This window comes from Cellulomonas hominis, assembly GCF_901521055.1.
GTDB lineage: Bacteria > Actinomycetota > Actinomycetes > Actinomycetales > Cellulomonadaceae > Cellulomonas > Cellulomonas endometrii.
In genome coordinates this window covers 57672-173014 of record NZ_CABEGA010000018.1, presented here as the reverse complement: position 1 = coordinate 173014, position 115343 = coordinate 57672, and the positions used below count along the sequence as shown (strand labels likewise).

100 protein-coding genes and 4 tRNA genes (2 of these 104 cut by a window edge) are annotated in these 115343 nt (G+C 74.6%); 23 read left to right on the top strand and 81 right to left on the bottom strand.

Going from position 1 to position 115343, the window contains the following annotated elements:
* The 16 genes from KJP73_RS05095 to KJP73_RS05020 all read right to left on the bottom strand — a co-directional run.
* Nucleotides 1-225, bottom strand: partial view of a hypothetical protein gene (locus tag KJP73_RS05095; protein WP_213281698.1) — the 5' end (the start) only. The gene continues 231 nt to the left of window position 1, outside the view; the window shows 225 of its 456 coding nt (coding positions 1-225); it begins with the start codon at nucleotides 223-225; its stop codon lies off the left edge, out of view.
* A complete protein-coding gene (locus KJP73_RS05090; RefSeq protein ID WP_213281697.1) occupies nucleotides 222-893 on the bottom strand; it encodes a SatD family protein in 672 nt (223 codons plus the stop codon). The genes KJP73_RS05095 and KJP73_RS05090 overlap by 4 nt, the downstream gene beginning before the upstream one ends.
* Before the next feature lie 113 nt (nucleotides 894-1006).
* Nucleotides 1007-2131 (bottom strand): 3-dehydroquinate synthase, encoded by a 1125-nt coding sequence (gene aroB / locus KJP73_RS05085; RefSeq protein ID WP_213281696.1) that lies wholly within the window; start codon nucleotides 2129-2131, stop codon nucleotides 1007-1009.
* Complete coding sequence (locus KJP73_RS05080; RefSeq protein ID WP_213281695.1) at nucleotides 2128-2694, bottom strand: shikimate kinase; 567 nt, start codon at nucleotides 2692-2694, stop codon at nucleotides 2128-2130. The genes aroB and KJP73_RS05080 overlap by 4 nt, the downstream gene beginning before the upstream one ends.
* The gene (gene aroC, locus KJP73_RS05075) at nucleotides 2691-3881 is read right to left on the bottom strand and encodes a chorismate synthase (RefSeq protein WP_213281694.1); all 1191 of its coding nucleotides are present in this window, start codon (nucleotides 3879-3881) and stop codon (nucleotides 2691-2693) included. The genes KJP73_RS05080 and aroC overlap by 4 nt, the downstream gene beginning before the upstream one ends.
* Nucleotides 3882-3980: 99 nt before the next feature.
* Entirely contained in the window at nucleotides 3981-4751 is a 771-nt protein-coding gene (locus KJP73_RS05070) for a hypothetical protein (RefSeq protein WP_213281693.1), read from the bottom strand.
* A complete protein-coding gene (locus tag KJP73_RS05065) occupies nucleotides 4751-5431 on the bottom strand; it encodes a PilN domain-containing protein (protein ID WP_213281692.1) in 681 nt (226 codons plus the stop codon). The genes KJP73_RS05070 and KJP73_RS05065 overlap by 1 nt, the downstream gene beginning before the upstream one ends.
* A complete protein-coding gene (gene pilM, locus KJP73_RS05060; RefSeq protein ID WP_249669109.1) occupies nucleotides 5428-6492 on the bottom strand; it encodes a type IV pilus assembly protein PilM in 1065 nt (354 codons plus the stop codon). Before pilM ends, KJP73_RS05065 begins: the two co-directional genes overlap by 4 nt.
* 96 nt (nucleotides 6493-6588) lie before the next feature.
* Entirely contained in the window at nucleotides 6589-7386 is a 798-nt protein-coding gene (locus KJP73_RS05055; protein ID WP_213281691.1) for a prepilin peptidase, read from the bottom strand.
* A gap of 4 nt (nucleotides 7387-7390) precedes the next feature.
* Nucleotides 7391-9283, bottom strand: coding sequence for a pilus assembly PilX family protein (locus KJP73_RS05050; RefSeq protein ID WP_213281690.1), 1893 nt, complete (start codon nucleotides 9281-9283; stop codon nucleotides 7391-7393).
* The gene (locus tag KJP73_RS05045; RefSeq protein WP_213281689.1) at nucleotides 9280-10047 is read right to left on the bottom strand and encodes a PulJ/GspJ family protein; all 768 of its coding nucleotides are present in this window, start codon (nucleotides 10045-10047) and stop codon (nucleotides 9280-9282) included. Before KJP73_RS05045 ends, KJP73_RS05050 begins: the two co-directional genes overlap by 4 nt.
* Nucleotides 10047-11903, bottom strand: coding sequence for a type IV pilus modification PilV family protein (locus KJP73_RS05040; protein WP_213281688.1), 1857 nt, complete (start codon nucleotides 11901-11903; stop codon nucleotides 10047-10049). The genes KJP73_RS05045 and KJP73_RS05040 overlap by 1 nt, the downstream gene beginning before the upstream one ends.
* Before the next feature lie 85 nt (nucleotides 11904-11988).
* Complete coding sequence (locus KJP73_RS05035; RefSeq protein WP_349628285.1) at nucleotides 11989-12441, bottom strand: type II secretion system protein; 453 nt, start codon at nucleotides 12439-12441, stop codon at nucleotides 11989-11991.
* A 198-nt stretch (nucleotides 12442-12639) separates the two neighbouring features.
* Nucleotides 12640-13866 (bottom strand): type II secretion system F family protein, encoded by a 1227-nt coding sequence (locus KJP73_RS05030; RefSeq protein ID WP_213281687.1) that lies wholly within the window; start codon nucleotides 13864-13866, stop codon nucleotides 12640-12642.
* Nucleotide 13867: 1 nt separating this feature from the next.
* Entirely contained in the window at nucleotides 13868-15349 is a 1482-nt protein-coding gene (locus KJP73_RS05025) for a type IV pilus twitching motility protein PilT (RefSeq protein ID WP_249669108.1), read from the bottom strand.
* A 109-nt stretch (nucleotides 15350-15458) separates the two neighbouring features.
* Nucleotides 15459-17132 (bottom strand): GspE/PulE family protein, encoded by a 1674-nt coding sequence (locus KJP73_RS05020; RefSeq protein ID WP_213281686.1) that lies wholly within the window; start codon nucleotides 17130-17132, stop codon nucleotides 15459-15461.
* Between the two features lie 174 nt (nucleotides 17133-17306).
* Here KJP73_RS05020 and KJP73_RS05015 point away from each other — a divergent pair, with 174 nt between their 5' ends.
* On the top strand, nucleotides 17307-17999 hold the full coding sequence (locus tag KJP73_RS05015) for a DUF4304 domain-containing protein (RefSeq protein WP_213281685.1): 693 nt from the start codon (nucleotides 17307-17309) through the stop codon (nucleotides 17997-17999).
* An 8-nt stretch (nucleotides 18000-18007) separates the two neighbouring features.
* Here the strand turns inward: KJP73_RS05015 and KJP73_RS05010 are convergent, their stop codons facing one another.
* The 8 genes from KJP73_RS05010 to KJP73_RS04975 form a co-directional block, all read right to left on the bottom strand.
* Nucleotides 18008-18892: a shikimate dehydrogenase gene (locus KJP73_RS05010; protein ID WP_213281684.1), complete on the bottom strand. Its 885-nt coding sequence runs from the start codon at nucleotides 18890-18892 to the stop codon at nucleotides 18008-18010.
* Nucleotides 18889-20055 carry an endolytic transglycosylase MltG gene (gene mltG / locus KJP73_RS05005; RefSeq protein ID WP_213281683.1) on the bottom strand — a complete coding sequence of 389 codons (1167 nt, stop codon included), beginning with the start codon at nucleotides 20053-20055 and terminating at the stop codon, nucleotides 18889-18891. The genes KJP73_RS05010 and mltG overlap by 4 nt, the downstream gene beginning before the upstream one ends.
* The gene (gene ruvX / locus KJP73_RS05000; protein WP_249669107.1) at nucleotides 20052-20615 is read right to left on the bottom strand and encodes a Holliday junction resolvase RuvX; all 564 of its coding nucleotides are present in this window, start codon (nucleotides 20613-20615) and stop codon (nucleotides 20052-20054) included. The genes mltG and ruvX overlap by 4 nt, the downstream gene beginning before the upstream one ends.
* Nucleotides 20616-20671: 56 nt before the next feature.
* Complete coding sequence (gene alaS, locus KJP73_RS04995; RefSeq protein ID WP_213281682.1) at nucleotides 20672-23368, bottom strand: alanine--tRNA ligase; 2697 nt, start codon at nucleotides 23366-23368, stop codon at nucleotides 20672-20674.
* Between the two features lie 122 nt (nucleotides 23369-23490).
* A complete protein-coding gene (locus tag KJP73_RS04990; RefSeq protein ID WP_213281681.1) occupies nucleotides 23491-23973 on the bottom strand; it encodes a hypothetical protein in 483 nt (160 codons plus the stop codon).
* Entirely contained in the window at nucleotides 23970-24335 is a 366-nt protein-coding gene (locus KJP73_RS04985) for a DUF948 domain-containing protein (RefSeq protein WP_213281680.1), read from the bottom strand. Before KJP73_RS04985 ends, KJP73_RS04990 begins: the two co-directional genes overlap by 4 nt.
* Nucleotides 24336-24496: 161 nt before the next feature.
* Nucleotides 24497-25123, bottom strand: a complete 627-nt coding sequence (gene rpsD, locus KJP73_RS04980; protein WP_213281679.1) for a 30S ribosomal protein S4 — start codon at nucleotides 25121-25123, stop codon at nucleotides 24497-24499.
* A 222-nt stretch (nucleotides 25124-25345) separates the two neighbouring features.
* Complete coding sequence (locus KJP73_RS04975; protein ID WP_213281678.1) at nucleotides 25346-26767, bottom strand: replication-associated recombination protein A; 1422 nt, start codon at nucleotides 26765-26767, stop codon at nucleotides 25346-25348.
* A 109-nt stretch (nucleotides 26768-26876) separates the two neighbouring features.
* Here KJP73_RS04975 and KJP73_RS04970 point away from each other — a divergent pair, with 109 nt between their 5' ends.
* The gene (locus KJP73_RS04970) at nucleotides 26877-29114 is read left to right on the top strand and encodes an MMPL family transporter (protein WP_349628284.1); all 2238 of its coding nucleotides are present in this window, start codon (nucleotides 26877-26879) and stop codon (nucleotides 29112-29114) included.
* 70 nt (nucleotides 29115-29184) lie between these two features.
* Here KJP73_RS04970 and KJP73_RS04965 read toward each other — a convergent pair whose 3' ends face one another.
* The 5 genes from KJP73_RS04965 to KJP73_RS04945 all read right to left on the bottom strand — a co-directional run bounded on the left by KJP73_RS04965 (nucleotide 29185) and on the right by KJP73_RS04945 (nucleotide 35193).
* Nucleotides 29185-30051 (bottom strand): GNAT family N-acetyltransferase, encoded by an 867-nt coding sequence (locus tag KJP73_RS04965; protein ID WP_213281676.1) that lies wholly within the window; start codon nucleotides 30049-30051, stop codon nucleotides 29185-29187.
* Nucleotides 30048-31868, bottom strand: a complete 1821-nt coding sequence (gene aspS, locus KJP73_RS04960; RefSeq protein ID WP_213281675.1) for an aspartate--tRNA ligase — start codon at nucleotides 31866-31868, stop codon at nucleotides 30048-30050. The genes KJP73_RS04965 and aspS overlap by 4 nt, the downstream gene beginning before the upstream one ends.
* Before the next feature lie 81 nt (nucleotides 31869-31949).
* Entirely contained in the window at nucleotides 31950-33017 is a 1068-nt protein-coding gene (locus KJP73_RS04955) for an Rv2578c family radical SAM protein (protein ID WP_213281674.1), read from the bottom strand.
* A gap of 83 nt (nucleotides 33018-33100) precedes the next feature.
* The gene (gene hisS / locus KJP73_RS04950) at nucleotides 33101-34483 is read right to left on the bottom strand and encodes a histidine--tRNA ligase (RefSeq protein ID WP_213281673.1); all 1383 of its coding nucleotides are present in this window, start codon (nucleotides 34481-34483) and stop codon (nucleotides 33101-33103) included.
* Between the two features lie 5 nt (nucleotides 34484-34488).
* Entirely contained in the window at nucleotides 34489-35193 is a 705-nt protein-coding gene (locus tag KJP73_RS04945; protein ID WP_213281672.1) for an MBL fold metallo-hydrolase, read from the bottom strand.
* A 159-nt stretch (nucleotides 35194-35352) separates the two neighbouring features.
* On the opposite strand from KJP73_RS04945, the gene KJP73_RS04940 reads away from it, so the two are divergent.
* The 3 genes from KJP73_RS04940 to KJP73_RS04930 all read left to right on the top strand — a co-directional run bounded on the left by KJP73_RS04940 (nucleotide 35353) and on the right by KJP73_RS04930 (nucleotide 38642).
* The gene (locus tag KJP73_RS04940; RefSeq protein ID WP_213281671.1) at nucleotides 35353-36129 is read left to right on the top strand and encodes a peptidylprolyl isomerase; all 777 of its coding nucleotides are present in this window, start codon (nucleotides 35353-35355) and stop codon (nucleotides 36127-36129) included.
* Nucleotides 36126-37934: a DUF349 domain-containing protein gene (locus KJP73_RS04935; RefSeq protein WP_213281670.1), complete on the top strand. Its 1809-nt coding sequence runs from the start codon at nucleotides 36126-36128 to the stop codon at nucleotides 37932-37934. Before KJP73_RS04940 ends, KJP73_RS04935 begins: the two co-directional genes overlap by 4 nt.
* A gap of 72 nt (nucleotides 37935-38006) precedes the next feature.
* Nucleotides 38007-38642 (top strand): hypothetical protein, encoded by a 636-nt coding sequence (locus KJP73_RS04930; RefSeq protein ID WP_213281669.1) that lies wholly within the window; start codon nucleotides 38007-38009, stop codon nucleotides 38640-38642.
* A 17-nt stretch (nucleotides 38643-38659) separates the two neighbouring features.
* Here KJP73_RS04930 and KJP73_RS04925 read toward each other — a convergent pair whose 3' ends face one another.
* The 20 genes from KJP73_RS04925 to KJP73_RS04830 form a co-directional block, all read right to left on the bottom strand.
* Nucleotides 38660-40984: a RelA/SpoT family protein gene (locus tag KJP73_RS04925; RefSeq protein ID WP_213281668.1), complete on the bottom strand. Its 2325-nt coding sequence runs from the start codon at nucleotides 40982-40984 to the stop codon at nucleotides 38660-38662.
* A 170-nt stretch (nucleotides 40985-41154) separates the two neighbouring features.
* Nucleotides 41155-41736: an adenine phosphoribosyltransferase gene (locus KJP73_RS04920; RefSeq protein ID WP_213281667.1), complete on the bottom strand. Its 582-nt coding sequence runs from the start codon at nucleotides 41734-41736 to the stop codon at nucleotides 41155-41157.
* Nucleotides 41733-42839, bottom strand: a complete 1107-nt coding sequence (gene secF, locus KJP73_RS04915; RefSeq protein WP_213281666.1) for a protein translocase subunit SecF — start codon at nucleotides 42837-42839, stop codon at nucleotides 41733-41735. The genes KJP73_RS04920 and secF overlap by 4 nt, the downstream gene beginning before the upstream one ends.
* Nucleotides 42839-44686: a protein translocase subunit SecD gene (gene secD, locus KJP73_RS04910; RefSeq protein ID WP_213281665.1), complete on the bottom strand. Its 1848-nt coding sequence runs from the start codon at nucleotides 44684-44686 to the stop codon at nucleotides 42839-42841. The genes secF and secD overlap by 1 nt, the downstream gene beginning before the upstream one ends.
* Nucleotides 44687-44798: 112 nt before the next feature.
* Nucleotides 44799-45218: a preprotein translocase subunit YajC gene (yajC, locus tag KJP73_RS04905; protein ID WP_213281664.1), complete on the bottom strand. Its 420-nt coding sequence runs from the start codon at nucleotides 45216-45218 to the stop codon at nucleotides 44799-44801.
* Between the two features lie 108 nt (nucleotides 45219-45326).
* Entirely contained in the window at nucleotides 45327-46358 is a 1032-nt protein-coding gene (gene ruvB, locus KJP73_RS04900) for a Holliday junction branch migration DNA helicase RuvB (RefSeq protein ID WP_213281744.1), read from the bottom strand.
* Nucleotides 46359-46404: 46 nt separating this feature from the next.
* Entirely contained in the window at nucleotides 46405-47025 is a 621-nt protein-coding gene (gene ruvA / locus KJP73_RS04895) for a Holliday junction branch migration protein RuvA (RefSeq protein WP_213281663.1), read from the bottom strand.
* A 137-nt stretch (nucleotides 47026-47162) separates the two neighbouring features.
* Nucleotides 47163-47732 carry a crossover junction endodeoxyribonuclease RuvC gene (ruvC, locus tag KJP73_RS04890; RefSeq protein ID WP_213281662.1) on the bottom strand — a complete coding sequence of 190 codons (570 nt, stop codon included), beginning with the start codon at nucleotides 47730-47732 and terminating at the stop codon, nucleotides 47163-47165.
* Between the two features lie 142 nt (nucleotides 47733-47874).
* Nucleotides 47875-48630 (bottom strand): YebC/PmpR family DNA-binding transcriptional regulator, encoded by a 756-nt coding sequence (locus KJP73_RS04885; RefSeq protein WP_213281661.1) that lies wholly within the window; start codon nucleotides 48628-48630, stop codon nucleotides 47875-47877.
* 90 nt (nucleotides 48631-48720) lie between these two features.
* Nucleotides 48721-49338 carry a pyridoxal 5'-phosphate synthase glutaminase subunit PdxT gene (gene pdxT / locus KJP73_RS04880; RefSeq protein WP_213281660.1) on the bottom strand — a complete coding sequence of 206 codons (618 nt, stop codon included), beginning with the start codon at nucleotides 49336-49338 and terminating at the stop codon, nucleotides 48721-48723.
* Nucleotides 49339-49347: 9 nt separating this feature from the next.
* Nucleotides 49348-50562 (bottom strand): pyridoxal phosphate-dependent aminotransferase, encoded by a 1215-nt coding sequence (locus KJP73_RS04875; RefSeq protein WP_249669106.1) that lies wholly within the window; start codon nucleotides 50560-50562, stop codon nucleotides 49348-49350.
* Between the two features lie 52 nt (nucleotides 50563-50614).
* Nucleotides 50615-51256: an NUDIX hydrolase gene (locus KJP73_RS04870; RefSeq protein ID WP_433995144.1), complete on the bottom strand. Its 642-nt coding sequence runs from the start codon at nucleotides 51254-51256 to the stop codon at nucleotides 50615-50617.
* Nucleotides 51253-52176 (bottom strand): pyridoxal 5'-phosphate synthase lyase subunit PdxS, encoded by a 924-nt coding sequence (pdxS, locus tag KJP73_RS04865; RefSeq protein ID WP_213281659.1) that lies wholly within the window; start codon nucleotides 52174-52176, stop codon nucleotides 51253-51255. The genes KJP73_RS04870 and pdxS overlap by 4 nt, the downstream gene beginning before the upstream one ends.
* 89 nt (nucleotides 52177-52265) lie before the next feature.
* On the bottom strand, nucleotides 52266-52895 hold the full coding sequence (locus tag KJP73_RS04860; RefSeq protein WP_213281658.1) for a hypothetical protein: 630 nt from the start codon (nucleotides 52893-52895) through the stop codon (nucleotides 52266-52268).
* 52 nt (nucleotides 52896-52947) lie between these two features.
* Nucleotides 52948-54195 (bottom strand): glycosyltransferase family 4 protein, encoded by a 1248-nt coding sequence (locus KJP73_RS04855; RefSeq protein ID WP_433995143.1) that lies wholly within the window; start codon nucleotides 54193-54195, stop codon nucleotides 52948-52950.
* Nucleotides 54192-55178, bottom strand: a complete 987-nt coding sequence (locus tag KJP73_RS04850; RefSeq protein ID WP_249669105.1) for a phosphatidylinositol mannoside acyltransferase — start codon at nucleotides 55176-55178, stop codon at nucleotides 54192-54194. The genes KJP73_RS04855 and KJP73_RS04850 overlap by 4 nt, the downstream gene beginning before the upstream one ends.
* Nucleotides 55175-55783 carry a phosphatidylinositol phosphate synthase gene (gene pgsA / locus KJP73_RS04845; protein ID WP_213281657.1) on the bottom strand — a complete coding sequence of 203 codons (609 nt, stop codon included), beginning with the start codon at nucleotides 55781-55783 and terminating at the stop codon, nucleotides 55175-55177. Before pgsA ends, KJP73_RS04850 begins: the two co-directional genes overlap by 4 nt.
* 7 nt (nucleotides 55784-55790) lie before the next feature.
* Nucleotides 55791-56375: an HIT family protein gene (locus tag KJP73_RS04840; protein WP_249669115.1), complete on the bottom strand. Its 585-nt coding sequence runs from the start codon at nucleotides 56373-56375 to the stop codon at nucleotides 55791-55793.
* A 49-nt stretch (nucleotides 56376-56424) separates the two neighbouring features.
* Nucleotides 56425-58440 carry a threonine--tRNA ligase gene (gene thrS, locus KJP73_RS04835; protein WP_213281656.1) on the bottom strand — a complete coding sequence of 672 codons (2016 nt, stop codon included), beginning with the start codon at nucleotides 58438-58440 and terminating at the stop codon, nucleotides 56425-56427.
* 85 nt (nucleotides 58441-58525) lie between these two features.
* Entirely contained in the window at nucleotides 58526-59074 is a 549-nt protein-coding gene (locus KJP73_RS04830) for a CGNR zinc finger domain-containing protein (protein WP_213281655.1), read from the bottom strand.
* Nucleotides 59075-59169: 95 nt separating this feature from the next.
* Between KJP73_RS04830 and KJP73_RS04825 the strand changes: the two genes are divergently transcribed.
* Both KJP73_RS04825 and KJP73_RS04820 read left to right on the top strand, forming a co-directional pair.
* Entirely contained in the window at nucleotides 59170-59643 is a 474-nt protein-coding gene (locus tag KJP73_RS04825) for a DUF664 domain-containing protein (RefSeq protein WP_213281654.1), read from the top strand.
* Nucleotides 59640-60836, top strand: a complete 1197-nt coding sequence (locus tag KJP73_RS04820; RefSeq protein ID WP_213281653.1) for a MalY/PatB family protein — start codon at nucleotides 59640-59642, stop codon at nucleotides 60834-60836. Before KJP73_RS04825 ends, KJP73_RS04820 begins: the two co-directional genes overlap by 4 nt.
* A gap of 86 nt (nucleotides 60837-60922) precedes the next feature.
* Here the strand turns inward: KJP73_RS04820 and KJP73_RS04815 are convergent.
* A tRNA-Val gene (locus KJP73_RS04815) sits at nucleotides 60923-60994 on the bottom strand.
* A gap of 248 nt (nucleotides 60995-61242) precedes the next feature.
* Between KJP73_RS04815 and KJP73_RS04810 the strand changes: the two genes are divergently transcribed.
* Entirely contained in the window at nucleotides 61243-61671 is a 429-nt protein-coding gene (locus KJP73_RS04810) for an SsgA family sporulation/cell division regulator (RefSeq protein WP_213281652.1), read from the top strand.
* Nucleotides 61672-61686: 15 nt separating this feature from the next.
* On the opposite strand, the gene KJP73_RS04805 is transcribed toward KJP73_RS04810, so the two are convergent.
* Both KJP73_RS04805 and KJP73_RS04800 read right to left on the bottom strand, forming a co-directional pair.
* Nucleotides 61687-62523, bottom strand: a complete 837-nt coding sequence (locus KJP73_RS04805) for an aminotransferase class IV (protein ID WP_213281651.1) — start codon at nucleotides 62521-62523, stop codon at nucleotides 61687-61689.
* Between the two features lie 5 nt (nucleotides 62524-62528).
* Nucleotides 62529-63647, bottom strand: a complete 1119-nt coding sequence (locus KJP73_RS04800) for a chorismate-binding protein (RefSeq protein ID WP_213281650.1) — start codon at nucleotides 63645-63647, stop codon at nucleotides 62529-62531.
* A 185-nt stretch (nucleotides 63648-63832) separates the two neighbouring features.
* Between KJP73_RS04800 and KJP73_RS04795 the strand changes: the two genes are divergently transcribed.
* The 3 genes from KJP73_RS04795 (at nucleotide 63833) to KJP73_RS04785 (ending at nucleotide 64113) form a co-directional block, all read left to right on the top strand.
* Nucleotides 63833-63904: transfer RNA gene (locus KJP73_RS04795), tRNA-Gly, on the top strand.
* A 52-nt stretch (nucleotides 63905-63956) separates the two neighbouring features.
* Nucleotides 63957-64027 (top strand) — tRNA-Cys (locus tag KJP73_RS04790).
* 11 nt (nucleotides 64028-64038) lie between these two features.
* A tRNA-Val gene (locus tag KJP73_RS04785) sits at nucleotides 64039-64113 on the top strand.
* Between the two features lie 122 nt (nucleotides 64114-64235).
* Here KJP73_RS04785 and KJP73_RS04780 read toward each other — a convergent pair.
* Nucleotides 64236-67244 (bottom strand): cellulase family glycosylhydrolase, encoded by a 3009-nt coding sequence (locus tag KJP73_RS04780; protein WP_213281649.1) that lies wholly within the window; start codon nucleotides 67242-67244, stop codon nucleotides 64236-64238.
* 549 nt (nucleotides 67245-67793) lie between these two features.
* Nucleotides 67794-69125, bottom strand: a complete 1332-nt coding sequence (locus tag KJP73_RS04775) for a DUF1254 domain-containing protein (protein ID WP_213281648.1) — start codon at nucleotides 69123-69125, stop codon at nucleotides 67794-67796.
* A 200-nt stretch (nucleotides 69126-69325) separates the two neighbouring features.
* Here KJP73_RS04775 and KJP73_RS04770 point away from each other — a divergent pair, with 200 nt between their 5' ends.
* Nucleotides 69326-69823, top strand: coding sequence for a DUF1269 domain-containing protein (locus tag KJP73_RS04770; protein ID WP_213281647.1), 498 nt, complete (start codon nucleotides 69326-69328; stop codon nucleotides 69821-69823).
* Between the two features lie 29 nt (nucleotides 69824-69852).
* Nucleotides 69853-70521 carry a GAP family protein gene (locus KJP73_RS04765; protein WP_213281646.1) on the top strand — a complete coding sequence of 223 codons (669 nt, stop codon included), beginning with the start codon at nucleotides 69853-69855 and terminating at the stop codon, nucleotides 70519-70521.
* 6 nt (nucleotides 70522-70527) lie between these two features.
* Here the strand turns inward: KJP73_RS04765 and KJP73_RS04760 are convergent, their stop codons facing one another.
* Nucleotides 70528-73137 (bottom strand): LuxR C-terminal-related transcriptional regulator, encoded by a 2610-nt coding sequence (locus KJP73_RS04760; protein WP_213281645.1) that lies wholly within the window; start codon nucleotides 73135-73137, stop codon nucleotides 70528-70530.
* A 274-nt stretch (nucleotides 73138-73411) separates the two neighbouring features.
* On the opposite strand from KJP73_RS04760, the gene KJP73_RS04755 reads away from it, so the two are divergent.
* A complete protein-coding gene (locus tag KJP73_RS04755; protein WP_213281644.1) occupies nucleotides 73412-74731 on the top strand; it encodes a DUF1254 domain-containing protein in 1320 nt (439 codons plus the stop codon).
* Between the two features lie 10 nt (nucleotides 74732-74741).
* Nucleotides 74742-76448 (top strand): SulP family inorganic anion transporter, encoded by a 1707-nt coding sequence (locus tag KJP73_RS04750; protein ID WP_213281643.1) that lies wholly within the window; start codon nucleotides 74742-74744, stop codon nucleotides 76446-76448.
* 2 nt (nucleotides 76449-76450) lie between these two features.
* Here KJP73_RS04750 and KJP73_RS04745 read toward each other — a convergent pair whose 3' ends face one another.
* Nucleotides 76451-76657, bottom strand: coding sequence for a hypothetical protein (locus KJP73_RS04745; RefSeq protein WP_213281642.1), 207 nt, complete (start codon nucleotides 76655-76657; stop codon nucleotides 76451-76453).
* Nucleotides 76658-76791: 134 nt separating this feature from the next.
* On the opposite strand from KJP73_RS04745, the gene KJP73_RS04740 reads away from it, so the two are divergent.
* From KJP73_RS04740 to KJP73_RS04725, 4 genes are all read left to right on the top strand, one after another.
* On the top strand, nucleotides 76792-78483 hold the full coding sequence (locus tag KJP73_RS04740; RefSeq protein WP_213281641.1) for an alpha/beta hydrolase: 1692 nt from the start codon (nucleotides 76792-76794) through the stop codon (nucleotides 78481-78483).
* A 105-nt stretch (nucleotides 78484-78588) separates the two neighbouring features.
* Nucleotides 78589-79086, top strand: coding sequence for a DUF1269 domain-containing protein (locus tag KJP73_RS04735; protein ID WP_213281640.1), 498 nt, complete (start codon nucleotides 78589-78591; stop codon nucleotides 79084-79086).
* A gap of 115 nt (nucleotides 79087-79201) precedes the next feature.
* Complete coding sequence (locus KJP73_RS04730; protein ID WP_213281639.1) at nucleotides 79202-79684, top strand: DUF1269 domain-containing protein; 483 nt, start codon at nucleotides 79202-79204, stop codon at nucleotides 79682-79684.
* A 12-nt stretch (nucleotides 79685-79696) separates the two neighbouring features.
* Nucleotides 79697-80194, top strand: coding sequence for a hypothetical protein (locus KJP73_RS04725; RefSeq protein WP_213281638.1), 498 nt, complete (start codon nucleotides 79697-79699; stop codon nucleotides 80192-80194).
* A 15-nt stretch (nucleotides 80195-80209) separates the two neighbouring features.
* Here the strand turns inward: KJP73_RS04725 and KJP73_RS04720 are convergent, their stop codons facing one another.
* Nucleotides 80210-82753, bottom strand: coding sequence for a LuxR C-terminal-related transcriptional regulator (locus tag KJP73_RS04720; RefSeq protein ID WP_213281637.1), 2544 nt, complete (start codon nucleotides 82751-82753; stop codon nucleotides 80210-80212).
* 278 nt (nucleotides 82754-83031) lie between these two features.
* On the opposite strand from KJP73_RS04720, the gene KJP73_RS04715 reads away from it, so the two are divergent.
* Both KJP73_RS04715 and KJP73_RS04710 read left to right on the top strand, forming a co-directional pair.
* Nucleotides 83032-83487 (top strand): DUF6325 family protein, encoded by a 456-nt coding sequence (locus KJP73_RS04715; protein ID WP_249669104.1) that lies wholly within the window; start codon nucleotides 83032-83034, stop codon nucleotides 83485-83487.
* Nucleotides 83488-83540: 53 nt separating this feature from the next.
* Complete coding sequence (locus tag KJP73_RS04710; protein WP_213281636.1) at nucleotides 83541-83837, top strand: SHOCT domain-containing protein; 297 nt, start codon at nucleotides 83541-83543, stop codon at nucleotides 83835-83837.
* A gap of 145 nt (nucleotides 83838-83982) precedes the next feature.
* On the opposite strand, the gene KJP73_RS04705 is transcribed toward KJP73_RS04710, so the two are convergent.
* On the bottom strand, nucleotides 83983-86694 hold the full coding sequence (locus tag KJP73_RS04705) for a cation-translocating P-type ATPase (protein ID WP_213281635.1): 2712 nt from the start codon (nucleotides 86692-86694) through the stop codon (nucleotides 83983-83985).
* 217 nt (nucleotides 86695-86911) lie between these two features.
* On the opposite strand from KJP73_RS04705, the gene KJP73_RS04700 reads away from it, so the two are divergent.
* Complete coding sequence (locus KJP73_RS04700) at nucleotides 86912-87298, top strand: SHOCT domain-containing protein (RefSeq protein ID WP_249669103.1); 387 nt, start codon at nucleotides 86912-86914, stop codon at nucleotides 87296-87298.
* A gap of 84 nt (nucleotides 87299-87382) precedes the next feature.
* Here the strand turns inward: KJP73_RS04700 and KJP73_RS04695 are convergent, their stop codons facing one another.
* Both KJP73_RS04695 and KJP73_RS04690 read right to left on the bottom strand, forming a co-directional pair.
* Entirely contained in the window at nucleotides 87383-87538 is a 156-nt protein-coding gene (locus KJP73_RS04695; RefSeq protein WP_213281634.1) for a chromosome partitioning protein, read from the bottom strand.
* Between the two features lie 49 nt (nucleotides 87539-87587).
* The gene (locus tag KJP73_RS04690) at nucleotides 87588-88577 is read right to left on the bottom strand and encodes a hypothetical protein (protein ID WP_213281633.1); all 990 of its coding nucleotides are present in this window, start codon (nucleotides 88575-88577) and stop codon (nucleotides 87588-87590) included.
* Nucleotides 88578-88831: 254 nt separating this feature from the next.
* On the opposite strand from KJP73_RS04690, the gene KJP73_RS04685 reads away from it, so the two are divergent.
* The gene (locus KJP73_RS04685) at nucleotides 88832-89674 is read left to right on the top strand and encodes an alpha/beta hydrolase (RefSeq protein ID WP_213281632.1); all 843 of its coding nucleotides are present in this window, start codon (nucleotides 88832-88834) and stop codon (nucleotides 89672-89674) included.
* Nucleotides 89675-89698: 24 nt separating this feature from the next.
* Here KJP73_RS04685 and KJP73_RS04680 read toward each other — a convergent pair whose 3' ends face one another.
* From KJP73_RS04680 to KJP73_RS04580, 21 genes are all read right to left on the bottom strand, one after another.
* Entirely contained in the window at nucleotides 89699-90349 is a 651-nt protein-coding gene (locus KJP73_RS04680; RefSeq protein ID WP_349628283.1) for a uridine kinase, read from the bottom strand.
* Nucleotides 90350-90433: 84 nt separating this feature from the next.
* On the bottom strand, nucleotides 90434-90943 hold the full coding sequence (locus KJP73_RS04675; protein ID WP_213281631.1) for a mycothiol transferase: 510 nt from the start codon (nucleotides 90941-90943) through the stop codon (nucleotides 90434-90436).
* Nucleotides 90944-91034: 91 nt separating this feature from the next.
* Nucleotides 91035-91703 (bottom strand): SRPBCC family protein, encoded by a 669-nt coding sequence (locus tag KJP73_RS04670; protein ID WP_213281630.1) that lies wholly within the window; start codon nucleotides 91701-91703, stop codon nucleotides 91035-91037.
* A 161-nt stretch (nucleotides 91704-91864) separates the two neighbouring features.
* Nucleotides 91865-93295 carry a pyruvate kinase gene (pyk, locus tag KJP73_RS04665; RefSeq protein ID WP_213281629.1) on the bottom strand — a complete coding sequence of 477 codons (1431 nt, stop codon included), beginning with the start codon at nucleotides 93293-93295 and terminating at the stop codon, nucleotides 91865-91867.
* A 330-nt stretch (nucleotides 93296-93625) separates the two neighbouring features.
* Nucleotides 93626-95107 (bottom strand): glutamate synthase subunit beta, encoded by a 1482-nt coding sequence (locus tag KJP73_RS04660; RefSeq protein ID WP_213281628.1) that lies wholly within the window; start codon nucleotides 95105-95107, stop codon nucleotides 93626-93628.
* Nucleotides 95100-99674, bottom strand: coding sequence for a glutamate synthase large subunit (gene gltB, locus KJP73_RS04655; protein ID WP_213281627.1), 4575 nt, complete (start codon nucleotides 99672-99674; stop codon nucleotides 95100-95102). The genes KJP73_RS04660 and gltB overlap by 8 nt, the downstream gene beginning before the upstream one ends.
* 160 nt (nucleotides 99675-99834) lie before the next feature.
* The gene (gene lgt / locus KJP73_RS04650; RefSeq protein WP_213281735.1) at nucleotides 99835-100716 is read right to left on the bottom strand and encodes a prolipoprotein diacylglyceryl transferase; all 882 of its coding nucleotides are present in this window, start codon (nucleotides 100714-100716) and stop codon (nucleotides 99835-99837) included.
* A gap of 60 nt (nucleotides 100717-100776) precedes the next feature.
* Nucleotides 100777-101592 (bottom strand): tryptophan synthase subunit alpha, encoded by an 816-nt coding sequence (gene trpA, locus KJP73_RS04645; protein ID WP_213281734.1) that lies wholly within the window; start codon nucleotides 101590-101592, stop codon nucleotides 100777-100779.
* Nucleotides 101593-101597: 5 nt separating this feature from the next.
* Nucleotides 101598-102908, bottom strand: coding sequence for a tryptophan synthase subunit beta (gene trpB / locus KJP73_RS04640; protein ID WP_213281626.1), 1311 nt, complete (start codon nucleotides 102906-102908; stop codon nucleotides 101598-101600).
* A 32-nt stretch (nucleotides 102909-102940) separates the two neighbouring features.
* Nucleotides 102941-103756: an indole-3-glycerol phosphate synthase TrpC gene (gene trpC / locus KJP73_RS04635; RefSeq protein ID WP_213281625.1), complete on the bottom strand. Its 816-nt coding sequence runs from the start codon at nucleotides 103754-103756 to the stop codon at nucleotides 102941-102943.
* 202 nt (nucleotides 103757-103958) lie between these two features.
* Nucleotides 103959-104483 carry a DUF4190 domain-containing protein gene (locus tag KJP73_RS04630; protein ID WP_213281624.1) on the bottom strand — a complete coding sequence of 175 codons (525 nt, stop codon included), beginning with the start codon at nucleotides 104481-104483 and terminating at the stop codon, nucleotides 103959-103961.
* 114 nt (nucleotides 104484-104597) lie between these two features.
* Nucleotides 104598-105035, bottom strand: a complete 438-nt coding sequence (locus tag KJP73_RS04625) for a DUF2752 domain-containing protein (protein ID WP_249669102.1) — start codon at nucleotides 105033-105035, stop codon at nucleotides 104598-104600.
* Between the two features lies 1 nt (nucleotide 105036).
* Entirely contained in the window at nucleotides 105037-105567 is a 531-nt protein-coding gene (locus tag KJP73_RS04620) for a DUF4190 domain-containing protein (RefSeq protein ID WP_213281623.1), read from the bottom strand.
* A 119-nt stretch (nucleotides 105568-105686) separates the two neighbouring features.
* Nucleotides 105687-106007, bottom strand: coding sequence for an HGxxPAAW family protein (locus KJP73_RS04615; protein WP_213281622.1), 321 nt, complete (start codon nucleotides 106005-106007; stop codon nucleotides 105687-105689).
* A gap of 46 nt (nucleotides 106008-106053) precedes the next feature.
* Nucleotides 106054-106680: a Trp biosynthesis-associated membrane protein gene (locus tag KJP73_RS04610; RefSeq protein ID WP_249669101.1), complete on the bottom strand. Its 627-nt coding sequence runs from the start codon at nucleotides 106678-106680 to the stop codon at nucleotides 106054-106056.
* 59 nt (nucleotides 106681-106739) lie between these two features.
* Nucleotides 106740-108326, bottom strand: coding sequence for an anthranilate synthase component I (locus tag KJP73_RS04605; RefSeq protein WP_213281620.1), 1587 nt, complete (start codon nucleotides 108324-108326; stop codon nucleotides 106740-106742).
* Entirely contained in the window at nucleotides 108323-108742 is a 420-nt protein-coding gene (gene hisI / locus KJP73_RS04600; protein ID WP_213281619.1) for a phosphoribosyl-AMP cyclohydrolase, read from the bottom strand. Before hisI ends, KJP73_RS04605 begins: the two co-directional genes overlap by 4 nt.
* Before the next feature lie 42 nt (nucleotides 108743-108784).
* Nucleotides 108785-110605 carry an ABC transporter ATP-binding protein gene (locus KJP73_RS04595; RefSeq protein WP_213281618.1) on the bottom strand — a complete coding sequence of 607 codons (1821 nt, stop codon included), beginning with the start codon at nucleotides 110603-110605 and terminating at the stop codon, nucleotides 108785-108787.
* Entirely contained in the window at nucleotides 110602-112437 is a 1836-nt protein-coding gene (locus tag KJP73_RS04590) for an ABC transporter ATP-binding protein (RefSeq protein WP_213281732.1), read from the bottom strand. Before KJP73_RS04590 ends, KJP73_RS04595 begins: the two co-directional genes overlap by 4 nt.
* Before the next feature lie 243 nt (nucleotides 112438-112680).
* Nucleotides 112681-114180, bottom strand: a complete 1500-nt coding sequence (rpsA, locus tag KJP73_RS04585) for a 30S ribosomal protein S1 (protein WP_213281617.1) — start codon at nucleotides 114178-114180, stop codon at nucleotides 112681-112683.
* 168 nt (nucleotides 114181-114348) lie between these two features.
* Nucleotides 114349-115343 carry the 3' portion of a 6-phosphofructokinase gene (locus tag KJP73_RS04580; protein WP_213281616.1) on the bottom strand. The gene runs 31 nt beyond the window's last position, so 995 of the gene's 1026 nt are visible here — the last part of the coding sequence; the start codon falls outside the window, past its right edge; it ends in the stop codon at nucleotides 114349-114351.

Here is a 115343-nt window from a genome sequence, read left to right as displayed (position 1 = left end):
GCGCAGCTTCGCCCGGGCGCGGTCGCCGTCGGGCCCGTCGTCGGCGGAGCGGGCGGGCTGGTCGTCCGCGGCGCGCGGTCGGCGACGCGACCCCCGCGGGGCCCGCCTGCGGCCACCGCCCGTCCGGTCGGCCAGCACCAGCACGCCGGCGGCGGCGACCCACCCGAGCCCCGCGCTGACCGCCAGCGCGGCCACGACGACGACGGCGCCCCACAGCGGTGTCACGCGTCCTCCTCGGTCCGGCCCGGGTGCCCATCGTCATCGGTCGCGGCGGCGAGCCGGAGCAGGCGCGCCGCGGCCGGCCGGGCGGCGACCTCCTCGAACCACAGGGCGGTGCGCAGCCGCTCGCTCACGGCCTGCTGGCTGATGCCGAGCGCCGCTGCGACGTCCTCCTGGCGCGGGGCCGCTCCCCCGGGCTCGGTGGTCATCCGGTCGGCCACGGACCAGCCGGCGGGGGTCCGGCGGGCGACGACCGCGCCGAGCAGGGTGAGCACCGCCTCCGCCTCGGCCGCCACGTCCGGCCGCGCGCCGCGCACGGCGACCGGCACGGTGCGCGCCCGGGACTTCGCCGCGTCGACGGCCTCGCGGGCGTGGATGAACGCGGCGCCGGACGCCTCGCGCGACGACGCCGGGAGCGGCCGGTCGACCGGGCCCGCGCCGATGCCGACGCTCCAGCCGCCGGCCCGCACCAGGTGCAGCGTGAGGGCGACGACCAGGCCGGGGTCGGCGAGCACGCCCTGGACCTCGTCGCCGACCGTCCGCTCGAACGGCAGGACGACCGCGTCCTGCGCGGCGCGGGTGAGCGGGGAGTCGGCGGCGAGGCCCGCGAGCAGGTCGGACACCCGGTCGCCGACGGTCCGGCTGCCCTCCTGGTCGATCGTCAGCACCCACATGCGGACAAGGCTAGGGCCTTGTACGTGCGCTTACAAGGCGTGGACCTTGTACGGCGCGCTACAAGGCTGAGAGCTTGTGCGGCGCGCGGACAAGGACGCAGCCCTGTCGGTGCTCAGCCGAGCGACAGCCCCCGCGGGGTGCTCGCGCCCTCCGAGATTTCCGCGTACGCCGCGACCAGCAGCGTCGGGTCCGGGCCCTCCAGCCGCGCCGGCCGCGCGACGTCCTCCAGCACCACGAACCGCAGCAGGTCCCCGCGGGTCTTCTTGTCCCGCCGCATCGCCGCGTGCAGCTGGTCCCACCGGTCGCCGCGGTACGTGGTCGGCAGGCCGAGGCCCGAGAGGATCGACCGGTGCCGCGCCACGACCGCGTCGTCCAGCCGGCCGGCCAGGCGCGCGAGCTCCGCCGCGTAGACCATGCCGACGGACACCGCCGCGCCGTGCCGCCACGAGTACCGCTCGACGTGCTCGATCGCGTGCCCCAGGGTGTGCCCGTAGTTGAGGATCTCCCGCAGCCCGGCCTCCCGGAGGTCCTCCCCCACGACCCTGGCCTTCACGGCGACGGCGCGCTCGACCAGCTCGGCCAGCACCTCGGAGCCCGCGGCCCGCACCGGGTCGGTGATCTCCGGCCCGTGCTGCTCGACCAGCTCGAGGATGCGCGGGTCCGCGATGAACCCGCACTTCACGACCTCGGCGAGCCCGGCGACGTAGTCGTGCTTCGGCATGCTCTCCAGCGACGCCAGGTCGCACAGCACCCCGGCCGGGGCGTGGAACGTCCCCACCAGGTTCTTGCCCTCGACCGTGTTGATCCCGGTCTTGCCGCCGACCGCGGCGTCGACCATCGCCAGCAGGGTCGTCGGCACGTGCACGACCTTGACGCCGCGCAGCCAGGTGGACGCGACGAACCCCGCGAGGTCCGTCGTCGCGCCGCCGCCGAGCCCGATGATCGCGTCGCTGCGCGTGAAGTCCGCCTGCCCGAGCACCTGCCAGCAGAACGCGGCCACCTGGGCCGACTTCGCCGGCTCCGCGTCCGGCACCTCGGCGAGCAGCGCCTCGTAGCCGTGGGCCGTCAGGTCGTCGCGCACGGCGTCGGCGGTCGTCGCCAGCGCCGCGGGGTGGATGACCAGGACCTTGCGGACGCCCTCGCCGAGCAGGCGCGGCAGCTCGCCCAGCAGGTGCCGGCCGATCACCACGTCGTACGGCCGCTCGCCGCTGACCTCGACCGTGCGCGTGCCGCTCATCGTCCGCCCTCGCTCCCGCCGCGCTGGTCCGCCAGCGCCTCCTCGATCCGCTCCGCCACCTGGGCGGGGGTGATGCCGTCCGTCGACACGACGAGCGTCGCGACCCGCTGGTACACCGGCCGCCGCTCGTCCATCAGCGCCTGCCACCGGGCCCGCGGGTTGCCGAGCAGCAGCGGACGGGACTGGTTGAACCCCACCCGCGGCGCGGCGTGCCGCAGCGTCACGTCGAGGAACACCACCACGCCGCCCGCGTCCCGGTACGCCGCCAGCGCGTCCTGCGTCGCCGGGTGCAGCACAGCACCGCCGCCGAGCGCCAGCACCCCGTCGTGCTCGGCCAGGGCGACCCGCACCGCCTCGTGCTCGAGCTCGCGGAACCGCGGCTCCCCGTCGTCCACGAAGATCTCCGCGACCGGCTTGCCGGCCGCCGCCTCCACGTCGGCGTCGGTGTCCCGCGGTGCGAGCTGCCACCGCCGCGCGAGCGCCTGGGCGACCGTCGACTTGCCCGAGCCGGGCGGGCCGACCAGGACGACGCGCGGGCGGGCGCCGGTGCCGGCGGAGGTCATCGCAGCAGGTCGGGGATCGACGCGACGTACGCCTCGAGGTTGCGGCGCACCTCGCCGACCGAGTCGCCGCCGGTCTTCTCGAGCAGCGCGTCCGCGACCACGAGGGCGACCATCGCCTCGGCCACCACGGCCGCCGGCGGGACCGCGCAGACGTCGGAGCGCTGGTGCTGCGCCTGGGCCGGCTCGCCCGTCGCGGTGTCGACCGTCGCCAGCGCGCGCGGCACCGTCGAGATCGGCTTCATCGCGGCGCGGACCCGCAGGACCTCGCCGTTGGTCATGCCGCCCTCGATGCCGCCCGCGCGGTTGGTGCGGCGCCGGATCAGGCCGTCGGCGTCGCGCTCCATCTCGTCGTGCGCCTGCGAGCCCCGGCGCGTCGCCGTGCGGAAGCCGTCGCCGACCTCGACGCCCTTGATCGCCTGGATGCCCATGAGCGCGCCCGCGAGCCGCGCGTCGAGGCGCCGGTCGGCGTGCACGTACGAGCCGAGGCCGGACGGCAGCCCGTACACGAGCACCTCGACCACGCCGCCGAGCGTGTCGCCGTCCTTGTGGCACTGGTCGATCTCCGCGACCATCGCCGCCGACGTCGCCGCGTCGAAGCAGCGCACCGGGTCGCCGTCCAGCGCCGCCACGTCGTCGGGGGTCGGCAGCGTCGCGTCCTCCGGGGCGCTCACCGGGCCGATGCCGACGACGTGCGACACCAGCCGCACGCCCGCCGCCTGCTCCAGGAACCGCGCCGCGACCGTGCCCAGCGCGACCCGGGCCGCGGTCTCCCGCGCCGAGGCCCGCTCCAGCACCGGGCGCGCGTCGTCGAACGCGTACTTGCGCATGCCCACCAGGTCCGCGTGGCCCGGGCGGGGGCGCGTCAGCGGGGCGTTGCGGGCGCGGTTCAGCTTCTCCGGGTCGTCCACCGGGTCGGACGACATCACGTCGACCCACTTCGGCCACTCGGTGTTGCCGATCTCGATCGCCACCGGGCCGCCCTGGGACTCGCCCAGGCGCACGCCGCCGAGGATGCGCACCTCGTCCTGCTCGAACTTCATGCGCGCGCCGCGGCCGTAGCCCAGCCGCCGGCGCGCCAGCGCGTCCCGGATGTGGGCCGACTCGACCTCGACCCCCGCGGGGAGGCCCTCCAGGACGCCCACCAGGGCGGGACCGTGCGACTCACCGGACGTCAACCAACGGAGCATGTCCGGGATCCTCCCATGTCGCGGGCGCACGACCGCGCCCCGGTCCACGTCGTGGGCCGGGGCGCGGGGTGGTGCTGGGGTGGTGCTGGGGTGCCGCGGTCAGCCGACCGGGGCGAACGGGTTGGGCTGGCCCGACGGGACCGGCAGGGCGGCGCCCGTCTCCGGCTCGACCACGACGGTCGACCCGTCGGTCAGGACGTAGGCGTAGCCGGTGATGGTGAGCTCCACGTCGCCCGCGGCCGTCGCCGGCCGACCGCCGCTGGCACCCTGGGCCTCCTGGGTCTGCGCGGTGATCGACGACACCAGGTACAGGCGGCTCGCGTTGCTCTGCACCGAGCGCAGGAACGCCACGGAGCCGTCGTAGGACCCCACCGAGTTGATGGTGATCGGCACCGTGTAGAGCCCGGACACCGCGGTCGGGGCCGGCGCCGTCGTGGCGGCGGCGTCGTCCGTCACCTCGGTCGTCGTGGTGTCCTCGGCGGCGGCGTCCGCGACCGGGGCGGCCGCGGCGGCTGCGGAGACGAACACCTGCGGCACGCTCGGGGCCACCGACGTGATCGTGACGCCGGACGCGGTCGCCAGCGCCTGCAGCTCGCGGCTGATGCTCGCGCCGTCGCCGGTCACCGGCATCTCGAGGCGCAGGGCGGCCAGCTCGGCCTTGAACTCGTCGAGGTGCGTGAAGTCGTCGGCGAGCTTGACGATCTCCAGCTCGAGGAGGTCGTTCTGCTGCCGCTGCTGCTCGGCCGACATGGTGTCCTCGGCGGCCTTGGTCATCACCGGCTCGACGAGCAGCAGCCAGACGCCCGCCAGCAGCACCAGCGCCAGGAAGACGGTCCCGGCGATCCACACCTTCGCGCTCAGCTGGCGCATCACTCGGCCTCCGGCTCGAAACGGCCCGAGAGGGCCGACGGGAGCAGGTCGACGGTCGCCGTCACCTGGTAGTAGACGACGCCCTCCTCCTCGCTCAGGGTCGCGGACGAGAACCAGGGGTTGGTCAGACCCGGCACGGTCTCGATCGCGTCGATCCACGCTGCGGTGTCCGGCAGGGTCAGCGAGCGGGCGGTGAAGGTGATCTGCCCGATCGTGCCCGTGGTCAGGGCGTCGACGCTGCCGGTGTAGGGCTGCGCCGGCGTGCCCGCGTTGACGGCGATGGTGTCGTACGAGACGCCCGCCGGCGTGACCGCCCGCATGGCCTCGAGGTAGTCGGGCCAGAGGATCTCCGTCGACATGGCCTGCTGCCGCGCCGCCTTCGCCGCGTCGATGGCCGACAGCGTCTGCGGCACCTCCGCGTACTGCTCCTTCTCGGCCTGCAGCCTGGTGGTCTCGGCCTGCACCGTCGCCAGCTCGTCGGCCGCCTGGCCCGCGAGCCACAGCGAGCCGGCGTAGCCGAGCATGCCGATCAGGACGACGACCAGGAGGGTCAGCGCGAGCAGCTTCTTCAGCGACGCCAGGCGGCGGCCGCGGGTGACCTCGGAGGGCAGCAGGTTGACCTGCGGCCAGCTGACGACCGGGACCGCGTCCGGCCGCCGCGTGGGGCTGATGACGCTCATGCCGCCACCCCCATCGCGAGACCGAGGGGCACCACGTAGGTGGCGGGCTCGGCACCCAGCGAGCGCGGGTCGACGCCCTTGGCCAGCGGCAGGTGGGCCAGCGGCTCCCCCACCACGACCTGCACGCGGGCAGCGCTCGCGAGGTACTGCCCGAGGCCGGGGAGGAACGCGCCTCCGCCGGACAGGACGATCTGCTGCACGGCTCCTCCGGGGTTGCTGCTGGCGTAGTAGACGAGCGTGTTGCGCACCGCGTCGACCAGGCCGGTGGTGACCTCGGCGACGATCTGCTTCGCGCCCAGGTCCTCCTGCGCGGTGGCGAGCCCGACGCCGACCTCGCGCTTGAGCCGCTCGGCCTCCTGCGGCGGCAGGTCGAGCGTGCTGGACAGGGCCTCCGTCACGTCGTGCCCGCCAGACGGCAGGATGCGGACGAAGCGCGGGTGCCCGTCGACGGCGATCGAGACGTTGGTGACGCGGGCGCCGATGTCGACGAACGCGACGACACCGGCACCGAACCCGGACCGCGTCTGCAGCCGGGCCACCGCGAACGCGTTGAGGTCCACCATCGTCGGGCGCAGCCCCGCCTGCTCGACCGCGCGCGTGTTCGCGAGCACCGTCTCGGCGGTCGCGGCGACCAGCAGCCCGTGCAGCTGCGGACCCTCGGCACCGGTGCTGGAGCTGACCGGGTAGAAGTCGAGCAGAGCGTCCTCCGCGGCCACCGGGATCAGGCCCTCGACCTGGAACGGCAGGGCCGCCCGCAGCTGCGCCGGCGGCAGCGCCGGCATGTCGAGCTCGCGGACCAGCACGCGCTGGTTGCCGACGCCGATCACGACGTCCTTGCTGGAGAACTTCTTCTCGGCCCACAGCTGCTTGAGCGCGGTCGAGACGGTCGCGGGCTCGGCGACCTCGCCGTCGTGCACCGCCCCCCACGGGAGCGGGACGAACCCGGCCCGCAGCACGCGGCCCGGCGCGCCCTTGGCGGCACCGCCGCCGTCGAACTCGACCTCGGCCGCCCGCACACCGGTGGTGCCGATGTCGAGCCCGATCACCCGGGTCTTTGCCACCTGGCCGTCTCCTGTCGGTCGTGCTGCCGTGCCGAGCGGCACGCTGAGTGGTCTATCGGTCCTGCGGGGCGGATCTTGAGGCGGGGCCCGGGCGACTCAGGCGAAGGCACCCAGATAGGCGTCCCACAGCGGCTCGCCTGCGACGATGCCGACCGCGGCGCCGAGGAGCATCCACGGCCCGAACGGGATCCCGGAGCCACGCCTCGCCCGGCCCGTCACGAGGAGCCCGACGGCGAACAGCCCGCCGAGCAGGAAGGTGGCGAACCACCCGATCAGGACGGCACCCCAGCCGATCCAACCGAGGTACAGCCCGAGCACGCCGGCGAGCTTGACGTCGCCGAAGCCCATCCCCGCGGGGTACACCAGCAGCACCACGAGGTAGAACACGAACAGCGCGGCACCCGCGATCACCGCCCGCACCAGCGCGCCCCAGTCGGACGGATACCCCGGGGCCCACGACGCCAGCGCCAGCAGCGCGAGGGCCACCGGGTAGGACGGCAGGACGATCGCGTCCGGCAGCCGGTGCACGTCGAGGTCGATGAGAGCCAGGGCCAGCGACACCGCGGCCAGGTATGCCAGCGCCGGCAGCAGCCACGGCGTGTCCTGGGCCCAGCACCACCAGGCGGCGAGCACGAACAGCACCCCGGTCGCGGCCTCCACGAGCGGGTACCGGGCCGCGATCGGCTCGCCGCAGTCCCGGCAGCGCCCGCGCAGCAGCAGCCACGACAGCACCGGCACGTTGTCCCGGCCACGGATCGCGTGCCCGCAGCGGGGGCACGCGCTCGCCGGCGACACCACGGACTCGCCGCGCGGCACCCGCCACACCACGACGTTCAGGAACGACCCGACCGCGAGCCCGACGAGGCCGGACAGGGCGAGGACCAGCGGCAGCACCCGGTCAGCCTCTCATCGCGGGCGGCGTGTTGATCTCACCGCTGTACCGCAGGGTCCACTGCGCGTTCGCCCAGGTCGGGAAGTACGGCGGCCGGCTGTACACGAGGCGGGTGTCGTACTGGTAGAGCTTGGAGTACCCGTTCATGCCCGTCTGGTTGTTCTCACCGACGATGCCGCGCCAGCGCTGGGCGATCGAGCCCCAGACGCGAAGCTGACCCGCGGACCCGCCCACGTCGTACTTCTGCACCAGGAACGAGTGCTGCAGCGTCTGGATCGACCCGGCGATGAGGATGCCGTCGGACGGCTCGTTCGTCGTGGTCCCCGGCACCCGGTACCGGGTGGGCCACCCCGTGACCTCGGACTCGCCGGACTTGCTGCCCCAGCTGTACGACCAGCCGTTGCAGTTGCCCCTTCTGTCCCAGCTGGAGCACGTGCTCGTCGAGCTCACCGTGACCTTGCGCGGGTGGAAGACCTCCACGGAGTTGGTCGCGACGAGCCCGAGCATGTCGTCGCTCGCGGTGGTGTGGCCGCCCGCGAGGACCAGGTCGCCCGTGGCGATCACCGACTGCTCCGCGGAGAGCGTCACGCGGCCGTTGAGGATGCCCTCGGCGTACAGGTTGCCCTGCCCGCAGAACTTGGTGGTCTCCGCCATGTTCGTGTCGTACGTGTAGGTCTGGTTGTTGCCCGTCGGCGGGTTGCCGGTGTAGTTGCCGATCGGCAGCTCCGCACCGGACGGTCCGCCGATCTCACCGCCGTAGCACTGACGGCTTGCCGTGCCGGACGACGCCGCGTAGATGACCATCTCGTCCGGGACGGCGATCGTGACGCCCTCGGGCTTGTTCAGGTCGACCACCGAGCCGCACACCGGCTTGCTGCCGCCGGGCGGCTCGATCGCCACGGGCGCCTTGCCGCCGTTCACCGACGTCTTGTTCCAGACGGTCATCTTGCCGTCGGCGAGGAACTTCACCCGGGTGGCGCCGAAGTAGTGGCAGCCCGGGTTCGTGGCGAACGCCGTCGAGTTGTCCACCAGGTACTTCGGGGTGGAGTACCGGGGCTGCTCGCCGAAGTTCGCGGTGCTGCCGGACCGCAGGCAGCTGGCGTTCCAGGTCGACTGGTTGCTCGTGGCGTTCTGGCACTTGGGATCCGCGGTCTCGAAGCCCTGCTGGAACGTGGCGCCCGTGCTGTAGATCGTGTCGTTCGAGAAGACGTCGCCGTTGAGCGTGTCCGTCGAGATGAACTGGATCTCGACGCACGGGTCCGGGTCGCGGTTCTCGTACCAGTACTTCGCGAGCGCGGTGCCGTCGCGCCCGCACGCCTGTGTCGGCGTCGACGGGTACGCCTGGACGTTCGAGGGGTCCGCCGACTCGAAGTCCGTGTAGTAGACGTAGTCGGTCGAGCCACCCATGCCGACGGTCGCCTGCACCGTCCGGTACACGCCGTTGGAGCGGCCCGTGACCGTGAGGAAGATCGTGCCCTCGGTGAGCTTCTTCGTCGCGTCGACCTGGTAGTGGAAGTAGGCGTCGCGCTTGCCGGTGGCTCCCGGCTGGACCGGCGCCCAGCCCACCGGTGTCGAGGTGCCCCAGCCGCAGCTGTTCGTCGACGTCGGCATCGGCCCCTTCCAGGCCGGGTTGGCGCAGTCGACCTGGAGCGCGTACGTGTCCTGGCTGTCGAGCCTGCTGATGAACTCGTCGACCCCCGACTGGGCTGCGCTCATCGCGGCGTTGAAGTCCTGGTCGTACCGGGCGAACCGCTGGCTGCTCAGCGTGTACGTGAGCGCCGTCATCGCGAGCAGCGCGAGGACCAGCATCGAGCCGACGACGATGACGAGCGCCGCGCCCTCGTCGTCCCCGCGGAGCCGGCGCAGCACCCCGGCCGGCCTCCGTACCCGTCGGCTCATGGCGTCTCGTCCTCTCCTGCCTCGATGACCGCCTGGGCGTTCGGCAGCGTGATGCGCTGGATGTACGTGGTCGACCTCGGCGCCGTCGGGCTGGCGCTCTGGACCGTCAGCGTGACCTCGATGCCGACCACCTTCTTGAGGTCGTCGGCCGACAGGGTCCCGCCGGTCGGCGGCTTGAGCTCGTTGCCGTCGGCGCCCCAGTACGTGAACACGGACTTCCCCGTGCTCACCCCGCCCGTGTACTTCCGGACGGTGAGCCGGTTCTTGCAGTCGGTGCTGGCACCGGTGGCCTCGGCGTTGCAGTACTGGTAGCCGTTGATAAGGGAGCTCGGCGTCCACGGGTCGGGCCGCTGCACCTTCTCGACGAGCACGCCTTTGTCGGTGCCGCTCGTGGCGACCGTGTAGGTGATCCGGCTGGGACCGACCGCGTTCCCGGGGTTGTCCAGGTTGGCGAAGAACTGCGTCGTCAGGGCCCCACCCTGCAAGAAGGCCGACGTCGCCTCGCACGTCGCCGAGCAGCTGCCCAGCAGCTGGCTCGGCTTGACCGCGGTGCGCGTGGTCTTGCTGATCCGCTCCACCGCCGTGCGTGCCGCGTCGACCTGGTCCTGCCGGGCCGTGTTCTGCGCCGTGGTCCGCGTGAGGCTGATCGTGAGCGTGGCCGTCGCGGCGACGACGATGCCCAGGATCAGCATGACGACGAGCATCTCCGTCAGCGTGGCTCCGGCGTCGCGGCGAGCGAGCGCGCTCCTGATGCGTCGGCCCATCACGGCACCGACTTCAGGTTGACCGTGTACGGGACGCCGGTCCCGTCGACGGTGACGCTGCCGGCGGGCGAGCAGGTCTTGTTCGTGCTGTCGTGGACGAAGATCTGCCAGGTCCCGGCGGCGAGCGAGCCGGACGCGCTCGTGGTCTTCGCGGAGCTGGCGACCTTGGTCAGCGGGGTCGCTCCGGCGGGCACCCCGTTGGTGCACGTCATGGTGGTCGCGCCGGTCCAGGCGACGACGGAGTACCGGGGGTCCTTGTTGACGTTCGTCGCCGTGACCGTCGACGGCGTGGTCGCCCAGACCAGGACGTTGTCGGCGTCGTACGCCAGCACCTTCCAGTACTGCCCGGCCGGCACCCCGACGCACGGACCGCCGGCCGGTCCGTTGGTGACGTAGATGTACCAGCCGCCCGCCGGGATCACGACGGGACCGGTGCGCGCGGCGTCGAGGTTCACGGCGCTGCCGGTCACGGTGCCCGTCGGGCACGTGGTGAGCTTCGTCCCACCGACGAGCGTCGAGTCGACGGCCCAGATCGTGCCTGCCGGTGCGTTGTCGACGCGGATGGTGGTCTCGCCCCAGACGATCTCGCCGTTGTCGCCCGAGGTGAGCGCGACGGAGGACGGCCCGGGCGAGCAGGCGAAGGTCGGGCCCTTCGCGAAGAAGCCCCAGGTGCCCGGGAGCAGGGTCACAGCGTTCGGGTCGACCTGCCGCGCCGCGGGGTCGGTGCAGCTGGTGACCCCGGCGGGCGCCGCGTAGACGGCGGTGGTCCCGGCGGGCATCGCCGACAGCCTGAGGCGGGCGGTGGCCAGCACCGCGTCGAGCGTGATGGTGCCGCCCGGCGCGAGCTTCTGGGTGGTGTAGCCCGCGGCGGGCGGCGTCGTCCCGATGTAGGCGCCGTAGGTCGTGGGCCACAGGCCGGAGACGCTCGTGACGGGTCCGGTCGCGGTCACCGTGCGGGAGTTCGAGGCGCCGGAGGACTCGGACGCCACCAGCGTGATCTGCGCGCCGGCGGCCGACGCGGCGTCCAGCTGCGCGCCGGTGTCGTCCACCAGGCGCAGGTTGGCGGTGCCCGCCTTGTCGACCTGGAACACGACGCTGTTGTTGAGCTTGCCGGCCTGCAGCGTGCCGACGGCCTTGGACGGGGTGGGCGTCCCGGCGATGTCGACGTAGCCGCTCTCGGTGATCTTGGCGCTGTACGAGGTGCCTCCGGCTGCCGGCGTGACCTCGACGACCGCGCAGCCCTGCGCGTCCGTGGTGCCGGTGACCGTCGTGCTGCCGCCCGTGACCGCGACGGCGCGGCCCGGGTTCGGCGCCCCGGCGGAGTCCTTGACCCGCACGGCGACGAACGAGTCGGTGGTCGTCACGACGCCGTCGCCCTTCTCGGGAGCGAGGGACGCGCTGGTGGTGACCGGCTTGATCCCGCCCATGTTCGGCCAGGTGACCGTGACCGTGACGCCCAGCGTCGGGTACTTCACGAGCGTGCCGCCGTCGCAGGCGGAGGTGGCGTTGCCGGTGACGTTCCACTGCATCGAGGTACGCACCGTGTACGGCGTGCCGTCGACCACGAGCGGCTGACCGGCGGTGCCGCCCGTCAGCGGGCGCTTGTTCGTCTGCGTGCCGGCCGCTGCCATCTGGAGCGGCATGTCGTCGGTCCGGCGGAACTCCGCCCGGACCATGTCGATCTCGCGCGCGGCCAGGTTGGCGGCGGCCACGCGGCTGCGGTTGTTCTCGCCCGCCGACTGCGTCTGCAGCACGATCGTCAGGACGGCCGTGGAGAGGATGCCCAGGAGGACGCAGGCGATGACGACCTCGAGCAGGCTGGAGCCGCGGTCGCGGTCGGCGGGACGGCGTAGCACCGGGCGGTCCTCCTCGGGTCGTCGATGGTGGGGTGACGCAGATCGGGCGGGACCGGGAGTTCCCCGGTCCCGCCCGATCACGGCATCAGGCGCAGGCGTTGTTCTGCAGGCCCTTCTGAGCCGAGTAGCTGAACGTCTTGACCTTGCCGTCCGGGTTCGTCAGGTCCACGCACCAGGTCGTGGCCTTGTCGCCGGAGGCCGGGTACTTGATGCCCGACGCGCCCAGGGCGGTGCCGGTGGAGAGGTTGATCGTCGCCGTGTACGGGTTCGTCGTGGCGCCGTCCGTGATCGACAGGACGGTGCCCGTCACCGTGGCGGTCAGCGTGCCAGTACCGTCGACGTAGTAGGTGGCGATCTCCTTGCCCACGGTCGACACGTCGGCCTTGGTGGAGGTGTCGCGCGCCTTGGCCCGCTGGTTCATGAAGACCGGGATGGCGATCGCGGCGAGGATGCCGATGATGATCATGACGACGAGGAGCTCGACGAGGGTGAAACCCTTGTCCTTCTCGTCCATGGACTTGCGAATGCGAGCGAGCACGTCAGGCTCCCCTTCGACGGTGCGGGCGATGAATGTTCGGCTTCAATTCCAGCCACCCGGCTCCGAGAGCCTGGCGGATATCACTGCACTGCCTTCATCGGTGAGGACAGGGGGGTACTTGAGGGGCCCGTCGCGATTCACCCGCCCGCCGTAGGACAAAACGGACGCCTCACCCGCGAGGGTGAGGCGTCCGTGTCGTCACTGGATGGCGTTGTAGATGCTGAAGATCGGCATGTAGAGCGCGACGATCATGCCTCCGATGATCGAGCCGATGACCACGATCATGATCGGCTCGATGAGCGACGTGAGCTGCTCCGTCGTCGCCTCGACCTCCTGGTCGTAGAAGTCCGCGACCTTGTCGAGCATCGTGTCGAGCGCGCCGGTGTCCTCGCCGACGGCCATCATCTGCACCACCATCGGCGGGAACACCTTGTGGTGCGCCAGCGGTCCGGTCAGCGACTGCCCGGTGCGCACCGAGTCACGGACGTCCTTGACGGCGTTCGAGATGACGATGTTGCCGCTGGTGTCCCCGACGATGTCCAGGGCCTGCAGAAGCGGCACGCCGGCCCGGATCATCGTGCCGAAATTGCGTGTGAACCGCGCGATGGCGACCTTCTGGAACAATGCACCGAAGACCGGCACCTTGAGCTTGATGGGGTCGACGCGCTGGCGCACCCCCAGGTCGTTCTTGTGCTTGCGCCACCAGAAGGCGAACACGGCCGCGGCGATCGCCAGCGGGATCGCCGACCACTTCATGACGCCCGACAGCCACACGAGGACCTTCGTCGGCGCCGGCAGCTCCGCGCCCATGTCCGAGAACATCGTGGCGAACACCGGGACGATGAACATGAGCATGCCGATGACGGCGAGGATGGCGATCACGAACACGACGACCGGATAGGTCATCGCGGACTTGATCTTCCCGCGCAGCGCGACCTCGGCCTCGAAGTTCGCGGCGATCGAGAGCAGCACCTCTTCCAGGAAGCCACCGAGCTCGCCCGCCTTCACCATGTTGAGCATCAGCGGGGGGAACACCTCGCGGTGCCGCTCCAGCGCGGCCGACAGGGACAGACCGGTCTCGACGTCCGACCGCACGGTGCTCAGGATCTTGGCGAGCGCCTTGTTCTCGGTCTGGTCCGCCAGGATCGACAGCGCCCGCAGCAGGCTCAGGCCGGCCGCGACCATCGTCGCGAGCTGCCGCGCCATGACCGCGAGGTCCTTGGTCTTGACGCCGCTGCCGCCACCGATCCGGATCTCCCGGTTGAGGCCGGTGTTCGAGATCTCGTTGATCGCGACGGGCGCGATGCCCATCGTCTTGAGGCGGCCGGCGACCGCACCCTGGTGGGCGGCCTCGATCCGGCCCTTGACGATCTTCCCGCCGGTGTCGAGCGCCTGGTACTCGTAGGTGCGCAGCTCCATGGCCATGTCAGCGCTGTCCCATCTGCTGGCCGTAGCCCTGCGTGCCCGGCGCGGCGGACTGCAGGGACGCGGCGCCCTGGTTGATCGAGGTCGTCCGGCCCGTCAGCCGGTTGTAGTCCTCGGCGTTGTGGCACTTCTCGAGGCCGACCTCGTAGGTGATCTTGTGCGAGCGGACCAGGTCGGCCAGGTGCTGGTCCATCGTGTGCATGCCCTGCTGGGCGCCCGCCTGCATGGCGGAGTAGATCTGGTGCGTCTTGCCCTCGCGGATGAGGTTCCGGATGGCGGGGGTCGCGACCATGACCTCCGTGGCGACCACGCGCCCGGTGCCGTGCGACCGCTTGCACAGGGTCTGGCAGACCACGCCCTGCAGCGCGGAGGCGAGCTGCGTGCGCACCTGGTCCTGCTGGTAGGACGGGAACACGTCGATGATGCGGTCGATCGTCTGCGCGGCGTCCTGGGTGTGCAGGGTCGCGAACACGAGGTGACCGGTCTCCGCGGCCGTCAGCGCCACCGACATCGTCTCGAGGTCGCGGAGCTCGCCGACCAGGATGATGTCCGGGTCCTGCCGCAGCACGTGCTTGAGCGCCGCGGCGAACGAGTGCGTGTCCGCGCCGACCTCGCGCTGGTTGATGATCGACTTCTTGTGGCGGTGCAGGAACTCGATCGGGTCCTCGACGGTCATGATGTGGTCCGACCGCGTGCGGTTGGCCAGGTCCACCATCGACGCCAGGGTCGTCGACTTGCCGGAGCCCGTCGGGCCGGTGACGAGCACGAGCCCGCGCGGCAGGCCGGCGAACCCGCCGACGACCGGCGGCACGCCCAGCTCCTCGAGCGGCTTGATCTCGTAGGGGATGACACGGAACGCCGCGCCGATCGACTCGCGCTGCTGGTACAGGTTCACGCGGAACCGGGCGTGACCGCGCAGCGCGTACGCGAAGTCCAGCTCCAGCTCGCTCTCGAACTGCTCGCGCTGCTTCTGGGTGAGGATGGCGAACAGCGTCCGGCGCAGCGGCTCGGCGGCGAGCAGCTCGAAGCCCTCGAGCGGCATCAGGGTGCCGGAGACGCGCACCACGGGCGGCGCGCCGCTCGTCAGGTGCAGGTCGGACGCACCGAGCTCGACCATGCGGATGAGCGCGTCGTCCAGACGCAGGTCGCCCTCGACGGCCGCCTGCCCCATCCCGGAGCGCGCGGCGCCGGTGCGCATGGAGGCGCGGGTCGGCGCGGCGGCCGGTGCTCCGGCCGGTGCTCCGCCCGGCACACCGGGCGGCGGCGCGGTGGGCGTCGCGGTCGGCGGGACGTAGGGCGGCAGGCCGGCGGGCGCGCCGTACCCCGCCGGCATCCCGTACCCGGCGGGCGAGCCGGTCGGGGGCGTGCCCGGGTGCGGGGCGGCGGGGTGCGGCACGCCGGCGGTCGGCGCCGGCGGGTACGGCGCCACCGGGGGCAGGGCTCGCGTCGGGTCCTGCTGCGCGCCCGGGTAGGCCTCGCTCACCGTTCCACCTCCGTGTTCGCGCCCGGACCAGCCGCCGGGACGTGCTTCCCCACCATCGGCGCGCAACCGCACGCGCTTGAGAACACCGGCCGCACGGGATGCGCGGCGCTCACGCCACGACCCGCAGGATCTCCTCGAGCGACGTCTGCCCGAGCACGACCTTCTGCCACCCGTCGTCGCGGAGCGTGATCATCCCCTGCTTCCGCGCGGTCGCCCCGATCTCGGCCGCCGACGCACGCGCGACGGCGAGCCGCTCGATGTCCTCCGACACCTCCATGACCTCGTGCAGCGCAACCCGCCCGCGGTACCCGGTGCGGGAGCACGCGACGCAGCCGACGGGCCGGAAGAGCTCGGGGAGCTGCTCCCCCGGCACCCACGGGAACCGGGCACCGATGAGCTCGGTCTCCGTCGGCACGTACGGCTCGCAGCACTTGCTGCACAGGCGCCGCGCGAGCCGCTGGGCGACCACCGCGTCGAGCGCGGACCCGACGAGGAACGGCTCGATGCCCATCTCGACGAGCCGCGTGACGGCGGACGGCGCGTCGTTGGTGTGCAGGGTCGACAGCACGAGGTGACCGGTGAGGGCCGCCTCGATCGCGATCTGCGCGGTCTCGTGGTCGCGGATCTCACCGAGGAGCACGACGTCGGGGTCCGACCGCAGGATCGAGCGCAGCGCACCGGCGAACGTCAGACCCGCCTTGGGGTTGACCTGCACCTGGTTGATCCCGGGCAGCCGGTACTCGACCGGGTCCTCGACGGTGATGACGTTGATCTCCGGCTTGGAGACCGCGTTCAGCGTGGCGTACAGGGTCGTGGACTTGCCGGAGCCCGTCGGGCCGGTGACCAGGATCATCCCGTAGGGCTTGGTGTACGCCTCGCGGTACGTCTCGTAGTTGTGGTCGAGGAACGCCAGGTCGCGCAGGTCCAGGCTCGCCGTGGAGTTGTCGAGGATGCGCATGACGATCTTCTCGCCCCACACGGTCGGCAGCGTGGCGACGCGGAGGTCGATCTTGCGGCCGTTGTGGGTGACGGACATGCGGCCGTCCTGCGGCTTGCGCCGCTCGGCGATGTCGATGTCCGAGAGGATCTTCACGCGGGAGATGACGCCGCCCTGGATCTGCTTGGGCGAGCGCTGCATCTCGTGCAGCACCCCGTCGATCCGGTAGCGGACGCGCAGGTCGTGCTCGGTGGGCTCGATGTGGATGTCGGAGGCCCGGTCCGAGATGGCCTGCGTCACCAGCAGGTTGACGTACCGGACGATCGGGGCGTCGTCCTCGACGCTGTCGCCGATCTTCGACAGGTCGAGCTCGGCGGACCGGTTCTCCTCCTCGAACGCCGAGGACAGGTCCTCCATCTCGCCGTCCGCGCGGCAGAACCGCTCGATGGCCCGGCTGAGGTTCTCGAAGGTCGCGACGATCGGGAGCACCGTGAGGCCGGAGACCGTGCGCACGTCGTCCACCGCGACGACGTTGCCGGGGTCGGCCGTGGCGAGGACGAGCGCGCCGTCCTGGAACCCGACCGGCAGCACCGTGTACCGGCGGCACAGGGCGGCCGGGACCATCGACACCGCGGCGCGGTCCACCGGGTACTCGTCCAGGTCGACGAACGCCATGCCCACCTGCCGGGCGAGCGCCGCGACCAGCTGACCCTCGGTCAGGATCCCGATCTCGACGAGCGTCCGGCCGAGGGACTGCCCCCGGGCCATCTGCTCGTCCAGCGCCGCCATCAGCTGCGCCTCGCTGACCAGGCCCTCGTCCAGCAGGATCTCGCCGAGCTGCTTCACCCCGTGTCCCTCCGTCCGGGGCAGGTCGGTGCACCGGCCCCGAACGGACCATCGGCAGGTGCGGCGCCCGAGATGAGGAACCTGCACCCACCTGCACCCCGGCGACGGCGTCCTGGCGGGTGAATCGACGCCTTTCTCCCCTCACCGGCCGCCCGGACCGGGCACAGTCGGCGCGTGCGACCTGACGCGACACCTCCCTCCGCAGCCGGGACGCCCCGCGACGGCGAGCAGCCGACCCTGCAGCGGGCGCTCCGCACGGCCCTCCGCGACCTCGTCGGCCCGTCGGCGCGGGCGCACGGGTACCGCGGGACCGCGCCGAACTGGCGGAAGGTGAGCTCCCGGGGCGACTGGGCCGTCGTGAACGTGCAGTCGTCGCAGTTCAGCACCGGCGAGCTGCTGCCGTGCGTGGTCAACCTGTCGCTGATCCCGGGCCCGTGGCTGGACTGGTGCGCCGCGAGCTACGGCACGCCGGTCCCCCGGGCGCCGCACGAGGCCTACGGGCTCGTGCGGGAGCGCCTGCACCCGACCGGCGCCGCGCCGGGGGTCGACGTCTGGTGGGACATCGAGCACCCGGACCAGGCGCGGGACGTCGCGGCCGACATCGTGCGACGTCTCGAGGAGACGGGCTGGCCGCTGCTCGAGCAGCTGCTCGACCGCGACCGCCTGCTGGGGCGGCTCCGGTCGGGCGAGCCCGGTCCGCACCGGGCGCGGGCGGAGGCCGCGCTGCTCTGCGACGAGGGGCCGAGCGCCGCGCTGGACGACCTGCTGGCCGAGGCGCTGCTCGGGTGGACGCACCCGGCGCACCGCGAGCAGGCCGAGCACTTCGTCATCTGGGCCCGGGCGCGCGCCGCTGCGGCGCTCCTCTGACCCGGGCGTCAGGCGGCGTCGAGCGCCGCCGCGAGCGCCGCGTCCATCGCCGCGAGCGGCCCGGGGCGCCCGGTCATCAGCCGCACCTGCTCGACGGCCTGGTGCAGGAGCATCCGCTCCCCCGGAACCGCGACGCCGCCCCGGGCGGCCCACGCCACCGACAGCGCCGTGGGCCGCGGGTCGTACGCCACGTCGAGCAGCACCGCGCCGGGGCGCGGGCCCGGCCCGCCGTCGTGGACCGCCGCCGCGAGGTCGTCCGCGGCCCGCGGAGGCAGCGTGGAGACGACCAGGTCGGCCCGGGTCATCGCCTCGTGCGCCTCGGACAGCGGCCGGAACACGGGCTCGACGCCCATGCGGTGCGCGGCGCGCGCGAGACCCCCGGTCCGCCCCAGCGACCGCACGTGCACCGTGGGCGACGTGCACCCCAGCTCGGCGAGGGCCGCGAGGGTGGACGCCGCGGTGGCGCCGGCGCCGAGGACGACGGCCGTCCGCGGCCCGGTCTGCCCGCCCGTCTCCCCCGACCCCTCGGCCAGCCCCTCCGACAGCGCCGCCACCACGCCGTGCACGTCGGTGTTCGCCCCGGTCAGCACCGGCCGCCCGCGACCGGCCTGCACGAGCACCGTGTTGACCGCGCCGACCACCTCGGCCAGCGGCTCCACGTGGTCGAGCAGCGGCAGCACCGTCTGCTTGAGCGGCATGGTCAGGCTGAGCCCCGCCCACGTGCCGTCGAGCGCCTCGACGAACGCCGGCAGCTGCTCCTCGGTGACGTCGACCGCGTCGTACGACCAGCCGGCGAGCCCGAGCTCCGCGTACGCCGCCCGGTGCAGGCGCGGCGACAGGGAGTGCGCGACCGGGTGCCCGAGCACCGCCGCGCGCCGTGCGGCGACGCTCACCCGTTCGCCGCCTCCCAGTCGCGCAGCTCCTGCACGTAGGTCTGGTGCTCGGCGAACGTCTCGGCGAACTTGGTCTCGCCCGTCTCGGGGTTCACCGTGACCCAGAAGAGCCACGGGCCCTGGGCCGGGTTGAGCACCGCGTCGATCGAGGCCTCGCCCGGGGAGGCGATGGGCGTCGGCGGCAGCCCGGAGACCTTGTAGGTGTTGTACGGGTTGTACGGCGGCACCGCGTCGCGCGTGTCGGCGTACGTCAGCTCCGTGCCGGACTTCCCGAGGCCGTACGCGACGACCGCGTCGATCTGGAGCGGCATGGCGATGTCGAGCCGGTTCTCGATCGCGCGCGCGATCTTCGGCCGGTCCTCGTCGAGCTTGCCCTCGCGCTCGATGATCGACGCCTTGTTCAGCACGGTCTCCCACTGGTCCTGCGGCACGCCGCGGGTCGTCAGGATCTCGGTGGTCCGGGCGACCATCTGCGCGAGCACGCTGGTCGCGGACGACCCGGGCTCGATCTCGTAGGTCGCCGGGAACAGCCAGCCCTCGACGTTGCCGTTCGCCTCGGCGGGCAGGCCGATGGCGGCCGGGTCGGCCGCGGCGGCCTGGAGGTCCTCGACGGGGATCGTCGTGATCTCGTACAGGCGCTGGTAGATCTGCGCGGCCGTGTAGCCCTCGGGGATGGTGACGCGGGACGACACGCGGTTCGCCTGGTCGAGCAGCGCGTTCACGGCGTCGCTCGCCTTCATCTCGAGCAGCAGCGAGTACGTCCCGGGCTGGATGCCGGTCGCGGCGGGGTTGGTGGCGTACGCGTCGGTGAACGCCGCCGCCGTGGCCACGACCCCGGCCTCCTCGAGCGTCTGGCCGATGGCGCCGCCGGTGTCGCCGGCCGCGACCGTGACCTGCACCTCGCCGCTGCCGGGACCGGGGAAGTCCTCGACGGTCTGCTCGTCGGAGCCGCCGCCGGTGAACACGTTCCCGACGACGGACCACACGACGAACGCGGCGCCGCCGACGAGCGCGACGGCCAGCACGAGCACGACGACGGAGCGCCGGCGTCGCTGCTTGCGCTCCTTGGCCCGCTGCTCGGTGCTGACGCGGCGGGAACGGCGGGAGGGCGGGGGCGCCTCTCCGTGCTCCTGCTGCGGCGCCCCGAGGAAGAGGTCGCTCACTCGCTCGTCCCTTCGGTTGGTGCTGCCGGTCCTGCGTCCTCCAGGGCCCCCTCGCGCCGGACGTCGGCGTCCTGAGGACGGGTCGCCGTGACCCGCTCGCCGGGCCGGCGGCCCGTGGAACGCTCTCCGTCCAGCGCGGCCTGCAGGATCACCACCGCGGCCGCCTGGTCGACGACCGCACGGTGGCGGCGCCCGGACCTGCCGGACGCGTGCAGCGCCTGATGGGCGGTCACCGTGCTCATCCGCTCATCCACGAGCCGCACCGGGACCGGTGCGACAGCGTGCGCCAGCGACCCAGCGTACGCGCGCGCGGCCTGTGATGCAGCGCCTTCCGCCCCGGAGAGGTGCCGGGGCAGCCCCACGTACACCGCAGCGACCGAGCGCTCGGCCACCTCCGCGACGATCTGCGCGACGTCCGTCGGCAGCGCGCCGGGTGCCGGCGGCCGGTTGTCCCGGGCCAGCGTCGCGACCGGCGTGGCGACCAGCCCGTCGGGGTCGCTCGACGCGAGCCCGACGCGCACCGAGCCGACGTCCACCGCCAGGCGCGCGCCGCGGACCACGGCGTCGGGGTCCTGCGGCGTGCCGGGCGCGTCCGAGGACGGCCCGGTGCCGGGGCTCAGGCGCCCGCCCCGATCGCGTCGCGGACCCCGGCGAGGGCCTCCGGCAGCCGCGCGGCGTCGGTCCCACCGCCCTGGGCGAGGTCGTCCTTGCCGCCACCGCCGCCGCCGAGCACGCCGGACGCGGTCTTGACCAGCGCACCGGCGCGCACGCCCTTCTCGCGGGCCGCGGCGTTCGTCGCGACGACCACCACGGGGCGGCCCTTCGCGACGCCGCCGACGGCCACGACCGCCGGCGCGGACTCCCCGAGCCGGCTGCGCACGTCGAGCACGAGGGTCCGCAGGTCGTCTGCCGCGCCGACCTCGCCGGCGTCGTGCGCGACCACGCGGGTGCCCGCGACGTCCTGCGCGGACGCCGCGAGCGAACCCGCCGCCGCCAGGACCTGGGCCGCGCGCAGCGACGCGAGCTCCTTCTCGGACTCCTTGAGCCGCGTCATCAGGGACGACACCCGGTCGGACAGCTCGTCGGGGCGCGCGCCGAGCAGGCCGGACAGCTGCCCCACCAGCGCGTGCTCCTTCGCGTGGAACCCGTACGCCCCGTCGCCGACCAGCGCGTCGACGCGGCGGACCCCGGAGCCGATCGACGACTCGCCGAGCAGCGTGACCAGCCCGAGCTCGCCGGAGCGGCGCACGTGGGTGCCGCCGCAGAGCTCGCGGGACCAGTCGCCGCCGATCGACACGACGCGCACCTGGTCGCCGTACTTCTCGCCGAACAGCGCCATCGCGCCGAGCGCGCGGGCCTCGGCGATCGGCATGACCGCGTCGGTGACGTCGAGGTTCTCCTGCAGGCGCGTGTTCACCCGCTCCTCGACCTCGGACAGCACGCCCGCGGGGACGGCCTGGCCGGTGCGGAAGTCGAACCGCACGCGGCTCGGTGCGTTCTCCGAGCCGGCCTGCGTCGCGGTGTCGCCGAGGGACTCGCGAATCGCCTTGTGCACCATGTGCGTCGCGGTGTGCGCGCGGCTGATCGCGATGCGCCGCGCGGTGTCGATGGTCGCCACGCCCGGCTCGTCGAGCGTCAGCGTGCCGTCGACCAGGCGGCCGCGGTGCACCGGCAGGCCCTTGATGGGCGCCTGCACGTCGTCGACCTCGACCGTCGCGCCGCCGTCGAGCACGATCGTGCCGTGGTCGGCGAGCTGGCCACCCATCTCGGCGTAGAACGGCGTGACGTCCAGCACGACCTCGACGTCCGCCGGCGCGGTCGCGGCCGGCGCGGGCACGCCGTCGACCAGCAGCCCGACGACGCGCGACCGCGACTGGGTCTGGTCGTAGCCGACGAACTCGACCGGCTTCGCGCCGGACCCGCTCAGCGTCGCGTGCAGGTCGTGGTAGGCCGCGGTGTCCGCGCGCCCCGCCCGCTTCGCCAGCGCGTCGGCGCGCGCGCGGTCGCGCTGCGCCTGCATGAGCGTGCGGAACGCCTTCTCGTCCACGGAGACGCCCTGCTCGGCCGCCATCTCGAGGGTGAGGTCGATCGGGAAGCCGTAGGTGTCGTGCAACTGGAACGCCTTGTCACCCGTGAGGACGGGCGTCGGGCCGGCGGGCGACTGCTTCGCCTCGGACACCGCCTGGTCGAGGATCGTCGTGCCCGCGACGAGCGTGCGGCGGAACGACTCCTCCTCCGCGTACGCGACCCGCGCGATGCGGTCGAAGTCGCGCGCGAGCTCCGGGTACGACGGCGCCATCGCGTCCTTCGAGACCGGCAGCAGCGTCGGGAGCGCCGGGTCCTCGACGCCCAGCAGGCGCATCGCCCGCACGGCGCGGCGCAGCAGCCGGCGCAGCACGTAGCCACGGCCCTCGTTCGACGGCGTCACGCCGTCGCCCATGAGCATGAGGCCGGAGCGCACGTGGTCCGCGACGACGCGCATCCGGACGTCGTCCTCGTGGTTCGCGCCGTAGGTCCGGCCGGACAGGCGCTGCGCGGCCTCGATGACCGGGAACACCTCGTCGATCTCGTACATGTTGTCGACGCCCTGGAGCAGGAACGCGACGCGCTCCAGGCCCATGCCGGTGTCGATGTTCTTCTGCTTGAGCTCGCCGAGGATCGGGAAGTCCTCCTTGCCGCCCCCGTCGCCGCGCTCGTACTGCATGAAGACGAGGTTCCAGATCTCGATGTAGCGGTCCTCGTCGACGACCGGGCCGCCGTCCAGGCCGTACTCGGGACCGCGGTCGACGTAGATCTCCGAGCACGGGCCCGCCGGGCCGCGCGCGCCGGTCGACCAGTAGTTGTCCTTCATGCCGCGGCGCTGGATGCGCTCGTCCGGCAGACCGGCGATCTTCTTCCAGAGCGCGGCGGCCTCGTCGTCGTCGTGGAAGACGGTCACCCAGATCGTGTCGGGGTCGAAGCCGTAGCCGCCCTGGTCCTGGGGCGTGGTGATCAGCTCCCAGGCGTAGGTGATCGCCTGCTCCTTGAAGTAGTCCCCGAAGGAGAAGTTGCCGTTCATCTGGAAGAACGTGCCGTGCCGCGTAGTCTTGCCGACCTCCTCGATGTCGAGGGTGCGCACGCACTTCTGCACGCTGGTCGCGCGCTGCCACGGCGGGGTCTGCTCGCCCAGCATGTACGGGATGAACGGCACCATGCCCGCGATGACGAACAGGGTCGACGGGTCGGGCGAGATCAGCGGGGCCGAGGGCACCACGGCGTGGCCGCGGGCCTCGAAGAAGTCGAGCCAACGCTGGCGGATCTCGGCGGTGCGCATGGTGTCCTCGTCATCTCACGGGCGGGGTCGCTCCCCCGCCGTCAACGTGCTCAGCGTCGCGCGCCGCGGCGGTGTTCCCGCGCGCGCGACCGGGGTGCAGCCTAGGGCGGCCGCGGGCTCGGTCAGTAGAAGGAGTACGGCAGGTCGCCGTCCCCGTCGTCCGGGTCGTCGGTGGGCTCGTCCGCCCAGCCGCGCCGGGCGCGGGACCGGCGGGTCGCCTCGCGGGCCTCGGGGTCCCGGTGCCACGCCGGGGGGACGGCACCGCTGGTGTCCGACGCGACGCCGGCGGCCGCGCGCCGCTCGGCACGCTCCGCGCGGATCGCGTCCACGTCCACGTCGCCCACCAGGTCGTGCCGGAGCTGCTGCTCGCGCTCCGCCATCGCCGTGGAGAACTCGCGCCGGGCGTCCGACAGGGACCGGACGGCCCCGGCGGTCGTCGCGCCGGCCCGGAACGCGGTGCGCGCGGCCTGCGCGGCCGTCGAGCGCCCGGCACCGGCGTGCGCGCCGTGACCGGCGTCGGCGGTCAGGCCGTCGAGCAGCCCGAGCCGGCGGGCACCGGCGACCGCAGCCGCCGCGCCGACCCCGACCCAGAACAGCCGCCTCATCGCGCGGACCGCCCGCGGCCGGTCAGGCCGGACAGCGCCCGGCGCACGCCGTAGGAGAAGGCCGCGACCTTGATCATCGGGCCGCCGACGGTCGCCGCGAACAGCGACGTCAGCGCGGACACGTTCTGCGTGACCTGCGCGGCCGACGTCGTGATGGCGTCGACGCGCTCCAGCTGGGTGTTCGTGGACGACACGGTCGTGGCGGCCTCGTCGAGGATCGGCACGGCGTGCTCCGTGAGCTCCTTGACCGAGGTGCGCGTCTCGTCCAGCACCCGGCCGAGCTTCACCAGCGGCACGGCGAGCGCACCGACCAGCAGCACGAAGGCGATGGCCGCGACGAGCCCCGCGATGTCTCCCAGCATGGCCAGCCCTTCTCCTCGGGTCGGTGGCGTCCGACGTCCCCCGGCACCCTACCGGGCCGGGCGGTCCCGCCCCGCGCCGTCCCCAACGCCGCGACGCCCCCGCGCTGCCCGTGCGGGCGGTGCGGAGGCGTCGCGGGTCGTGCGCGGTTCGCGTGGTGCGATCAGCGGGCGTAGTACTCGACGACCAGCTGGACCTCGCAGGTCACGGGGATCTCGGCGCGCTTCGGGCGACGCACGAGGACGGCGCTCAGCTTCTCGAGCTGGACGTCCAGGTAGCCCGGGAGGGCCGGCAGCACGTCGCGGTGCGCGCCGGCGGCGGCGACCTGGAACGGCACCGTGGTCTGGCTCTTGGGCTTGATCTGCAGGGTCTGGCCCTCCTTCACGCGGAAGGACGGACGGTCCACGATCTTGCCGTCGACCAGCACGTGGCGGTGCACGACGACCTGGCGGGCCTGCAGGATGGTGCGGGCGAAGCCGGCGCGGAGCACGAGGGCGTCCAGGCGGGTCTCGAGGTCCTCGACCAGGGCCTCACCGGTCAGGCCCGGGGCCTTGCGGGCGTCCTCGTAGGCGCGGGCGAGCTGCTTCTCGCGCAGCGCGTACTGGGCACGCAGACGCTGCTTCTCGCGCAGACGCACCGCGTAGTCGGACTCGGTCCGGCGACGGGCGCGGCCGTGCTCGCCGGGCGGGTAGGGGCGCTTCTCGAAGTGCTTGACGGCCTTGGGCGTCAGCGCGAGGCCCAGGGCGCGCGAGAGGCGCACCTGGCGACGCGCGCGGGTCACGTTGCTCATGTTCTTCCTGTCGTTCAGTTCACGGCACACCCGCGCACGGAGGTTCCGGGCGGGCGTGGGGTCGACCTCGGTGCGACGGCGGGCGTGCGGCGGTGAGCTGCACGACGCCTGGCGCGGCTAAGACCCCAGGTGGCCGTCCCGCGACGGACGCCCCTGCGCCAGGCGCAGGAGGACACGTGTCGAGGACGACCGGACAACTCTACCGGGCGTCGGTCGGTTCGCCTAACCCACGCTCGGGGGCGGGGCCTGGTCCAGCACCGAGCGGATGCGACCGAGCCGCTCGGTGACCTGGCGCTCGTACCCGCGGTCGGTCGGCGTGTAGTACCGGCTGCCCACGAGCTCGTCCGGGAGGTACTGCTGCGGCGCGATGCCGTGCGGCTCGTCGTGCGCGTACCGGTAGCCGGCGCCGTGGCCGAGCGCCTTGGCCCCCGCGTAGTGCGCGTCCCGCAGGTGCGCGGGGACCGACCCGAGCCGCCCGGCGCGCACGTCGGCGAGGGCGGCGTCGATGCCGAGGTATGCCGCGTTGGACTTCGGGGCGGTCGCGAGGTGCACCACCGCCTCCGCCAGGATGATCCGCGCCTCCGGCATGCCGATGAGCGCCACGGCCTGCGCGGCGGCCACGGCCGTCTGCAGGGCGCTGGGGTCCGCCATGCCGACGTCCTCCGCGGCGGAGATGACGATGCGCCGCGCGATGAACCGCGGGTCCTCCCCCGCCGCGATCATCCGGGCGAGGTAGTGCAGCGCCGCGTCGACGTCCGAGCCACGCACCGACTTGATGAAGGCGCTGATCACGTCGTAGTGCTGGTCGCCGTCGCGGTCGTACCGGACCGCGGCCACGTCGATCGCCCGCTCGGTCGTGGCGAGGTCGACCTCGGCCGGCTCGTCCAGGTCCGGCGGCTCCGCGTCCGGGTCGGCGAGGCGCTCCGACCGGGCCGACAGCGCCGCGCCGGCGGCCGCCTCCAGGATCGTCAGCGCCTTGCGCGCGTCGCCGCCCGCCAGCCGCAGCAGGTGGTCCTCCGCGTCCTCGGTCAGCCGGACGGCGCCGCCCAGGCCCCGCTCGTCCTCGACCGCCCGCCGCACGAGCGCCCGCACGTCCTCGGTGTCGAGCGGCTTGAGCGTGAGCAGCAGGGAGCGGGACAGCAGCGGCGAGTTGACCGAGAAGCTCGGGTTCTCGGTCGTCGCGGCCACCAGCGTGACCCAGCGGTTCTCCACGCTCGGCAGCAGCGCGTCCTGCTGGGCCTTGGTGAACCGGTGGACCTCGTCGATGAACAGGACCGTCTCGGACCCGTCGGACGCCAGCCGGCGCCGGGCGTCCTCGACCACCTGCCGCACGTCCTTCACGCCGGCGGTGACCGCCGACAGCTCGACGAACCGGCGGCCGGAGGTGGTCGCGACCAGGTACGCGAGCGTCGTCTTGCCCGTGCCCGGCGGGCCCCACAGCACCACGGACGACGGCGCCGCGCGGCGGGTCGACGGATCGCCCGGCTCGACCAGCCGGCGCAGCGGGGAGCCCGGCACCAGCAGGTGCTCCTGCCCGGCGACCTCCGCCAGGCTGCTCGGGCGCATCCGCACCGCGAGCGGCGCCCCGGCCGACGGCGCGGGGGTCCCCTGCGCGGTCGAGGTCACCGCGTCGAACAGATCCATGCCCGCGAGCCTACGCACGCCGTCCCACACGCCGCGCCGCCGGGCGTCGTCCCCAGCCCGGCCGGGCCGGTGATGCGCCGCCCCCGGTCGGCCTGCGATGCTGACCCGCGTGTTCGAGAGCCTGGGTCGCGCCGTCGCCCGTCACCCCCGCCGCACGGTCGCTGCCTGGGCCGTCATCACGGTGGCGTGCTTCCTGCTCGCCCTCGTCGGCGTGGGCGGGCAGAACCTCTTCGACCGCCTGACGACCGGCGAGCAGCTGGTCCCCGGCTCCGACAGCGCCCGCGCCAGCGAGCTGCTGGCCGAGACGAGCACGTCGGGCGCGTCGCTCAGCCTGGTCGTCCAGGGCGTCGACCCCGCGACGCCGGGGCTGGCCGAGGCGCTCGCCCCGGCGCGCGAGGACGTCGCGTCCGTCGACGGCGTCGTCTCGGTGATCGACCCGTTCGTGCTGCCCGAGGGCCCGGCGAACCCCGCCGCGGCTCCGCTGCTCGCCCAGGACGGCGAGGGCTTCCTGATGGTCGCGGAGCTCGAGCCCGAGCTGTCCGCCGACGCGGAGGAGGACGCGCTGCTCGAGGTCGAGCGGCACCTCGAGGCGGTTCCCGGGGCGCTGGCGGAGGTGGCGCCCGACGCCACCGGCCTGGTCGGCGGGACGTCCCTCATCGTGTCGGCCATCACCGACCAGGTGGAGCAGGACCTCACCACGGGCGAGGCCGTCGCGCTGCCGGTGGCGCTGCTCATCATGGTGCTGGTCTTCGGCGGGTTCCTCGCCGCGGCCATGCCCCTGGTCGGGGCGGTCGCGTCCATCGCGGGCGGCCTCGGCTCCCTGCTCGCGCTGTCGTACCTGATGGACGACCTCGAGTCCTCCGTCGTCAACGTCGTCACGGTCCTGGGGCTCGGCCTGTCCATCGACTACGGGCTGCTGATCGTCTCGCGGTTCCGCGAGGAGCTCGGCCGCACGCTCGGCGACGACGCCGGCCGGTCGGCCCGCCGGCGCCGCGGCGACGGCGCGGTCACGACGGCGCTGGTCGCCACGATGGCAACCGCGGGCCGCACCGTGGCGTTCTCCGCGCTCACCGTCGGCGTCTCGATCGCCGGCCTGCTGGTGTTCCGCCAGGACATCCTGCGGGCGTTCGGCGCCGGGTCCGTGGCGGTGATCGTGTTCGCCGTCGCGACGGCCCTGACGCTCGTGCCGGCCCTCCTCGTGTGGACCGGCCGCCGGCTGGCGGGCCCGAGCGTGCTGTCGCGCGTGCCGGGGCTGCGGCGCGTGCTGGCCCGCACGGCCGACGTGCAGGCCGAGGAGGGCGCCTTCTCCCGCCTGGCGGCCCGGGTGCAGCGCCGGCCGTGGTGGGTGATGGGCGGGTCGCTGGCGGTGCTGCTGGTGCTCGCGACGCCGCTCCTGCACCTCGAGCTGCGCAACTCCACGACCGAGCTGCTCCCGCTGTCCAGCCCGCAGCGCGAGTTCGTCGCGCTGCTCGCCGACCAGTACCCCGCCTCGACGAGTCCGTCCGTCCAGGTCGTCGCCGAGACCGGCGTCGCGGACGCCGAGGCGGTGCTGCCGCAGATCGAGGCCCTCGACGGCGTCGCGTCCGTGGACGCCCCCACGGCGCGCGGCTCGGTCGTCGTCATCGGGGTGCGCCCGGACAGCGCCGACGCGGGCGGGCAGACCGCCCAGGACGTCGTGCACGGGCTGCGGGACCTCGACCTGCCGTTCGACGCGTACGTCGGGGGTCAGGCGGCCAACCAGATCGACTTCACCGACGCGCTGGTCGACCGGGCGCCGTGGGCGCTCGGCGTCGTCGCCGTCGCGACCCTCGCGCTGCTGTTCCTCATGACCGGGTCGGTGCTGGTGCCGATCAAGGCGCTGCTGACCAACCTCGTGTCCCTCTGCGCGTCGCTCGGCGTGCTGGTCTGGGTGTTCCAGGACGGCCACCTGTCCGGGCTGCTCGGCTTCGAGTCGACCGGCGGCATCGAGACCTACGTCGTGGCGCTCGTGATCGCCTTCGCCTTCGGGCTCGCGATGGACTACGAGGTGTTCCTGCTGTCGCGCATCAAGGAGCTGCACGACGCCGGGGTGCCGAACGACGACGCCGTGCGGCTCGGGCTGCAGCGGTCCGGCCGGGTGATCACCTCGGCGGCGGCGATCATCATCGCGGTGTTCGCCGGGTTCGTGGCCGGCGAGCTGCTGGTGATCAAGGAGGTCGGCTTCTCGCTCGCGGTCGCCGTCCTCATCGACGCGACGCTGGTCCGGCTGCTGCTGGTGCCCGCCACCATGACGATCCTCGGCGAGGCGAACTGGTGGGCGCCGGCCCCGCTGCGCCGGGTCTACGACCGCCTGGCGATCACGCACTGACGCGGCGGCCGCGGCCGGGGGGACGGCCTCGGCCGGGGGGACGGCCCGCGGGACCGGGCGCTGCGATGTGTCAGCGGCGCCGCAGGGTCGTCAGCCGGTGCAGCGTCCGCAGCCCGAGCCGGTGGTAGACCCGGCGCGCCCCGTCGTTGTCGTCCCACATGCCCAGCGACACCCAGTCGGCGCCGTCCGCGAGCAGCGCCCGCACGGCCGCGGCGGTGAGCGCGGCGCCGAGCCCCCGGCCGCGCTCCCCCGGCCGCACGCCGAGCCCGTGCAGGTGCGCGGCACGCCGGGTGTCCGTGCGCCCGGTGCGCGGGCTCGCCCCGATCACGCCGGTCAGCCGGACGTGGCCGCCCGAGGGGCCGGGGCGCGAGCCGGAGCAGTCCGCCCGTGCCCCGTCCAGGTCGGCGCAGCCCCACCACCGCTCGCCCGGCGCGGACGGGTCCGCGTCGGTCGTCGGGTTCGCCTCCGCGAGGCACGCCCGGATCGCCTCCGCGTCGCGCACGGGGTCGAGCTCGGTCACCCACGCCTCCCCGGCGAGCGCCGGCGGCGCGGACGCCGTGACCATCCACTCCCAGCCCGTGCGCGCCGGGACCAGTCCGAGCCGCTGCACCTCCGCGGGGCGCAGCAGGCCGAGCGCGGCCGTGCTCACCCACGCGTACCGGTGCGAGGCGTCGCCGTGCTCCCGCAGGAGGTCGGCCGCCGGCTCGGCGGGACCGAGCGCCGCCAGCATCGTGGGACGAGGTGCCCCGTGATCTCCCGGAGCGCCCGCCGTGCCCACGTCCCGCTGGATCAGCAGCAGGGCGTCGCCGGAGACCCGCACCTGCTCGGGGCGCCACCACCGGCGCTGCTCGAGCAGGAACGGGTCGTCCGCCCACGCCGCCGGCAGCGCCGGCTCGCGGCGCGACGACGTGGTCGCCGGGTCGACGACCCCCGTCACGCCGGGGTGGTCGCCGCCGGGGCCTCGTGCTGCACGGCACCGTCCGGCGCCGCCGCGGCGGGGGCCTTCGGCTTGGCGTCCACGCCGGCCTCGCGACGCTGCTGCGCCGTGATCGGGGCCGGTGCGCCGGTCAGCGGGTCGTACCCGCCGCCGGACTTCGGGAACGCGATGACGTCGCGGATCGACTCGGAGCCGGTCAGCAGCGCCACGACGCGGTCCCAGCCGAACGCGATGCCGCCGTGCGGCGGGGCGCCGAACTGGAACGCGTCGAGCAGCCAGCCGAACTTCTCGCGGGCCTCCTGCTCGTCGATGCCCATGACGGCGAACACGCGCTCCTGCACGTCGCGGCGGTGGATACGGATCGACCCGCCGCCGATCTCGTTGCCGTTGCAGACGATGTCGTACGCGTACGCGAGGGCCTCGCCCGGGTTCTCCTCGAACCGGTCGATCCACTCGGGCGTGGGCGACGTGAACGCGTGGTGCACGGCGGTCCAGGCACCCTCGCCGACGGCCACGTCGTCGTCCTCGCCCGTGGGCTTGAACAGCGGGGCGTCGACCACCCACACGAACGCCCACTCGGACTCGTCGATCAGCCCGCCGCGGCGGCCGATCTCGAGCCGGGCGGCGCCCAGCAGCGCGCGGGCCTCCGAGGGCTTGCCGGCGGCGAAGAAGACGGCGTCGCCCGGCTGCGCGCCGACGGCCGCGACGAGGCCGTCGCGCTCCGCCTCGGAGATGTTCTTGGCCACGGGGCCCCCGAGCGTGCCGTCCTCGGCGACCGTCACGTACGCCAGGCCCTTGGCGCCGCGCTGCTTCGCCCACTCCTGCCACGCGTCGAACCCCCGCCGCGGCGTGGCCGCGCCGCCGGGCTGCACGACGGCCCCGACGTAGGGCGCCTGGAACACGCGGAACGGCGTCTCCGAGAAGAACGAGGTGAGCTCGACCAGCTCGAGCCCGAACCGCAGGTCCGGCTTGTCCGTCCCGTACCGAGCCATCGCCTCGGCGTAGGTCATGCGCGGGACGGGGGTCGGCACGGTGTAGCCGATGAGGTCCCACAGCGCGACGAGGATCTGCTCGCCGAGCGCGATGACGTCCTCCTGGTCCACGAAGGACATCTCGACGTCGAGCTGCGTGAACTCGGGCTGCCGGTCGGCGCGGAAGTCCTCGTCGCGGTAGCAGCGGGCGAGCTGGTAGTAGCGCTCCAGGCCGCCGACCATGAGCAGCTGCTTGAACAGCTGCGGCGACTGCGGCAGCGCGTACCAGGAGCCGGGCGCGAGCCGGGCCGGCACGAGGAAGTCGCGCGCACCCTCGGGCGTCGAGTGCGTCAGGGTCGGGGTCTCGACCTCGACGAAGTCCTGGGCGTCGAGCACCCGCCGGGCGGCCTGGCTGGCCTTCGAGCGCAGCCGCATGGCGTGCGCGGGGGCGGGCCGGCGCAGGTCGAGGTACCGGTAGCGGAGCCGGGCCTCCTCGCCCACGGGCTCGTCGAGCGACGACGACACCTGGAACGGCAGCGGCGCGGACTCGTTGAGCACGACGACCTGCTCGGCGACGAGCTCGACCTCGCCGGTGGCCAGGTGCGCGTTCTCGTTGCCCTCGGGCCGGCGGCCGACCTGACCGGTCACCTGGAGCACGTACTCGGCGCGCAGGCCGTGCGCCACGGCCTCGTCCCGGATGACGACCTGGGCGATCCCCGAGGCGTCCCGCAGGTCGACGAACGCCACCCCACCGTGATCGCGCCGGCGATCCACCCACCCGGTCAGGGTGACGGTGGTGCCGATGTGCTCGGCCCGCAGCGAGCCGGCGGTGTGGGTGCGCAGCACGAGGAGTCCTCTCAGGTGGTGGGGCGCTGCTCGGAGCAGCCCGCCGAGTCTACTGCGCACCACCCCGCCGCCGGCGCCCGCTCAGAACAGCGCCGGCTGCACCACCCCCGGCAGCGCACCGGCGGGCGTCTCGCGCTCGGCCGCCGGCCGCACGCGCCAGGGCGACGCGGAGACGGGCGCGCTCTCGACCGGCGCCGCCCCGGGCCCGTACAGCCCGTACCGGCGGCGCAGGGGCCGCAGCCGGTCCTTCAACCAGCGGTGGTACTCCTCCGGGACGTACGCGCCGTTGCCGTACAGCCGCCGGTACTTCGCCACGAGCTCCGGGCGGTGCTCCGCGAGCCACGCGAGCATGAGCGGCCGCACGGGGCCGCGCAGGTGCAGCGGGATGACCGTGACCCACGACGCGCCCGCCTCCGCGAGGTCGCGCAGGAGCCCGTCGAGGTGCGCCGTGGAGTCCGTCAGCCAGGGCATCACCGGGGCGACCAGCACGCCGCACTCCAGCCCCGCGTCGCGCACCGCGCGGACCAGCGCCAGGCGCGCCCGCGGGGTGGGGGTCCCCGGCTCCATCGCCTGCTGCAGCTCCTCGTCGCCGATGGCCAGCGACACCGCGACGCTCACCCCGACCTCGGTGGCCGCCTGGGTGAGCAGCGGGATGTCCCGGCGCAGCAGCGTGCCCTTGGTCAGCAGCGACAGCGGCGTCCCCGAGTGCGCCAGCGCCCCGATGATCCCAGGCATCAGGGCGTACCGGCCCTCGGCCCGCTGGTACGGGTCGGTGTTGGTGCCCAGCGCGACGTGCTCGTGGCCCCAGGACGGCCGGCGCAGCTCGGCGGTCAGCACGTCGACGACGTTCGTCTTCACCACGATCTGCGTCTGGAAGTCCTCGCCGGGGCCGAGCCCGAGGTACTCGTGCGTCGGACGGGCGAAGCAGTACGTGCACGCGTGCAGGCACCCCCGCATCGGGTTCACCGTCCACCGGAACGGCATCGCGGACGCCTCGGGCACCTTGTTCAGCGCCGACTTCGCGTGCACCTCGTGGAACGTGACCCCGGCGAACTCGGGCGTCCGCACGGACCGCTGGTGCCCGGCGAGCGCGAGCCCGGGCAGCGCCTCGGCGGCCTCGACCGCGACCTTCTGCCCGTCCCACCGCATGCACCGATTCGAACACGTGTTCGACCGCGTGGCAAGCGGCCTGGTCAGCCCGCCTGGTGAGCGGGCTCGGCCAGTCCGCCCGGTCAGCCCTCCGCGGGCACCACGCGCGGCCAGAGGTCCTCGGCCGGCGGCGCCCACGCGGCGGCGTCGGCGTCGACCTGCTCGCCGGACCGGATGTCCTTCACCTGGTCCGCCGCACCGTCCTCGGAGGCCGGGAACCAGACGAACGGGATGCCCCGCCGGTCGGCGTGCCGGATCTGCTTGCCGAACTTCGCCGCGGTCGGCGCGACCTCCACGGGCACGCCGCGGGCCCGCAGCGCCGTGGCCACCGCGTCGGACGCGGTCCGGCTCTCCTCGGACGTGACCGCCACGAGAACCGCGGCGGGCACCGGCCGGGTCGCCCGGACCAGACCGGCGGACAGCAGCCGCGACACGAGCCGGGACACCCCGATGGACAGGCCGACACCCGGGTAGGTCTGCGCGCCGTCGGAGGCGAGGGTGTCGTAGCGGCCGCCCGAGCAGATCGAGCCGAGCTGCTCGTGGCCGACGAGCACCGTCTCGTACACCGAGCCCGTGTAGTAGTCGAGGCCGCGGGCGATCTTGAGGTCGGCGACGACGACGCCCGGGGCCCGCACCGCCGCGGCCTCGACGAGCTGCCGCAGCTCCGCCAGGCCCTGGTCCATCAGCTCCGACTCGACGCCGTGCCGGGCGGCGAGCTCCCGGACGCGGTCGACCACGCCCGCGTCGCCGCCGGAGATCCCCGCGAGGTCCAGGCAGGCCCGGGCCTGCTCCGGCGTCGCGCCGGCCTCGGCCACCAGCAGGTCGGCCACCCTGTCCGGGCCGATCTTGTCCAGCTTGTCGATGCTGCGCAGCACCGCGTCGACGTCGATGAGCCCGAGCCCGCGGTAGAAGCCCTCGGCGACGCGGCGGTTGTTCACCAGGATCCGCACCGGCGGGACGCCGATCTCCCGCAGCGCGCCGAGCGCCTCGGCCATCACCAGCGGCAGGTCGACCTCGTAGTGGTACGGCAGGTCGCCGGAGCCCACGACGTCGATGTCGGCCTGCACGAACTCGCGGAACCGGCCGTCCTGCGGCCGCTCGCCCCGCCAGACCTTCTGGATCTGGTAGCGCTGGAACGGGAACGCGAGGTGGCCGGCGTTCTCCAGCACGTACCGCGCGAACGGCACGGTGAGGTCGAAGTGCAGGCCGAGCTGACCGGAGCGGTCGGCCTCGGCGGCGGACCCGGTGTCGTCCTTCTCCTCCTGCAGGCGGCGCAGGACGTACACCTCCTTGGAGGTCTCGCCCTTGCGGAGCAGCTGGTCCAGCGGCTCGACCGCGCGGGTCTCGATGCCCGCGAAGCCGTGCAGCTCGAAGGTGCGCCGCAGCGTGTCGATGACGTGCTGCTCGACCACACGGCCGTCGGGGAGCCACTCGGGGAAACCGGACAGAGGAGTCGGACGTGCCATGCGCGTCATCCTGCCAGGTACGGGTTGGTGGCCAGCTCCGCGTCCACGCGGCTGGCAGGCCCGTGGCCGGGCAGCACGTGCGTCCCCGGGGGCAGCGCGGCGACCACCTCGCGCAGCGTCGCGGCCATCGCGGACGGGTCGCCACCGGGCAGGTCGGTGCGGCCGACCGTGCCCGCGAACAGCACGTCGCCCGTGAACGCCACCTGCTCGTCCCCGGCGTCGAGCAGGTACAGCGTGGAGCCCTCCGTGTGCCCCGGGGCGTGCCGGGCGAGCAGCCGCACCCCGCCGAGCACCAGCTCGACGTCCGGCGTCCGCGCGCCGTCGCCCGCCCCGAACGGCTCGACCTCCCCCGCGTCGAACGCGTCGGGGTCGAGGCCCGCGTCCCGCACCGCCGCACGCAGCCCGGACGACACGCCGCCGGGCCCCGCCCCGAGCGTCCCGAGCGGGTCCGCCAGCCGGTAGGCGTCCCGCGCGTGCACGCGCACGCGGACCCCCGCCGCGGCGGCCACCCGGCCCGCGTCCCAGACGTGGTCGGCGTGCCCGTGGGTCGCCAGCACGCCGGCGACGCGCAGGCCGTGCCCGGTCACGGTGCGGGTCACGGCCTCCGCGACACCCCCGCCCGGGTCGATCACCACGCACGTGCCGTCGTCGGCGGCGACCACGTAGCAGGTGGCCGCGAACACGGGGGCGGTCAGGCCGAAGATGCGCACGGCGCCACGCTAGCCGCGCCGGGGAACCGCGGACCCCGGCGTGCGTGAGCGCCCAGGGCATCGTGGCTGCCTAGACTGTCGGGCGGGCACGGGAGCCTGGCGCTCCCGCGACCCCACGCGGGGGCCGGTCCCCGCCGACGACGAGACCGAGGAGTGTGCGTGCCGTCCAGCAAGCGCGAGCGCGAGTACGAGCGCCGCCGGTACGAGAAGTGGCAGGAGCGCCTGAACGCCAAGCGCGCGCGCCGTCGCCGCCAGCAGGTCATCGCCGGCGGGGTCGTCGGCGTGCTGGTGCTGGGCGTCGGCGTGAGCGCCGCGCTGCTGCTGACCGGTGACGACGAGCCCGCCGCGGACGCCGCGCCGACGCCGAGCACCGCGGCGACCACCCCCGCCGCCCGCACCGGCAACGGCGGCGTCCTGCCCGACGCCGCGCTCGCCGAGGGCCGCACCTGGACCGGCACCATCACCACCAGCCAGGGCGCGATCGGCGTCGAGCTGGACGGGGCCGCGGCGCCCCAGGCCGTCGCGAACTTCGTCACCCTCGCGCAGGAGGGGTACTTCGACGACACCGACTGCCACCGGCTCGTCACCTCCGGCATCTACGTGCTGCAGTGCGGTGACCCCACGGCCACCGGCACCGGCAGCCCGGGGTACTCGTTCGGCCCCGTGGAGAACGCGCCGGCCGACGACGTCTACCCCGCCGGCACCATCGCCATGGCCCGGCAGGGCGGGAACGCCGAGTCGATGGGGAGCCAGTTCTTCCTCGTCTACGAGGACTCGACCATCCCGTCGGACGAAGCCGGCGGCTACACCGTGTTCGGCCGCATCACGTCGGGCCTCGACGTGGTGCAGGCAGTCGCTGACGCGGGCGTGACCGGAGGTGCCTCCGACGGCACCCCCGCCACCCCCGTCACCATCGAGGGAGTGGAGACCCAGTGACCGAGACGCCCGACGAGCAGCAGCGCTCGCACGACAGCGACGAGGCCACCGTCGCCGCGCCGACGCCCACCACGGCGCCCGCGGACGAGGTCGCCACGGACCCGGTCCCCACCGAGACGACCGGCACGGACGGGGCAGCGGCCGAGACCGACGCTGCCGAGGCCGCTCCTGCCGAGGAGCCCGTGACCGAGGCCGCCTCCGCCGATGAGGCCGCATCCGAGGACGCGGGCGCCTCCGACGACGCGGCCGCCTCCGTCGAGGAGCCCGCCTCCGACGACGTGCCCGTGGCCGAAGAGTCGCCCGCCGAGGAGCCGGCGTCCGAGGAGGCAGCGCCCGAGCAGGAGGCCGCGCCGGAGCAGGACGCCGCGCCCGAGCAGGACGCCGCGCCCGCCGTCCCGCACCCCGCGCCCCGGCCCGCCCCGCGCCCTCCGCTGCCCAGCGCCATGCGCGCCCGCCCCCGGCCCGTGCCGGGTGCGGGGGCCGACAGCGCCGCCACACCGGCCGGACCGGTCGCCCCGGTGGTCCCGGTCCCGGACGACTCCGCGGAGGCCGCGGCCGCCACGGCGTTCGGCCGCGTGGACGAGGACGGCACCGTGTACGTCCGCGAGGCGGCGGGCGAGCGCGCGGTCGGTCAGTTCCCGGGCGCGACCGCGGACGAGGCCCTGGCGCTGTACGTGCGCCGGTTCCTGGACCTGCAGGCGAAGGTCGCCCTGTTCGAGGCGCGTCTGACCGCCGCGGACCTGGCGGTCAAGGAGATCGACCAGACGCTGGCCCGGCTCGCCGAGGAGACGGCCGAGCCCGCCGCCGTCGGTGACCTGGACGGGCTCCGCGCCCGGCTCGAGGGTCTGCGTGCCGTCGCGGCCGAGCGCCGCGCGGTGGTCGAGGCGGAGCGCGCCAGTGCCCGCCAGGCGGCTCTCGCGTCCCGCACGCAGATCGTGGAGCGCGCCGAGAAGATCGCCGGCACGGACCCCTCCCGCATGCAGTGGCGCCCCGCCGGCGAGCAGCTCCGCGCGCTGCTGGACGAGTGGAAGGACGCGCAGCGCTCCGGCCCGCGCATCGACCGCGCGTCCGAGGAGTCGCTCTGGAAGCGGTTCAGCCACGCCCGGACCACGTTCGACCGGGAACGGCGGCACTACTTCGCCGAGCTCGAGTCCCGCAACGCCGGCGCGAAGGCCGCCAAGGAGGAGATCGTCCGCGAGGCCGAGCGCCTGCAGACGAGCACCGACTGGGGTGCCACGGCCGGCGCGTACCGCGACCTCATGGCGCGCTGGAAGTCGGCGGGCCGCGCGAGCCGCTCGGACGACGACGCCCTGTGGGCCCGGTTCCGCGCCGCGCAGGACGCCTTCTTCCACGCCCGCGACGAGCTGAACGCCGCGACCGACCGGGAGTACCAGGGCAACCTGGAGGTCAAGGAGGCGCTGCTGGCCGAGGCCGAGGCCATCGACCCGTCGCGCGGCCTCGGCCAGGCGAAGGCCGCCCTGCGGTCGATCCAGGACCGGTGGGAGGCCGCCGGCAAGGTCCCGCGCGCGGACATCCAGCGGGTCGAGGGCCGGCTCCGCGCGGTCGAGGCGAAGGTCCGCGACGCCGACCAGGCCGAGTGGCGCCGGACCAACCCGGAGACGCGCGCCCGCGCCGAGGGGGCGGCCGCCCAGCTGGAGAGCGCGATCGCACAGCTCCAGGCCGACCTGGACAAGGCGCAGGCCAGCGGCGACAGTCGCCGGGTGGCCGAGGCGCAGGCCGCGCTGGACGCCCGCCGCGCCTGGCTGGAGCAGGTGCAGCGCGCCGCGCAGGACTCGCGCGGCTGACATCCCGCTCGTCGTCCACAGGATGCCGGTCGACCCTCGCCACGGCGCGGGGCGACCGGCATCCTGCATGAGGTGAGCAGCCACCCCTCCCCGCACGACAGCCCTGCACGCCGCGGCCCTGCGCCCCGCGGCCCCGCGCGCCACGGCCCCGAGCGCCGCGGCCACGCCTCGGTCCTGGTGCGGCGCGCCGACGTCGGCGACATCGCGTGGCAGGTGCTGCTGCGTGAGGGCCACCTCGTCGCCCTGCGGGACGACGTCGGACTCCCCCGGCGCGTCGCCCCGACCCCGCAGCTGCGCGCCGCCGCGCTGGCTCCGCTCGTCCCCGCCCGGTGCGCCGTGGGGAGGGCGGCCGCGGCGTGGGTGCACCTCGGGGGCCCCTCCCCGGCGCGCGTGCACGTCGTCGCCACCCGCCGCGACCGGGTCCCGGCCCCGCACCCGGACCGCACCACGTCGGCCGCCGACCTCACCGCCCGTGACGTCGTCGTGCTGGCCGGCGTGCGGGTGACGACGCCGCGGCGGACCGCACGCGACCTCCTGACCGACGAGCCGCCCGGTGTGGCCCTGCCGCTGCTCGTGCGGCTCCGGGACACCGGGCTGGACCTGGCCGGCGTCCGGTCGGACGTCGCGGCGGCAGCGGGCCGGCGCGGAGTGCGTCAGGCCGCCCGCGCGCTCCAGGACCTCCGCCCGCTCCAGGGCGTCCGCCCGTGACGGGCGGACCTCCGGCGTCAGGCGTCGACGACGGGCTGCTCCGCGGCCTTCGCCCCGGTGATGCGGTAGACGTCGAACACGCCCTCGACCTTCCGCACCGCCGACAGCACCGACGCCAGGTGGGACGGCTCGGCCATCTCGAACACGAACCGCGACATGGCGACCCGGTCGCGGGACGTCGACACCGACGCGGAGAGGATGTTGACGTGGTGGTCCGACAGCACGCGCGTCACGTCGGACAGCAGGCGGCTGCGGTCGAGCGCCTCGACCTGGATCTGCACGAGGAACAGGGCGGTGCTCCCCTGGCTCCACTCGACGTCGACCATCCGCTCCGGCTGCTCGCGCAGGGAGCCGACGTTGATGCAGTCCGACCGGTGCACGCTGACGCCCTGGCCACGGGTCACGAAGCCGACGATGTCGTCGCCCGGGACCGGGGTGCAGCACTTGGCGAGCTTCACCCAGATGTCGTCGACGCCCTTGACCACGACGCCCGGGTCGCCGGTGCGCACCCGCCGCGCGGTCTGCCCGGGGCGCGCGACCTCGGCGATGTCCTCCTCGGCGCCGGGCTCCCCGCCCATGGCGTGCACGAGGCGCTGCACGACGGTCGCCGCGGAGACCTGCCCCTCGCCGATCGCCGCGTAGAGGGCCGACACGTCGGCGTACCGCATCTCGTTCGCGAGGGCGACGAGGGACTCGTGCGAGAGCAGCCGCTGGATCGGCAGGTTCTGCTTGCGCATCGCCTTGGCGATGGCGTCCTTGCCGTGCTCGATCGCCTCCTCGCGCCGCTCCTTGGTGAACCACTGGCGGATCTTGTTGCGCGCGCGGGGGCTCGTGACGAAGCCGAGCCAGTCGCGGGACGGACCGGCCGTCTCGGACTTCGACGTGAAGACCTCGACGACGTCGCCGTTCTCGAGCGTCGAGTCCAGCGGGACCAGGCGGCCGTTCACCCGGGCGCCCATCGTGCGGTGCCCGACCTCGGTGTGCACGGCGTAGGCGAAGTCGACGGGCGTCGCCCCCGCGGGCAGCGCCATCACGTCGCCCTTCGGCGTGAAGACGTAGACCTCGCCGTCGGCGATCTCGAACCGCAGGGAGTCCAGGAACTCCGAGGGGTCAGCCGTCTCCTTCTGCCAGTCGACCAGCTGGCGCAGCCACGCCATGTCGTTGCCGTCGGCGTCCGTTCCGGCGTTCTTGGCGTTCTCCTTGTACTTCCAGTGCGCCGCGACGCCGTACTCCGCGCGCCGGTGCATGTCGTGCGTGCGGATCTGGATCTCGACGGGCTTGCCGCCGGGCCCGATCACCGTCGTGTGCAGCGACTGGTAGAGGTTGAACTTGGGCATCGCGATGTAGTCCTTGAACCGGCCGGGCACCGGGTTCCACCGCGCGTGCAGCGCACCGAGCGCCGCGTAGCAGTCGCGCACCGTGTCGACCAGGACGCGCACGCCGACCAGGTCGTAGATGTCGGCGAAGTCGCGGCCCCGCACGATCATCTTCTGGTAGATCGAGTAGTAGTGCTTGGGGCGGCCCGTGACGGTCGCCTTGATCTTCGACTGCCGCAGGTCAGCGCCGACCTGCTCACGGACGATCGCCAGGTACTCCTCGCGGGCGGGCGCGCGCTCGGCGACGAGGTGCACGATCTCGTCGTAGACCTTCGGGTACAGCGTCGAGAACGACAGGTCCTCGAGCTCCCACTTGATGGTGTTCATGCCGAGGCGGTGCGCGAGCGGCGCGTAGATCTCGAGCGTCTCGCGGGCCTTCTTCTCCGCCGACGCCGCCGGGACGAACTTCCAGGTGCGCGCGTTGTGCAGGCGGTCGGCGAGCTTGATGACGAGCACGCGGATGTCGCGCGACATCGCGACCACCATCTTGCGGACCGTCTCGGCCTGCGCCGCGTCGCCGTACGTCACCTTGTCCAGCTTGGTGACGCCGTCGACCAGCATCGCGATCTCGGGGCCGTACTCGGAGCGCAGCTGCTCCAGCGAGTACGAGGTGTCCTCGACGGTGTCGTGCAGCAGCGCGGCGGCGAGCGTGGGGGGCGTCATGCCCATCTCGGCCAGGATGGTCGCGACCGCCACCGGGTGCGTGATGTACGGGTCGCCGCTCTTGCGGAGCTGCCCGCGGTGCGCCTGCTCGGCCGTGACGTAGGCCCGCTCGATCAGGCTGAGGTCGGCCTTGGGGTGGTTGGTCCGGACGGCCTGCAGCAGCGGCTCGATCACGGGCGACTGCCCCGGCCCTCGGCCCTGGCCGAACCTGGCCAGGCGGGAGCGCACGCGGCTGGTGCTGCCCGTGGTGGGGGGCACCTCCGGCCGCGCGTCGGGGGCCGACGTCCTGACCTGGTCCGCCATGCGCGCCTCCTGCCGTGCCGGGAGCACCCGGCTGTGAGTCACGGTCCGCCCGGGGTGGTCACCCCGGTCGAGCCGCCGATCCGCACGATTCTACGGCGTCGGCGCGACCCCGCCGGTCGGGGGGCGCGCCGACGCCGGACGGGCCGGCGACGCCGGTCCCCCGCCCGGTGTCAGCGGACGTCGAGCAGCGCGTCGACGTGGTGGCCGGCGAGCCGTGACCGGCCGGGCAGGAACGTGAGGTCCATGAGGAACGACAGCCCCACGACCTCGGCGCCGCACTCCTCCAGCAGCTCGACGGTCGCCGCAGCCGTCCCGCCCGTGGCCAGGACGTCGTCCACCACGAGCACGCGCGAGCCGGCGGGCACCGTGAACGGGTGCAGCTCCACCGAGGCGGCGCCGTACTCGAGCTGGTAGTCCCGGCGCGCGGTCGGGCCGGGCAGCTTGCCGGCCTTGCGCACCGGCAGGAAGCCCGCGCCGAGGGCGAGCGCGACCGGTGCCGCGAGGATGAACCCGCGCGCCTCCATGCCGGCCACCAGGTCGACCGGCCCGGGGACCCGCGCCGCCATCTCCCGGACGACCGCCGCGAAGGCGGGTCCGTCCGCGAGCAGCGGGGTGATGTCCTTGAAGACCACGCCGGCCGTCGGGTAGTCCGGCACGTCGCGGACCAGCTGCTCGACGCGGGCGACGAGCGCCGCGCCGGTGAGCCCGGCGACCTCCTCGGAGCGGTCCGCCCCGCTGGTGACCCCGGTCATCGCTTCCCCTTCTTCCGGCGCGGCTGCGCGGACACGCCCTGGTGACCCCCGGGCCGCACCTGACCGGTGAACCGCGCGACCGCGACCTCCTCCGGCGAGGCGTCCGCGCCCACGCCCGCGGCGACGAGCTCCCGCCGGCTCGCGAGGACCCGCGCGGTGTGCTCCCGGATCGGACGCTCCCGGAGCCGCAGGGCGACCTCGAGGGGGGTCGCGAGGAAGATCGACGAGAACGCGCCGACGATCATGCCGACGAACAGGGCGAGCGCGATGTCCCGCAGCGTCCCGGCACCGAGCACGAAGGCACCGATGAACAGGATCGCCGCGACGGGCAGCAGCGCCACCACGGAGGTGTTGATCGACCGGACCAGGGTCTGGTTGACCGCCAGGTTCGCGCGCTCCTCGTAGGTGGCGCGCGTCTGGTCGGTGATGCCGGCCGTGTTCTCCCGGACCTTGTCGAACACCACGACGGTGTCGTAGATCGAGTACCCGAGGATGGTGAGGAAGCCGATCACCGTCGCCGGCGTGACCTCCCAGCCGACCCCCGCGTAGACGCCGACCGTGATCACGAGGTCGTGGAACAGCGCGACCAGCGCGGCGACGGCCATCCGCCAGTTGCGGAAGTACAGCGTCATGACGATCGCGACCAGGACGAGGAACACCACGAGGCTCGTCAGGGCCTTCTGCGAGACGTCCTTGCCCCAGGTCGGGCCGATGAACGAGCTGGCGACCTCGTCCTCGGAGACCCCGTAGGCCTCCTCGAGGCCGGTGCGGACCTGCTCGACCTGGTCGTTCGTGAGCTCGGCGGTCTGGATGCGGATCGCCGAGGCGCCGACGTTCGTCACGCGCGGGACCTCGTCGGGCGCGACCTCGGCGACCGCGTCGAGCGCGGGCTGCTGGTCGGTGGTCGACACGTTCGACACGGTGAACTCGGAGCCGCCGCGGAACTCGATGCCCGGCTGCAGACCCGGCTTGAACAGCAGGATCACCGACAGCAGCACGAGCACGCCGGAGATCGTGAACCACAGCCGGCGCCGGCCGACGATGTCGTACGAGCGGCGGCCGGTGTACAGGTCGTTGCCCCACTGGGCGAAGTTGACGGCCATCAGGCCTCGCTCCCCTCGGTACGTCGTGCGGCGTCCTCGGGGGGCGTGCCGTCATCAGGAGCCGGGCCGTCCGGCGCCGGGTCGTCCGGGGTGACCGCGCCGGCCTGCGCGGCGCGCGCGGCGGCGCGGCGCTCGGCGATGGTGCCGCCCGCGCCCACGGGGGCCGCGACGAGCGTCGAGGTCGGCACGTCCAGGCCGGCCTGCTCCGGGGCCGGGGCGTCGGCCTCGGCGCGGCGGCCGGTGGCGATACGCCCGCGGCCGACGTACCGGGTGCCGCCCGACGCGCCGAGACGGCGCGGGTCGAGCCCGGACAGCGGGTGGCCGCTGCCGAAGAACTTCGTCCGCGCGATCAGCAGCATCACCGGGTGGGTGAAGGTGAACACGATGAGCAGGTCGAGCAGGGTCGTGAGCCCGAGCGTGAACGCGAAGCCCCGGACCGAGCCGACCGCCAGGAAGTACAGGACGATCGCGGCCAGGAAGTTCACGGCGTCGGACGCCAGGATCGTGCGGCGCGCCCGCTCCCACCCGCGGTCGACGGCCGCGACCAGGGTGCGGCCCTCGCGGAGCTCGTCACGGATGCGCTCGAAGTACACGATGAACGAGTCCGCCGTGATGCCGATCGCCACGATCAGGCCCGCGACGCCGGGCAGCGACAGGCGGTACCCCTGCGTCCAGGACAGCAGGGTGATGACGCCGTAGGTGAGCACCGCCGCGATCGCGAGCGACGCCACCGTGACGAGGCCGAGCGCCCGGTACTGGAACAGCGAGTACAGCACCACGAGCAGCAGGCCGATGAGGCCCGCGATGAGGCCCTTCTCCAGCTGCTCGGAGCCGAGCGTCGCGGAGATCTGCTCCTCGCTCTGCACCTCGAAGCTCAGCGGCAGGGACCCGAACTTGAGCTGGTTGGCGAGCGACGCGGCGGTCTCGCGGGTGAACGAGCCGGTGATCTCCGGCCGCCCGTCCGAGATGATCACGCCGGGGTCGAGCGACGGTGCCGAGATGACCAGGCCGTCCAGGACGATCGCGAACTGGTTCTGCGGTGCCGTCAGGCCCTGCAGGCGCTCGGTCACGTCGGCGAACTGGCGCGTGCCCTCGTCGTCGAACTCGAGGTTCACGGCCCAGGTGTTGGTCACCGCGCCGGACTGGCTGACCTGGAGGCCGGAGCTCGCGTTGGAGATGCGGGCGCCCTCGACCTCGACCGGGCCGAGGACGTACTTGACCGTGCCCTCGGGGTCGCAGGTGACGAGCGCCTTGTCGGCGGGACCGGACTGGCCGCCGGTGAGGTTCGCCGGGTCGGTGCAGTCGAGCGCGTCGTACTGCGCCTGGACGGCGGGCGTCACGTAGTACGCGGCGTCGCTGGGCGACTCCGGGGCCTCGGTCGCGGGCTCGTCGGACGGCTCCTCGGCGGCGGTGCCGTCGGTGGGCGTCGGGGTCGCGGCGGCCGTCGGCTCGGGGGCCCCGTAGGTCAGGACCGGCCGGAACTCCATCTGCGCCGAGGTGCGGACGAGGTCCAGCGTCTCCTCGCTCGGGCGGCCCGGCAGGGCGACCACGATGTTGGACCCGCCCTGGCTGGTGATCTCGGCCTCGGCGACGCCGGACGAGTCCACGCGCTGGCGGATGACCTCGATCGCCTGGGCGATCGTCTCCGACGTCACCTCGGACTCGTCCTCGGCGACCGGCGCGAGGATCAGCTGCGTGCCGCCCTCGAGGTCGAGCGCGAGCTTCGGGCTCCACGTCGCGTCGGAGAACCGGGTCCCCGCGAAGACGGCGCCGAAGACGGCGGCCAGGATGACGGCGAGCGTGAGCAGCGTGCGCGCCGGGTGCCGGCGGCGGGTGGGTGGGGCCAACGGATCGTCTTCTCTCGTGCGCGCACCGCCCGCGGTCACGCGGGCGGTGCGGGTGGGGGGTTCCGGTTCCCGGGCGGCGGCGTGCGCCGCGCCGGACCGGCGGACCCGTCGACTACTGCTGCGGCTTCCTGGTGCTGTCGGGGCCCTCGTCGTCCCGCGGCGGCTGGAGCGAGGAGAGGTCGTCCGGGACGTCGATCCGGCCCGGGGGCACGGCGCCGGGCTCGTCGCGCCACTCGACGTCGTCGCCCGCCTCCTCGGCGGTCTCGACCTCCTCGACCGGCGGCTCCACGAGCTTGGCGATGGCGGCCTTGATCCAGCGGGTCTGGTTGCCCGGGGTGGACTCGATCGTGATGACGTCGTCCTCGACCTCGACCACCGTGCCGTACATGCCGGAGCTGGTCATGACCTCCTGGCCGGGCTGCAGGTTGTCGCGGAAGCTCAGCTGCTGCCGCTGCATCTTGCGCTGCCGGCTCGACATGAGCCACATCGCACCGACGGCGATGACGAGGATGATGAGGAAGGTCGGGTCCACGAAGAACAGCTCCAGATCGCGTGTGAGGTCGGCCGCAGTCTAGCGCCACGGCTCCGGGCTCCTAACGAGTCCGGGGCGGGGTGGGTTCCCGCCGCGGACGTCCGGCGGTCAGCCGAACAGCGTGCCCGTCGGCACGGGCGCGGTGAGGCCGAGGTGGGCCCAGGCCTCCGCGGTCGCGACCCGCCCCCGTGGCGTGCGGCCGATGAGCCCCTCGCGCACGAGGAACGGCTCCGCGACCGTCTCCACCGTCTCAGGCTCCTCGCCGACCGCCACGGCGAGCGTCGTGAGCCCGACGGGCCCGCCGCCGAACCGGGTGCACAGCGCCGTCAGCACCGCGCGGTCGAGCCGGTCGAGCCCGCGGTGGTCCACCTCGTACACGGCGAGCGCCGCGCGCGCCGCGTCGAGGGACAGCGTGCCGTCGCCCCGGACCTGCGCCCAGTCCCGCACCCGGCGCAGCAGCCGGTTGGCGATGCGGGGCGTCCCGCGCGACCGGGAGGCGATCTCCGCCGCGGCCTCGGCGGCCAGCGGGACGCCGAGCAGGCCCGCGGAGCGCATCAGCACCCGCTCGAGCTCGTCGTCGGCGTAGAAGTCGAGGTGGCCGGTGAAGCCGAACCGGTCGCGCAGGGGCGCCGGCAGCAGCCCGGCGCGGGTGGTCGCGCCGACCACCGTGAACGGCGGCAGGGCCAGCGGGATGGCACTCGCCCCCGCGCCCTTGCCGACCACGACGTCGACGCGGAAGTCCTCCATCGCGACGTACAGCAGCTCCTCGGCGGGCCGGGCGAGCCGGTGGATCTCGTCGAGGAACAGCACCTCGCCCTCCTCGAGGGAGGACAGGATCGCCGCCAGGTCGCCCGCGTGCTGGATCGCCGGGCCGCTCGTCACGCGCAGCGAGGTGTGCAGCTCTGCCGCGATGATCATCGCGAGGGTGGTCTTCCCGAGCCCCGGGGGGCCGGACAGGAGCACGTGGTCGGGCGCGCGGCCCCGGCCGACGGCGGCCTCCAGGACCAGGGAGAGCTGCTCCCGGACGACCCGCTGGCCGACGAACTCGTCGAGGTGCCGCGGGCGCAGGGCGGCCTCGGCGGCGCGCTCCAGCTCGTCGGCCCCCGGCCGGACGACGGACGCGGGCCCGTCGCCGGGCACGTCCCCCGCCGCGTCGAACCCGGGGCCCGCGAGCCCGTCGGTGCCGTCAGCCACGACCGCCGCCCAGCGTGCGCAGCGCCGCCCGGAGCACGCCGGCGACCTCCGACTCCCCCACCGGCTCGTCGCTGCCGTCCAGCACGGACGTCACCGCGTCCTGCGCGGCCTTCTGGTTCCAGCCGAGGCCCACGAGCGCGTCGACCACCTGGTCCCGGCGGTCGACCGGCGCGGCCGCGGCGGAGGCGCCCGCGGCGGCCGGGACGGCGGCGGGCGCTCCGAGGCGGTCGGCGAGCTCCAGCACGATCCGCTGCGCGCCCTTGTGCCCGATGCCGGGCACCCGCTTGAGCGCGGCGAGGTCCTCGGTCGCGACCGCCCGCCGCAGGCCGTCCGGCGTGTGCACGGCGAGCATCGCCAGCGCGAGCCGGGGCCCGACGCCGCTGACGGTCTGCAGCACCTCGAACACCTCGCGCTCGTCGGCGTCGGCGAACCCGAACAGCGTCAGCGAGTCCTCCCGGACGACCAGCGAGGTGTGCAGCGTGGCGGTCTGGCCCACGCGCAGCCCCGCCAGCGTCGCCGGCGTGGCCTGCACGAGCATGCCCACCCCGCCGACCTCCACCACCGCGGCGTCCAGCCGCACGGCCTGCACCGTCCCGTGCACCGAGGCGATCACACCGGCTCCTTCCCGTCGGACATCGCGAGCAGTCTGCCACGCGTGCGAACACCTGTACGAACGACACGCGCGCCCCTGGGGACGGCGGGCGGCGCGCCGGTGCGGTCCCCGCAGCGCGAGCGGTCAGGCCCGCACGGTCAGGCCCGCACGCGCCGCGAGGCCTGCTCCGCGGCCGCCCAGGCGCGCTGCGCCGCGGTCATCGAGCCCGGCGCCCGCTGCGGCGCGCCCACCGCACCGGCCGGCCGCCAGAGGTGGCAGATCGCCAGCGCGAGCGCGTCGGCGGCGTCCGCGGGCCTCGGCAGCTCGTCGAGCTGCAGCAGGCGGGCCACCATCGTCTGCACCTGCGGCTTGTCCGCGCGGCCGTTGCCCGTGACCGCCGCCTTCACCTCGGACGGCGTGTGCATCGCGATCGGGATGCGCCGCCGGGCGGCCGCCAGCATCGCGATCCCCGCCACCTGCGCCGTGCCCATGACCGTGCGGACGTTGTGCTGGGCGAACACGCGCTCGACCGCCAGGGCGTCGGGGGCGTGCTCCTCGAGCCACAGGTCGATCTGGCCCGCGATGCCCAGCAGCCGCTGGTCGATGTCCTCGTCGGGCCGGGTCTGCGCCACACCCACGGCGACCATCCGCACCCGGCGGCCGGGCAGGCCGTCGACGACGCCGAGCCCGCAGCGGGTCAGTCCGGGGTCCACTCCGAGTACGCGCACCCCCGCATCCTCCCAGCCGCGCACCGCGGAACCGGCCGGGACGCGCGGGCGGGACGCGCGCTGGCGTGGCCCGCCCCAAGCAGCGCGACGCCCCGCGCGGCCGGGGCCGGGCGGGGCGTCGCGGGGTGGTCCAGCGTGGAGCTCAGTCGTCCTCGAGCTCCGCCATGACCTCGTCGGAGGCGTCGAAGTTCGCGTAGACGTTCTGCACGTCGTCCGAGTCCTCGAGCGTGTCGATCAGCCGCAGGATCTTGCGCGCGCCCTCGGCGTCGACCTCGATCTGGGTCGCCGGGTGGAACACGACGTCGGCGGAGTCGTACTCGATGCCCGCGTCCTGCAGGGCGGTCCGCACGGCGACCAGGTCGGTCGCCTCGGACAGCACCTCGTAGGAGTCGCCCGCGTCGTTGACCTCCTCGGCGCCGGCCTCCAGCACCGCCATCATGACGTCGTCCTCGGTGGTGCCCTCCTTGGGGACCATCACGACGCCCTTGCGGGAGAACAGGTAGGCCACGGAGCCCGGGTCGGCCAGCTGGCCGCCGCTGCGGGTGAACGCGACGCGGACGTCGGCCGCGGCGCGGTTCCGGTTGTCGGTGAGGCACTCCACCAGGAACGCGACGCCGCCGGGGCCGTAGCCCTCGTACAGGATCGTCTGGTAGTCCGCGCCGCCGGCCTCGGCACCGGAGCCGCGCTTGACCGCGCGCTCGATGTTGTCGTTCGGGACCGAGGTCTTCTTGGCCTTCTGGATGGCGTCGAAGAGCGTCGGGTTGCCCGCGGGGTCACCGCCGCCCGTGCGGGCGGCCACCTCGATGTTCTTGATGAGCTTCGCGAAGAGCTTGCCGCGCTTCGCGTCGATCACGGCCTTCTTGTGCTTCGTGGTGGCCCACTTGGAGTGACCCGACATCGCTTCGTACCCTCTCGTTTCCCGCAGTCGACCTGCGCGTCCCCCGGACCGGCGGTGCGGCGCTCCCCTGCCTCGGGTCGCGCCCCGCACTCACAGGGCGTCGCGGACGATCTCGACGAACAGCCGGTGCACCCGCGTGTCGCCCGTGACCTCCGGGTGGAAGGACGTGGCGAGCAGCGGGCCCTGGCGCACCGCGACGATCCTACCGGCGGCCGGCCCGGACTCCACGCGGGCGAGCGCCGTGGCCTCCGGCCCGAGCTCGTCGACCCACGGCGCGCGGATGAAGACGGCGTGGACGGGGTCGGCCTCGGAGTCCGGCACGCCCTCGATCCGCAGGTCCGTCTCGAACGAGTCGACCTGCCGGCCGAACGCGTTGCGGCGCACCGTGACGTCGAGCCCGCCGAGCGTCCGCTGGCCGTCGATGCCGCCCTCGATGCGGTCGGCGAGCAGGATCATGCCGGCGCAGGACCCGTACGCGGGCATGCCCGCCGCGAGGCGCTCGCGCACCGGGGCGTCCAGCTCGAACGCACGCAGCAGCTTGTCGATGGTCGTCGACTCGCCGCCGGGCAGCACGAGGGCGTCGACGGCGTCGAGCTCGGACGTCCGGCGGACCGGGACGGCCTCCGCGCCGCTCGCGCGCAGGGCGGCGAGGTGCTCGCGGACGTCGCCCTGCAGGGCCAGGACACCGATGGTGGGAGAGGAGCTCACCCGCTCATCCTACGAATCGAGGGCGGCAGCCTGCTCCACAGCGCGCTCGACGACCTCCGGGACCTCCACGGCCTCCCAGCCGTCGACCATGTCCGCCAGGCGGCCGAGGCCCTCCAGCAGCGCGGACCGCTCGCTGGCCAGCGACACCCGGACCATGCCCTCGCCGCCCGCGCCGAACGCGCTGCCCGGGGACACGGACACGTGCCGCTCGTCGAGCAGCCGCAGCGCGAACGCCTCGGAGTCGGTCGTCGCGGCGGAGACGTCGACCATGAGGTAGAACGCGCCCTGCGGCAGCACCGAGCCGATGCCCCTGCTCCCCAGCAGGGCCACGGCGGCGTCGCGCCGCTCCCGGTACGACGCGACGGCGGCGGCGACGTCGTCCTGCGGGCCGGTCAGCGCCGCGAGGGCCGCGCGCTGGCTCACCGACGACGGGCACGCGACCGTGGCCTCGGCGACCTGCCCGAGCAGGTCCACCACGCCGGGGTCCCGCGCGACGACGTAGCCCAGCCGCCACCCCGTCATCGCGTACGTCTTGGAGAAGCTGAAGAACGTGACGACGCGGCCGTCGGTGTCGAACGCGGCGGGGCTGACGTGCGGGTCGCCGTAGGTGATCGCCTCGTAGCACTCGTCGGAGAACACCCACAGGTCCCGCTCGCGGGCGAGCTCGACCACGCCGGCGAGCAGCTCCGGCGGGTACATCGCGCCGGTCGGGTTGTTCGGCGAGCAGACCACCACGATCTTCGTGGCCGGGGTCAGGGACGCCTCGATGTCGGCGAGCGTCGGCACGAAGCCGTTCTCGACGCGCGCGGGGTAGGTGCCGACGCCGACGCCCGCGGCGACCGCGGCCATCCGCCAGTTCGGGAACTCCGGGTCCGGCAGCAGGATCTCGTCGCCGGGGCCGGCGAGGGCGTTGACCGCCATCGCGAGCCCGTGCATGGCGCCGTGGGTGACGACGACGTCCGCCGCCGTGACCTCCAGGCGGTTGACCCGGCGCACCTTCTCGGCCAGCGCCTCCCGCAGCTCCGGCGTGCCGGTGCTCGACGTGTAGCCCGTGTGGCCGGCGGCGGCGTCCCGGCCGGCCGCCGCGACGACGTGCGCGGGGGTGGGCACGTCGGGCTCGCCGATCTCGAGCCGGATCGCCTCCGGGTCGCGCATCGCGAGCTCCATGAGCGTGCGGATCCCGCTGCGGTGCATGTGGGTGACGGGAGAGGTCGAGGTGGGCACCGCTGCACGCTACCGGAGATCGGCGCCCCGAAGTTACCCCCCGGTACGGAAATCAGTCGTCGAGCTGCTCCCCGAGGTGCCGGGTCACGCCGTCCCAGCCCCGCAGCAGCGGCCGGACCAGGTCGGGCAGTCCCGCCGGGAACACCTCGCGGGTCTCCCGGTCCAGGTCGTCCAGGTGCCACCAGCGCAGCTCGTCCAGGACGTCCAGCTCGACGGCGGTCCAGCCGTCCCGCGCCACCGCGTCGGTGTCCAGGGCGGACTCCACCCGGGCGAGGAAGAACTCCTCCTCCTGCCGGCAGCGCTCCGCGAAGAAGTCGAAGATGCCCGTGCGGGTCAGCACCGGGCCGACGAGCGCGCCCGGGTCCAGCACGAGCCCCGTCTCCTCGCGCACCTCGCGCACGGCGGCCGCGCGGGGGTGCTCCCCCGCGTCGATGCCCCCGCCGACCGTGAACCACCACGACCGCTCGGGCTGGTCCGCGTCGTGCCCGCGCACCAGCAGCAGCCGGTCGTCGGCGTCGAGCAGCAGCACCCGCGCCGCGCGGCGGAACCGCAGCCCGTCCTCGCCCACGACCCAGTCGTCGCCGAGCGCGGAGGGCGCGGTGCTCGTGGTGCCCTGGGCCGTGCCCCCGGACGGCGACGGCCCGCCGGCCCCCGGGAGGGTCGACGGGCCGTCGGACGGCAGCGGGCTCGTCACCAGCCGCGCTCGGCCAGGCGGTGCGGCACGGGGACGTCGTCGACGTTGATGCCGACCATCGCCTCGCCGAGGCCGCGCGAGACCTTCGCGATCACGTCGGGGTCGTCGTAGAACGTGGTGGCCTTGACGATCGCCGCGGCGCGCTCGGCCGGGTTGCCCGACTTGAAGATGCCGGAGCCGACGAACACGCCCTCCGCGCCGAGCTGGCGCATCATCGCCGCGTCCGCCGGGGTGGCGATGCCGCCCGCGGTGAACAGCACGACTGGCAGCTTGCCGGCGCGCGCGACCTCGACCACCAGGTCGTACGGCGCCTGGAGCTCCTTGGCGGCGAGGAACAGCTCGTCCTCGGGCAGCGAGGACAGGCGGCGGATCTCGTCGCGGATGGTGCGCATGTGCGTCGTGGCGTTCGAGACGTCGCCGGTGCCGGCCTCGCCCTTGGAGCGGATCATCGCCGCGCCCTCGGTGATCCGGCGCAGCGCCTCGCCCAGGTTCGTCGCGCCGCACACGAACGGCACGGTGAACTGCCACTTGTCGATGTGGTGCGCGTAGTCCGCGGGCGTCAGCACCTCGGACTCGTCCACGTAGTCCACGCCGAGGCTCTGCAGCACCTGCGCCTCGACGAAGTGGCCGATGCGGGCCTTCGCCATCACCGGGATGGAGACGGTGCTGATGATCCCGTCGATCAGGTCGGGGTCGCTCATCCGCGCCACGCCGCCCTGGGCACGGATGTCCGCCGGCACCCGCTCGAGCGCCATGACGGCGACCGCGCCGGCGTCCTCGGCGATCTTGGCCTGCTCGGCCGTGACGACGTCCATGATCACGCCGCCCTTGAGCATCTCCGCCATGCCGCGCTTGACGCGGGCGGTGCCGACCGCGGGCGCGTCGGCGGGGGTGCTGGGCTGGCTGGTGTCGGTGCTCACTGCGTGCCTCACATCTCGAGGGAGGGGAGTTCGGGTTCCACCGTCCATCGTAGTCGCGCGCGGCACGGTGCCGACGCGGCGTCCACAGGTCAGGCGGCGGCCGGGGGGCGCCCGGGACGGCCGAGCGCGGGGGGCCAGGCGTCGTCGAGCTCGAGCGTCTCCGGCATCGGCGCCCGCCCCGCGAGCCGCAGCGTCCGGACGGCCCAGCCGCGCCGCATGCGCTGGGCCTGGGCGACCGCCTCGTTGTGGAACCGCCGGGCGAGCTGCACGCGGTACCAGGCGTCGCCGAGCGCGTCGAGCAGCTCCCCGGCGCCCGGCTCCTCGCGGAGCGCCTCGACCTCGGCGGGGTCGTCCAGCGCCTCCCGCAGGGTCGAGGACAGCTCGCTCTCGATCAGCCCGCGGTCCGCCGGCGCGCCGGCGCGCTCCGGCCCGCCGAGCTCAGCCGGCAGCGTCGCGATGCCCTGGGTCTGCGGGGAGCCGGCGGCGATCGACGCCCACGACGCCTCGCCGATCAGCACGGAGCTCACCGGGTCCAGCACGCCGGACGCCGCGAGCGTCGAGGCCGCCGACGCCCGGCGCAGCAGCTGCGTGTCGACGACCGCGCGGGACGCGACGACCTTGCGGTGCAGCCGGTCGATGCGGGACGCGGCCACCCACGACCACCACAGCACCAGCAGCAGCACCGCGACCACGACGACCGCGGTCTCGGACCAGGTCACTCCGGTGCCTCCTCGGGCTCACGTGCGGGACGGACGTCGGCGCTGGACGTCGTCATGACGACTCCGCGCCGCGGGTGCGCCGCCGCTCCAGGCGCCGCGCCCCGCGCCACGACGTCGGGTCCTCCCCGACGGGCGCCTCGCTGCCCTGCACGGCCATCTCGTAGACCGTCAGCACCTCGTGGGTCACCGACGACCAGTCGTACCGCCACACCGCTGCCTCCCCCGCCGCCGCGACCTCCGCCCGGCGCGCGTCGTCGCCGAGCAGGTCGATCAGCGTGCGAGCCAGGTCGGCCGGGTCGCCGGTGCGGAACAGCACGCCGGCCCGCCCCTCGTCGAGCACCCGGGTGAACGCGCCGAGGTCGGACGCCACGACGGCGGTGCCGGCGCTCATCGCCTCGACCAGCACGATGCCGAACGACTCGCCGCCGGTCTGCGGGGCGCAGTACACGTCGGCCGACGCGAGCAGCCGCGCCTTGTCCTCGTCGCTGATCCCGCCCAGGAACTCGACGGCGTCCGCGTCGTCGCCCAGCAGCTCGCGCGCCTCGTCCGGGCCGGTCTCCCCGCGCCCCGCGACCAGGAACCGCACGCCCGGGAACGCCCGTCGCACCTCGGGGACGGCGTCGAGCAGCACGGGCAGGCCCTTGCGGCTCTCGTCCAGCCGGCCCAGGAACACCACGGTCGGGGCGTCCTCGGTGCCGACCCACCGCGGGTCGGCGGTGGCGCGCGCGAACGCGTCCACGTACACGCCGTTCGGGATCACCACCGCGTCGCCGCCGAGGTGCTCGACGAGGGTCCGGCGGGCGTCCTCCGAGACCGCGATCCGGGCGCTGATCTTCTCCAGCGACTGCCGGACCAGCGGGTACGCGAGCTGCAGCGGCCGGGAGCGGACCAGCGACGTGTGGAACGTCGCGACCACCGGCCCGTCGGCGATCCACAGCGCCAGCATGCTGAGCGACGGCGTCACGGGCTCGTGCAGGTGCAGCACGTCGAACTCGCCGGCGGCCAGCCAGCGCCGCACCCGCGCGGCGGTGACCGGGCCGAACGTGACGCGGGCGACGGCGCCGTTGTACCGGACCGGCACCGCGCGCCCCGCGGAGGTCATGTACGGCGGGATCGGGGTGTCGTCGTCGGCCGGCGCGAGCACGGAGACGCTGTGCCCCCTCGCGATCAGGGCCTCCGCGAGGTCCCGCACGTGGAACTGCACGCCGCCCGGCACGTCGAACGAGTACGGGCAGACGATGCCGATCCGCAGCGGGCGCGTGGTCCTCGGCACGGTGGTCGCGGCGGGTGCGGCGGTCATGACGCCCCCTGCTGCTCGGCGGCGAGCGTCCGCGCGTAGCGCTCCGGGTCGAGGTCCGAGACGAAGACCTTCTGCAGCATGTGCCAGTCCTGCGGCGCCGCCGCGATCGCCACGGCCAGGTCGTCGACCCACGCCTGCGTCAGCGCCGCGACGCGCTCCGGGCGCGGCACGTCGTCCGGGGTGGTGAGGATCCGGCCGAACTCGATGACGATGCCCCACGACGTGCCGGCGGCCCGGCGCCGTGCGCCGGTGATCCGCTCGTAGGTGATCCGGGCCGTGGTCAGCGGTGCCCCCGTCGCGACCGCCAGGGCGGCCGGCCCCGCCGCCACCCGGGCGCGCTCGCCGAACAGGTCGACCTCCACGCCCCGCGCGGTCAGGTCCCGGTCGGCCAGCAGCGGCAGCACCGCGCCGGTCGGTCGCCTCACGGCCCGCACCAGCTCCCGGAACACGCCGCCGCCGGCGCCCGACAGCGGGATGATCTCCAGCCCGATCCGCTCGCGGAACGCGAGGAACTCCTCGAACAGGGCCTCCGGCTTCAGCCGCTCGGCCACCGTGATGGTCGGCCCCAGGTTCCGGACCGCCCACGCACCGGCGAGGTCCCAGTTCCCCATGTGGCCCAGCGCGACCACGGCCGTCTGCCCGTCGGCGACGGCCTGCCGCACGTCGTCGCCGTGCACCAGCCGCACGCGCGCGTCGATCTGCTCGGGCGTCGCGCCGACGAGGGCGAACGCCTCCCCGAAGTACCGCATGTACGACCGCATGCCGGCGAGGGACAGCCGGCGCAGCTCGGCGGGCGACGCCCCGGGCCGCACGCGCCGCAGGTTCGCCTCGAGCCGCCGCACCCCGCCGCCGCGGAGCAGCCACGTGACGTCGGCGACCAGCCGGAACACCGCCCGCATCGCGGGGTCGGGCACCCGGCCCGTCACCCGCCAGGCGAACGCGTACAGCCGCGCGACGTCCACCCGCGGCGCCCGTGCGCTCACGCCGCCCCCATCGCCTGGCGCCGCACCGTGAGCATGCGCTGCACGACCGTGACGAACGACGCCGCGGCGAGCAGCCCGAGCACCACGACCAGCACGACCTCCGGCACGCCCACGCCGACCAGCGCGGTCGCGACCAGCACGGCGGCCAGGCGGTCGGCGCGCTCGGCGATCCCGACGGCCGCGGTCATCCCGAGGCCCTCGGCACGCGCCCGGGCGTAGGGGACGATCGAGCCGAGCACCAGGCACGCGAGCGCGAGGCCGGCACCCCAGGACGAGTCGCCCTCGCCGATGAACCAGAGCACCAGGCCGGAGAAGATCGCGGCGTCCCCGAACCGGTCCAGCGTCGAGTCCAGGAACGCCCCCCACGGGCCGGAGCGCCCGGAACGCCGCGCCATCACCCCGTCCAGGCTGTCCGTCAGCGCGAAGAACGCGATGACCAGGCTCGCCGCCAGGAAGTGCCCGGCGGGGAAGAGCCACAGCGCGGCGGCCACGACGGCCACCGTCCCGGTGATCGTCACGGCGTCCGGCGAGACGCCGCGCCTCAGCAGCGCGTCGGCCACCGGCGTGAAGAGCCGGGTCATGGCTCCCCGCAGTCCGTTCAGCACGTGCCGGTCACTCCTTCGGGTCGTCGGCGCGGGCGTGCCGTGCCGGCCAGGCGGCCGCGAGACGCGCCCGGGTGTCGTGCAGCAGCTCCGGCAGCGCGCGGCTGCGGCCCACGATGGGCAGGAAGTTCGCGTCGCCCGACCAGCGCGGGACGACGTGCTGGTGCAGGTGCGCGGCGATGCCCGCCCCCGCCACCTCGCCCTGGTTCATGCCCAGGTTGAAGCCGTGCGGGCCGCTCACCTCGCGCAGCACCCGCATGGCGGTCCGGGTCAGCTCCGCGACCTCGGCGACCTCGGCCGCCGTCAGGTCGGTGTAGTCGGCGACGTGCCGGTACGGGACGACCAGCACGTGACCGCCGTTGTACGGGTAGAGGTTGAGCACCACGTAGGCGACGTCGCCGCGCGCGACGACCAGCCCCTCCTCGTCGGGCAGCGACGGGATGCGGCAGAACGGGCAGCCGTCCCCCGCGCCGGAGCCCGACGGCTTGTTCTCGCCGCCGATGTACGCCATCCGGTGCGGGGTCCACAGCCGGCCGAAGCCGTCGGGCACGCCGGCGAGCGCGGCGGCGTCCTCCACCGTCGCGCTCGCCGGCACGTCGCCGGTCCCGGGCTCGCGGGCCTCCCCCGCGTCGGACGTCACGCGCTCAGACCTGCGCGTGCTCGCGGACCGCGGCCACGACGCGCTCCACGGCCTCCGCCACGGGCACGCCGTTCTCCTGCCGCCCGTCGCGGTACCGGAACGACACCGCGCCGGCCTCCGCGTCCTCGCCGCCCGCGATGAGCACGAACGGGATCTTCTGCGTGCTCGCGTTGCGGATCTTCTTGCCGAACCGGTCGTCGGACCGGTCGAGCTCGGCCCGGATGCCCTGCGCGCGCAGCTGGGCGACGACGTCCTCGAGGTACGGCTCGAACGGCTCCGCCACGGGCACGGCGAGCACCTGGACGGGCGCCAGCCAGGCCGGGAACGCGCCCGCGTAGTGCTCCGTCAGCACCGCGAAGAACCGCTCGATGGACCCGAACAGCGCGCGGTGGATCATCACGGGGCGCTGACGGCTGCCGTCGGGGGCGGTGTACTCGAGCTCGAACCGCTCGGGCAGGTTGAAGTCCAGCTGGATGGTGGACATCTGCCAGGTGCGGCCGATGGCGTCCTTCGCCTGCACGGAGATCTTCGGGCCGTAGAACGCGGCGCCGCCCGGGTCGGGGACCAGCTCGAGGCCGGACTCGGTGGCGACCTGGCGCAGCGTCTCGGTCGCCTCCTCCCACGCGGCGTCCTCGCCGACCGACTTCTCGGGATTCCGGGTCGACAGCTCCAGGTAGAAGTCGTCGAGGCCGTAGTCCTTGAGCAGGTCGAGGACGAAGGTGAGCAGGCTCGTGAGCTCGCCCTTCATCTGCTCGCGGGTGCAGTAGATGTGCGCGTCGTCCTGCGTGAAGCCGCGGGCGCGGGTCAGGCCGTGCACGACGCCCGACTTCTCGTAGCGGTAGACCGTGCCGAACTCGAACAGCCGCAGCGGCAGCTCGCGGTAGGACCGGCCGCGGGAGTCGAAGATCAGGTTGTGCATCGGGCAGTTCATCGGCTTGAGGTAGTAGTTCTGCCCCGCGCGCTTGATGTTGCCCTCGGCGTCGCGCTCCTCGTCCAGCTGCATGGGCGGGTACATGCCGTCCGCGTACCAGTCCAGGTGGCCGGAGATCTCGAACAGCTGCTGCTTGGTGATGTGCGGGGAGTTGACGAACGAGTAGCCCGCCTCGACGTGCTTGCGCCGCGAGTACTCCTCCATCTCCATGCGGATGATGCCGCCCTTGGGGTGGAACACCGCGAGGCCCGAGCCGATCTCGTCCGGGAACGAGAACAGGTCGAGCTCGGCGCCGAGCCGGCGGTGGTCGCGCCGCTCGGCCTCGGCCACGCGGTCCAGGTACGCCTTCAGCTCGTCCTTGGTCGGCCAGGCGGTGCCGTAGATGCGCTGCAGCTGCGGGTTCTTCTCGGACCCGCGCCAGTACGCCGCCGCCGACCGGGTCAGCTGGAAGCCGTTGCCGAGCAGCTTGGTGCTGGGCAGGTGCGGGCCGCGGCACAGGTCCTGCCAGACGACCGCCTCGGACTCCCGGCCCGCGCCGCGCACGTTCTGGTAGTAGGTGAGGCCGCCGGAGCCGACCTCGACCGACGCGCCCTCGCCCGCGGTCTCCGCGGTGGACTTCAGGCCGATCAGCTCGAGCTTGTACGGCTCGTCGGCGGCGAGCGCGCGCGCCTCGTCGTCCGTGACCTCGACGCGCCGGAAGGTCTGCCCCTCGCGGACGATGCGGGTCATCACCTTCTCGAGCGCCTTGAGGTCCTCGGGGGTGAACGGGGTCTCGACGTCGAAGTCGTAGTAGAAGCCGTCGGTCACGGGCGGGCCGATGCCGAGCCGCGCCTTCGGGTTGACCTCCTGCACGGCCTGCGCCAGCACGTGGGCGGCGGAGTGGCGCAGGACGGCCAGGCCGTCGGGCGAGTCGATGGTCACGGCCTCGACGACCGCGCCGTCGGGCAGCGGGCGGGACAGGTCCCACAGCTCCCCGTCGACCCGGGCCACGACGACCTCGCGGCGGGCGGAGAAGAGGTCCGTGCCCGTCGTCCCCGCCTCGGCCGTGGTGCTGGTGCCGTCGACGGTGAGGGTGATGAGCTCGGACACTGCGGGGTCTCCTCGGGTCGGCCCGCACCTGGCGCGCGGGATCCGGGTCGATGCTACCGACCGGTCACCCGCTCCCGTGCGGACGTCAGGTCGCGGCGCGCGCCCGGCGCCGCTCCCGGTAGGCCGCGGCCTTGACCCGGTTGCCGCACTCCTCCATGCCGCACCACTCCCGGCGGTGCCCGCGCGAGCGGTCGAGGTACACCCGGGTGCACGCCGGCCGGCCGCACTCCTTCAGCTGCTCCGGACCGGCACCCGCCACGACCGCGATCGCGGAACGGGCCACCGAGGACAGCGCCTGCGCCACGGAGCCGCGCGCCTCGAGCCGCCCGTCGACCAGGGCCGGCGTGACGGGCGGGACCGCGGCGGACCGGTTGAGGTCCGCGACCGCGTCGTCCGGTGGCGGTCCACCCGCGAGCACGGAGGCCACGACGCGGTAGACCGTTTCCCGCAGCCGGAGGGCCGCACGCAGCTCGTCCGGGGTCGCGGCCGACGCGCTCGTGAGCGTCCCGGACTCCACGAGCCAGGCGTCGAGCGCGGCCGGGCCGACGAGCAGCTCCTCCGGCTCGGCGCTGCGGCGCCACTTGAGCGTCCCGATGAAGTCGAGGGCGGGGTCCCCGCTGACGAACACGTGCACGTCACCATCTTGACCGGTGACGCCCTCGTCCGCAACGGTGTCACCTGTCAGACCGGTGACGCGCACCGGTCGCGGACGAGGAGGCCGAGGCACGGATGATCACTCCCGAGGAGTACTGCTACTTCGCCGACCGGGCGCTCGACGGCATGGCGGCGATCGTGGCCGGGCTCGGCGACGAGCTCAGCACCCGGCGCCCCGCCCTGCCGGGCGCCAACACCCCGTACGGGCTGCTCACGCACTGCCTCGGGGTCGTCGAGGCGTGGGCCGGGCACCTCGTGCACGGACGGCCGGTGGAGCGGGACCGCGACGGCGAGTTCCGGGCCACGGGGCCGGTCGCCCCGCTGCTCGCCCGCGTCGGGCAGGTCCAGGCCCAGCTGGCGCTCGACGTGGCCGCCGCGACACCGGGCGACCCGCTGCGCGCCACGCCGCCGGCCTGGTTCGAGGGCCCCGACCGCGAGCTCACCCAGGGCGCCGCGCTGCTGCACGTCTACGAGGAGCTGGCCCAGCACCACGGGCAGATGCAGCAGATCCGGGACCTCCTGCTCGCCGAGGCGGGGGTGCGGGCATGACCGCCGACCGCACGGCCTTCGAGGTGGACCCCGCGCGGCTGCGGGCCGGCGTCGGCGTCAAGTGGGGCGCCGTCGACACGGACGTCCTGCCGGCCTGGGTCGCCGACATGGACTTCGCCGCGCCTCGCGTGGTCCGCGACGAGGTCGCCGACGCGGTGGCGCGCAGCGACCTGGGCTACCCGTTCTGGCCGGGCGGCGACCCCGTCGTGCTCGCGTTCGAGGAGCGCATGCGCGCCCGGCACGGCTGGGACCCCGCGCCCGGGGTGACCCGCGTCTTCACCGACGTCCTGCAGGTCCTCCAGGTGGTGGTCGAGCACGCCACGGCCCCCGGGGACGGCGTGGCCGTGCTCGTGCCCAGCTACCCGCCGTTCCTCGCGTCGATCGAGCGCGCCGGCCGGCGGGTCGTGCCCGTGCCGATGGTCGACGACGGCGCCGGGTGGACGTTCGACGCCGACGGGCTCGCCGGGCGCCTCTCCGACGCCGGGGTCCGGCTCCTGGTGCTCGTGGACCCGCACAACCCCACCGGCCGCGTGCTCACCCGCTCCGAGCTCCGCCGGCTCGCCGACGTCGCCGAGGAGCTCGACCTCGTGGTGCTCGCCGACGCGATCCACGCCGACCTGACCTACGACGGGCACGAGCACGTCCCGTTCGCGTCGCTCGGGCCGGACGCCGCCGCGCGGACCGTCACAACGACGTCGGCCACGAAGGCGTTCAACATCGCCGGCCTGCGGTGCGCGGTCGCGCACGTCGGCGACGCCCGCGTCCGGCGCCGCCTCGACGCGCAGCCGCTCGACGTCTTCGGCACCCCCAGCACGCTCGGGCACCTCGCGACGGTCGCCGCCTGGCGGCACGCGGACCAGTGGCTGGAGCAGCTCCGGGCCGTCCTGCACGCCAACCGGGCCACAGTCGTCGCGTGGGCGGCGGACCAGCCCGGCGTGCGCCTGCACGCCCCTCAGGCGACGTACCTGGCGTGGCTGGACCTGGCCGGCACCCCCCTGGGGCAGCACGACCCCGCGGCGGAGCTGCTGCGGCTCGGCCGGGTGCAGCTGAGCCAGGGCGCGGAGTTCACCCAGCACACGGACGTGGACGCGCGGTCGTTCGCGCGGCTCAACTTCGCGACGAGCCCGGAGCAGCTCGTGCAGCTGCTGGAGCGCGTCGAGGCGGGGATCGCCGCCGCCGGCCGCCGGTCCTGACGCGGGCGTCCCGTGGGACGGGCGTCCCGTGGGACGACGAAGGGCCCCGCACCTGCGACGGCAGGTGCGGGGCCCTTCGGACCGGGTGGGCGATACTGGGTTCGAACCAGTGACCTCTTCGGTGTGAACGAAGCGCGCTACCACTGCGCCAATCGCCCGGCGGTTGAGAACTCTACCCGAACCGGGGCCCAACTCCGAAACCGGCCCGGACCGGCCGCTCGCCGGGCGTGGGCACGGCGTCAGCAGCACGATCGTCCCGGCGCAACCCGACCCCTACGGCCGCACCGCCGCTCTTCTGAGGCGTCCCACCGGGTGAAAGTCGACGCCGCACCCCCTCGCCCGGGCCGGCGGCTGTCATGATGGACGTCTCGCGTGACGTGTGTGGATGTGTGTGAAGGAGGATGCGGTGGCCCAGCGCTCGTACGACGTCGTCGAGTCCGTCGCCATGCAGCTCATCAGCTCCGATGCCAGCGTCCTGCCTGTCACCGCCGAGCTGTCGTACCGCGTGAGCGACCCGTACACGGTGCGTGCCGTGTTCACCAGCCCGCAGTCCACGTCGGTGTGGCTGCTCGGCCGCGAGCTCCTGCTCCAGGGCATGCTCGCGGACGCCGAGGACCCGGCCGGCAGCGGGGACGTGCAGGTGTGGCGGGACGAGGACCCGCTGTTCACCCTGATCTCGCTGACCGGCATCGAGGGCAGCGCGCTGCTCGCCTCCCCGTCGGAGCCGCTCGAGCGGTTCCTCACCGCGACCGAGCAGCTGGTGGCGCTCGGGACCGAGAGCGACCGCATGGAGGGCGAGATCGCCGCCCTCATCGCGGCGCTCCTCACCGCCTGACCCTCTCCGACCCGTTCACGGGTCGAGGTCGTCGGCCGCGCGCCGGCGGAACAGCCGCTCGACCTCGGTGGTCAGACCCCCGACCTCCACGGGGGTCCCGTCGAGCACCCGCACGCCCGCGAACCCGCGCAGGGAGCCGCTGAGCGCGAGCCCCGCGGAGCCCGCGGACACGTCGTCCAGCACCGTCCATGGCAGCTCCCCGGCCCGCGCCTCGCGCACCGGCAGCCCGGCGTCCGCCGCCCACTCCAGCACGAGGGCCCGCGTCACTCCGGGCAGGCAGCCCGATCCCGCCGGCGGGGTCAGCAGCTCGCCGTCGCGGTCCACGAAGACGTTGGAGCCGGTGCCCTCGCAGAGGTCGCCGCGCGTGTTCGCGAGCACCGCCTCGTTGCCGCCCGCGCGGGTCGCCGCCGCCAGGGCCAGGACGTCGGCGGCGTAGGACGTCGACTTGTGCCCGGCGAGCGGCGACCGCTCGTTGCGCACCCACGCCGACCGCACGACGTGCGCGGGCCCGCGCACCGGCGCTGGTCCGGCCGTCACGACCAGCGTCGGGCGCGCCGCGTCGGGCGCTCCAGGGCTCACGGTGACGCGCAGCCGCCCGACCTCCGCGCCGCCCGCCGCCAGCACGGCCCCCACGGCGCCGCGGACCTCGTCCTCGTCGACGGCCGGGAGGTCGAGGGCGCGCAGCGACGCCGCCAGCCGGTCGAGGTGCCGGGTGAGGGCGAACGCGTGCCCGTCGACCACGGCGCAGGTCTCGAAGACGCCGAGCCCGGTGGTGAACCCCGCGTCGGCGCCGGCCAGCACCGGCTCGGAGGCGTCACGGAGCCGGCCCCCCGACCACAGCACGCTCGCCACGGCGGTCAGTCTCCCACCGGGCCGGACGCCAGGCCCACGAGCCGCGCGGCCTTCAGCTCGGTCTCCGCCCACTCCGCCGCGGGGTCGCTCCCCCACGTGATCCCCGCCCCCGTGCCGAACCGCAGCACGCCGTCGCGCCACACGAACGTCCGGATCCCGACGGCGAGCTCCGCGCGCACCGACCCGTCGTCGGCGACCTCCACCCACCCGACCGCCCCGCAGTACGGGCCGCGGGGCACCGGCTCCAGCCGCCGGATCGTGCCCAGCGCCGCGACCTTCGGCGCACCGGACACCGACCCGGGCGGGAACGTCGCACCGAGCAGGCGCGCCCAGAGGTCCGCGCCGTCACGCACGTCCGCGGTCAGCCGCCCCCGCACCGTGGAGACCAGGTGCACGAGGCCGGGGTGCTCCTCCACGCCGAGCAGCGTCGTCACCTCCACGGTGCCGGGCTCGCACACCCGCTGCAGGTCGTTGCGCACGAGGTCCGTGATCATCACGTTCTCCGCGCGGTCCTTCGCCGTGAGCCCGTCCGCGGTCGCGGCGGTGCCCTTGATCGGCGCGGAGGTCACCCAGCCGTCCTCGACCCGCAGGAACAGCTCCGGGGACGCGGTCACGACCCACACGGGCGGCACCGCTCCCCCGGCCGGCACGTGCACGCCCCCGGCGAACGGCGCCGGGTTGCCCGCCGCGAGCCGCGCCCCCAGGGCCGCCGCGTCGGGCTCGGTGCCGTCCCGCACCGGCAGCGGCGCGCTCAGCACCCGGCAGAGGTTCGCCTGGTAGACCGTGCCGGCGCGGATCGTCGCCCGGACGTCCTGCACCGCGTCGACGTACGCGTGCTCGTCCAGCGACGACTCCCACGTGCGGGGACCGGGCCCGGTCCAGCGGCCCGGCCGGGGTGCGCCAGGGCCGGACGTCCGGAACCGCCACGCGGCCACGGGACCCTCGAAGTCGCCCACCAGTACCCAGGAACCCGGCTCCCGCAGGCGCCCCGGCTCCTGCTCGACGTCGGGCACGTGCTCCACGGGGTCCCGGAGCAGCCGTCCGCCGAACCACGCGACGCCCGCGGCGGGCGACGTGCTGGACGCGCTCGGCGCACGCGCGGGAGGGGTCGTGTCGGTCGGCACAGCGACACGGTAGCGAGGCCGCCCGGCGTCCGTGACGGCTCGCCGGAGGCCGCGCCACGCCGTCCGACCCGCGTGATCGCGCGGAACTCCACCGGTGTGAGAGCCCGGTTTGGTTCTCGCCTCAGGAGTCGGCTAGAGTTCTCGACGCACCCGGAAAGCCGGTGAAAACCGGTGGAACGTGGCGCGCGGACGTGGCTCAGTGGTAGAGCATCACCTTGCCAAGGTGAGGGTCGCGGGTTCGAATCCCGTCGTCCGCTCGGAGGCAGACTCCCGGCCGACCGCATCGGTCGCTGAGGACTGAGGTCTCAGGGTGGAGTGGCCGAGAGGCGAGGCAGCGGCCTGCAAAGCCGTATACGTGGGTTCGAATCCCATCTCCACCTCGTATTTGCCCGGGCGATTGGCGCAGCGGTAGCGCGCTTCCCTGACACGGAAGAGGTCACTGGTTCGATCCCAGTATCGCCCACCAGCAGAGCCCCAGGTCACCGACCTGGGGCTCTTGCCCTGTCCGCGGAGGCGACGCTGCGCTCGGGCGGTGCAGCGGTGATCACCACGGGACCTGGGGTGTGACCGAGGCCGCGGCCGGCGGCCCTATCTCGTCATGTAGCCGACCACGTCCACCACCACGTGCGTGCTCGCGCCGTACGGCTGGTCGGTGTAGAAGGACACCTTCCGGTCGTCGCCGACACCCACCACGGCCATGTTCGACACATCCGTCCCGGCCATGTAGTTCAGCATCGAGGTGCCCGGTGGCGCAGCGGCGGCCCCTGTGAACGGGAAGGCTCGCAGGTTTCCCACCGAGGAGGGTCGTACGGCGACCGCGGTGAGCACGACCGCCGTCGCATCAGCCGGGACCCCCGCGTCACTGCCCACGGACAACGTCAGACGCCCGCCTGCAGCGAGTGGCGCCGCACCCCGCGTGTCCGCCAGGCGGACGGGGTCCAGCGGGACGTAGGCGGAACCGTCCGTCGTGTAACCGACGACGTCCAGCACGACGCGGACCGTGCGGCCTGCCGAGGTGTCCGTGACGTAGGTCAGGGCACCGGTGGCAGAGAGCTTGACGATCGCGGCGCCGGCACGGTCGCCCGAGCTGGAGAGGTTCAGAACCGATGTGCCGGGTCGGCGAGCACCGGCTGCGTACACCTGCACGTTGCCGGGGTACCGGGAACCGGCGGCGGTGACGTTGAGGAGGACACCCGTCGCGCCCGCCGGGACGCCGGCACGGCCCGTCACCTGCACCGTCTGCGGGGTGTGCGGGGCCACGCCGTGACGGTCCTCCAGACGCGAGGGCGTGAGCAAGGTGATGCCCGACGCGGGCATCGTGTACCCGGTCACGTCGATGAGCACACCGGCGGCCGCGCCGCGGAGCATGTAGCACAGGCGCCCGGAACCGGACAGCGCCACCATGGCAGCGTTCGCGACGTCCTTGCCGGCCTCGAAGTTCACCGTCGAGGTCTGCGGGGCTGCGCCCGGCTCAGCGCTCCCCGGATCCGGGTAGACGACGAGATGCCCCGGCCCGGTCGCGCGCACGGACGTCACGTTGATCGCCACGCCGACTGCCTCCCCCGGGATCCCCTGCCGACCGGCGACGTCCAGGCAGACCACCCGGCTCGGTGCGGCAGCACCGCGCGAGTCGTGCAGGCGCGTCGGGCTCACCGGGACGAAACGCGCGCCAGCATCGGCGGTGTCCGGTGCGAGCGCGAAGGAGCCGACGTTCCACCCCGCGGCATCCACCTCGAGCCGGATCCGCTGCACCCCCGCGTCCAGGTCGACGCCGACGTCGGTGTCGGTCCACGTCTGCCATCCCGAGGTCGCCGGCACCGAGACCGGCACCGAGGCCCGTGTCGTGACGATGCGCAACGCCGCGGCCGCGCCGTCGGGGCTCGCCACGCGCAGCGTCACGCGGTACCTGCCGGACGCCGGGACGGAGACGTCGTACTCGGCGAAGTCACCGGGGTCGGCCCAGCCGAGGTTCGAACCACCGCCGACGTCGGTCGTCGCCTCGGAGGGCAGACCGCGTACCGCGACGTACGACTCCGCCTCGACGGTGGCGGGGGCGACCGGGATCATCGGCTGCGCGGCCGCGTCCCGGAAGACGGTCTGGAGGGCGGTGTTGGCCCTGAACGCCGACGTGCCGAATCCTGACCACTTGTCGCGGATCACCTGCGCGCTGTCCACGGCCAGGTCGGGCACGGGACGAGTGCTGTCCTGGAACAGACCCCAGTTGCCGCCGCCACGGACCTTGTAGGTCCAGCCCGTCCAGGACGTGTGCAGAGCGTTCAGTCCGTTCAGCCACCGGGAGTACAGGTCGTCGAACCCGCCCATCCAGAACTCGCCGGCGTAGACGGGGACCTGCCACTCGCCACGGTGGTAGGCGATCCGTGCCAGCTCGTCGTCGACGAACCGCTTCATGGCGGTGTGGTCACCCGCCGCCCAGAACGCGTAGTTGTGCGTCTCGTACATGACGTTCGTCCACCCGTAGGCAGACGGCGGCAGGGCGTTCTCCCAGCTGTAGAAGGCCGCGATCACCACCAGGTGGCCCGGGTCGACCTGCCGGACGGCGTCGTAGAGCCGGTCGTAGAGGTCGAACTTGAGCCGGACCTGTTCGGGTGACTCCGCGGCACCAGACGTGGTGAGGGGCTCGTTGAGGAGGTCGTAGCCCGCCACGGTCGAGTTGCCCGCGTAGCGGGCGGCGATCCGCTGCCAGATCCGCACCGCACGGTCCTGGTTCGTGACGCTGGACCACAGCTGGTTCGAGCCCGCCTGCCCGCAGGAGTGCCAGGGACACGCGGCGCCCGGGGCACCGTGCAGGTCCAGGATGACGTACAGCCCCCGTTCAGCACTCTCGGTGATGAGCCAGTCGAGCCGGGCGAAGGCGTCGGCATCCGGTCGCATGCTGCCGTCGGGGCGCATGACCACCTGCCAGTCGATCGGCACCCGGACGACGTTCATCCCCAGACGCCTGATCTCGTCGAGGTCCGACTCCTGCAGCCACGCGTCCTGGTACGTCGCGATCAGGGAGTCGGCCACCGACGTCCCGAACCGCTCGGTCAGGACACGCCGGGTGTTGTACTCGTCGGAGACGTAGACGTTGAGCTCGCTGAGGGACCACCAGTGCCTCGACGGGTCCGCCGCGGTGACGACCAGCTGCACGTAGCGGGCGGTCTGGTAGTCCGTGTGGACGACGACCTTCTGCCCGGCGCTCGACGACGACCCGACATCCCACCACGAGCTGCCGTCGGTGGACGCCCGGACGCGCACACCGGGAGGGGTGTCGCCGGTGCTCGTGCCGGCGTCGAAGGAGATCTCGTCGAACGTCCGCGGGGCGCCCATGTCCACGGTGAACGTCTGGCCCACCGCCTGCTCGCGCCCGGTGGACCACCGCGTGGCGGGGTCACCGTCCAGGGCACGGTCGGGCGCCTCACCGGACTCGGTCGTGCCGGCACGCGCCGACCACCCGGTACGGTCCAACGGAGCCTCGCCGGCCGGTGACATCCAGCCTTCCTGCAGCAGCCAGCCCCCCACGTTGGTGCCGCGCAGGTTCACCACGTCCCCTCGGCCGGCGCGGTCGCGCAGGACGGAGCCGGCCGCCGCGATCATCCGCGAGGGATCTCCCAGCGGTGGGGGTGCCACGGCGCTCGGCAGAGCCGCCGACAGCGACCCGGCAGGGGACGTCCGCACCGGAACGGACCCCCCGTCGCTCGCGAGCCCGGCGGCCGCAGCGGCAGGGCCGCTGCCGATGCCCACCAGGAGCGCCAGGGCGACGGCGACGGCGACGGCGTTGCTCCCCCGACGCTGCCGGAGGTCGCAGACCCACGACCGGGAGCGGAGGCGTTGCCGACCCGACCTCCTGCGCACGAACGGCACGGCGGACACACCCCTGACGGTCACGGAACGGACACCAGGCCAATCGGCAGGCGGCCCACGAGCTGAGCGACCACGCGTGTGACGCGCGAAGCAGTTCGGGGGCCGCACCCCGGCGCTGTCGTCGACACCAGCGCCCGGTCTCGGCGACGTCCGGGGCGGGCGCGCCGGCTCGACGCGAGAGGCGCCGGATCGTGCACGGTGCTCTCCCACCGGTCGCGAGGGCGGTGCTTCGTCACCGCCTGACGTGCACGGCGTGCTGGTCGGCTGTCGAGCCCCCGCCCGCTACCCGACCCGCACGACCGGCGGCAGCCGGTAGGTGCCGTCCAGCACGGGTGCGCGCGGCACGTACATCCGCAGCACCGGCCGGAACGGGCCCTCGGGCGCGGGGAGCCAGTTCGCCGCGGCGTCGGGGTCGGCCGGCCGGGAGTGGCTCATCGTGATCGTGAGGCCGCCGTCCCGGTCGCGGACCAGGCCCGGTGTGCGGTCCCCGACCGAGTACCGGTCGGCCGGGTTGGCCACGAGGAAGAAGTCCGGGACGTCGTACATGGTGACGGACCAGAAGCCGTCGACGGGCGGCGGCGGCGCGAGGGTCAGGGTGTACGTGCGGTCGCCGGTCAGGGGGTCGCCGTGGTCGTCGACGTAGGTCATGACGTACGCGGCCTCGTACGCGTGGTTCCCCCACAGACCCCCCAGGGCGGCCGCCGCGCGCTCCACCACCCGCAGCGTCGGGTCGCCGATGACGAACTCGGGGTCGTCCAGCGCTCCGACCTCGAAGAAGTCGGCGTTGTAGTCGAACGCGTGCAGGGTCAGGTGCCACCCGTTGACCACCGGGCTGTGGCCGGAGGTCAGCGTCGCCTCGAGCACCGCCCGGCCGCGCCGGTGCCCCTCGCGCAGCGCCTGCTGCACCGCGGGGTCGAGCGTGTGCACGGGCCGGTCCCCCGTGAGGCCGAGCGGCGCGAGCGCGGCCTGCCGCGGCCGGTCCCTGCCCGCGGGCGGGAGCTCCTGGGACCACACCCGGTACCGCTCCCAGAAGTCGAGCACCTCGTCTCCGGTGGCGGTGACCTCCGGCAGACCGCGGGGGGACGGCGCGGACGGGTCGGCGGGCGTCAGGGTCGTGGCGTCCTGCAGGGCGTGCACGGCCGGGAGGTCGTCCGGCCCGGAGACGGCCCAGCGCCCGACGACCGAGGCCACCCGGGTCGGGAACCGGATCACCGTCGCGTCGTCGGGCGTGACGCCGTCCCAGTCGGGCGCGACGAGCAGGAAGGCGCCTGCGCCCGTGCCGGTCGCCCGCTTGCCGACGTAGGCGAAGTTGTTCGTCCACGCGTCCACGAGCTGCAGCACGTAGTACCGGCCGGCGGTGTCCGGGACCTCCAGGCGCACCGGGCCGGCGCCGACGTCGATCTGCGCCATCGAGTACACCGTGTCGTTGTTGATGGTGACGAAGGTGTCGTCCGGGCCCGCGAGGCGGCGGGCGTGCCCGAAGGTGTTCCACGACGCGCCCGGCACCGAGCCCACGCCCGTGGTCGCGTACCGGAGCACCTGGTCCAGGTTGAACACGAGCGGGAACGCGTACAGGTACCCCTCGGCCGCCAGGTCCTCGAGCTCGTCCGTCATGTCGCCCCCACGTGGCCTCGCCGTCGTCGCGCCGTGCGACGCCCCGGGCTCGACGCTGCCGCACACGATCCGGCGCGGCCTCATCCGGCGCGGACGAGCCCGAGGCCCGTCGGCGGCCGGTCATCCCACCCGGATGAGGTGCACCGGCGCTGCCCGTGGGCACGCTGAGCCCGTCATCCGGCCGGACGAAGGAGCAGATCGTGGCCACTCTCAGCGTGTGGAAGTTCGAGACCCCGGAGGGGGCCGACCGGGCGGAGCAGGCGCTCATCGCCCTGCAGAAGCAGGAGCTCATCCAGGTGCACGACGCCGCGACGGTGTCGTGGGAGCCCGGGAAGAAGAAGCCGAGGACGCACCAGACCAACAACCTCGCGGCGGCCGGCGCCCTGGGCGGCACGTTCTGGGGGATGCTGTTCGGCCTGCTGTTCTTCGTGCCCCTGCTGGGCGCGGCGATCGGCGCGGCCGCGGGCGCGCTCGGCGGGGCCCTGACGGACGTCGGCATCGACGACGAGTTCATCGACTCCGTGCGCAGCAAGGTCACCCCCGGCACGTCGGCGCTGTTCCTGCTGTCCTCCGACGCGGTGCCGGACAAGGTCGTGGGGGCCCTGAAGGACCAGGGCATCCACGGCGAGCTGCTGCAGACCAACCTGTCCGAGGCCGACGAGGCGCAGCTGCGGGAGGCGTTCGAGGAGAACGTCTGAGGCGACGGGCGGGACCGGGGGAGGTCGCCGTGGGCGAGGCCGTCGGGCAGTCACTGCCCGTCGCGGTGGGTGTGATGATCAGCCCGATGCCGATCGTGGCGGTCGTGCTGATGCTGCTGACGCCACGCGCGCGGTCGAACGCCGGTGCGTTCCTGGCGGGCTGGGTGCTCGGGATCGCGGCCCTCGGGGCGGTCGTCGTGCTCCTGGCCGGCGCGGCGACGGCTGACGACGGCGACACCCCCGCGTGGGCGGCGGTCGTCAAGCTGGTGCTCGGCGCCGTGCTGCTGCTGCTCGCCCTCCGCAGCTGGCGCGGGCGGCCCCGCGGCGGCGCGACCCCGCCCGCGCCGGGCTGGATGCGGGCGATCGACACGTTCACCCCGGTGAAGGCGTTCGGGCTCGCGGTGCTGCTCGGCGCGGTGAACCCGAAGAACCTGCTGCTGGTCGTCTCCGGCGGTGCGGCCATCGCGACGGCGACGTCCGACACGGCGGCGCAGCTCGGCGCCCTGGCCGTGTTCGTGGTCGTCGCCTCGCTTGGGGTCGCGGCGCCGCTCGTGGTGTACGTCTCCAGCGGACCGCGGGCAGCCGCGCTGCTCGACGAGCTGAGGACGTGGATGGTCCAGAACAACGCGGCGATCATGGCGGTCCTGCTGCTGGTGATCGGGGCGAAGATGCTCGGCGACGGGATCGCCGCCCTCTGAGCCCGCTCACAGCAGCCCGCGGTGCACCGCCTCCCGCACCGCGGCCCGCCGGCCGTCGGCACCGAGCTTGCGGTAGATCGAGCGCATGTGGGTCTTGATCGTGTTGACGGACAGGAACAGGGAGCCGGCGATCTCGTCGGAGGTCATCGACGACCGCAGGCAGGCGAGCACGTCGTGCTCGCGGGGCGTGAGCTCCCAGGCGGAGGCGCGCGCGGCGGGCGCGTCCTCCTCCGCGACCAGCAGCCGCGCGACCAGGGCCTCGTGCGCGCTCCCCCACTCCAGATGGTCCGACAGCAGCGGGTGCAGGCTCGCCGCGCGGTCCCGCAGCGGCCGGACGACGCCCTGCGGCGCGGCGGCCTCCAGCGCGCCCTCGAGCGCCTCGTGGGCGGCGTGCTCGTCCTCGTGCAGCAGGGCCGCCGCCGAGCGGACGGCGACCAGCGTCTGCGGCAGCGGGTGCGCGACCGCATCCGTCGCGCTCATCGCGGCGCGCAGGGCCCGCCACGAGCCCTCGCGGTCGCCGACGCGGCGTCGCAGGTCGCTCTGCCAGGTCAGGGCGAGCGGGTCGCCGAACGCCGCGGTGCGCTCGTCGACGAGGGCGAGCGCCGCGTCCGGGCGGCGCTCGAGGTCCAGCTGGATCGCGGTCAGGAACTGCCGGAAGGCGCGCACGTGCTCCGGTGCGTCGGCGTCCGTCCAGGGCGCGTCCGTGACGGCCCGGGCGCGCGCGAGCCCGGCGGCGTCACCGCGGGCCATGCAGGTGATCGCCAGCACGCCGGCGGCGTGCACCGCGACCTCGGGCCGCGCCCGCCCGGCGGCGACGACCGCCGCGCCGAGGTGCTCGTGCGCGACGTCCAGCTCGTCGCGCCAGTAGGCGACCAGCCCGCAGGCCAGGTGCGCGGACGCGGTGATCCCCGTGCCGTCCCACCCCCGCGCCGCCGCCGCCGCGAGCACGTCCTGTGCCCGGGCTCGTGCGGCCAGCAGCTCGCCCCGGTGCGCGGTCGCGAGGCTCTCCTCCGCGCGGCAGCCCAGCTCGAGCGCGACCCAGCCGCGCTGCGCGGCGAGCACCGCGCCGTGGGCGAGCCGGGGACCGGCGGCGGCGTCGCTCGAGTACCGCTGCAGCTCCGCGCGACCGAGCAGGTACAGCCCCAGCGCCCGCGTGCCGTCGTCGAGGTCGACGTCCGCGAGCGCCGCGCGGCCTCGCCGGATCGCCTCCTCCAGCGCGGGCCGGCCGGGGGCCATGAGCGCGTGCACCAGGGCGGTGACCGCGGCGGGCTGCCGGTCGGCGTCCTCGACGCCCGGGTCCGCCGGCTCGAAGGCCCGGGCCGCGGACAGCGCCAGCAGGACGTCCGGCTCGTGCCGCTGCGGTGCGGGCAGCGCCGAGCGGAGCCCGTCGATCAGCGTCACGTCGCCGCGGACCAGCAGGTCCGGCCACCGCTCCCCCAGGATCGACGCCGCGAGGTCGGGGGCGGCGCCCTCCAGGGCGTGGGTGATGGCGGCGGCCGGGTCGCGCGCGGCGACGTGCTCGGCGACGACCCGGTGCGTGTCGCGCACCGCGGCCGGGTCGCGCCGCGCCAGCACGGCGGCCGCGTGGGCGGCGACGAGCGTGTGCCAGCGGTAGACGGGGTCGCCGCCGTCCTCGTCCGCGACCTGCGCCAGGAACAGCCCCCGCGCGACGCACTCGTCCAGCAGCCGGGCCCCGTGCGGGGCGATCGCCTCGGCGAGCGCCGGGTCGATCGCGTCGACCAGGCTGGCCCGCAGGACGAAGTCCGCGAGCTCCGCCGGCAGCGCGTCGATCACCTCCTCCACCAGGTACCCGGTGATCGGCACGTCCCGGTCGCGCAGCTCGCGCATGGGCGCGCCGGAGCCGCCCAGCACACCGGCCGCGATGGCCAGCCGGACCGCGACGGGCCAGCCGCCGGTGAGCTCCCACAGGGCCTGCGACCGGTCCCGCGCCGCCTCGTCGCCGAGCGTCCGCGCGAGGTCGGCGACCTCCGTCGAGGTGAAGGCCAGGGCGTCCTCGCGCAGCTCGGCGAGCTCCCCGCTGAGCCGGAGCCGGTTCAGCGGGACGACGGCGTCGTAGCGGCCCGCGAGCACGAAGCTGGCCCCCGGGTAGCGCAGGAGGGGGCCGAGGACCTGCTGCGCCGTCTGCACCGACAGCAGGTGGATGTCGTCGAGCACGACCACGGGCGCGGGGTCCGGCCCCTCCAGCCCGTCGAGGCGGGCGGCGAGGCCGTCCACGCCCTGCGCCACCGTGCGCGGCGTCGGGCCCTCCGTCGTCCCGTCCCACGGGGCGCCGGCGCGGCCCGTCGCCTGCGCGACGGAGTCCTGCAGCACGCGCGTCAGCCGCGCCGGGTCGTCGTCCAGCGAGTCGAGGGAGACCCAGGCGACCGGGCGGGCGGCCGTCGCGGCCCACTGCACCAGGAGCGTGGTCTTGCCGTAGCCGGCGGGCGCGCTGACCAGCACCAGCCGGTGCCCGGCGACGGCCGCGGCGAGCGCGTCGACGCACCGCGTGCGGGGGAGGACGCCGCGCGGGAGCACCGGGACCCGGATCCGGCCGGCGGGGGTGCGCGGGGGCGCGATCGGGTCGCCCCGTCCCGGAGCACGGCTGCCTGCGACCATGAGTCACGCTCCCCCTGCGTGTCGGGCCCACCGTAACGCCGTTGCCGGCGGGCGTCACCCTCGTGCATCGTCGCCTCATCCGGCGCCGCCCGCCCTCATCCGTCGCGGGTGAGGCGCGCCCACGACGGGGGTCGACCGGACCTCTGGATCGTGGTGCCGCTCCTGCCCGCCGTCCGCACGCCGGTCATGCACACCGGGTGAGGCGGCGTCGTCCCGCGTCGGGTCTGCTGGGGTGACGCGGGCCGGGGTCCCGTGACCGGGAGGGGTGGGGAGCATGGGCGCACGCCCGTCCGGCCCTGGCCGGGCCGACGCGGACGCGGACACGGTCAGGACGGTCGCGGACGCCTACGTGCTCGCGTGGCCGGTGCTGATGACGTACGCGCTGCTGCACGAGCAGGTGGTGGCGGGCTCCCGCCCGCTCGGCGCGCTGACGCACACGCCGTCGCCGTCGGCCCGCGGCGGTGCGCCCCCCTGGGCCGACCCCGGGGTGCTCCTCTGCGAGGCGTGGCTGGACCTGCGCGCCGAGCCCGTGGTCCTGAGCCACCCCGCGGTCCCCGAGGGCCGGTACGTAGGCGTCGAGCTGACGGACCTGTTCGCGCGCGAGGTCGGGCGGCTCGGGGTCGTGCGCACCGGGCAGCACGCCGCCACGTGGGCCGTGGTCGGACCGCGGTGGAGCGGGACCCTGCCGCCGGGGCTGACGGGCGCGCTGCACACCCGATCCGACATCGTGCGGCTGCTCGGCCGGGTCGCGGTGCCCGGCCCCGGCGGGGCGACGGGGGCGGAGGCGCTGCGGGGCGCCCTGCGGCTGGCCCCGCTGCACGAGCTCACCGGGGGCGCTCCGCCGCGCCCCGTCCCCCCGCCCGCCTGGCTGCCGTGGGACGAGGACCGCGCGCGCGGCACGGGGTTCCTGGACTACCTGGCGTTCGCGACCGGCCTGGGCGGCGACCCGGGCCGCGCGGACCGGGAGCTCCTCGCCCGCGCCGCACGGCTGGGCGCGCCCCGCGGCAGCACCGTCCCCGGCTCCCGGGCCGAGCACGCCCTCGTGGCCCGGGGCGTGGCACTGGGCGCCGCGGTCCTCCAGGACGCGCTCGCCCGGCAGCCCAGCCCGCACACGACGGCGTGCGTCGCCGACGACACCGACGGCACGGACGGCGCCCGCCTCGGCCGCGCGGTCTCCGCCGCTCGTGAGCTGCACGCGCCGAGCCCGCAGGAGACGCTGACGGTGCGCTGGCGCGACCTCGACGGCGAGCCGCTCCACGGGGACCGGCCGTACTCCCTGACCTTCCGGCGACCGCCACCGGCGCGCCTCGGGTGGTCGCTGGCCGTGCACGCCGAACCGTCCGGTGCGCCGCTCGGGCCGGGGCCGCACGGGTGGGTGGGCGGCGGATCGGACCCGCCGGACCAGCAGGGCGCGCACCCGCCCGGGCCGACGACGTTCGCCCTCCAGCCGCACCCGCCCGCGGACGCCGGCGGGCACGCCCGCTGGGTCCGCACGTCACCGGGCGCGTTCCGGGTGACCGCCCGCCTGTACGCCCCCGAGCCCGCCGCGGTGCACGGCGAGTGGGTCCCGCCCGTGCTCCGCGCGCTGCCCTGAAGGGACCTCCATGGTGCGACCCCGGGTGTTCCCCTCCCTCGCCGGCTACCGCCGCGCGTGGCTCTCCCGCGACCTCCTCGCGGGGCTGACGGTCTGGGCGGTGCTCGTCCCCGAGTCGCTGGCCTACGCGACGATCGCCGGGGTGGACCCCGTGGTGGGGCTGTACGCGGCCGTGCCGTCGCTCGTGCTGTACGCGGCCGCCGGCAGCTCGCGGCACCTGGTGGTCGGGCCCATGTCCGCGACGGCCGCGCTGTCCGCCGGCGTGGTGGCGGCCTTCCGTCCGGGGGACGACGCCGCCTACCTCGCCCTGACCTCCGCGACCGCGCTCGTCACGGGCCTGCTCTGCCTGCTCGCGGCCCTGCTGCGGGCGGGGTTCCTGGCCGCGTTCATCTCCGCGCCGGTGCTCAAGGGCTTCATCGTCGGGCTGGCGCTGACCATCATCGTCGGCCAGGTGCCCGCGCTGCTCGGGATCGAGAAGGGCGAGGGGAGCTTCCTGGAGAAGTCCGTCGCCGTCGTGCGCGGCCTGCCCGACCTCGACGTCGTCACGACGGTGCTGGGCGCCGCGTGCCTCGCGGTCGTGCTCCTGCTGCGCCGCTACGCCCCCCGGGTGCCGGGCGCCCTGGTGGTCGTGGCCCTCGGGGTCGTCGCCGTGCTGACCCTCGGCCTGCAGGACGCGGGCGTGCAGGTCGTCGGACCCATCGAGCCGGGGCTGCCGCCGCTGGGCCTGCCCGACCTCGACCTGTCGACCTACGGCGAGCTCGTCGGACCGGCGGCGGGCGTGGTGCTCGTCGGCTTCGCGGAGGCGCTCGGCGCGGCCCGGGCCTACGCCGACCGGGCCGGGTACGACATCGACCCGGACCGCGAGCTGCTGGGCATGGGCCTGGCGAACGTGGGCTCGGGGCTGGTGTCGGGGATGGTCGTCAACGGCAGCCTGTCCAAGACGGCCGTCAACGGCGGCGCCGGCGCGCGCAGCCAGCTGTCCGGGATGACCGCGGCGGCGCTCACGCTCGCGACCCTGCTGCTGCTCACGCCGTTGTTCGAGCCGCTGCCCGAGGCTGCGTTGGCGGCGGTCGTCATCGCGGCGGTCGTGGAGCTGGTCGACGTGGCCGCACTGCGCCGGCTGTGGGCGCTGGCGGGGGCGACGGGGCGCGGCCTGTACGGCAACGCCGCGCGGTACGACGCGTACGCCGCCCTGGCCGCGCTGCTCGGCGTGCTGGTCCTCGACACGCTGCCGGGCCTCGTCGTCGGCGTGGTGCTGTCGCTGTTCCTGCTGCTGGCGCGGGCGTCGCGGCCGCACGTCGCCGTGCTGGTGCGGGACGAGCACGGCACCTGGGTGGACGTCGCGCGGCGGGTCGCCCTCGGGCGCGCGCCGGGGGCACCGGTGCCGGGCGTGCTCGTCGTGCGGGTCGACGCGGGCCTGTTCTTCGCGAACGCCGACACGGTGCGCTCCGCCGTCCGGTCGCTCGCGCGCGAGCAGCAGCCGCGGCTCGTCGTCCTGGACGCGCGGACCGTCCCGTTCGTGGACAGCGCGGCGGCGGAGATGCTCGCGCTGCTGGGGCGGGACCTGCGGCGCGCGGGCGCCCGGCTCGTCGTCGCCGAGGACGTGGGGCAGGTCCGGGACATGCTGCGGGCCGTCGCCGCCGACGGAGACGGCCCGCCGCCGGAGCGGTACCGGACCGTCGACGAGGCCGTCACGGCGGAGCGGCCCGAGGACTAAGGTCAGCGCAGCTCGGGCACCCGGCGCAGCTCGGCGATGTCGATGCCCAGGTCCCCGAGCAGCGCCACCACACCGGTGAGCCCCGAGTGGTCCGGCACCTGGCACGAGAGGATCGCGCCGTCCTGCGTCGGGGCGGAGACGATGTCCGCGAAGTCGCGCAGGTCGTCGAGCTCGTGCTCCGGTCCGACGACCCGGATGTGGTACAGCATGGCTGCTCCCGTGAGCGTGCGCGTCGTCCTACGGCCAGCGTGCCGCCCCGGCGCTCCCGGAGTCCTCATGCGCCGCGGGTGACTCCCCCGGCGCGCAGGCGTGCGGCGGTCGAACACCCGGTAGCGTCCGCGGGATGACGGCAGACGAGGGTCCACGGCGCAGACGTCTCCGGCCCCGGCCCCTGCACGGCGGCGGCCTCGTGGTCGGCGTGGTGTTCGCGGTCCTCGCCATGACGCCGTCCCTGCTGCCGCGCGACTGGCTCTTCCAGGGCCTGGTCTCCGGCATCTCGGGCGCCATCGGCTACGGCGTCGGCGTCCTCCTGGCGTGGCTGCTGCGGCGGTCGTCACGGTGGCGTGCGCTGGTCGCCCGCGTCGACGCGCGCGTCCCGCCGCAGGCGCGCCGGTGGGTCGTGCCGGCCCTGTGCCTCGCCGGGGCTGCGGCGCTGCTGATCGTGCTCGCCGTCGCGGCCCGGTGGCAGCGGGAGCTCACCGACGCCATGGGCATGCCGGCCACCACGACGTCCGGCTGGCTGCGGGCGGCCCCCGTGCTGGTCCTCGTCGCCGCGGTCCTGATCGCCGTGGCGCGCGGGATCCGCCTCGTGAGCCGGGCCGTCGCGGGGTTCCTGCGGCGACGGCTCCGGCTGCCCGGGGTCGTGGCGAGCGTCGTCGGTGCGGTCCTCGTCGGGCTGGCCGTGCTGACCGTGCTGAACGACGTGGTGCTGACGCGGGTGCTGTCGGTGGTCGACGAGGTGTTCGCCGCGGCGAACACGGAGGACCACCCCGGCGTCGAGCAGCCGCAGGACGCCGGCCGGTCCGGGTCGCCCGGTTCCCTCGCCGCGTGGGACACGCTCGGGCGCGAGGGCCGCCGGTTCGTGGCGCAGGGCCCGTCGCCCGAGGCGCTCGCCGCCTCCCCCGCGGGCGCCGTCGCGGACCCGATCCGCGTGTACGCCGGGCTGGACACCGCCGCGGACCCCGCGGGCCGGGCCGAGGTCGCCGTCGCCGAGCTCGAGCGGACCGGTGCCTTCGAGCGCGAGGTGCTGCTCGTCGTGACGACGACCGGGAGCGGCTGGGTGAACGAGGCGGCCGTCGAGCCGCTCGAGCTGATGTACGGCGGGGACACCGCGACCGTCGCCACCCAGTACTCCTACCTGCCGAGCTGGCTCTCCTTCCTGGTCGACCGCGTGCGGGCCGAGGACGAGGCGCAGGCGCTGTTCACGGCGCTCGAGTCCCGGCTCGACGCGCTCCCGGCCGGCGACCGGCCACGGCTGCTCGCGTACGGCGAGAGCCTCGGGTCGTTCGGCTCGGAGAGCGTGTACGACTCCCTGGCGGACATCCGCGAGCGCACCGACGGCGTGCTGTGGGTCGGTCCCCCGCACGCCAACGAGGTCTGGCGGGCGCTGGTGGAGCGCCGGGACCCGGGCACGCCCGAGACGGCGCCGGTCTACGCCAGCGGGCTCGTGGTGCGGTTCGCGGACGAGACGGGCGACGTCGGCGTGCCCGACGCGCCCTGGGAGGACCCGCGGGTCCTGTACCTGCAGCACCGGTCCGACCCGATCGTCTGGTGGGGGCCGGCGCTCCTCCTCGAGCGCCCGGACTGGTCCACCGAGCCCGCGCCGGACCGGAGCGGCCCGACGATGACCTGGTACCCGTTCGTGTCGTTCTGGCAGCTGACGTTCGACCTCGTCAACGCGAAGTCCGTCCCCGACGGTCACGGGCACAACTACGACGGGCAGCTCGCGGCGGCGTGGGCGTCCGTGGCCGCCCCGGACGGGTGGGACGACGCGAGCACGGCGCAGCTGCAGGGGGCGCTGGCCGCCGACGGGTGAGGGCGCGCCCACGCGGGTGCCGGGACATCCGGTACGGGTGAGGCGGGGACGCCGGAGGGCGACGACGCTGGTGGCGTCAGTCGCGATCCGGACAAGGAGACCACGGTGGCCACTCTCAGCGTGTGGAAGTTCGAGACCCCCGACGGGGCGGAGCGGGCGGAGGCCGCCCTGCTCGACCTGCAGAAGCAGCAGCTCATCCAGGTGCACGACGCGGCCACCGTGTCGTGGGAGCTCGGCAAGAAGAAGCCGAAGACCCGGCAGTCGAACAGCCTCACCGCCGCGGGGGCCCTCGGGGGCACCTTCTGGGGCATGCTGTTCGGCCTGCTCTTCTTCATCCCGCTGCTCGGCGCGGCGATCGGCGCGGCCGCGGGCGCGCTCGGCGGGGCGCTGGCCGACGTCGGCATCGACGACGACTTCATCGCCTCCGTCCGCAGCAAGGTCACCCCCGGCACGTCCGCGCTCTTCCTCCTGTCCAGCGGCGCCGTGGGCGACAGGGTCTTCGGCACGCTGAGCGAGCAGGGCGTCCACGGCGAGCTGATCCAGACGAACCTGTCCGACGAGGACGAGGCCCGACTGCGCGACGCGTTCAGCGAGACCGCCTGACCAGCACGTGCACGCCCGCAGGACCCGGCGTCCGTGGTCACCCGTCGCGGGTGAGCCGGACGCCGGGCCTCCGGCGGGACAGTGACATCCGCCGGCACCGAACGAGGAGATGGCCATGACGACGTTCACCGCGTGGAAGTTCGACACCCCCGAGGGAGCGGACAAGGCTCTCGGCGCCCTGCACGCCGCCCAGGACGACGGCCTGGTGAAGGTCGTCGACTCAGCGGTGGTGTCCTGGCCCGTGGGCGAGAAGCGTCCCGAGCTGCACCACCAGCACGACGAGGGCAAGCGCAAGGCGGGCTGGGGCGCCCTGTGGGGCCTCCTCGTCGGCGGGCTGTTCTTCGCGCCGCTGCTCGGCGCGGCCGCGGGTGCCGGGATCGGGGCGCTCGCGAAGTCCGTCGAGGGCGTCGGGATCAACGAGGACGACCTCACCCGGCTCAAGGACGAGACCACCGAGGGCACGTCCCTCCTGCTCACGGTGACCCAGGACGCCGACATGGACCGGCTCGGCGAGCGGTTCCACGGGCTCGGCTCCCGGCTCGTGTCGACGAACCTCACCCAGGCGGAGCGCGACCTGCTGCTCGAGACGTTCGGCTGAGCGGCGGGGCGCGTGGCGGGCACCGCGCGGCAGGCGCAGCCCCGGGCGGTGCGCCGCCGCGCCTCGCACCTGTACGGGCTCGTCGTGGCCGGCTCCGTCCTGGCCGCAGCCCCGGAGGCCCTCGGGCTGGCCCGGCTCGCCGTCGTGCTCGCGGGGACGCTGCTCGTGTACTGGGCGGCGGAGTCCTACGCGCACTGGATCGCGCTGCGCACGCACGAGGGCAGGCCGCTGCACCCCCACGAGCGCCGCGAGGTGCTGCAGGACGGCCTGCCGCTGGTGGCCGCCTGCCTCGTGCCCGTGGCGATCCTGGTGGTGGAGGCGGCGCTGGGCGTCTCGACGGGCCTCGGCGTGCGGCTCGCGCTGGTCGCCAACGTGGTGCTGCTGGTCGTCGTCGGGTGGCGGATGAGCACGGCCGGGGGCATGAGCGGGGCCGCCCGGGTGCTGTCCGCCGCCGGGACGGGGCTGCTGGGCGTGGCCATGGTGGTGCTCAAGTACACGCTGCTGCACTGACGTCCCGCGCCGGTCTCAGGGCAGCAGGCCGAGCTCGCGCCCCCGGGCCACGGCGGCGCGCCGCGTCGGGACGTCGAGCTTGCGGTACAGCGACTTCAGGTGCGCCTTGACCGTGTTGACCGAGACCACCAGGTCCTCGGCGATCTCCGTGTTGCTCGCCATGCTGGGCAGGGCGGCGAGCACGGTGAGCTCCCGGTCGGTGAGCACGGCGGGCAGCGGCTCCGGCTCCGTCACGGGCGCCGGGGTGGACAGGCGCCCGGCCACATCCCGCGCCAGGGGGTCCGTGCGGCCGGGCAGCACCCGGCCGAGGGCCGCGCGGGCGCCCGGCCCGGCGCCGCAGAGGAACGGCCGGAGCAGCCGCTCGGGCGACGCCACGGACATCGCCCGCCGCACCAGGTCCTCGGCGAGGCCCGCCGCGTGCCGCTGCTCGGCCACCTCGGCCAGCAGGAGGCACGCCTCCGTCTCGGTGAGGGGGTCCCCGAGGTCGGCGGCCCACCCGGCCGCGACCCGCGCGTGCCGGCGCGCGCCACCGAGGTCGGCCCGCGCGAGCGAGCGCCGCCCGGCGGTCAGCGCCTCCAGCGGCGACGAGATCCGCACCACCCCGGCGCCCTGGGCCGGGCCCTCCCCCGTCACGCCCTCCACCTCGACCTCGCCCCGCAGCCGCAGGTCGGCCACCAGGGGCGCCGCCGGCCCGGTGCCGCGGCCGCCGTCGGACGCCGCACGCGCCGCACGCACCCGCCCGCGGGAGACCGCGGTCAGCACCTGGAGCGCCTGCAGCGCCGCGAGGGACGTGGGGTCCGCCCCGGCGTCGCACGCCGCGAACCCGTAGGCGACGGCGCGGTCGGCGTCCCCCCACCGACCGCGCAGGAGCGCGACCCAGGCGAGCGCGGCGTACGCGGGACGGACGTAGGTGTAGGACGTCCAGCCGGAGGCTGCGGCGAGCGCGACCGCGGCCTGCGCCTCCCGCTCGGCCGCGTCCAGACCGCCGAGCGCCGCGTGCGCGAGCGCGAGCGCGGCGCGCGCGCTGAGCGACGTGAAGTCGACGACGTCCGGCTCCTCCGCCACGGAGGCGGCGAGCTCGCGGCGCGCGCCGGCCGCGTCCCCGTGCCAGAGCAGCGCGGAGCCACGGAGCTCGTGCGCGCTGCGCAGGTACCCGCCGTACGCCGGGAAGGGCCACTCGACCCGCGCCAACGCGTCGAGCGCCGAGGTGGCCGCGCGCTCCTGCACGGTGACGTCCCCCAGCCCGCGCGCCGACGCGGCGTCGAACAGGTCCGTCAGCACGTCGGCGGCCGTGGGCACGTCGTCGACGCGGGCGCGCACCGCCCGCGCGCGCGCCACGTGGGACCGGCACGCCGGGTAGGCGCGGTCCACCAGCGCCAGCGCGGCCGCGCACAGCTCGGTCCACTCGGCGGCCGGCAGCTCGTCGTAGGGCAGCTGCGCGAGCACCTCGCGCACCGCCTCGCGGCCGGGGCCGACCAGGAGCGGTGCCGCCGCCTCGGCCAGCACCCGCCCGAGCAGCTCCCAGTGCTCCGCCTCCGTCGCGTGGTCCAGCGCGGCGACGGGACTCCCGTGCCGCAGCAGCCACCGGGCGGCGCAGGCGTGCGCGTCCTGGTGCCCCGCGGGGTCCCGGACCCGCAGGGTCGTGTGCAGGATCTCGCGCAGGAGCGGGTGGTAGCGCAGCGCGGCCCGGTCGGCCTGCACGGGGGCGACGAAGTCGTGGGCGGCCGCCAGCGCCTCGTGCAGCCGGGCGGGGGCGGCGCTCGGGCTCAGGGCGCGGGCGAGCTCGGGCGTGAACGTCGGAACGACGGAGGAGCGCAGCAGGAACGACCGGACCGCGGGCGCCTGGCGGTCCACGACCTCGTCGACCAGGTAGTCGGCGACCGCCCGGTCGTCGTTGAGCGCGTCCGCGAGCGCCGCCTCGACGTCGCCGGCCTGCAGGCGGGCCAGGCGGCTGAGGGCGATCCGGACGCCGGTCGGCCAGCCGCGGGTGCGCTCGAGTATCAGCCCGGCGTCGTGGGGCGAGACCTCGATCCCCTCCAGCTCCGCCAGGGAGCGGACCTCCGCCGCCGTGAACGCCAGGTCCTCCGCGGCGACCCGGGTGGCGGTCCGGCGCTCGACCGAGGGCTCGGCGCGGCTCAGCAGCACCAGGCGCAGCGGCACGTCCGCCGCGAGCAGGTCCCGCACCGTCTGCACGACGTTGCGGTGGCGCACCACGTCGAGGTCGTCCAGGACGAGGGTCGCCGGCTCGGGCAGCGACACCAGGCCGCGCACCCAGCGGGCGACGAAGCCCGGGGTGCTGGTCGGCGGCACCCGCAGCCGGGCCAGGTCGTGGTCGGCCGGGACCGCACCGCTGCTGCGCAGGGCCTCGAGCACCCGGCTCGCGAGCGCCTGGGGCACCGTGTCCCGCGGGTCGAGCGCGATCCAGCCGACCGGGCCGGGCTGCGCAGCCGCCCAGGACGCGACCGCGGTGGACTTGCCCCAGCCGGCACCCGCCGCGACGACGGTGAGCCGGTCCTGGGGGTCGCCGTCGAGCAGGCGGTCGACGCCCGGCCGCTGCACGGTGCGCGCAGGTGGGGGTCTCAGGAGGCGTTGCTCCGTGGTCCCGGCCGGGCGCCGCGAGCCTCCCCCTCCCGAAGGCGGCTCGCGCAGTTCCCGGACGGAGCCCCGCACCGGGGAGCCCATGCGGGCAACGTATACCCAGCCCTCGCCCGGGATCGAGGCCCCCGGGTACCCGGCGGGGGTGATGCCCCGCGGGCTGGCCGGGCTGGACCGTGGATCTCGGGACGCGGTGCGCGTCCCCGGCCCGCACGGGTCGCCAGGACGGCGAGGGAGCAGCCGTGGAAACCAGGGGCGAAGAGCTCGAGATCCAGGAGATGGGGCCAGTCGACTACGTGGTGATCGAGTTCCCGGAGAACCGCCTGGACGGGACCGCGTTCCCGCTGCTGATGGACCTGGTGGAGCGCGGCATCGTGCGCGTGCTCGACCTGGCGTTCGTGGCGAAGGCGGAGGACGGGACGGTCGCGGGGCTGGACCTGCGCGACCTGGATGCGACAGGCGACTTCGACCTGACGATCCTCGAGGGCGCCTCCTCCGGCCTGCTCGGGGACGACGACCTCGCCGAGGCGGCCGGCGCGCTGGCGCCCGGCTCCGCCGCGGGTGTCCTCATCTACGAGAACACCTGGGCCGCGCCCTTCGCGACCGCGCTGCGGCACGGCGGGGGCCAGCTCGTCGCGAGCGGGCGCATCCCGGTGCAGGCGCTGCTCGCCGCGCTCGACGCCGCGGACAGCGTCTGACGCCGGTGCCCGTCGGCACCACCCACGCACGTACGACACGAAGGAGGACCGACATGCCTGGACTGCTCCGAGGAGTCGCGAGGACCGCGGTCGTCGCGGGGACCGCCTCGGCCGTGTCCGGCCGGGTGCAGCGCCGCCAGCAGGGACGCTGGGCGCAGCAGGAGGCCGCCCAGCAGGCGCCACCGGCCGGCTACGCACCCGCCGGCTACGCGCCCGCGCCCGCGGCCGCACCGGGCGGCTCGGTCGACGTGCGCCTGGACCAGCTGCGGCAGCTCGCCGAGCTCCGCGACCAGGGCGTCCTGACGCCGGCGGAGTTCGAGGCGCAGAAGGCGCGCGTGCTGGCCTCCTGACGACCGCGTGCCCGAGGGGCCGCGTCCGTGCCGGGTCGTACCGGACGGGCGCGGCCTCTCTCGTGCGCGGGGACGGGCCGGGATGGACGCGCCGGGTGGACGCGCCCGCCGGCGCGTGGTGCCACCGGCCGGCTGTCGGCGCCTCTCAGCGCGTGCGGTCCGCCGACCGGCCCACGGCGCGGACGACGGCCCGCGTGAGCTCCGCGACGACCAGGTAGCCGGCGGCGACCAGCAGGCACGCCCCCCACTGGCCGGGATCGAGGTCCGTGGTCCCGAACAGCCGCTGCAGGATCGGCAGCGACGTCACGAGCACCGTCAGCCCGAGCACGACCAGGACGAGGGTCACGAACCGGCCGTTCGCGACGGTCTCGTGGCTGATGACGCTGCGGCGCAGATCGCGCCACTCCGCCGCCGCGACGACGTGCGTGAGGGCGGCGGCCGTCAGGCCCATCGTGGTCGCCGTGAGCAGGCCGTACCGCGGCTCCGCCCACGCGACGACGAGCAGGGTCCCCACGGCGATGAGCAGCCCGTCGAGCGCCAGCCGGGCGCCGAGCGCGCGGCCGAGCACCGGGGCGTCGGGGGGACGCGGCCGGCGCTGCATGAGGTCGCCCGCCGGGGCGTCGAACCCGAGCCCCACGGCGAGGACGACGTCGATGGCGAAGTTGACCCACAGGATCTGCAGGGGTGACAGCGGGACGCCGTCCGCGACGGCGAAGATCCCGGCGCCGACGAACGTGAGGATGAACCCGACCAGCACGACCATCTGGAACCGGACGTACTTCATCAGGTTGTCGTAGAGCCCGCGGCCGCGCTCGACCGCGGTGACGATCGTGGCGAAGTTGTCGTCCGTGAGGATCATCTCGGCGGCGTCCTTGGTGACCTCGGTGCCCGTGATCCCCATCGCGACGCCGATGTCGGCCCGGGTGAGCGCCGGCGCGTCGTTCACCCCGTCGCCGGTCATCGCCACGACCTCGCCGCGGCGCTTCAGCACGTCCACCAGCCGCACCTTGTCCTCCGGGGCGACCCGCGCGACGACGCCGATCCCGTCGACCTCCCGGTCGAGCATGTCGTCGGGCATCGCGGCGAACTCCGCGCCGGTGAGCGCGCGCCCCTCGATGCCGAGCTGCGCGGCGATCGCCGCGGCCGTCGTGGCGTGGTCGCCCGTGATCATCCGCACGCGGATGCCCGCCGCGCGGCACTCCGCGATCGCAGCGGCGGCCTCGCGGCGCGCCGGGTCGACGATGCCCACCAGCGCCAGCAGGTCCAGCCCCGTCACCAGGTCGAGCAGGTCGGCGCCCTCCAGCGCGGCGGGCTCGAGGTCCCGCTCGGCCAGCGCCAGCACCCGCATGCCCTCCCCGGCGAGCGCGTCGTTCTCCGCCACGACCCGCTGCCGCCCGTCGTCGAGCGGCCGGTTCACGCCGTCCGCGTCCCGGTACCGGACCGACCGCGCGAGCAGCACGTCCGGGGCGCCCTTGACGTAGCACCGGACCACCGGGCGTCCGTCGACCACCACCCGGTGGAACGTGGCCATCAGCTTGTACGTCGCGTCGAACGGCACCTCCGCCACCCGGGGGAACGCGAGCCGGGTCTCCTCGACGTCGATGCCGCCCTTCGCCGCCAGGACCACCAGGGCCCCCTCGGTCGGGTCGCCGACGCAGGCGCCGTCCCGGATCACCGCGTCGCTCGCGAGCGCCATCGGCAGCAGGAACGGCTCCAGGCGCACGTCGGGCCCGCCGCCGGTCGCGAGGATCCGCCCGGTCGTCGCGTACCCCTCGCCGTCGACGCCGAACCGGCGGCCGGCGAGCACCAGCCGGCGCGCCGTCATCTGGTTCAGCGTGAGGGTGCCGGTCTTGTCCGAGCAGATCGCCGACGTCGCCCCCAGCGTCTCGACGGACCGCAGCCGCTTGACGATCGCTCCGGCGCCCGCGAGGTCGCGGGTGCCGAGGGACAGCAGCATCGTGACCACGGCGGGCAGGCCGGTCGGGATCGCCGCGATCGCCAGGCTGATCCCGACCAGGAACAGGGTGTCGAAGTCCTCGCCGCGGGCCAGGCCGAGCAGCACGATCGCGACCAGCGCGACGGCCGCCATCAGCGTGATCACCACGGTCAGCCGGTCGAGCTGCCGGGTCAGCGGCGTCTCGTCCTGCTCGACGGCGCTGAGCATCCCCGAGATGTGCCCGACCTCGGTGCCCATCCCGGTCCCGGTGACGACCATCTCCCCGCGCCCGCGCGTCACCTGCGAGTTCATGTACGCCACGCAGACCCGGTCGCCCAGCGGGACGTCCACCCCCGCCACGGGGTCCACGGACTTCGGGACCGGCGTGCTCTCCCCCGTGAGGCCGGCCTCCTCGATCTCCAGCGACGCGGCCAGGACCAGCCGGCCGTCGGCGGGGACCTTGTCCCCCGCCTCGAAGCCGACGACGTCGCCCGGCACCAGCTGCTCCGCCGGGATCTGCAGGAGCTCGCCGTCCCGCCGCACGCGCGCGGTCATCACCAGCATCTTGCGCAGCGACGCCACGCTCTCGGCGGCCTTGCCCTCCTGGTGCAGCCCCATGAGCGCGTTCAGCACCGTCAGCCCGAGGACGACCAGTCCGGTGGAGAGGTCCTGGAGCGCGACGACGCTGACCACCGCCGCACCGACGAGCACCAGCTGCATGAGGTCGGCGTACTGGCGCAGGAACGCCCGCCACGCCGGCTCCGGCCGCTCCGCCGCGAGCGCGTTCGGCCCGTAGGTCTGCAGGCGCGCGGCCGCCTCCGCGGCGCTGAGGCCGCGCGCGGGGTCCACCGCGAACGCCTCGCACACCTGGCCGACCGTGGCCGCGTACCACTCCCGTGCGGGCGCCTGCGTGGTCGTCATGTCCTCACCCGTCCTCGCGCGGGCACCTGCAGGCGCCCCGTCCGCCCGTCCTGTGCCTCCAACGTCCGTCCGCGCGGGTGCGGCGACCTCACCCGTCCCGGGTGAACGCCCTGCTCCGACCGGCGACTCACCCCTGCCGGGTGAGGTGCGCGGCTCGTGGGCGAGGACCGTGGGAACCGTCGGCACACGGGTGCCGTCAGCTGACGGAGGTGGCGCCGTGGACTCGTTCTGGGACTGGTTCTGGTTGATGGTCTGGTGGTTCGTGTTCCTGACCTACCTGATGCTGCTGTGGCAGATCTGCGGTGACCTGTTCCGCGACCGCCGGACGAGCGGCTGGGTCAAGGCGCTGTGGATCGTCGCGCTGGTGGTGCTGCCCTACCTGTCGGTGCTCGTGTACGTGATCGCACGCGGACGCGGCATGGCGGAGCGGCACACCGAGGCGATGGTGAAGGCCCGGCGGCAGACCGACGAGTACATCCGGGAGACGGCCGGCCGGTCGCCGGTCAGCGAGATCGCCGACGCGAAGTCGCTGCTCGACCAGGGGGCCATTAGCCAGGAGGAGTTCGGGCACCTGAAGGAGCGCGCGCTCGCCGGGCAGGTGTGACGGCTCGGCAGGTGTGACGGCACGCGCAGGCGTGACGGCTCACGCACGGCTGCGGCCGGGCGCGGCGGTCGACGCGCGGGCGGGTCAGGCCCGCGCGTCGCCCGCCGGGTCGTCGTCGCGCTGCTCGTCGCGGGTCGGCGCCTGTCCCTCGTGGTCGTCCGGCAGGGGGTCGGGGTCGACGCCGAGCGACGGGAGGTCGGGCTGCTGGGGGTCGAAGCTGTCGGGCAGGTCCTCGCTCATGGCACCACCGTGGCACCACGACCCGGCGTCCGCACCCGGACAGGGCCCCTCAGCCCAGCAGGCGCCCGAGCACCCGCTCGGCGTCGGATCCGGCCGGCACGGGCAGGTCCAGCGACGCGTCCCCGGCCCGGAGCGTGACCACCGTGACGTCGGGGTACCCGGGGTGCGGGTGCGTCTCCACACCGGTGAGCCGGTCGAGCGGCAGCACGAGCCGCGACTCGGAGTGCACCGGCGTCCGCCCGCGGGCGAGCCACGCGCGCCGGCCGAACACCTGCAGCTCGCGGCCGTTCGTGGCGAGGACAGCGGCGTGCAGCGTCATGGGGCGCAGCACGTTGCCGACCTGGGCCAGCCCGCCGCGGCCCGGCGCCACCGTCTGGCGCGGGTGCGCCGCCACGACGCGCAGCCCCGGCTCCCGGTCGGCGATCTCCCGGTACGCGCTCACCAGGCCGATGTCGTGCTCGCCCAGCGCCCGCCGCTCGAGTCGGCCGGTCCCGGGACCGAGGTCGACCAGCGGCGCCGGCGGTCCGTAGCTCGGCACCGGCCACGCGAGCTCGCGCAGGAGCTCGACCAGCTCGGTGATCACGTCGCCGGAGGAGCCGCTGTACCGCACCTCGACCGGGGCCCCCGTCAGGGCGTGCACGGTCAGGCGCCCGTCGAGCAGGTCCACGCTCGTGCCCACCGCCGCGACCCGGTCGTACGGGATCTCCCGGACGTCGTACCGCCGGCCCTCGCGCGGCCCCTCGTGCCGGCCGGCGCCCGGCGCCGCGGCCCGCGTGAGCACGGTGAACCGGTCGGGGCCGAGGACCAGCAGGTGGTCGTACAGGTCCATGTCCGGGTTCGCGTCGCGCCGCGCGATGTCCCGCGGCACCTTCAGCACCAGCCGGCTGCCGGCCAGGTCGACCGCGTGGTCGCGGAACAGCGGGGGTACGTCCTCCGGGGTCCGCACCGGGTCGACCCACGGGCCGAAGGCGTCGAACTCGGCGGTGCGCCGCTCCGGTGCCCCCGGGTGCTCGGGTCCTCGGACAGCTGCCGCGTTCATGATCCGCCTCCGGTTCGTGCCGTCCCGCTCAGCATGCACCCCGGCCCGGTGCGGCACCAGCGCGACCCGCCCACCCCCTTCCCCTCGCAGGTCAGGGCGCGACATGATGCGCCAGGGGACGCAGTGCCGGCGGGCCGTTCGACGTGGCTGCCGACGCTCCCCGGGTGCACCGCGCGAGACCACGACACACGTCGGGCAGACCCCTGCGTCTGCTCACCCGTCCTCCGCCCGACCCACCCCTCTTGGGAGCCGTCATGACCGATCCCGCCCTGCCCGCCGGAGCCCCGGACACCATCGTCCTGGTGCACGGCCTCTGGATGACCCCGCGCTCCTGGGAGCACTGGGTGCCGTACTACGAGGCGAGGGGCTACCGGGTGCTCACGCCCGGGTACCCCGGCTTCGAGGTCGAGGTGGAGGCCCTGCGGGCCGACCCGTCGATCATCGCCGACCTGACGGTGCCGCAGACCGTCGAGCACCTCGCCGGGGTGGTCGAGTCGCTGGCCGCGCCGCCGATCATCATGGGCCACTCCTTCGGCGGCACGCTGACGCAGCTGCTCCTGGCCCGCGGGCTCGGCGCGGCCGGCGTGGCCATCAACTCCGCGCCGACCGAGAACGTCTACGTGACCCCGCCGTCCCAGCTGAAGGCGCTGTCGCCCGCGTTCACGCACCTCGCGTCCCGGCACCAGGCCGTCGAGTTCACCCCCGAGCAGTTCCACTACGCGTTCACGAACACCCTCAGCCGCGAGGACTCCGACGCGGCCTGGGAGCGGTACGCGATCGGGGCGCCCGGTGCCTGGCTGTGGGCGTACGGGCTCCTCGCGAACTTCACGCCCGGGCACCAGGAGACCTGGGTCGACTACGACCAGGACCGGGCGCCGCTGCTGTTCGTCGGAGGCGGGTCGGACCACATCATGCCGCCGTCCGTGAACAAGGGGAACGCCAAGAAGTACGCGAAGTCGCCCGCGGTGACCGAGTACCAGGAGCTCGCCGGCCGGTCGCACTGGACCTGCGCCGAGCCGGGGTGGGAGGCGGTCGCGGACCTCGCGCTCGACTGGGCGGTCGCGCACGCGCGGACGGCGGCGGTCGAGGCCGGCTGAACCCGCCGGCGGCGGGCGTGGTGGTCAGCGCTCGACGACCCACCCGGGTCGACGGGGGTCGTCGACCCGGACCACCACGTCCGCCGAACGCTCCGGGCCCGTCTCGGCGCGGTACCGCTCCTCCGCGGGCAGGCGCCACGCCTCGTGCGGGGGTGTGAGCCGCGCCAGGGTGTCGGGGCGCACCGCGAGGTGCACCGTCAGGTCGGCCGGGAGCCACCGCCCGAGCAGCAGCCCGCCGTCCAGCAGCAGCACCGCCCCGGGCGGCGCCGGGGTCCGGGCCGCCCGCGCCGACCGGTCGCGCGCTGCGTCCCACAGCGCCGGCAGGTAGCTCCCGTCGCCTCCCGGGCCCAGCGGGTCGAGGACCTCCCGGATCAGCGCCCCCGTGTCGAGGGCGTCGTCGAGCAGCGCGTCCGGGTCCTCGCGGCCGTGCTCGAACCGCACCCCCGCGGGCCGCAGGAAGTCCCCGGCGGACACGCGGACGGCGGCACGGCCCCGCGCGCGCAGCGGCTCGACGAGCGCGTCCGCGACGGCGCCCGGCCGCGTCGGCGGCGCGCCGTCGACCAGCACACGCCACCGCCGGCCGGGGTCCGCGGGGCGCTCCGCGGCGAGGTCGTCCAGCACCCGGTCCACGAGCCGCTCGACGAGCACCTCCGGCGACACGGGCTGCACACGCACCCGCCCAGTCTGCCCGGTGGCGCGGGGGTCGGCGCCGGGAGGTCAGCGCGGTCAGGTCGGCGCGGTCGGGTCAGCGCGGCGAGGTCAGCCCTGCGACGTGACGACGCCCTTGATGAACGCCGCCTGCCCGGCGTGCTCCAGCACGTCCCCGAGCACGCTGACCAGCCGCACGCCGACGGTCACCGGCGGGTCCCACCGCTCGTCCACGACCCGGCCGAGGTCGTCCTCGCCGAGCCGCGCCAGGTACGCGTCCGTCGCCGCCCGCGTCGCGTCGGCGTACGCGCCGAGCAGCTCCGCCGTCGCGCGGACCTGCGCGACCTCGTCGGCGCTCTGGCCGTAGCCCGTGGCGTCCGCGTCGAACGGCAGGTCGAACCGGTCCACGAAGCCCTGTGCGGTCCACACCTGCTCCGTGCCGGCGACCTCCGCCACCTGCGCGTCCTCGACCCGGGACAGGTGCCACACGAGCCACGCGATCGTGTTGGCCTCCGGGCCGAGGCGGGCGGTCAGCTCCCGCTCCCCCAGCCCGTCGAGCACCCCGTGCACCAGATCCCCGAGCCGGCCGTACCCGTCCTGCAGCACCGCGACGCCGTCCACACCCGCTCCTCACCGGCCGCCCGCGCGGCCACCCGACTCCGTCACCAGCGACGTTATGCCCGTCGGGCGGACCCCCGCACGGTGAACGCGGTCAGGCGGGGCCGGCGGCGAGGCCGGTGGCGGTGTCGCTGCGCTCCGCGCGGTCGCGGACCCCCCGGAGCATCCGCTCCGTCATCAGCAGGCTGACCCAGGACACGCCCTCGACCATCCACCGCGCCCACGGCTCGGTGTACCCGTACCGCTCGCGGATGACCAGCCGGGACGTCCCCGGCAGCACGCCCGGGCGCAGCACGAACGACCAGACGAAGTCGAAGGGTGCCGCGTCCTCGTCCGGCAGCGCCGGCCCCGCCCCGTGCAGCACGAGCGCCCGCCCCGGCTCCAGCCGGGCGACGGCGAGCGTGAGGGGGCCGCCGAGCCGCACCTCGTCGCCCACCGCGAGGTCCTGCCACCGGTCCTCGACGCTGTCGGCGCTGCGGATGCCGAGCCCCGCGAGGTTCTCCAGCGCGTCGTAGCTGTAGAAGCCGCCGCGGCCCTGCCCGATCTGGACCAGCCACGGCCACACGCGCTCGGCGGGGGCGCGGACGGTGATCGCTCGGGTGGCGACCAGGTCCGCGTCGGGCAGCAGCTCGTCACCGGCGAGGCCGACGGACAGCTCGACCTGGGTGGCTCCCCAGCGCAGGCCGCGGTGACGGGCGACGGCGTAGCCGGTGGCGACGGCCGCCCCGACGAGGACGGTGCGCAGGGCGCGGGTGCGGGTCATGCCGGACACTCCACCAGCCGCCGCGGCGCCGCACCAGGACCGAACGTCCCGGAGCCCACCGCGCCCCCGGAGCCCAGCGCGCCCGGAGCCCACCACCCCCGGACGCGAGAGGGGCCCCGCAGCGCTCGGCTGCGGGGCCCCTCCGACGGGACGCGGGTGCGTCAGGCGACGCGGCCGGCCGCGTCGTCGCCGATCTTGTGCACGATGATCGAGTTCGTCGAGCCGACGACGCCGACCGGCGTACCGGCCACGACGACGACGTAGTCGCCGACCTCGGCGAGGCCCTGCGCGCGGAGCGTGTGCTCCACCTGCTGGACCATCGCGTCGGTGTGCTCGACCTGCGGCACCTCGTACGTCTGCGTGCCCCAGCTCAGCGACAGGGTGTTGCGGACCGACGCGGTCGGCGTGAACGCCAGCAGCGGGATGGCCGAGCGCAGGCGGGACATCCGGCGCGCGGAGTCACCGGACTGCGTGAACGTCACGAGGTACTTCACGCCGAGCGTCTCGCCGATCTCGGCGGCCGCGCGGGTGATGGCGCCACCGCGGGTGTGCGGCGTGGAGCCGAGGGGGGCGATGCGCTCCCGGCCGAGCTCCTCGGTCGCCTCGATGATCCGGGCCATGGTGCGGACCGTCTCGATCGGGTACTCGCCCACGCTGGTCTCGCCGGACAGCATGACCGCGTCGGCGCCGTCGAGCACCGCGTTGGCGCAGTCGGACGTCTCGGCGCGCGTCGGGCGCGGGTTGTTCGTCATCGACTCGAGCACCTGGGTGGCGACGATGACGGGCTTCGCGTTGCGGCGGGCCAGCTCGACCGCGCGCTTCTGGACGAGCGGCACCTGCTCCAGCGGGAGCTCGACGCCGAGGTCGCCGCGGGCGACCATGATGCCGTCGAACGCGTCGACGATCTCGGCCAGGTTCTCGACGGCCTGCGGCTTCTCGATCTTGGCGATGACCGGGACGACCCGGCCCTCCTCCTCCATGATCCGGCGCACGTCGTCGTAGTCGGCGGCGTTGCGGACGAAGGACAGCGCGATGATGTCCGCGCCGGTGCGCAGCGCCCAGCGCAGGTCCTCCTCGTCCTTGTCGCTCATCGCGGGGACGGACACGGCGACGCCGGGCAGGTTGATGCCCTTGTTGTTCGAGACCGGGCCGCCGACCTCGACGCGGGTGACCACGCGCGGGCCCTCGACGGCGGTGACGCGCACGAGCACGCGGCCGTCGTCGATGAGCAGCGGGTCCCCGACGCGGGCGTCGTCCGCGAGGCCCTTGTGCGTGGTGGAGACGAGCTCCTTGGTGCCCGGGACGTCCTCGGTGGTGATCGTGAAGGTGTCACCCTCGGCGAGGACGTGCTTGCCCTCGACGAACCGGCCCAGGCGGATCTTCGGGCCCTGGAGGTCCACCAGCACGGCGACCGAGCGGCCGGAGGCCTTGGCGGCGGCGCGCACGTTGTCGTACACGCGCTTGTGCACCTCGGTCTCGCCGTGGCTGCGGTTCAGACGGGCGACGTCCATCCCGGCGTCGACAAGGGCCTGGATCTGCTCGGCGGACTCCGTGGCGGGGCCGATGGTGCAGACGATCTTCGCTCTACGCATGGGGGAAAGCCTAGGCCTTTCGTGACAGACGGTTCGGACCGAACGTCCTGGTCGACGGTGGCCTGCCGGGACGTGCGCGGTTGATGGTCGACGGCCGCCTCGCCACCGTGCTCGTGGAGCGGGAACCGAGGTGCTGCCGGACACCCAGGAGTCTACGGCCGCCACGGGCCCGCGCCCGGCCGCCACGGCGTGCACCGGGGGTGACGGCGCCCGTGCCGCGCCGTCCCCGGCGCGCGGGGACGGACGTAGGTCCCAGAGTTCGCGTGACGTTCGTCCGCCCGTCGCCCCGGCGACCCGTGCGGGCCGGCGGACGACGGGCGGACGACGGCGTCAGGCGCGCAGCGCGACGGTACCGGCGGTGACGGGTGCCGGCAGCTCGGTGCTGCCGCCCAGGTAGGTGTCCACCGCGGCGGCGGCGGCCCGGCCCTCGGCGATCGCCCACACGATGAGCGACTGCCCGCGGCCGGCGTCGCCGGCCACGAACACGCCGGGCACCGAGGTCGCGAAGTCGTCCGTGCGCCGCACGGTGCCGCGCGAGGTCAGGTCGACGCCGGCCTGCGCGACGAGGTCCTCGGTCTCCGGTCCGGTGAAGCCCATCGCGATCAGGACGAGGTCCGCCGGGATGTCGCGCTCCGTGCCCGGGGCCGGGACGCGCCGGCCGTCGGCCTGGTACTCGGTGGTCGCGAGGCGCAGGTGCCGCACGTCGCCGTTCTCGTCGCCGACGAAGGCCACGGTCGACGCCAGGAACGCGCGCTCGCCGCCCTCCTCGTGCGAGGACGACACCTCGAACAGCACCGGGTCGGTCGGCCACGGCTGGTGCTCGGGGCGCTCCAGCGGCGGCTGCTTGCCGATGGCGAGGGTGGTGATGGACGCCGCGCCCTGCCGCAGGGCCGTGCCCACGCAGTCCGAGCCGGTGTCGCCGCCGCCGATGACCACGACGTGCTTGCCGGCCGCGTCGATCGGGTCCGCGACGACCTTGCCCGCGACCAGCGCGTTCGACTGGTGCAGGTAGTCCATCGCCGGGTGGATGCCCGCGAGCTCGCGCCCGGGCAGCGGCAGGTCCCGCGGCACGGTGGAGCCGGTTGCGACCACGACGGCGTCGTACCGGGACCGCAGCTGGTCCCAGGTGATGTCCTTGCCGATCTCGACGTTCGGCCGGAACCGGGTGCCCTCGGCGCGCATCTGGTCGAGGCGGCGGTCGATGTGCCGCTTCTCGAGCTTGAAGTCCGGCACGCCGTAGCGCAGCAGGCCGCCGATCTCGTCGTCCCGCTCGTACACGGCGACGGTGTGCCCGGCGCGCGTCAGCTGCTGGGCGGCCGCGAGCCCCGCGGGGCCCGAGCCGACCACGGCGACCGTGTGGCCGGACAGCCGCTGCGGCACCTGCGGGTGCACCAGGCCGCGGTCGAACGCCTCGTCGATGATCGAGACCTCGACGTGCTTGATCGTCACCGGCGGCTGGTTGATCCCCAGCACGCACGCGGACTCGCACGGCGCGGGGCAGATCCGCCCCGTGAACTCCGGGAAGTTGTTCGTGGCGTGCAGGCGCTCGATGGCGTCGCCCCACTGCCCGCGCCACACCAGGTCGTTCCACTCGGGGATGAGGTTCCCCAGCGGGCACCCGTTGTGGCAGAACGGCACGCCGCAGTCCATGCAGCGCCCGGCCTGACGGTGCAGGAGCGCACCGGCCTCCGGGTCCTCCTGCGCGGAGCGGTGCTCGTGCACCTCGCGCCAGTCCATGAGCCGCAGGGGCACCGGCCGGTTCGCGGGCAGCTCGCGCTCCCGCACCTTCATGAAGCCGCGGGGGTCAGCCACGAGCCACCTCCAAGATGCCCTCCCAGACGCCGGGCGTGCTCGGGTCGAGCCCGTCCGCCTCGGCCTTCGCCAGCGCCGCGCGGACGCGCGAGTACTCGGTCGGCCGCACCCGGGTGAACCGGGCGCGGGTGGCGGCGGGGTCGGCGAGCAGCTCGGCGGCGACCCGCGAGCCCGTCTCGTCGGCGTGCCGCCGCAGCAGGTCCAGCACGAGGGCCGCGTCCTCGTCGTCGAGCGGGTCGAGCCCGATCTCGCCGGCGGCGACCGCCTGGACGTTCACGCGCTCGGGCTTCAGGTCGAGCACGTACGCCGTGCCGCCCGACATGCCCGCCGCGAAGTTCCGGCCGGTGCGGCCGAGCACGAGCACGGTGCCGCCGGTCATGTACTCGCAGCCGTGGTCGCCCACGCCCTCCACGACCAGCGTCGCGCCGGAGTTCCGGACGCCGAACCGCTCGCCGACGACGCCGCGCAGGAACATCTCCCCCGACGTCGCCCCGTAGCCCAGGACGTTGCCGGCGATGACGTTGTGCTCGCCGCTCAGCACGGCGTTGCGGTCGGGGCGGACGACGATCCGGCCGCCCGACAGGCCCTTGCCGACGTAGTCGTTCGCGTCGCCCTCGAGCCGCAGCGTCACGCCGCGGGGCACGAACGCACCGAACGACTGCCCGGCCGAGCCCGTGAGCACGACCTCGATCGTGTCGTCGGGCAGGCCCTGGCCGCCGTACCGGCGGGTGACCTCGTGGCCGAGCATCGTGCCGACGGTGCGGTTGACGTTGCGCACCGGCAGCTCGATCCGCACGGGGCGGGCGTCCTCGAGCGCGTCGGCCGCCATCGCGATGAACTGGTTGTCCAGGGCGCGGTCGAGCCCGTGGTCCTGGTTCTTCACGTGGTGCAGCGCCGAGCCGGGCACCGGCTCCGGGACCGCCAGCACGGGGGCGAGGTCGAGACCCTGCGCCTTCCAGTGGTCGACCGCCTTGCGGGTGTCGAGCAGCTCGACGTGCCCCACGGCCTCCACGATGCTGCGGAAGCCGAGCTCGGCGAGCAGCTCGCGGACCTCCTGCGCGATGAACTCGAAGAACGTGACGACGAACTCCGGCCTCCCGGTGAACCGGGACCGCAGGTCGGGGTTCTGCGTCGCGACGCCGACCGGGCAGGTGTCCAGGTGGCAGACGCGCATCATGATGCAGCCCGACACCACGAGCGGGGCGGTCGCGAAGCCGAACTCCTCGGCACCGAGCAGCGCGCCGATCAGCACGTCGCGGCCGGTCTTGAGCTGGCCGTCGACCTGGACCACCACGCGGTCGCGCAGGTCGTTGAGCACGAGCGTCTGCTGGGTCTCGGCCAGGCCGATCTCCCACGGCGTGCCCGCGTGCTTGAGGCTGGTGAGCGGCGACGCGCCCGTGCCGCCGTCGTGCCCGGAGATGAGCACGACGTCGGAGTGGGCCTTCGCCACGCCCGCCGCGACGGTGCCGACCCCGAACTCGCTGACGAGCTTGGTGTGGATCCGCGCCCGCGGGTTCGCGTTCTTGGCGTCGTGGATGAGCTGCGCCAGGTCCTCGATCGAGTAGATGTCGTGGTGCGGCGGCGGCGAGATGAGGCCCACGCCCGGCGTGGAGTGCCGGGTCTTCGCGACCCACGGGTAGACCTTCGGGCCGGGCAGCTGACCGCCCTCGCCGGGCTTGGCGCCCTGGGCGAGCTTGATCTGGATGTCGTCCGCGAACGTCAGGTACTCGGAGGTCACGCCGAACCGGCCGGAGGCGATCTGCTTGATCGCCGAGCGGCGCTCGGGGTCGTGCAGGCGCTCCGGGTCCTCGCCGCCCTCGCCGGTGTTCGACTTGGCGCCGAGCCGGTTCATGGCGATCGCGAGGGTCTCGTGCGCCTCCGCGGAGATCGAGCCGTACGACATGGCGCCGGTGCTGAACCGCTTGACGATCTCGCTGACCGGCTCGACCTCGTCGATCGGGACCGGCGGGCGCTCGCCCTTCTTGAAGTCCAGCAGGCCGCGCAGCGTCATCAGCCGCTGCGACTGCTCGTTGACCCGCGTCGTGTACGACCGGAACACGTCCATCTGCCGCGTGCGGGTGGAGTGCTGCAGCCGGAACACCGTCTCCGGGTCGAACAGGTGGTCCTCGCCGTCGCGGCGCCACTGGTACTCGCCGCCGGTGGCCAGGCGGCGGTGCGCCAGCCGGTTGCCGTTCGGGGGGTACGCGTCGGCGTGCCGGGCCGCGACCTCCGCGGCGATGACGTCCAGGCCGATGCCGCCGAGCCGGCTGGTGGTGCCGGTGAAGTACCGGTCCACGAGCGCGTTCGACAAGCCGATGGCCTCGAACACCTGAGCGCCGCGGTACGACGCGATGGTCGAGATGCCCATCTTCGACATGACCTTCAGGACGCCCTTGCCGAGCGCCTTGATGAGGTTCTTGACGGCCTGCTCCGGCGTGACGCCCTGCAGGTAGCCGGCGGCGGCGAGGTCCTCGACGGACTCCATCGCCAGGTACGGGTTCACCGCGGCGGCGCCGTAGCCGATGAGCAGCGCGACGTGGTGCACCTCGCGCACGTCACCGGCCTCGACGACCAGCGACACCTGGGTGCGGGTGTGCCGGCGCAGCAGGTGGTGGTGCACGGCGGACAGCAGGAGCAGGGACGGGATCGGCGCGCGGTCGGCGTCGGAGTCGCGGTCGGACAGCACGAGGAAGCTCACGCCGTCCGCGATGGCCTGGTCGACCTCGGCGAAGATCTCGTCGAGCCGCTGCTCGAGCGCCTCGCCGCCGCCGTCGACCTTGTACAGGCCGCGGATGATCGCCGCACGGAACACGCCCGCCATGGCGGGGTCCTTGTCGATCTTGACGATCTTGGCCAGGCCGTCGTTGTCGAGCACGGGGAACGGCAGCACGAGCTTGCGCGCGTGCAGCGGCGTGTCCTCGAGCAGGTTCGGCTCCGGGCCGATCGCGCCGCCGATGGACGTGACCAGCTCCTCGCGGATCGCGTCCAGGGGCGGGTTCGTCACCTGGGCGAACATCTGCGTGAAGTAGTCGAACAGCATCCGCGGCCGCTGGGAGAGCACGGCGACGGGGGTGTCGGACCCCATGGCGCCGAGCGGCTCCGCACCCGAGGCGCCCATCGGGGTCAGGAGGATCTTCAGCTCCTCCTCGGTGTACCCGAAGGTGCGCTGCCGGCGCCGCACCGAGGCGGCGGAGTGCGCGATGTGCTCGCGCTCGGGCAGCTGCTCCAGGTAGACCGAGTTCTCCCGCACCCAGTCCGCGTACGGGCGCTGGGCGGCGAGCTGGGACTTGATCTCGTCGTCCTCGATGATCCGGCCCTGGCCGGTGTCGACGAGGAACATCTTGCCGGGCTCCAGGCGGCCCTTGCGGACGACCGTCGCGGGGTCGAGGTCGAGCACGCCGGCCTCGGACGCCATGACGACCAGGCCGTCCTCGGTCACCCAGAACCGGCCGGGGCGCAGGCCGTTGCGGTCCTGCACCGAGCCGATGAGCGTGCCGTCGGTGAACGTCATCGCGGCCGGGCCGTCCCACGGCTCCATGAGGCTCGCGTGGTACTCGTAGAACGCCCGCCGCGCGGGGTCCATCTGCGCGTGGTTCTCCCAGGCCTCCGGGATCATCATCATGATCGCGTGCGGCAGGCTGCGACCGCCCAGGTGCAGCAGCTCCAGCACCTCGTCGAACGAGCCGGAGTCCGACCCGCCCGGCGTGCACACCGGCAGCAGGGGGGCCAGGTCGCCCAGCAGGTCGCTCTGCAGCGTGCCCTCGCGGGCGGCCACCCAGTTGCGGTTGCCGCGGACGGTGTTGATCTCGCCGTTGTGGGCGATCAGCCGGAAGGGCTGGGCCAGCGGCCACGACGGGAACGTGTTGGTCGAGAACCGGGAGTGGACGAGCGCCAGCTCGGACGCGTACCGCGGGTCCGAGAGGTCCGCGAAGAACGGCTCCAGCTGCCCCGGGGTGAGCATGCCCTTGTAGCTGAGCGTGCGGGCGGACAGCGACGCGAAGTAGACGCCCAGCTCCCGCTCGGCCCGCTTGCGCAGCCGGAAGGCGCGGCGGTCCAGGTCGATGCCGGCGAGCTCCCGGGACGGGTCCGCCACCACGAGCTGCCGGAACACCGGCATGGACGAGCGGGCCGTGGGGCCGACCAGGTCCGCCGTGACCGCCACGTCGCGCCAGGCGAGCACGTCGAGCTTCTCCTCCGCCGCGACCGCCTCGACGGCGCGCACGGCGACCGCGCGCTCCTCGTCGTCCGCAGGCAGGAACGCCATGCCGATGGCGTAGTGGCCGACCGGGGGCAGCTCGGCGTCGACGACGTCCCGCAGGAACGCGTCGGGGATCTGGGTGAGGATGCCGGCGCCGTCGCCGCTGTTCTCCTCCGCGCCGACCGCGCCGCGGTGGTCGAGGTTGAGCAGGGCGGTCAGGCCGGCGTCCACGATGTCGCGGCCGGGCGTGCCGCGCAGGGTCGCGACGAACGCGAAACCGCACGCGTCGTGCTCAGCCGCCGGGTCGTACAGACCAGGCTGCTGCTGCACGGCGGGAAGAGCACCGAGACGCAGGGGCGACGCGGGCATCAGCACCGTCCTCACGGACCCGCGAGCGGGGCCAGGTAGAGCAATGGGGGGAGGCTGGGACGTCGTCGGCCCGGGCTTGGAGGTGTGGCGACGATACCTGCCGGAAACACAGGCACTCACATCGCGGGAAGTGAGGTGGGTCACACGTGCGTCCCCGCGGTCAGCGGGCGGTGCCGTGCTCCTCCACCTCGTCGTCCTGGGCTGCAGCTTCGTCCGCAGTGTCCAGGAGAGGCGTGGTCTCGCGTCCAGGATGACGACGTCCGACGACCACGAACGCTACCAGCGCCCCGAGGCCCACGATGATCGACGTCCAGACGTTGAGCCGGAACGGGCCGATCATCTCCGCGGGGTCGATGCGCAGCAGCTCGATCCACAGCCGGCCGGTCGTGTACACGACGACGTACAGCCAGAACACCCGGCCGTGGCCCAGGCGGAACCGGCGGTCCAGCCAGATGAGCAGCGCCGCGCCGGCCAGGTTCCACAGCAGCTCGTACAGGAACGTCGGGTGGAACAGGGTGCCGGACTCGTAGCCGGCGGGCAGGTGCGCGTCGTCGATCCGCAGGCCCCACGGCAGGGTGGTCGGACCGCCGAACAGCTCCTGGTTGAACCAGTTGCCGAGCCGGCCGATCGCCTGCGCGACCAGCAGCCCGGGTGCGAGGGCGTCCGCGAACACGGCGAACCGCACCCGCTGGCGGCGGCAGCCGATGTACGCACCGACCGCCCCGAGCGCCACCGCGCCCCAGATGCCGAGCCCGCCCTCCCAGATCGCGAACGCCTTGAGCGGGTCGCCGCCCGCGCCGAAGTACGCGTCCGGCGAGGAGATCACGTGGTACAGCCGGCCGCCGACGATGCCGAACGGCACCGCCCAGAACGCGATCTCCAGGACCTGGTCCGGGTCGCCGCCGCGCTCCTTCCACCGGCGCTGGGTCATCAGCACCGCGACGACGATCCCGGCGAGGATCGCCAGGGCGTAGGCGCGCAGCGGCAGCGGACCGAGGTGCCAGACGGCCTGCGACGGGCTCGGGATGGCGGCGGGGATCATCACACCGGCAGCGTAAGGCAGGCGGGCGAGCGCCCGGTGCGGCCGTCCGGACCCCCGGGGTCAGCGGGAGCGGCGGACGCCCTCGGCCAGACCCGCGGTCACCGCGGCCAGGGCCTCGAGACCGGCCGACTCCGTCTCGGCGCCCGAGAGCGCCCGCACGAACGCCGAGCCGACGATGACGCCGTCCGCGTACCGGCCGATGTCCTGCGCCTGCTCCGGCCGGGACACGCCCAGGCCGACGCACACGTGCTCCGCGCCCGCCGCCCGGGTGTCGGCGACGAGCTGCTCGGCCCGCGCCCCCACCGTGGTCCGCTCCCCCGTCACACCCATGGTCGACGCGGCGTAGACGAACCCGCGGGACGCCGCGGCGGTCATCGCGAGCCGCTCCGGCGTGGACGACGGGGCCACCAGGAACACCCGGTCCAGGTCGTGCGCCTCGGACGCCGCGATCCACTCCTGGCCCTCGTCGGGGATGAGGTCGGGCGTGATGAGCCCGGCGCCGCCCGCACCCGCGAGGTCCCGCGCGAAGGCATCCACGCCGTACCGGAGCACCGGGTTCCAGTAGGTCATCACCAGCACGGGGGCACCGGCCCCGGCGATCTGCTCCACGGCACCGAACACGTCCCGCACCCGCGTCCCGCCGGCGAGCGCGCGGTCCACTGCGTGCTGGATGACGGGGCCGTCCATCACGGGGTCGGAGTACGGCAGGCCGAGCTCGACCACGTCGACGCCCGCCTCCACCATCGTCCGCGCGGCCCGGACGGAGCCGGCCAGGTCGGGGAAGCCCAGCGGCAGGTACCCGACGAGCGCGGCGCGCCCGTTGCCCTCGGACCGCAGCCGGTCCAGCGTGGCCGCCGTCCGGCTCCCGAGCTGCACGTCGCTCACAGCTGCTCCCCCTCGTCGGCGTCGACCACCGGCTTGTCCTCGATCAGGTCGAACCAGGCCGCCGCGGTGGCGACGTCCTTGTCCCCGCGCCCGGACAGGTTCACCAGGATGACCGGCTCGCGGCCGTCCGGCGTCTCCCACGTCGCGGCCTCGCGTCCGAGCTTCAGGGCCCCCGCCAGGGCGTGCGCCGACTCGATGGCCGGGATGATGCCCTCGGTCCGGCACAGCAGGCGGAACGCCTCCATGGCCTCCACGTCCGTGACCGGGCGGTACTCGGCGCGCCCGATGTCGTGCAGCCACGCGTGCTCCGGGCCGACGCTCGGGTAGTCCAGGCCGGCCGAGACGGAGTGGCTCGGCAGCGTCTGGCCGTCCTCGTCCTGGAGCAGGTACGACTTGGTGCCCTGCAGCACGCCCGGGGTGCCGCCGCTGAACCGCGACGCGTGCCGCCCGGACGCGATGCCCTCGCCGCCCGCCTCGAACCCGAACAGCCGCACCGACGGGTCGTCGAGGAACGCGTTGAAGATGCCCATCGCGTTGGACCCGCCGCCCACGCACGCGGCCACCGCGTCGGGCAGCCGGCCGATCTCCTGCGCGAGCTGGGCCTTCGCCTCCTCGCCGATGAGCTTGTGGAAGTCCCGCACCATCTCGGGGAACGGGTGCGGCCCCGTCACGGTGCCCAGCAGGTAGTGCGTGGTGTCGACGTTCGCGACCCAGTCGCGCAGCGCCTCGTTGATCGCGTCCTTGAGCGTGCGCGAGCCGATCGACACCGGCACGACCGTCGCGCCCAGCAGCCGCATCCGGGCGACGTTCAGCGCCTGGCGCCGGGTGTCCTCCTCGCCCATGTAGACGACGCACTCGAGGTCGAGCAGCGCCGCCGCGGTCGCGGTGGCCACCCCGTGCTGGCCGGCGCCGGTCTCGGCGATGACGCGGGTCTTGCCCATCCGCTTCACCAGCAGGGCCTGGCCGAGCACGTTGTTGATCTTGTGGGAACCGGTGTGGTTGAGGTCCTCGCGCTTGAGGAACACCCGGACGCCCGGCCCGACGTGCTCCGCGAACCGCTCGACCTCGGTCAGCGGGCTCGGCCGGCCCGTGTACGTGCGGTGCAGCCGCGCCAGCTCCGCGCCGAACGTCGGGTCCGCCAGCGCCTTGTGGAACTCGGTGTCCAGCTCGTCCAGGGCCGCGACCAGGGCCTCGGGGACGAACCGGCCACCGAAGTCGCCGAAGTAGGGCCCCGCGTGGGTGGCCAGCGGGCCGCCCTGGGCCGAGCTGACCTGCGGGACCTCGGGTTCCGGTCGACCGGTCGTCACGTGCTGCTCCTCGCTCGTCTGGGTCTGACCCGCTACTGCCGGACCGCGCGCAGCGACGGGTGGGCGCCCGCCGCCACGAGGTCCGCGACGGACTGCCGCGGCGCGTCGTCCGTCACCAGCGCCTCGCCCACCAGCACGGCGTCCGCGCCGGCCCGGGCGTAGTCCATGACGTCGTGCGGCCCGCGCACGCCCGACTCCGCGACCTTCACGACGTCCGCCGGGATCGCGGGGGCGACGCGCGCGAACGTGCCGCGGTCGACCTCGAGGGTCTTGAGGTCGCGGGCGTTCACGCCGATGATCCGCGCGCCGGCGTCCACCGCGCGCATGACCTCCTCGGTGTCGTGCACCTCGACCAGGGCCGTCATGCCCAGGGAGTGCACGCGCTCGACCAGCGACGTCAGCACGGTCTGCTCGAGCGCCGCGACGATGAGCAGCACGAGGTCCGCCCCGTGCGCCCGCGCCTCCCACACCTGGTACGGCGTGACGACGAAGTCCTTGCGCAGCACCGGGATGTCCACCGCGGCGCGCACGCTGTCGAGGTCCGCGAGGCTGCCGTTGAACTTCCGCTGCTCGGTGAGCACGGAGATGACGGTCGCGCCGCCCTTCTCGTACTCCGCCGCGAGGGCCGCGGGGTCGGTGATGGTGGCCAGGGCGCCCTTGCTCGGGCTCGACCGCTTGACCTCGGCGATCACGGTGACGGCGTCGGCCAGCCGCAGCCGCGACACGCAGTCCTTGGCGCCCGCCACCCGGGCGGCGCGCTCCTTGAGCACGGCGAGCGGCGTCGCCGCCTCACGCTCCGCGAGGTCCTCACGGACACCCGCGACGATGTCGTCCAGCACTGTGCCCATCGGCGCCTCATCTCCCCCGAGCCCGGCAGCGGCGCACCTGGCGGGTGCGGGAGCCGGGCTCCTCGGCGGTGCCCCCACCGCCCCGCACCGGGCGACGCGCCGGACCACCGACCACCTCGGCCATCGTACGGGCGCGCGCGGGAGCTCCCGACCACGGAGCCACGGGATGGGACACCCGGCCCGCCGAGCCCACCGGCCGCGTCTAGAACGAGGAGGCGCCCACCAGCAGCAGCGGCGCCAGGACGAAGAGGAGCCCCAGCAGCCCGAACCCGGTCCCGACGGCTCCCAGGACGATGCCCGCCGTGGCCAGCCCGCCGTTGTCCGCCCGGCCCTCGGCGACCGCCCGGCGCGCGAGCACGCCGGTGATGATGGCGGGGACGCCCGCGAGGGGACCGGCGAGGACCACGCCGACGACACCGAGCACGAGCGACCAGACGGCGAGGCCGTTGCTCGGGTAGCCGTAGCCGTAGCCGGGCGCGTACGCGGCGGTGCCCCACGCCGGGGCCACCGCGGGGTGGATCGCGGAGGGCGCCGCCGCGTACGGGTCCTGCTGCTGGGCCGCGTACGGGTGCTGAGCCGCGTACCCGGCGTACGGGTGCTGGGCCGCGTACGGGTCGCGGGCCGCGGAGGGCTGCGGCGCGGGGCCGTACGGGCTCCCCTGGGCGGCGGGGTCGTGCTGCGGCTCCTGCCCCGGGAACGGCCCGGTCGGCGGGTACGGGGTCGACACGGGATCCTCCTGGGCTGCGGTGCAGGTGCGCTCCGCACCGTCCCGGGCATCCTAGGGACCCGGCGCGCCGCCACGAGCCGGCCGGGCAGGGTGTTCACCCGTCCGGCGCGGGGTTCACGGTGCCAGCACCCCGGCCCACGCGGGGACGTTCCGCGCGACGCTGTACAGCACGATCACGGCACCCGTGACGACCGCGACCCGGGCCGGCGGCGCCGCGGCGGGACGCCCGGTGCGCAGCGTCCGGACCAGCCAGCGCCCCCAGAGCGCGGCGAGCAGCGGGACCGCGAGCACCCACAGCGGGTTCATGCCCCACGCCCCGGGGAGGTCCCCGGCCAGCAGGTCGCGCGTCGCCCGCAGGACCCCGCAGCCGGCGCAGAAGCGGCCGGTCAGGGCGTACACGGGGCACACGCCCCAGGACCCGGGCTCGTGCGGGTCGACGAGCACGAGCCCGAGCGCGACGACGGCCGCCCCGCCGGCGACCAGCAGCGGCCCACGCGCGGCACGCAGCCGCGCTCGAGGCGCGAGGGTCTCCGGCGGGGCGGCCGTGGCCACGTCAGTACGTGGTGGAGTCGATCGAGTCGAGGTACGCGGCGAAGCCACCGGTCGCGATCGCGATGACGAAGAAGATCAGGAAGATGGCCTGCAGGCCCGTGACGATCCACGACGTGATGTAGCCGGCGTTGGCGAGCGAGCCGTTGTTCGCCTCGCCGCGCGCGACGGCCTGCTTCGCCTTCGACCCGACGATGATGCCGGGGATGCTCGTGAAGATCGAGCAGACGAAGAAGCCGACGATCGCCAGGACCAGCGACCAGACGGCCAGGTTGTTCTTGGGGTAGAACCCGGCGCCGTAGCCCTGGGGGCCGCCCTGCGGGTACGGGGCGGGCTGGCCGTAGCCACCGGCCGGCTGGCCGTAGCCCCCGGCGGGCTCGCCACCGGTGTACTGGCCGTACTGCGGGATGCCGCTCTGCCCGGCGCCCTGCGAGGGCGTGCCGCCCTGGTACGGCGGCACGGACCCGGACTGGTCGCCGGAGCCCTGGCCGTCGGGGGCGGAGTACGGGTCCTGCGGCTCGTTCGGGGTCGACATGGAGCTCCTCGTGCTCTCGAGTGGATGCGGTCGGCCGGCATCAGCCCTGGTCGGGCGGCTGCCGGGGCCCCAGGTCTACCGGAGCGCGGCCCTCACGTCCACCGTGACGGGCCGTCGGGTCAGTGCCCGCCGTTCTTCCTGGCCTTCTCCAGCGTGTGCTTGCCGCCCTGGCCGTAGCCCAGGACCTGCAGCACCTTGCCGACCACGACCCCGAGCAGCGCCACGCCGATGCCGGCGTAGAACATCCAGGTGTGGTCGAGGATCAGGCCCAGGGCCGCGGCCACCGAGCCGAACAGGACGACGATCGTCGTGGTCCAGGCGGCAGCGGTGTGGCCGTGGTTCGTCGGCGGGGCCTTCGGGGGCAGCCGCAGCGTCTCGGTGCGGGGTGTGTTCTGCGCCCCCGACACGACGCCGTGGGAACGGAGCGACTGCTCGACCATCGTGGAACACCTTTCATGACTGTGTGTCGTCACCCTAGCGGACCTGTCAGGTCGGGTCGTCCCCACGCGTCAGCGCGTCCCACGTCCCGCGCTCGTCGGACGGGTCGGGCGTGACGGGGTGCGCGGGACGTCCCGTCGGCGCGTCGGGGGCCGTCGCCGGTCCGGCTGCCCGCCCCGCCGCCGCGTCGGCCGTGGGACGCGCCCTGGGGCCGGACGCGCGCTCGTGGCGGTCCGACGGCGCCGCCCAGCGGCCGGACGCCCGGGCGAGCCCGACGGCGGCCACGAGGACGAGCACGCCCAGCGCGGCGGACACCAGGGGCCAGGCGGCGACCTCCGGGCCGGCCGTGAGGCTCGGCACCCCGGTCGCCTCGGCGGCGGCCCGCTCGGCGGTGGCGGTGGCCCCGGAGCGCGCGGCCAGCGCGGAGGCGACGACCAGCGCGCCGCCCGCGGCCACGACCACGACGACCACCCAGCGCCCGACGCGCCCGACGAGGCCGAGCGCTGCCGCGGCCGCGAGCAGCACGAGCGCGGCCGCCACCAGACCCGGTGCGGCGGCCGTGCCGCGGACCACGACGTCGACCTCCTCGGCGACGGGGCTGGCAGCCGTGGCCGTGATCCACACCGGCAGCGCGGTCAACGCCACCAGGCCGGACAGCAGCAGCAGCACGAGCACCAAGCGCCCGCGGCCGGGACTACGGCCCGTCGTGCCCGTGGGACCCGCCTCCTCCGCCGTCACGGCCGGCCGACCGGCCGCAGCCGGGCGGCGATCTGCACGGCCCGCACCGCGGCGGCGGCCTTGTCGCGCGACTCCTGGTGCTCGGTCGCCGGCACGGAGTCCGCGACGATGCCCGCACCGGCCTGGACGCTCGCGCGGCCGTCCCGGATGAGCGCCGTCCGGATCGCGATCGCCATGTCCATGTCGCCCGCGAGGTCGAAGTAGCCGACCGTGCCGCCGTAGATGCCCCGGCGGGCAGGCTCGATCTCGTCGATCAGCGCGATCGCCCGCGGCTTCGGGGCCCCCGAGAGCGTGCCGGCCGGGAACGTCGCGGTGAACGCGCCGAGCGCGGTGGCCCCCGCCCGGAGGCGGCCGACGACCGTGGAGCAGATGTGCATGATGTGGCTGAACCGGCGCACGGCCATGAACTCGACGACCTCGACGGTCGCTGGCTCGCACACCTTCACCAGGTCGTTGCGCGCGAGGTCGACCAGCATGAGGTGCTCGGCGCGCTCCTTGGGGTCGGCCAGGAGCTCGTCGTGCAGCGCCCGGTCCTCCTCCGGTGTGGCCCCGCGGGGCCGCGACCCGGCGATGGGGAACGTCGTGACGTGGCCCTCGGTGACCTTGACCAGCGTCTCCGGGCTGGAACCGACCACCGCGAAGTCGTGCCCGTCGGCGTCCTGCAGCTGCAGGTAGTACATGTACGGGCTCGGGTTGATCGTCCGCAGGACGCGGTAGACGTCGAGCGGCTCGGCCGGGCAGTCCAGGTCGAGGCGCTGCGAGAGCACCACCTGGAACACCTCGCCGTCCCGGATCGCCTCCTTGCCGATCCCCACGGCCTCCTCGTACTCGGCCGGCGTGGAGCGGAACTCGAGCTCGGGGACCGGGGCGTCGACCAGCCGGGCGGCCGCCGGCGCCGCGGGCCGCAGGAGCGCGTCCTGCATGGCGTCCAGCCGGGCGACCGCGTCGGCGTGCGCGTCGTCGACCCGCTCGTCGGTGCCGTCGAAGTTGATGGCGTTCGCCACCAGCCACACGGAGCCGTCGTGGTGGTCGGTGATCGCGAGGTCGCTCGCGAGGCACAGCGTCATCTCGGGGACGCCGAGCTCGTCGGGCGCCGTCGCGGGCAGCGTGGGCTCCCAGTGGCGCACGACGTCCCAGCCGAGCGCGCCGACGAGCCCGCCGGTCAGCGGGGGCAGGCCGGGCACGGCGGGGGTGCGCAGCACCTCGAGCGTCTCCCCGAGCACGGCCAGGGGGTCGCCCTGCGTCGGGACGCCCGCGGGCACGTCACCGGTCCACACCGCGCGGCCGTCGCGGACGGTCAGCGTGGCGCGGGAGCGCACGCCGACGAACGACCAGCGCGACCAGGTGCCGTCGGACTCCGCGGACTCGAGGATGAACGTCCCGGGACGGCCCGCCGCGAGCGTCCGGTACAGGCCGACGGGCGTGGTGTCGTCGGCCAGCAGCCGCCGCACGACGGGGATGACCCGGCGCGTGCCGGCGAGCTCGCGGAACTCGTCCAGCGCGGGCCACGTGGCCCCCCAGGGGACGTCCACGGCCGGGGCCTGCGGGGTGGCGGCGGCCGCCGCGGGCGCGTCGGCGGTCACGAGCGCTCCCCCGCGGACACGGCGGGCCGCTCGCCGACGACCGCGTCGAGCCGACCGCCCGCCTCGAAGCAGGTGCGCGTGCCCGTGTGGCAGGCGACGCCCACCTGGTCGACGCGCACCAGGAGCGCGTCGCCGTCGCAGTCGAGCTCCACGGACTTCACGTACTGGGCGTGGCCGGAGGTGTCGCCCTTGCGCCAGTACTCCTGCCGGGACCGGCTCCAGAACGTCACGCGCCCCGTGGTGAGGGTGCGGTGCAGGGCCTCGTCGTCCATCCAGCCGACCATCAGCACCTCGCCGGTGTCGTGCTGCTGCACGACCGCCGCGACCAGACCGGCCGCGTCGCGGGTCAGCCGGGAGGCCACCGCGGGGTCGAGTCCGGAGGTGCCGAGGGGTCCGGGGTTCTGCTCGTCCGTCACCCCCCGATCCTGCCACGCGGACGGCCCGCGGCGGCGACCAGCTCAGCGCGTCTGCGAGACCCAGGCCCGGTGCATCGCCGCGTACACGCCGTCCTGCGCGACGAGCCGGTCGTGCTGCCCGTGCTCGACGACCCGCCCGGCGTCGACGACCACGACGAGGTCCGCCGCCTCCGCCGTGGACAGGCGGTGCGCGATGGTGACGGTGCTGCGGCCTGTGGTGAGGGAGTCCAGCGCCCGGGCGATCCGCACCTCGGTGGCGGGGTCGACGGCGGACGTCGCCTCGTCGAGCACCAGCAGGTCCGCGTCGGCCAGGTAGGCCCGGGTCAGCGCGACCAGCTGCCGCTCCCCCGCCGACAGCGCCTCGCCGCGCTGGCCGACCGGCGTGTGCAGCCCGCTCGGGAGCTCGTCGACCCAGTCGGACAGGCCGAGCTCCGCCAGCGCGGCGCGCAGCTGCGGCTCCGCCGCCTGCGGGGTCGGGGTGCGGCCGTCCGGGGTCCGCAGCCCGTACACGAGGTTCTCGGCGAGCGTGGCGTCGAACAGGAAGCCCTCCTGCGGCACCATGACGACGCGGCGGCGCAGGTCGGCCGCCCGGACGGTCCGCAGGTCCGTGCCGTCCAGCAGCACCTCGCCCTGCGTCGGGTCCATCAGCCGGGTCACGAGCTTGGCGATCGTCGTCTTGCCCGAGCCCGTCGCCCCGACCACGGCGGTGGACCGGCCGGCCGGGAGCCGCAGGTCGACGCCGTGCAGCACGGGCGGCCCGTCCGGGTAGGCGAAGCCGACGCCCCGCAGCTCGACGGCCGCAGGCCCCCGCGGCGACGGCACGCCGCGAGGCCCGGGGTCGGCCACCTGCACGGGCGTGTCGATGATGCCGAGCACCCGCCGCCACCCGGCGACGGCGTTCTGCAGCTCGTTCAGCACCTCGGTGGCCTGCTGCACCGGACCGGTGAACAGCTGGACCAGGAACAGGAACGCCAGCAGCCGGCCGACGCTGAGGTCCCCGGCGACCCCGAGCGCGGTGCCGGCGACCACGACCACGGCGAGCACGAGGTTCGCGACGAGGACGCCCGACGAGAACACGACGGCCACGGTGTTCTGGGCCCGGACCATCGCGTCCCGGGTGGCGCCGATCCGCGCGTCGACGTTCCGCTGGACGCGGCGCTGCACGCCGTACGCCCGGATGGTCTCCGCCCCGACGACGGCCTCGGACACGGCGCCGAGCATGGCGCCGACGCGCTCGCGCACCCGGGTGTAGGCGACGTTCACGCGGCGCTGAAGCGGGCGCAGGGCGATCACCAGCGGCCCGAAGCAGAGCCACACCAGGATCGTCAGCTGCCACGAGTACGCCGCCATCAGCGCGGTCGCCACCGCCACCTGCAGCGTCGAGACCAGCAGCATGATGCCGCCCCACTGCACGAACAGCGAGATCGTGTCGACGTCCGACGTCACCCGCGACACCAGCGACCCGCGCCGCTCGGTGTTCTGCGTGAGCACGGACAGGTCGTGCACGTGCCGGAACGCCCGGACGCGGAGCTCGGCCAGCCCGGCCTCGCTGGCCCGGAACAGCCGCACGTTGACCAGCGCCGAGCAGACCCCGCCGGCGACGAGCGCGAGGGCCGCGGCGCACACCAGCGTCACGACGCGGCGGATGTCGGGACCGCCCTCGGCGAGCACGCCGGTGTCCATCACCTGCTGGACGGCGACCGGGACCACGACCTTGCCCGCCGCGGCGAGCACCGCCAGCAGGAACGTCACCCACAGGCCCTGCACGAGCTGCGGGGACACCTGCACGCCCCGCCGCAGGGTGCCCAGCACCCCGAGCTGCTCGGTCCCGCCCAGCCCGGACGGCCGGTCCTGCGCGCTCATCGTGCCCCCTCCGCGTCCAGCGCGTCCTCGGCGGCGGCCTCCGCGTCCAGCGCCTCCGCGCGCAGCGCCGCGCGGCGCTCCGACTCGTCCTCGTACGCCGTGGCGAGCGCCCGGTAGCCCGGGTCGCGGGCCAGCAGCTCCGCGTGGGTGCCCTGGTCGACCACCCGGCCGCCCTCCACGTGCACGACCTCGTCGGCGAGCAGCACCGACGACATCCGGTACGCGACGAGCAGGACGGTCGGCCCGCCCGCGGCGTCGCCGGTGTGCTCCCGCAGCCCGGTGAGGATGCCCTGCTCGACCCGCGGGTCGACGGCCGAGGTCGCGTCGTCCAGCACGAGCAGCCGGGGCCGCCGCACCAGCGCACGGGCGATGGCCAGCCGCTGGCGCTGCCCGCCGGAGAGGTTCGAGCCGCGCTCGCCCAGCGGGGCGTCCAGGCCGCCCGGCAGGTCCCGCACCACGCCGTCCACCCGCGCGAGCCGCAGGGCCGCCCAGACCTCGTCGTCCGACGGCGCGGCCGGGTCGTCGGGGTCGCACAGCGTGACGTTGCCGCGCACCGTGTCCTCGAACACGAAGGTCTGCTGCCCGACCAGGACGACCTGGTCGGTGAGGTCGTCCGGCACGAGGTCCCGGACGTCCGTGCCGTCGACCTCCACGGTGCCGCTCGTGGGGTCGGTCAGCCGGGGCACGAGCGACACCAGCGTCGTCTTGCCCGCGCCGGTGGGGCCGACCACGGCGACGACCCGTCCCGCAGCCACCTCGAGGTCGACGTCGCGCAGCAGGTCCACCGGGCCGTCCGGGCCGGGGACCCGCACGCCGACGCCGGACATCCGGAGCGACGCCCCCGCCGGCCGGCGCACGAGCGGCGCGGTGCCCGGGACCAGCTCGCCCTCGGCGTCCACGACCCGGGCGACGCGCTCGTGCCCGACGAGGGCGCGCGGGAGCTCGCCGAGCACCCAGCCGAACGCCCGCACCGGCACCGCCATCAGCGTGAGCAGGTACGCCGCCGAGACGACGTCCCCGGTCCCCACCGCGCCGGCCTGCACCCGGACCACGCCGACCAGGAGCACCAGCAGCGTGCCGAGGCTCGGCAGCATGTCGATGACCGGGTCGAAGTACGCGCGCACCACCCCGACGCGGACGTTCGCCTCCCGCAGCTGCGCGGTGCGCTCGGCGAACCGGCGCTCCTCGCGGTCCTCCGTGCCGAGCGACTTCACCAGCAGCGCGGCCTCGAAGCTCTCGTGCGCGATGTCCGCCACCTCGGCCCGCAGCTGCTGGGCGCGCGTGGCCGCGGGCGACATCTTGCGCTGGAACACCAGGTTGGCCACGACCGCGGCGGGCAGCACGACGAGGGCGGCCAGCGCCAGCCACACGTCGGTGGACAGCAGCGCGACCGCCGCGACGCCGATCATCACGACGACGCCCAGCGCGAACGGCAGCGGGTTGAACACGCCCGTGGCGGCCTCGACGTCCGCGGAGGCGTTGGACAGCAGCTGCCCGGTGGGGTGGCGGCGGTGCCACGTCATCGGCAGCCGCAGGTACTGGCGCGTGACCCCGCGACGGTGCATCGCCTGCTGGTCGGCCACTCCCATGCCCGCGAACACCCGGCGCCCGGCGACCGCGGCGGCCAGCGACACGGCGACGAGCGCGAGCACCGCGCCCGCGACCCAGATCCGGCCCTGCGCCTGCGCGGAGCCACCGATCGCGGGGACGACGACGCTGTCCGTCGCCCAGCCGAGCACCCGGCTCACCGCGACGGTGAGGGCGCCGTACAGGGCGGAGGTGCCGATGGCCAGCACGTACGTGCGGGGCTGGGACGCGATGCCGCGGCCCATGAGGAGCAGCGACCGCCGGAGCACCGATCCGGTGAGCGCAGCCGGTCGCGGCGAGGTGGAGCGGGCGGGCACAGCACGGCCTTTCGCGTGGTGAGGGGCGGCGTCGACGATCCTCTCACGCAGGGGTGACAGCGGCCCCTGCGCAGCCCGTGGACCACCGCGTCCCCCGGGGACGCCGACGGGCCGGCCACCCGCAGGTGACCGGCCCGTCGGACCGTGCGCCGGGCGTGCCCGGCGGTCGGCTCAGTTGCCGGTGAGCTTCTCGCGGAGCGCGGCCAGGGCCTCGTCCGACGCCAGCGTGCCGGTCGCCTCCTGGGCCGGAGCCGAGGAGTAGGACGACGCCGAGGAGCTGGACGACGAGGACGAGGACGACGCGGCGCTCTCGCCACCGCCGTTCGCGGCCTCCGCGTCGGCCTGGACCGCGTCCAGGACCTGCTTGCGGTGCGCCTCCCAGCGCTCGTGCGCCTTGGCGTACTGCGCCTCCCAGACCTCACGCTGCGCCTCGAAGCCCTCGAGCCACTCGTTGGTCGCCGGGTCGAAGCCCTCGGGGTACTTGTAGTTCCCCTCCTCGTCGTACTCGGCCGCCATGCCGTACAGCGCGGGGTCGAAGTCCTCGGAGGTCGGGTCGAAGCCCTCGTTCGCCTGCTTGAGCGACAGCGAGATGCGGCGGCGCTCCAGGTCGATGTCGATGACCTTGACGAACACGTCGTCGCCGACCTGGACGACCTGCTCCGGGATCTCGACGTGGCGCACGGCCAGCTCCGAGATGTGGACCAGGCCCTCGATGCCGTCCTCCACGCGCACGAACGCACCGAACGGGACGAGCTTGGTGACCTTGCCGGGGACGACCTGGCCGATGGCGTGCGTCCGGGCGAAGGCCTGCCACGGGTCCTCCTGCGTCGCCTTCAGCGACAGGGAGACACGCTCGCGGTCGAAGTCGACGTCCAGGACCTCGACCGTGACCTCCTGGCCGACCTCGACGACCTCGGACGGGTGGTCGATGTGCTTCCAGGACAGCTCGGAGACGTGCACGAGCCCGTCCACGCCGCCCAGGTCGACGAACGCACCGAAGTTGACGATCGAGGACACGACACCGGGGCGCACCTGGCCCTTCTGCAGGGTCTGCAGGAAGGTGGAGCGGACCTCGGACTGCGTCTGCTCGAGCCAGGCGCGGCGCGACAGGACCACGTTGTTGCGGTTCTTGTCGAGCTCGATGATCTTCGCCTCGATCTCCTTGCCGACGTACGGCTGGAGGTCGCGGACACGACGCATCTCCACCAGGGAGGCGGGCAGGAAGCCACGGAGGCCGATGTCGAGGATGAGGCCACCCTTGACCACCTCGATGACGGTGCCGGTGACGACGCCGTCCTCCTCCTTGATCTTCTCGATCGTGCCCCAGGCGCGCTCGTACTGCGCGCGCTTCTTGGACAGGATCAGCCGGCCTTCCTTGTCCTCCTTCTGGAGGACGAGGGCCTCGACCTCGTCACCGACCTTGACGACCTCGCCCGGGTCCACGTCGTGCTTGATGGACAGCTCGCGGGACGGGATGACGCCCTCGGTCTTGTAACCGATGTCGAGCAGCACCTCGTCGCGGTCGACCTTGACGATGGTGCCCTCGACGATGTCACCGTCGTTGAAGTACTTGATGGTGGCGTCGACGGCGGCGAGGAAGTCCTCGGCCGAGCCGATGTCGTTGATCGCGACCTGCGGGGTGCCGGGCTTGGCGGGGGTGGAGATGCTCATGTAGGGATGGGCTCCGATGCGGACATGAAGTAGTAGGACAGGGGTTCGGGTGGCGCAAGCAGCCCCGCACGACACGCGCACGCGTAGGCACGCCACACCGCCGAATACCTTACCGGCCTTGACGACAGCCGGTCAAAGCACCCGGTCGCGCCGCGCGGCGCCGCCGGGTCAGGCCAGCGCGCGCGCCACCTGCAGCAGGTCCGCCGGGACCGTCTTGACCTTGCCGGCGATCTCGGGCAGCGGAACCAGGACGACCTCCTCGCCGCGCAGCGCGGTCATCACGTCGGTCTCGCCGCGGCTGATCGCGTCGATCGCGGCGACGCCGAACCGGCTGCCGAGGATGCGGTCCGCCGGCACCGGGCTCCCGCCGCGCTGCACGTGCCCGAGCACCGTCACGCGGGTGTCGAACCCGGTGCGCTTCTCGATCTCCGCCTTGACCCGCTCGCCGATCGCGCCGGCGACGATCTCGCCGAACTGGCCGACCGGGGCCTCGTAGGACATCGAGGTGCCCTCGGCGGGCACGGCGCCCTCGGCGACGACCACGATGGAGAAGTTCGCGTGCGCGCGGTGCCGGTGCTTGAGGAACTTGATGACCTTGTCGATGTCGAACGGCTCCTCGGGGGCGAGCACCACCTCGGCGCCGCCGGCGATGCCCGCGGTCACGGCGATCCATCCGGCGTGCCGGCCCATGACCTCGACGATCATCACGCGGTTGTGGGACTCCGCCGTGGTGTGCACGCGGTCGAGCGCCTCGGTCGCGATCTCCACCGCCGTGTCGAAGCCGATGGACCGGTCGGTGCCCCACACGTCGTTGTCGATCGTCTTGGGGATCGCGACGATCTTCACGCCCGCCTCCGCGACCTTCGACGCCGCGTGCAGCGTCCCGTCGCCCCCGATGCAGATGAGCGCCTCGATGCGCTCCGCCTCCAGGGTGGCCAGCACCGCGTCGAGGCCGCCGTCGGCCGCGTGCGGGTGGAACCGGGCCGTGCCGAGCAGCGTGCCGCCGACGGGCAGGACGTTGCGGATGTGGCTGCGGGTCAGCGGGACGATGTCGCCGTCCACGACGCCCCGCCAGCCGTTGCGGAACCCGATGATGGAGTGGCCGTACTCCCCCTCGCCGCGCTTCACGACCGCCCGGATCGCCGCGTTCAGCCCGGGGACGT

Coding starts and splice junctions, on each gene's coding strand:
- KJP73_RS05090 (WP_213281697.1), bottom strand. CDS start 893: ATGTGGGTGCTGACGATCGACCAGGAGGGCAGCCGGACCGTCGGCGAC.
- aroB (WP_213281696.1), bottom strand. CDS start 2,131: ATGAGCGGCACGCGCACGGTCGAGGTCAGCGGCGAGCGGCCGTACGAC.
- KJP73_RS05080 (WP_213281695.1), bottom strand. CDS start 2,694: ATGACCTCCGCCGGCACCGGCGCCCGCCCGCGCGTCGTCCTGGTCGGC.
- aroC (WP_213281694.1), bottom strand. CDS start 3,881: ATGCTCCGTTGGTTGACGTCCGGTGAGTCGCACGGTCCCGCCCTGGTG.
- KJP73_RS05070 (WP_213281693.1), bottom strand. CDS start 4,751: ATGCGCCAGCTGAGCGCGAAGGTGTGGATCGCCGGGACCGTCTTCCTG.
- KJP73_RS05065 (WP_213281692.1), bottom strand. CDS start 5,431: ATGAGCGTCATCAGCCCCACGCGGCGGCCGGACGCGGTCCCGGTCGTC.
- KJP73_RS05050 (WP_213281690.1), bottom strand. CDS start 9,283: ATGAGCCGACGGGTACGGAGGCCGGCCGGGGTGCTGCGCCGGCTCCGC.
- KJP73_RS05045 (WP_213281689.1), bottom strand. CDS start 10,047: ATGGGCCGACGCATCAGGAGCGCGCTCGCTCGCCGCGACGCCGGAGCC.
- KJP73_RS05030 (WP_213281687.1), bottom strand. CDS start 13,866: ATGGCCATGGAGCTGCGCACCTACGAGTACCAGGCGCTCGACACCGGC.
- alaS (WP_213281682.1), bottom strand. CDS start 23,368: ATGCGCACCGCCGAGATCCGCCAGCGTTGGCTCGACTTCTTCGAGGCC.
- KJP73_RS04990 (WP_213281681.1), bottom strand. CDS start 23,973: ATGAGGCGGCTGTTCTGGGTCGGGGTCGGCGCGGCGGCTGCGGTCGCC.
- KJP73_RS04985 (WP_213281680.1), bottom strand. CDS start 24,335: ATGCTGGGAGACATCGCGGGGCTCGTCGCGGCCATCGCCTTCGTGCTG.
- rpsD (WP_213281679.1), bottom strand. CDS start 25,123: ATGAGCAACGTGACCCGCGCGCGTCGCCAGGTGCGCCTCTCGCGCGCC.
- KJP73_RS04975 (WP_213281678.1), bottom strand. CDS start 26,767: ATGGATCTGTTCGACGCGGTGACCTCGACCGCGCAGGGGACCCCCGCG.
- KJP73_RS04955 (WP_213281674.1), bottom strand. CDS start 33,017: ATGCGGTGGGACGGGCAGAAGGTCGCGGTCGAGGCCGCCGAGGCGCTG.
- hisS (WP_213281673.1), bottom strand. CDS start 34,483: ATGGCACGTCCGACTCCTCTGTCCGGTTTCCCCGAGTGGCTCCCCGAC.
- KJP73_RS04925 (WP_213281668.1), bottom strand. CDS start 40,984: ATGGCGGACCAGGTCAGGACGTCGGCCCCCGACGCGCGGCCGGAGGTG.
- KJP73_RS04920 (WP_213281667.1), bottom strand. CDS start 41,736: ATGACCGGGGTCACCAGCGGGGCGGACCGCTCCGAGGAGGTCGCCGGG.
- secF (WP_213281666.1), bottom strand. CDS start 42,839: ATGGCCGTCAACTTCGCCCAGTGGGGCAACGACCTGTACACCGGCCGC.
- KJP73_RS04885 (WP_213281661.1), bottom strand. CDS start 48,630: ATGTCGGGTCACTCCAAGTGGGCCACCACGAAGCACAAGAAGGCCGTG.
- KJP73_RS04855 (WP_433995143.1), bottom strand. CDS start 54,195: ATGACCGCCGCACCCGCCGCGACCACCGTGCCGAGGACCACGCGCCCG.
- KJP73_RS04825 (WP_213281654.1), top strand. CDS start 59,170: ATGATCACTCCCGAGGAGTACTGCTACTTCGCCGACCGGGCGCTCGAC.
- KJP73_RS04820 (WP_213281653.1), top strand. CDS start 59,640: ATGACCGCCGACCGCACGGCCTTCGAGGTGGACCCCGCGCGGCTGCGG.
- KJP73_RS04780 (WP_213281649.1), bottom strand. CDS start 67,244: ATGATCGCGGCGGCCGGCTCCGTCCTGCGCGACCGCGCCGGCCGAGGG.
- KJP73_RS04775 (WP_213281648.1), bottom strand. CDS start 69,125: ATGACGGACGAGCTCGAGGACCTGGCGGCCGAGGGGTACCTGTACGCG.
- KJP73_RS04760 (WP_213281645.1), bottom strand. CDS start 73,137: ATGGTCGCAGGCAGCCGTGCTCCGGGACGGGGCGACCCGATCGCGCCC.
- KJP73_RS04755 (WP_213281644.1), top strand. CDS start 73,412: ATGGGCGCACGCCCGTCCGGCCCTGGCCGGGCCGACGCGGACGCGGAC.
- KJP73_RS04750 (WP_213281643.1), top strand. CDS start 74,742: ATGGTGCGACCCCGGGTGTTCCCCTCCCTCGCCGGCTACCGCCGCGCG.
- KJP73_RS04745 (WP_213281642.1), bottom strand. CDS start 76,657: ATGCTGTACCACATCCGGGTCGTCGGACCGGAGCACGAGCTCGACGAC.
- KJP73_RS04740 (WP_213281641.1), top strand. CDS start 76,792: ATGACGGCAGACGAGGGTCCACGGCGCAGACGTCTCCGGCCCCGGCCC.
- KJP73_RS04730 (WP_213281639.1), top strand. CDS start 79,202: ATGACGACGTTCACCGCGTGGAAGTTCGACACCCCCGAGGGAGCGGAC.
- KJP73_RS04710 (WP_213281636.1), top strand. CDS start 83,541: ATGCCTGGACTGCTCCGAGGAGTCGCGAGGACCGCGGTCGTCGCGGGG.
- KJP73_RS04705 (WP_213281635.1), bottom strand. CDS start 86,694: ATGACGACCACGCAGGCGCCCGCACGGGAGTGGTACGCGGCCACGGTC.
- KJP73_RS04695 (WP_213281634.1), bottom strand. CDS start 87,538: ATGAGCGAGGACCTGCCCGACAGCTTCGACCCCCAGCAGCCCGACCTC.
- KJP73_RS04690 (WP_213281633.1), bottom strand. CDS start 88,577: ATGAACGCGGCAGCTGTCCGAGGACCCGAGCACCCGGGGGCACCGGAG.
- KJP73_RS04685 (WP_213281632.1), top strand. CDS start 88,832: ATGACCGATCCCGCCCTGCCCGCCGGAGCCCCGGACACCATCGTCCTG.
- KJP73_RS04670 (WP_213281630.1), bottom strand. CDS start 91,703: ATGACCCGCACCCGCGCCCTGCGCACCGTCCTCGTCGGGGCGGCCGTC.
- pyk (WP_213281629.1), bottom strand. CDS start 93,295: ATGCGTAGAGCGAAGATCGTCTGCACCATCGGCCCCGCCACGGAGTCC.
- gltB (WP_213281627.1), bottom strand. CDS start 99,674: ATGCCCGCGTCGCCCCTGCGTCTCGGTGCTCTTCCCGCCGTGCAGCAG.
- lgt (WP_213281735.1), bottom strand. CDS start 100,716: ATGATCCCCGCCGCCATCCCGAGCCCGTCGCAGGCCGTCTGGCACCTC.
- trpC (WP_213281625.1), bottom strand. CDS start 103,756: ATGGGCACAGTGCTGGACGACATCGTCGCGGGTGTCCGTGAGGACCTC.
- KJP73_RS04620 (WP_213281623.1), bottom strand. CDS start 105,567: ATGTCGACCCCGAACGAGCCGCAGGACCCGTACTCCGCCCCCGACGGC.
- KJP73_RS04615 (WP_213281622.1), bottom strand. CDS start 106,007: ATGGTCGAGCAGTCGCTCCGTTCCCACGGCGTCGTGTCGGGGGCGCAG.
- KJP73_RS04595 (WP_213281618.1), bottom strand. CDS start 110,605: ATGAGCGCGCAGGACCGGCCGTCCGGGCTGGGCGGGACCGAGCAGCTC.
- KJP73_RS04590 (WP_213281732.1), bottom strand. CDS start 112,437: ATGGGCCGCGGCATCGCGTCCCAGCCCCGCACGTACGTGCTGGCCATC.
- rpsA (WP_213281617.1), bottom strand. CDS start 114,180: ATGAGCATCTCCACCCCCGCCAAGCCCGGCACCCCGCAGGTCGCGATC.